This is a genomic window from Campylobacter sp. RKI_CA19_01122 (genome assembly GCF_025771325.1).
GTDB classification, from domain to species: domain Bacteria; phylum Campylobacterota; class Campylobacteria; order Campylobacterales; family Campylobacteraceae; genus Campylobacter_D; species Campylobacter_D lari_D.
Genome location: NZ_JAKMPZ010000003.1, coordinates 57,672 through 146,975 on the forward strand (window position 1 = coordinate 57,672; position 89,304 = coordinate 146,975).

General features: G+C 29.0%; 81 protein-coding genes, 1 tRNA gene and 2 pseudogenes (1 of these 84 cut by a window edge). 51 read left to right on the top strand and 33 right to left on the bottom strand.

What is annotated here, in order from left to right:
* The 5 genes in view from L8U37_RS02495 to L8U37_RS02515 are tightly spaced (at most 58 nt apart) and all read right to left on the bottom strand, a layout consistent with a single transcriptional unit that may run on beyond the window.
* A protein-coding gene (locus L8U37_RS02495; protein WP_263728497.1) for a glycosyltransferase crosses the window boundary here: on the bottom strand, nucleotides 1-922 show its 5' portion. Its footprint begins 179 nt before the window's first position; only the first 922 of its 1,101 coding nucleotides appear in the window; its start codon is at nucleotides 920-922; its stop codon lies beyond the left edge, outside the window.
* 1 nt (nucleotide 923) lies between these two features.
* A complete protein-coding gene (locus L8U37_RS02500) occupies nucleotides 924-1,988 on the bottom strand; it encodes a glycosyltransferase (protein WP_263728498.1) in 1,065 nt (354 codons plus the stop codon).
* Nucleotides 1,985-3,679, bottom strand: a complete 1,695-nt coding sequence (locus tag L8U37_RS02505) for an ABC transporter ATP-binding protein (protein ID WP_263728499.1) — start codon at nucleotides 3,677-3,679, stop codon at nucleotides 1,985-1,987. Before L8U37_RS02505 ends, L8U37_RS02500 begins: the two co-directional genes overlap by 4 nt.
* Nucleotides 3,673-4,659 (bottom strand): UDP-glucose 4-epimerase GalE, encoded by a 987-nt coding sequence (galE, locus tag L8U37_RS02510; RefSeq protein ID WP_263728500.1) that lies wholly within the window; start codon nucleotides 4,657-4,659, stop codon nucleotides 3,673-3,675. Before galE ends, L8U37_RS02505 begins: the two co-directional genes overlap by 7 nt.
* Nucleotides 4,660-4,717: 58 nt before the next feature.
* The gene (locus tag L8U37_RS02515; RefSeq protein ID WP_263728502.1) at nucleotides 4,718-5,497 is read right to left on the bottom strand and encodes a 3'-5' exonuclease; all 780 of its coding nucleotides are present in this window, start codon (nucleotides 5,495-5,497) and stop codon (nucleotides 4,718-4,720) included.
* Between the two features lie 66 nt (nucleotides 5,498-5,563).
* Between L8U37_RS02515 and waaC the strand changes: the two genes are divergently transcribed.
* From waaC to L8U37_RS02535, 4 genes are read left to right on the top strand one after another with little or no spacing between them, the layout of a single operon-like run.
* On the top strand, nucleotides 5,564-6,583 hold the full coding sequence (waaC, locus tag L8U37_RS02520; RefSeq protein WP_263728503.1) for a lipopolysaccharide heptosyltransferase I: 1,020 nt from the start codon (nucleotides 5,564-5,566) through the stop codon (nucleotides 6,581-6,583).
* Nucleotides 6,580-7,452 (top strand): lipid A biosynthesis lauroyl acyltransferase, encoded by an 873-nt coding sequence (locus tag L8U37_RS02525; RefSeq protein ID WP_258108117.1) that lies wholly within the window; start codon nucleotides 6,580-6,582, stop codon nucleotides 7,450-7,452. Before waaC ends, L8U37_RS02525 begins: the two co-directional genes overlap by 4 nt.
* An 8-nt stretch (nucleotides 7,453-7,460) precedes the next feature.
* Nucleotides 7,461-9,008, top strand: coding sequence for a glycosyltransferase family 2 protein (locus tag L8U37_RS02530; RefSeq protein ID WP_263728505.1), 1,548 nt, complete (start codon nucleotides 7,461-7,463; stop codon nucleotides 9,006-9,008).
* Entirely contained in the window at nucleotides 9,005-10,060 is a 1,056-nt protein-coding gene (locus L8U37_RS02535) for a glycosyltransferase family 4 protein (protein WP_263728506.1), read from the top strand. Before L8U37_RS02530 ends, L8U37_RS02535 begins: the two co-directional genes overlap by 4 nt.
* On the opposite strand, the gene L8U37_RS02540 is transcribed toward L8U37_RS02535, so the two are convergent.
* The 6 genes and pseudogenes from L8U37_RS02540 to L8U37_RS02565 all read right to left on the bottom strand — a co-directional run.
* Entirely contained in the window at nucleotides 10,049-11,254 is a 1,206-nt protein-coding gene (locus tag L8U37_RS02540) for a glycosyltransferase family 8 protein (RefSeq protein WP_220567213.1), read from the bottom strand. The two genes, L8U37_RS02535 and L8U37_RS02540, sit on opposite strands and share 12 nt — an antisense overlap.
* A complete protein-coding gene (locus L8U37_RS02545) occupies nucleotides 11,235-12,194 on the bottom strand; it encodes a glycosyltransferase family 2 protein (RefSeq protein WP_220567212.1) in 960 nt (319 codons plus the stop codon). The genes L8U37_RS02540 and L8U37_RS02545 overlap by 20 nt, the downstream gene beginning before the upstream one ends.
* On the bottom strand, nucleotides 12,191-13,393 hold the full coding sequence (locus L8U37_RS02550) for a glycosyltransferase family 2 protein (protein ID WP_263728507.1): 1,203 nt from the start codon (nucleotides 13,391-13,393) through the stop codon (nucleotides 12,191-12,193). The genes L8U37_RS02545 and L8U37_RS02550 overlap by 4 nt, the downstream gene beginning before the upstream one ends.
* Nucleotides 13,390-14,343: a glycosyltransferase family 2 protein gene (locus L8U37_RS08125; protein ID WP_318529648.1), complete on the bottom strand. Its 954-nt coding sequence runs from the start codon at nucleotides 14,341-14,343 to the stop codon at nucleotides 13,390-13,392. Before L8U37_RS08125 ends, L8U37_RS02550 begins: the two co-directional genes overlap by 4 nt.
* Nucleotides 14,340-15,077: a sulfotransferase family protein gene (locus tag L8U37_RS02560; protein WP_263728509.1), complete on the bottom strand. Its 738-nt coding sequence runs from the start codon at nucleotides 15,075-15,077 to the stop codon at nucleotides 14,340-14,342. The genes L8U37_RS08125 and L8U37_RS02560 overlap by 4 nt, the downstream gene beginning before the upstream one ends.
* A gap of 388 nt (nucleotides 15,078-15,465) precedes the next feature.
* Nucleotides 15,466-15,705: pseudogene (locus L8U37_RS02565) on the bottom strand (glycosyltransferase family A protein); the annotation flags it as partial.
* 47 nt (nucleotides 15,706-15,752) lie between these two features.
* Here L8U37_RS02565 and L8U37_RS02575 point away from each other — a divergent pair.
* Nucleotides 15,753-16,794 (top strand): annotated as a pseudogene (locus L8U37_RS02575) (beta-1,4-N-acetylgalactosaminyltransferase).
* 71 nt (nucleotides 16,795-16,865) lie between these two features.
* On the opposite strand, the gene L8U37_RS02580 reads toward L8U37_RS02575, so the two are convergent.
* Both L8U37_RS02580 and L8U37_RS02585 read right to left on the bottom strand, forming a co-directional pair.
* Entirely contained in the window at nucleotides 16,866-17,591 is a 726-nt protein-coding gene (locus L8U37_RS02580; protein WP_263728512.1) for a glycosyltransferase family 25 protein, read from the bottom strand.
* Nucleotides 17,579-18,394, bottom strand: coding sequence for a glycosyltransferase family 2 protein (locus L8U37_RS02585; protein WP_263728513.1), 816 nt, complete (start codon nucleotides 18,392-18,394; stop codon nucleotides 17,579-17,581). Before L8U37_RS02585 ends, L8U37_RS02580 begins: the two co-directional genes overlap by 13 nt.
* Nucleotides 18,395-18,451: 57 nt before the next feature.
* Between L8U37_RS02585 and waaF the strand changes: the two genes are divergently transcribed.
* The 4 genes from waaF (at nucleotide 18,452) to L8U37_RS02605 (ending at nucleotide 22,157) form a co-directional block, all read left to right on the top strand.
* On the top strand, nucleotides 18,452-19,366 hold the full coding sequence (gene waaF, locus L8U37_RS02590) for a lipopolysaccharide heptosyltransferase II (protein ID WP_263728514.1): 915 nt from the start codon (nucleotides 18,452-18,454) through the stop codon (nucleotides 19,364-19,366).
* Between the two features lie 92 nt (nucleotides 19,367-19,458).
* A complete protein-coding gene (locus L8U37_RS02595; RefSeq protein ID WP_039619003.1) occupies nucleotides 19,459-19,761 on the top strand; it encodes an HU family DNA-binding protein in 303 nt (100 codons plus the stop codon).
* Nucleotides 19,762-19,856: 95 nt separating this feature from the next.
* On the top strand, nucleotides 19,857-20,759 hold the full coding sequence (gene cysK / locus L8U37_RS02600) for a cysteine synthase A (protein WP_263728516.1): 903 nt from the start codon (nucleotides 19,857-19,859) through the stop codon (nucleotides 20,757-20,759).
* Nucleotides 20,760-20,771: 12 nt separating this feature from the next.
* A complete protein-coding gene (locus tag L8U37_RS02605; RefSeq protein WP_263728518.1) occupies nucleotides 20,772-22,157 on the top strand; it encodes a replicative DNA helicase in 1,386 nt (461 codons plus the stop codon).
* On the opposite strand, the gene tpx is transcribed toward L8U37_RS02605, so the two are convergent.
* Genes tpx through L8U37_RS02620 form a run of 3 tightly spaced genes read right to left on the bottom strand, consistent with a single transcriptional unit; the run spans nucleotide 22,154 to nucleotide 25,186 of the window.
* Complete coding sequence (gene tpx, locus L8U37_RS02610) at nucleotides 22,154-22,672, bottom strand: thiol peroxidase (RefSeq protein ID WP_263671168.1); 519 nt, start codon at nucleotides 22,670-22,672, stop codon at nucleotides 22,154-22,156. The genes L8U37_RS02605 and tpx overlap by 4 nt on opposite strands.
* A gap of 11 nt (nucleotides 22,673-22,683) precedes the next feature.
* Nucleotides 22,684-24,027: a magnesium transporter gene (gene mgtE, locus L8U37_RS02615; protein ID WP_263728519.1), complete on the bottom strand. Its 1,344-nt coding sequence runs from the start codon at nucleotides 24,025-24,027 to the stop codon at nucleotides 22,684-22,686.
* 1 nt (nucleotide 24,028) lies between these two features.
* On the bottom strand, nucleotides 24,029-25,186 hold the full coding sequence (locus tag L8U37_RS02620) for a M23 family metallopeptidase (RefSeq protein WP_133319708.1): 1,158 nt from the start codon (nucleotides 25,184-25,186) through the stop codon (nucleotides 24,029-24,031).
* 128 nt (nucleotides 25,187-25,314) lie between these two features.
* On the opposite strand from L8U37_RS02620, the gene L8U37_RS02625 reads away from it, so the two are divergent.
* Genes L8U37_RS02625 through L8U37_RS02635 form a run of 3 tightly spaced genes read left to right on the top strand, consistent with a single transcriptional unit; the run spans nucleotide 25,315 to nucleotide 28,219 of the window.
* On the top strand, nucleotides 25,315-26,025 hold the full coding sequence (locus tag L8U37_RS02625) for a plasminogen-binding N-terminal domain-containing protein (RefSeq protein WP_375154839.1): 711 nt from the start codon (nucleotides 25,315-25,317) through the stop codon (nucleotides 26,023-26,025).
* Nucleotides 26,025-27,407, top strand: coding sequence for an FAD-linked oxidase C-terminal domain-containing protein (locus tag L8U37_RS02630; RefSeq protein WP_133319706.1), 1,383 nt, complete (start codon nucleotides 26,025-26,027; stop codon nucleotides 27,405-27,407). The genes L8U37_RS02625 and L8U37_RS02630 overlap by 1 nt, the downstream gene beginning before the upstream one ends.
* A complete protein-coding gene (locus L8U37_RS02635; protein ID WP_133319705.1) occupies nucleotides 27,407-28,219 on the top strand; it encodes a YihY/virulence factor BrkB family protein in 813 nt (270 codons plus the stop codon). Before L8U37_RS02630 ends, L8U37_RS02635 begins: the two co-directional genes overlap by 1 nt.
* Here the strand turns inward: L8U37_RS02635 and L8U37_RS02640 are convergent.
* From L8U37_RS02640 to L8U37_RS02655, 4 genes are read right to left on the bottom strand one after another with little or no spacing between them, the layout of a single operon-like run.
* On the bottom strand, nucleotides 28,166-29,425 hold the full coding sequence (locus L8U37_RS02640; protein WP_263728520.1) for a ComEC/Rec2 family competence protein: 1,260 nt from the start codon (nucleotides 29,423-29,425) through the stop codon (nucleotides 28,166-28,168). The genes L8U37_RS02635 and L8U37_RS02640 overlap by 54 nt on opposite strands.
* A complete protein-coding gene (locus L8U37_RS02645) occupies nucleotides 29,422-29,985 on the bottom strand; it encodes a DedA family protein (RefSeq protein ID WP_263728521.1) in 564 nt (187 codons plus the stop codon). The genes L8U37_RS02640 and L8U37_RS02645 overlap by 4 nt, the downstream gene beginning before the upstream one ends.
* An 8-nt stretch (nucleotides 29,986-29,993) precedes the next feature.
* A complete protein-coding gene (gene rny, locus L8U37_RS02650; protein WP_263728523.1) occupies nucleotides 29,994-31,547 on the bottom strand; it encodes a ribonuclease Y in 1,554 nt (517 codons plus the stop codon).
* Complete coding sequence (locus tag L8U37_RS02655; protein ID WP_263676465.1) at nucleotides 31,471-32,100, bottom strand: 5-formyltetrahydrofolate cyclo-ligase; 630 nt, start codon at nucleotides 32,098-32,100, stop codon at nucleotides 31,471-31,473. The genes rny and L8U37_RS02655 overlap by 77 nt, the downstream gene beginning before the upstream one ends.
* A 66-nt stretch (nucleotides 32,101-32,166) precedes the next feature.
* Between L8U37_RS02655 and L8U37_RS02660 the strand changes: the two genes are divergently transcribed.
* From L8U37_RS02660 to L8U37_RS02695, 8 genes are all read left to right on the top strand, one after another.
* Nucleotides 32,167-32,712: a TlpA family protein disulfide reductase gene (locus L8U37_RS02660; protein ID WP_263676467.1), complete on the top strand. Its 546-nt coding sequence runs from the start codon at nucleotides 32,167-32,169 to the stop codon at nucleotides 32,710-32,712.
* Nucleotides 32,712-33,578, top strand: a complete 867-nt coding sequence (gene ftsY, locus L8U37_RS02665; RefSeq protein ID WP_263728524.1) for a signal recognition particle-docking protein FtsY — start codon at nucleotides 32,712-32,714, stop codon at nucleotides 33,576-33,578. The genes L8U37_RS02660 and ftsY overlap by 1 nt, the downstream gene beginning before the upstream one ends.
* A gap of 3 nt (nucleotides 33,579-33,581) precedes the next feature.
* A complete protein-coding gene (gene radA / locus L8U37_RS02670) occupies nucleotides 33,582-34,922 on the top strand; it encodes a DNA repair protein RadA (protein ID WP_263728525.1) in 1,341 nt (446 codons plus the stop codon).
* Nucleotides 34,913-36,421: a phytoene desaturase family protein gene (locus L8U37_RS02675; protein WP_263728526.1), complete on the top strand. Its 1,509-nt coding sequence runs from the start codon at nucleotides 34,913-34,915 to the stop codon at nucleotides 36,419-36,421. Before radA ends, L8U37_RS02675 begins: the two co-directional genes overlap by 10 nt.
* 62 nt (nucleotides 36,422-36,483) lie before the next feature.
* Entirely contained in the window at nucleotides 36,484-37,164 is a 681-nt protein-coding gene (locus L8U37_RS02680; RefSeq protein WP_133319696.1) for a F0F1 ATP synthase subunit A, read from the top strand.
* 123 nt (nucleotides 37,165-37,287) lie between these two features.
* Complete coding sequence (gene gatB, locus L8U37_RS02685; protein ID WP_263728528.1) at nucleotides 37,288-38,706, top strand: Asp-tRNA(Asn)/Glu-tRNA(Gln) amidotransferase subunit GatB; 1,419 nt, start codon at nucleotides 37,288-37,290, stop codon at nucleotides 38,704-38,706.
* 2 nt (nucleotides 38,707-38,708) lie between these two features.
* Entirely contained in the window at nucleotides 38,709-39,611 is a 903-nt protein-coding gene (locus L8U37_RS02690; protein WP_263666412.1) for an NAD(P)H-dependent glycerol-3-phosphate dehydrogenase, read from the top strand.
* Complete coding sequence (locus tag L8U37_RS02695) at nucleotides 39,608-40,771, top strand: metal-dependent hydrolase (protein WP_263728529.1); 1,164 nt, start codon at nucleotides 39,608-39,610, stop codon at nucleotides 40,769-40,771. The genes L8U37_RS02690 and L8U37_RS02695 overlap by 4 nt, the downstream gene beginning before the upstream one ends.
* Before the next feature lie 11 nt (nucleotides 40,772-40,782).
* On the opposite strand, the gene L8U37_RS02700 is transcribed toward L8U37_RS02695, so the two are convergent.
* The 4 genes from L8U37_RS02700 to L8U37_RS02715 all read right to left on the bottom strand — a co-directional run bounded on the left by L8U37_RS02700 (nucleotide 40,783) and on the right by L8U37_RS02715 (nucleotide 43,047).
* A complete protein-coding gene (locus L8U37_RS02700; RefSeq protein WP_220566680.1) occupies nucleotides 40,783-42,078 on the bottom strand; it encodes a methyl-accepting chemotaxis protein in 1,296 nt (431 codons plus the stop codon).
* Between the two features lie 64 nt (nucleotides 42,079-42,142).
* The gene (locus tag L8U37_RS02705) at nucleotides 42,143-42,577 is read right to left on the bottom strand and encodes a hypothetical protein (RefSeq protein WP_263659757.1); all 435 of its coding nucleotides are present in this window, start codon (nucleotides 42,575-42,577) and stop codon (nucleotides 42,143-42,145) included.
* 31 nt (nucleotides 42,578-42,608) lie between these two features.
* Nucleotides 42,609-42,694, bottom strand: a tRNA-Leu gene (locus tag L8U37_RS02710).
* Between the two features lie 29 nt (nucleotides 42,695-42,723).
* Nucleotides 42,724-43,047, bottom strand: coding sequence for a F0F1 ATP synthase subunit C (locus L8U37_RS02715; RefSeq protein WP_012661906.1), 324 nt, complete (start codon nucleotides 43,045-43,047; stop codon nucleotides 42,724-42,726).
* Nucleotides 43,048-43,241: 194 nt separating this feature from the next.
* Here L8U37_RS02715 and L8U37_RS02720 point away from each other — a divergent pair, with 194 nt between their 5' ends.
* The 5 genes from L8U37_RS02720 to pckA are packed head-to-tail and all read left to right on the top strand — an operon-like array spanning nucleotide 43,242 to nucleotide 50,707.
* A complete protein-coding gene (locus tag L8U37_RS02720) occupies nucleotides 43,242-44,594 on the top strand; it encodes a sodium-dependent transporter (RefSeq protein ID WP_263661209.1) in 1,353 nt (450 codons plus the stop codon).
* Between the two features lie 9 nt (nucleotides 44,595-44,603).
* Nucleotides 44,604-45,941 (top strand): sodium-dependent transporter, encoded by a 1,338-nt coding sequence (locus tag L8U37_RS02725; protein ID WP_263662640.1) that lies wholly within the window; start codon nucleotides 44,604-44,606, stop codon nucleotides 45,939-45,941.
* A gap of 9 nt (nucleotides 45,942-45,950) precedes the next feature.
* Nucleotides 45,951-47,285, top strand: a complete 1,335-nt coding sequence (locus L8U37_RS02730; protein WP_263666417.1) for a sodium-dependent transporter — start codon at nucleotides 45,951-45,953, stop codon at nucleotides 47,283-47,285.
* 58 nt (nucleotides 47,286-47,343) lie between these two features.
* Entirely contained in the window at nucleotides 47,344-49,122 is a 1,779-nt protein-coding gene (locus L8U37_RS02735) for a biotin/lipoyl-containing protein (protein WP_263728530.1), read from the top strand.
* A gap of 10 nt (nucleotides 49,123-49,132) precedes the next feature.
* Nucleotides 49,133-50,707, top strand: a complete 1,575-nt coding sequence (gene pckA, locus L8U37_RS02740) for a phosphoenolpyruvate carboxykinase (ATP) (RefSeq protein WP_263728532.1) — start codon at nucleotides 49,133-49,135, stop codon at nucleotides 50,705-50,707.
* 16 nt (nucleotides 50,708-50,723) lie between these two features.
* On the opposite strand, the gene L8U37_RS02745 is transcribed toward pckA, so the two are convergent.
* Nucleotides 50,724-51,089 carry a histidine triad nucleotide-binding protein gene (locus L8U37_RS02745; RefSeq protein WP_220566684.1) on the bottom strand — a complete coding sequence of 122 codons (366 nt, stop codon included), beginning with the start codon at nucleotides 51,087-51,089 and terminating at the stop codon, nucleotides 50,724-50,726.
* Between the two features lie 84 nt (nucleotides 51,090-51,173).
* Between L8U37_RS02745 and pheS the strand changes: the two genes are divergently transcribed.
* The 8 genes from pheS to efp are packed head-to-tail and all read left to right on the top strand — an operon-like array spanning nucleotide 51,174 to nucleotide 61,018.
* Nucleotides 51,174-52,166 (top strand): phenylalanine--tRNA ligase subunit alpha, encoded by a 993-nt coding sequence (pheS, locus tag L8U37_RS02750; protein ID WP_263728533.1) that lies wholly within the window; start codon nucleotides 51,174-51,176, stop codon nucleotides 52,164-52,166.
* The gene (gene pheT, locus L8U37_RS02755) at nucleotides 52,163-54,493 is read left to right on the top strand and encodes a phenylalanine--tRNA ligase subunit beta (protein WP_263728534.1); all 2,331 of its coding nucleotides are present in this window, start codon (nucleotides 52,163-52,165) and stop codon (nucleotides 54,491-54,493) included. The genes pheS and pheT overlap by 4 nt, the downstream gene beginning before the upstream one ends.
* Nucleotides 54,490-55,776, top strand: a complete 1,287-nt coding sequence (gene aroA, locus L8U37_RS02760) for a 3-phosphoshikimate 1-carboxyvinyltransferase (protein ID WP_263662192.1) — start codon at nucleotides 54,490-54,492, stop codon at nucleotides 55,774-55,776. Before pheT ends, aroA begins: the two co-directional genes overlap by 4 nt.
* Nucleotides 55,766-56,602 carry a 4-hydroxy-3-methylbut-2-enyl diphosphate reductase gene (locus L8U37_RS02765; protein ID WP_263659749.1) on the top strand — a complete coding sequence of 279 codons (837 nt, stop codon included), beginning with the start codon at nucleotides 55,766-55,768 and terminating at the stop codon, nucleotides 56,600-56,602. The genes aroA and L8U37_RS02765 overlap by 11 nt, the downstream gene beginning before the upstream one ends.
* Before the next feature lie 55 nt (nucleotides 56,603-56,657).
* Nucleotides 56,658-58,325, top strand: coding sequence for a 30S ribosomal protein S1 (locus L8U37_RS02770; protein WP_263660222.1), 1,668 nt, complete (start codon nucleotides 56,658-56,660; stop codon nucleotides 58,323-58,325).
* Nucleotides 58,326-58,331: 6 nt separating this feature from the next.
* On the top strand, nucleotides 58,332-58,811 hold the full coding sequence (locus L8U37_RS02775) for a hypothetical protein (protein ID WP_133319893.1): 480 nt from the start codon (nucleotides 58,332-58,334) through the stop codon (nucleotides 58,809-58,811).
* Nucleotides 58,808-60,388 carry a phosphoglycerate dehydrogenase gene (gene serA / locus L8U37_RS02780; protein ID WP_263660223.1) on the top strand — a complete coding sequence of 527 codons (1,581 nt, stop codon included), beginning with the start codon at nucleotides 58,808-58,810 and terminating at the stop codon, nucleotides 60,386-60,388. The genes L8U37_RS02775 and serA overlap by 4 nt, the downstream gene beginning before the upstream one ends.
* 60 nt (nucleotides 60,389-60,448) lie before the next feature.
* Entirely contained in the window at nucleotides 60,449-61,018 is a 570-nt protein-coding gene (gene efp, locus L8U37_RS02785; protein WP_039618934.1) for an elongation factor P, read from the top strand.
* Between the two features lie 16 nt (nucleotides 61,019-61,034).
* On the opposite strand, the gene uvrB is transcribed toward efp, so the two are convergent.
* Nucleotides 61,035-63,008, bottom strand: a complete 1,974-nt coding sequence (gene uvrB, locus L8U37_RS02790) for an excinuclease ABC subunit UvrB (RefSeq protein WP_133319895.1) — start codon at nucleotides 63,006-63,008, stop codon at nucleotides 61,035-61,037.
* A 154-nt stretch (nucleotides 63,009-63,162) separates the two neighbouring features.
* Between uvrB and L8U37_RS02795 the strand changes: the two genes are divergently transcribed.
* The 6 genes from L8U37_RS02795 (at nucleotide 63,163) to ispG (ending at nucleotide 68,670) form a co-directional block, all read left to right on the top strand.
* Nucleotides 63,163-63,396, top strand: a complete 234-nt coding sequence (locus tag L8U37_RS02795) for a hypothetical protein (RefSeq protein ID WP_012661890.1) — start codon at nucleotides 63,163-63,165, stop codon at nucleotides 63,394-63,396.
* Entirely contained in the window at nucleotides 63,383-63,622 is a 240-nt protein-coding gene (locus tag L8U37_RS02800) for a hypothetical protein (protein ID WP_133319896.1), read from the top strand. The genes L8U37_RS02795 and L8U37_RS02800 overlap by 14 nt, the downstream gene beginning before the upstream one ends.
* Nucleotides 63,623-64,093 (top strand): type II secretion system protein, encoded by a 471-nt coding sequence (locus L8U37_RS02805; protein ID WP_133319897.1) that lies wholly within the window; start codon nucleotides 63,623-63,625, stop codon nucleotides 64,091-64,093.
* On the top strand, nucleotides 64,090-65,934 hold the full coding sequence (locus tag L8U37_RS02810) for a primosomal protein N' (RefSeq protein WP_263709282.1): 1,845 nt from the start codon (nucleotides 64,090-64,092) through the stop codon (nucleotides 65,932-65,934). Before L8U37_RS02805 ends, L8U37_RS02810 begins: the two co-directional genes overlap by 4 nt.
* A 120-nt stretch (nucleotides 65,935-66,054) precedes the next feature.
* Entirely contained in the window at nucleotides 66,055-67,548 is a 1,494-nt protein-coding gene (locus L8U37_RS02815) for a C69 family dipeptidase (protein WP_263709283.1), read from the top strand.
* 57 nt (nucleotides 67,549-67,605) lie between these two features.
* A complete protein-coding gene (gene ispG / locus L8U37_RS02820) occupies nucleotides 67,606-68,670 on the top strand; it encodes a flavodoxin-dependent (E)-4-hydroxy-3-methylbut-2-enyl-diphosphate synthase (protein WP_250322407.1) in 1,065 nt (354 codons plus the stop codon).
* Here ispG and L8U37_RS02825 read toward each other — a convergent pair.
* The 5 genes from L8U37_RS02825 to L8U37_RS02845 form a co-directional block, all read right to left on the bottom strand.
* Nucleotides 68,667-70,031 carry a nicotinate phosphoribosyltransferase gene (locus L8U37_RS02825; protein WP_263728535.1) on the bottom strand — a complete coding sequence of 455 codons (1,365 nt, stop codon included), beginning with the start codon at nucleotides 70,029-70,031 and terminating at the stop codon, nucleotides 68,667-68,669. The genes ispG and L8U37_RS02825 overlap by 4 nt on opposite strands.
* A 21-nt stretch (nucleotides 70,032-70,052) precedes the next feature.
* On the bottom strand, nucleotides 70,053-71,159 hold the full coding sequence (gene ftsZ, locus L8U37_RS02830) for a cell division protein FtsZ (protein ID WP_039626779.1): 1,107 nt from the start codon (nucleotides 71,157-71,159) through the stop codon (nucleotides 70,053-70,055).
* 11 nt (nucleotides 71,160-71,170) lie between these two features.
* Entirely contained in the window at nucleotides 71,171-72,550 is a 1,380-nt protein-coding gene (gene ftsA, locus L8U37_RS02835) for a cell division protein FtsA (RefSeq protein ID WP_220566695.1), read from the bottom strand.
* Nucleotides 72,547-74,025 carry a peptidylprolyl isomerase gene (locus L8U37_RS02840; protein WP_133319902.1) on the bottom strand — a complete coding sequence of 493 codons (1,479 nt, stop codon included), beginning with the start codon at nucleotides 74,023-74,025 and terminating at the stop codon, nucleotides 72,547-72,549. The genes ftsA and L8U37_RS02840 overlap by 4 nt, the downstream gene beginning before the upstream one ends.
* A gap of 81 nt (nucleotides 74,026-74,106) precedes the next feature.
* On the bottom strand, nucleotides 74,107-74,685 hold the full coding sequence (locus tag L8U37_RS02845) for a class II aldolase and adducin N-terminal domain-containing protein (protein ID WP_263659740.1): 579 nt from the start codon (nucleotides 74,683-74,685) through the stop codon (nucleotides 74,107-74,109).
* A 60-nt stretch (nucleotides 74,686-74,745) separates the two neighbouring features.
* Here L8U37_RS02845 and rsmH point away from each other — a divergent pair, with 60 nt between their 5' ends.
* Together rsmH and L8U37_RS02855 are read left to right on the top strand one after the other, a co-directional pair.
* Nucleotides 74,746-75,663, top strand: coding sequence for a 16S rRNA (cytosine(1402)-N(4))-methyltransferase RsmH (rsmH, locus tag L8U37_RS02850; RefSeq protein ID WP_263728536.1), 918 nt, complete (start codon nucleotides 74,746-74,748; stop codon nucleotides 75,661-75,663).
* 3 nt (nucleotides 75,664-75,666) lie between these two features.
* Nucleotides 75,667-76,590 carry a hypothetical protein gene (locus tag L8U37_RS02855; protein ID WP_220566699.1) on the top strand — a complete coding sequence of 308 codons (924 nt, stop codon included), beginning with the start codon at nucleotides 75,667-75,669 and terminating at the stop codon, nucleotides 76,588-76,590.
* Here the strand turns inward: L8U37_RS02855 and L8U37_RS02860 are convergent.
* Nucleotides 76,587-77,078: a hypothetical protein gene (locus L8U37_RS02860; protein ID WP_133319905.1), complete on the bottom strand. Its 492-nt coding sequence runs from the start codon at nucleotides 77,076-77,078 to the stop codon at nucleotides 76,587-76,589. The genes L8U37_RS02855 and L8U37_RS02860 overlap by 4 nt on opposite strands.
* A gap of 132 nt (nucleotides 77,079-77,210) precedes the next feature.
* Between L8U37_RS02860 and L8U37_RS02865 the strand changes: the two genes are divergently transcribed.
* Complete coding sequence (locus L8U37_RS02865) at nucleotides 77,211-78,188, top strand: glycosyl transferase family 90 (RefSeq protein ID WP_263728537.1); 978 nt, start codon at nucleotides 77,211-77,213, stop codon at nucleotides 78,186-78,188.
* A gap of 11 nt (nucleotides 78,189-78,199) precedes the next feature.
* A complete protein-coding gene (locus tag L8U37_RS02870; protein ID WP_263659666.1) occupies nucleotides 78,200-79,057 on the top strand; it encodes a D-amino acid aminotransferase in 858 nt (285 codons plus the stop codon).
* On the opposite strand, the gene L8U37_RS02875 is transcribed toward L8U37_RS02870, so the two are convergent.
* Nucleotides 79,054-80,430, bottom strand: a complete 1,377-nt coding sequence (locus tag L8U37_RS02875; RefSeq protein ID WP_263728538.1) for a cation:dicarboxylate symporter family transporter — start codon at nucleotides 80,428-80,430, stop codon at nucleotides 79,054-79,056. The two genes, L8U37_RS02870 and L8U37_RS02875, sit on opposite strands and share 4 nt — an antisense overlap.
* A 285-nt stretch (nucleotides 80,431-80,715) precedes the next feature.
* On the opposite strand from L8U37_RS02875, the gene L8U37_RS02880 reads away from it, so the two are divergent.
* The 8 genes from L8U37_RS02880 (at nucleotide 80,716) to L8U37_RS02915 (ending at nucleotide 88,766) form a co-directional block, all read left to right on the top strand.
* Entirely contained in the window at nucleotides 80,716-82,767 is a 2,052-nt protein-coding gene (locus L8U37_RS02880; RefSeq protein ID WP_263728540.1) for an FTR1 family iron permease, read from the top strand.
* Complete coding sequence (locus L8U37_RS02885) at nucleotides 82,764-83,285, top strand: ferrirhodotorulic acid transporter, periplasmic binding protein (RefSeq protein WP_012661874.1); 522 nt, start codon at nucleotides 82,764-82,766, stop codon at nucleotides 83,283-83,285. The genes L8U37_RS02880 and L8U37_RS02885 overlap by 4 nt, the downstream gene beginning before the upstream one ends.
* A 77-nt stretch (nucleotides 83,286-83,362) precedes the next feature.
* Nucleotides 83,363-84,784, top strand: coding sequence for a Fe-S-containing protein (locus tag L8U37_RS02890; RefSeq protein ID WP_133319909.1), 1,422 nt, complete (start codon nucleotides 83,363-83,365; stop codon nucleotides 84,782-84,784).
* Nucleotides 84,774-86,066 (top strand): ABC transporter permease, encoded by a 1,293-nt coding sequence (locus L8U37_RS02895; protein WP_263726057.1) that lies wholly within the window; start codon nucleotides 84,774-84,776, stop codon nucleotides 86,064-86,066. Before L8U37_RS02890 ends, L8U37_RS02895 begins: the two co-directional genes overlap by 11 nt.
* On the top strand, nucleotides 86,056-87,171 hold the full coding sequence (locus L8U37_RS02900) for an ABC transporter permease (RefSeq protein ID WP_263661191.1): 1,116 nt from the start codon (nucleotides 86,056-86,058) through the stop codon (nucleotides 87,169-87,171). Before L8U37_RS02895 ends, L8U37_RS02900 begins: the two co-directional genes overlap by 11 nt.
* A complete protein-coding gene (locus L8U37_RS02905; protein WP_263728541.1) occupies nucleotides 87,171-87,827 on the top strand; it encodes an ABC transporter ATP-binding protein in 657 nt (218 codons plus the stop codon). The genes L8U37_RS02900 and L8U37_RS02905 overlap by 1 nt, the downstream gene beginning before the upstream one ends.
* Nucleotides 87,817-88,308 carry a TlpA family protein disulfide reductase gene (locus L8U37_RS02910; RefSeq protein ID WP_263669958.1) on the top strand — a complete coding sequence of 164 codons (492 nt, stop codon included), beginning with the start codon at nucleotides 87,817-87,819 and terminating at the stop codon, nucleotides 88,306-88,308. Before L8U37_RS02905 ends, L8U37_RS02910 begins: the two co-directional genes overlap by 11 nt.
* On the top strand, nucleotides 88,269-88,766 hold the full coding sequence (locus tag L8U37_RS02915; protein WP_263669960.1) for a TlpA family protein disulfide reductase: 498 nt from the start codon (nucleotides 88,269-88,271) through the stop codon (nucleotides 88,764-88,766). Before L8U37_RS02910 ends, L8U37_RS02915 begins: the two co-directional genes overlap by 40 nt.
* Nucleotides 88,767-89,304: the final 538 nt, after the last annotated feature.

Genomic DNA, 89,304 nt, shown 5'->3' on the forward strand with positions numbered 1-89,304 from the left:
CATCTAAAAATAGCTCCCTTGCGCCACTTTTATGATCAGTGCAAAGTACGGCAGTATTACAAGCTAGGCATTCGATTAAAACATTGGAAAAGCCTTCAAAACTTGAAGCAAAAGCAAAAAAGTCACATTTGCTCATGTATTTATAAGGATTTTTATCAAAACCTAGTAAAAAGACTTTATCTTTTAAATTTAAAGTTTCTATTAAAGCTAAAAGCTCATCTTTTAAAATGCCCTCGCCTAAAATGACTAATTTTAAATCAGTTTTAACTTTTGCATAAGCTCTTATAAGCATAGCATGATTTTTACCATGATCAAGCCTTCCAACACTTAATATAAAAGGATCTTTAAAGTCTATTTTTTCTTTAGATTTTTCTATGATGTTTTCTAAGTCTATGGCATTGTATAAAATATCGCATTTTTTAGCCTCTATATTGAAATTTTGTATTAAATCTTCTTTGTTTCCTATAGAATTTGCTAAGATTAAATCTGCTTTGTTATAAAGTTTTTTAATAAGAAATTTATTGATAAAAGAATTTAGATTATTATGTTTATAAATCACACTTGGAGTGGTGCATTCATTGATAATAAGGGTTGATTTAAGTCCTAGGGATTTTGCCATTAACGCAATATAATTAGGTCTATTTAATAATACAAATTGCAAGTTGATTTTTAAATCTTCACAAAGTTTTTTGTATTTTATAGCTAGCAAGGGTAGTTTTAAAAATTTAGCTAAGTTACTTTCACTTGGACTTGATTTTTCAAGGTAGTGGATATTAACTTCAGGAATATCATATGATATTTTATCATTCATTAAAATTAAATGTATTTCATATTTTAAATTTAACACAGGTAATAGCGTAGATACAACCCTTTCAGCGCCACCACTTCCTAAAGAATAAATAAAAATTGCTAGTTTTTTCATTTTAAACCCTTACTTCTTTGATTAAATCAAGCCATTTTTGTGCTACATTGGCCACTTCATAATCTTTACATCGTTGCTGTGCATTAAGCGCTAGTGTTTTTCTTAAATTTTCATCTTGCATTAAAAGGGCGAGTTTTTCGCTTAAAGCTTTTTCATCATCTAAATCTACTAAAAATCCATCTTTTCCATCATCAATTAAATCTTTATGGCCGCTTGTGTATTTAGTGCTAATGCGTGCTACTTGATAATATAAACTTTCAAGCAAAACCGTTGGCAAGCCTTCTATGAAAGAGCAAAGGCAGATTATTTTTGCTTTTTTATAAAGATCTTGCATATTTTCAACTTTACCTAGAAAATTAACTTTGATATTTAAATTCTTGGCTTCTTGTTCTAAATCTTGTCTTAATTCTCCATCGCCTGCTATGAAAAAATTGTATTGATTTTGTAAATTTGTATCTAGCCTTGCTATGGCTTTTAAAAACATAGAAGCATTTTTATTATGATCAAGTCTGCCTACGAAAATGACATTATTTTCTTTTTCTAAATTTTCTTTAACAGGGCTAAAATGACAAGGATTTGGCATATTGATAACTTTTTTAACAAAGTTTTCATAGTAATTTTTATCATCATTACTTAGCACGGTTAAAGCATTTGCATGAGGAAAACTTATACGGCGTAAAAACTTCCAAATTTTAGATTTTAAATAAGTATAAGAGCTATGCTCGCTAATGATTAAAGGTGTATTTAAACCTTTGTTTGCCCAAATGCAAGCAATATTAGTTGTATCTAAAAATGAGATAAAAACATCGCTTTTATGATCTTTAAGTGCTTGTTTTAAGGCTTTGAATTTTTTAATGCGTGAGGCTATTTTATTATAAAGAGTGGAAAAGTCAAACTGCTCTAGGGTAAAAAGTTTGATTTTTGGCTCAAGCTTGTAAAAAGAGTCTTCTTTGTGAAATTTAATAATATTTATTTCATGATTTTTGCAAAGTTCATTAGCTAAAGTGACTAATACTCTTTCAGCACCGCCTGAATTTAAAGTAGCTATGATGAAAGTGATTTTCATACTTGTTCCTTTAAATGCCCATGTTTTACTTCAAATACTCTATCGCAACCTTGTATAGTTGAGAGCCTATGGGCTATGATGATGAGGGTTTTATCTTTTGAAATTTTATAGATTTCTTCCATGATTTTTGCTTCACTTTCTTGATCAAGAGCACTAGTTGCTTCATCTAAAACTAAAATTTCAGGTTGTTGATAAAGCGCTCTTGCTATGGCTATTCTTTGTCTTTGGCCTCCACTTAAAAACGAACCTGAATCACCTACCTTAGTATGCACTCCATCTTCAAGTGAATTTACAAAGCTTTCAAGATTAGCTTGTTTGATCACTTTGTGTAAAAGCGCTTCATCTACTTCTTCTCCAAAGCTAATATTTTTAGCAATAGAATCATTAAAAAGATAAATTTGTTGAGGTATGTAGCCAATTTTACTTCTAAAACTTTTTATATTGCTCTCATCAAGCTTAATTCCATCTACAAAAATAGTTCCATCACTTGGTTTTAAAAGCCCTATGATAAGATCAACTAAAGTACTTTTACCACTTCCACTTTTACCTATAAAAGCGATTTTTTCATTTTTCTTAAGCTCAAAATTTAAATTTTTAAATAAATTTTTCTTCCCCTTATAAGCAAAGAAAAGATTTTTCAAAACGATTTTTTCTTTAAATTCAATACTTTCATCGCCTAGTTTTTCTTCTTTTTCATTGAGCATATTATAAATAATATCTAAAGAGTTCTTATAATATGTAATTTCATTATAACTTGTGATGATACGATTAGCACTTGGCATAAGCCTATAAAGAGCCACCACAAAAATAGTAATAGTTGCTAAGATAGATGAAATATCACTTTCATATCTTAAAACTAAATACACTACGATAAAACAAAGCATACAAAAACCTATACCTTCAAGGTAAATTCTAGGAATGCTTGACATGCTTTCATTGCTAATATTTGCTTTGGCAAAAAGCCCACTTTGAATTTCATAAAGCTTTTGTGTGCTTTGTTCTTTGGTTTTGAGTTTGATGATTTTAAGGTTGTTTAAATTTGCATTTAAAATTTCAAAATAATTTTTCATCGCCTCTTCTCTAGCTATGGAAGCTTTTTTTACCAAGGGTGAGAGGATTTTAATCAAAATAAAAGCATTTAAAAGTAAAAAAGCACTTAAAGCTAGGGTGATTTTATAGTTGATAATTAGCAATAAAGTATAAAGTAAAAACACCACAAAGCTTTCACTTAGCATAAGTAAAAAAGCACTAATTAAAGTGCTTAAATGAAATACTTCTTGAGTAATAGTTTTTAAAAGTTCTGATTGATTTTTATTAGTAAAATTTTCATATTCAAGATGTAAGTATTTATCAAAAATACGACAAGCAAGGCTGTGATAGCGCCCTTTAGAAAAACGCGCAAGCAAATGAAAATAAAAGGCATTTAAAAAGGCTCTAAAAATATAAAAGGCGATTAATATACAGCCAAAATAAGCAATAATCTTATAACTTGGTAAATTTAAATACTCATATATAGGTTGAAAATAGGAGCTTTTTTCTAAAAGCTCAAAATTACTCGCCACTGATACAAAAGGCATGATTAAAGAAATAGCAAAGCTTTCTATGAATCCTATAAAAATAGAAAAAATTAGCAAAGCAAATAAAAATTTCTTATCATGAGCATTGAGTATAAAAAAAAGTTTTTTTAACACTGTTTTTCCCACTCATAAGCACTTTTGCAGATTAATTCTAAATCATCATATTTTGGTTTCCAGTTGGTTAGAGTTTTGATTTTATCCGCATTTGAAATAAGCACAGAAGGATCCCCAGCTCTTTTTGGCGCAAGTTCTACTGTGAAATCTACTCCGCTTACTTTTTTCATGGTTTCAATAACTTCTTTTACGCTAAAGCCATGTCCATAGCCTACATTGAAAATATTACTTTCATTATTTTCTAGGTATTCTAAAGCAGCTAAATGCGCACTTGAAATATCATCAACATGGATAAAATCTCTAATACAAGTGCCATCTTTGGTGTTATAATCATCGCCAAAAATATAAAGTTTTTCTCTTTTTCCTGTGGCTACTTCAGCAGCAACCTTGATAAGTAAAGTGGCTTTTGGATAGCGTTGACCTATAGGATAACTCATGCAAGCACCTGCTACATTAAAGTATCTTAAAATGCAGTATTTAAATTCAGGATTTGCCATATTAGCATCTTGCAAGACTTTTTCGCTCATTAGTTTGCTTTGTCCATAAGGATTAATCGGTGCTAATGGGCTTTGTTCATCTACGATAGGAATTTGTGGCTCTCCATAAGTCGCTGCGGTTGAAGAAAAAATGAATTTTTTCACACCTGTTTCTAAACAAGTTTGGATTAGATTACTTGTATTTGCGGTATTGTTCATATAGTATTTTAAAGGATTTTCCATACTTTCAGGAACTTCAATGCTAGCTGCAAAATGCACAATCGCATCAAATTTTTCCTCTTTGAAAAGTTTTTTAATCCCAGCATAATCGCTTAAATCTTGCTCAAAAAACTTAAAAGGTCTGATTTTAGAAAGTTCATCCAAACTTTTTTTGCTACCTTTTGAAAGATTATCCAATACACAAATTTCATGATTTGTTTCTAAAAATTGTTTTAAAGTATGAGAGCCTATGTATCCTGCGCCACCGGTGATTAAAATTTTCATTTTTATCCTTTTTGTGATATTTAATAATAGTTATTTTAATATACTTTTCTTAATTAATTTAAAACTTGCTCTTTTCTTTTTCTATGGCCTCTAAAAATGGCTTTTGATAGTTTTTATCGCTATGTTTTTGCAAAAGTTCTTCTTTGAAATTTTCTAAAATATTAAGATAATCTTCTTGGGTTAAATTACCTTTAATGAGTTCGTATTTTAAAAATAGCATATAGGTGTTTAACACATCACTTTCGCAGTATTCGTGAATTTTTTCTAATTTGTTTTGATAAAAAAGTTCTAATACTTCATTTCCATGCACATCATATTTTCCAGGAAGTCCTGCCATAGCACAAAGCGTGTCAAGTCTTAAGCCTTTTTGACCAAAACTTCCTAAAGATTCTAATAAATCACAATGTTTATTTTCTACAAATTTGCTTTTGTAGTTATTCCATTTATCGCTTGCGTCCAAATAAGCACTTGCGTTGATATTGTATTTTAATGCTCTTATAACAAGCAAAGGCATGTCATAGCTTTTACCATTAAAACTTACAAGGCGGGGTTGGTGTTTGTCTATGAAGTTAAAAAACTCTTCTAGTATTTGTTTTTCGTTTGCGCCTTTGATTTTATTGACTTTGATGAAATTTCCAAATTTATCTGCAATCACTGCACAAATGCTTACAACTTTATGAAAAGGCAGGGGTAAAAATTCACTTCCGCTTTCTTCTTTTTGTCTTTCTAAAGCTTGCTTGCTAATGCTTAAATCATCGCCATTAAAATCATAAAGATGTTTTATCAATTCTACATCAGGAATGCTCTCACAATCAAAAACGCAAATATATTCTTGCATGATAAACCTTTTTTTAAAAAAATCTTTGTTAAAATCATAACAGAAAATTTAAAAATAAAGTAGCATATGAAAATAGGTTTGGTTAAATTATCCGCACTTGGAGATATCATCCATGCAGTAATTGTTTTACAATTTATTAAAAAGCATTATCCTAAGGCGAGTATTGATTGGTTTGTAGATGTAAGATTTGCAGGATTATTGCAAGATCATCCAATGATCAATGAAGTATATGCCCTGCCTTTAAAAGATAGAAAATTCAAAGAAGTTTTTGCTATGCTTTTTGAAGCTAGGCAAAATAAATATGATGTTGTGATTGATTTGCAAGGTTTGATTAAATCTGCTTTAGTGAGTAAATTTTTATGTGCTAATACCTTTGGTTTTGATCAAGAAAGCATAAAAGAGAGCTTTGCGAGCAATTTTTATACGCATAAATTTGCGTGTAATTATGAAGAAAATATTATCGTGCGTAATCTTTCTTTGGTAGCTTATGTATTAAATGAGCATTTTGATCATAGCGATATAGAGTTAAAACAAAGTTGTTTTAGCGTAGATGATGAGTTAAAAGAAAGCTTAGAACAAAGGCTTTCTTTAAGTGAAAGTGCGCCAAATATACTCATACATGTAGGCTCATCTATGCCTAATAAAATTTACCCAAAAGAGCGTTTGATACTACTTTGTAGAATGCTTTTGGAGTATTTTACTAGTGCAAAAATCATGCTTGGTTGGGGTAATGTTAATGAGTTTAATTTTGCTAAAGATATAGTTTTAAATTTAAAGCATTTGAAAATAGAACTTGCGCCAAAATTAAGCTTAAGTGAGCTTTGTGCTTTAACTAAAGCAAGCGATTTGATTATCGGAAATGATAGTGGGCCTACTCATTTAGCCTTTGCATTAAATAAGCCTTCTATAACGATTTTTGGTGCTACTCCTAGTCAAAGAAATGCTTATGAAACAAATATCAACAAAACAATCAATGCAGGTAAAAAAATACTGCATTCAAAGCATATAGATAAGAGTGATTTTTGCATACAAAATATCGATGAAAAAGATATTTTTAAACTTGCTTGTGAGCTTTTAGAAAAATGATAAATTATGTATATCTAAGCCTTTTTTATATATTAAAAGCCCTTGTGAAGATTTTACCTTCAAAGCTTTTAAACTCTTTTGCAAATTTGATTGCTTTGATCACTTATAGGCTTAATCACAAACACCGCAAAATCATTGACATAAACTTAAAAATTTGCTTTCCTGAAAAAGATCAAAAATGGCGTGATGAAACTAGTCTTAATATCTATAAAAATTTTGCTAAATTTGGGATTGATTTTATCAAAAATCAAAATGCAAGCAAAGAAGAAATTATCGATAAAATTTGCTTTGATGATGAGGAGCAAATTTTAAATATAATGCAAAGTAAAAGACCCTTGATTGTAACTACGGCTCATTATGGTAACTGGGAGCTTTTGGCTTTGTCTTTTGGAGCTAAATTTCAAGGAATTTCCATAGTTGGAAGAGCACTTGATAGCGTGATAATGGATAAAATTTTAAGTAAAAATCGCACGCAATTTAATATAGAGCTTATAGAAAAAAAGGGCGGGCTTAGAAAAATGCTAAAAGCCTTAAAAGAAGGTAGATCGCTTGGAATTTTAACCGATCAAGATGCAGTGGATAGTGAAAGTGTAAAAATACAATATTTTAACCAAGAAGTAAATTTCATAGCAGGTGCAAGTGTGCTTGCTAAAAAAACAAATGCTATGATTTTACCTTGTTTTGTGTATCAAAAAGATGAGAAATTTTTTGTAAAAACTTTTAAGGCTTTAGATGCAAGCAAGGCAAGTATAGAAGAGCTTACTAAGTATCAAGCAAAGTGTTGTGAAGAGATGATTAAATTTAAACCTGATGAGTATTTTTTCTTTCATAAGAGATTTAAAAGATACAATCATGAATTATATTTATAGGACATAAAATGGATTTAAAGCAAATTAGTGTGATAATAATTGTTAAAAATGCTCAAAAAACTTTAAAAGCTTGCTTGGAATCTTTGCAAGAATTTGGCGAGATAGTTTTGATAGAAAATGATAGCAATGATGATACTTTAAAAATTGCTTATGAGTTTAGTAAAAGTTATAAAAATATCAAGATTTATCAGCATAAATTTATAGGTTTTGGACCTTTGAAAAATTTAGCCATAAGTTATGCTAGCAATGATTGGATTTTTAATATTGACGCAGATGAGCTTGCTAAGAAAGAATTTTTACAAGAATTAGGGCAAATTGAGCCTAATAAAGAAGATATTATAGCCTTACCAAGAGAAAATTTATATAATGGAGAGTGGATTAAAGCTTGTGGGTGGTGGCCCGATCATGTAATGCGGGTGTTTAATAAAACCCATACTAATTTTAATGAAAATTTAGTGCATGAGAGTTTAATTTTACATGAAGATAGCAAAAAGATTAAGTTGCAAAATGGTTTGAGGCATTTTGCGTTTGATGATATCGATAGTTTGTTAGATAAGCTTCAAAAATATTCTAAGCTTTGGGCTTTGCAAAATTTACATAAAGAAAGTAGTGTTTGCAAGGCTTTGCTAAGAGGAATTTGGACTTTTTTTAGAAATTATGCTTTAAAAAAGGGAATTTTTTATGGTTATAAAGGCTTTATCATAAGTACTTGCAATGGTCTTGGAGCTTTTTTTAAATATATGAAATTATATGAGTTAAAAAAGCAAAAGCCAAAAACTTGTGCTTTAATCATCACAACCTATAATCAAAAAGAAAGACTTGCTTTGGTGCTTGATAGCGTTAAAAACTTAGAGCCTTTACCAGATGAGGTTTTAATAGCTGATGATGGAAGCAGGGAAGATACGGCTAAACTTATACAAGCTTATCAGAAAGATTTTCCTTGTAAGTTAAAGCATATTTGGCAAGAAGATGAGGGGTTTAGACTAAGTGAGATTAGAAACAAAGCTATTAAAGCTTCTAAAAGCGAATATATAATCGTTATAGATGGAGATATGGTTTTAGAAAAAAGTTTTGTAGCTGATCATTTGAAATTTGCACAAAAAAAAGTATTTTTGCAAGGTTCTAGGGTGATTTTAAATGAAAAAGAAAGCAAAGAACTTTTAAGCAAAAATGATTTTAGTTTGGCTTTTAATAAAAAGGGTTTTAAAAATCAAAGAAATATTTTTTTAGCTAAATGTATATATAAATTTTCAAAACTAGCTAAGAAATTTTTTAAAAAATCACAACTTATTAAAGGTATAAGAGGCTGCAATATGAGCTTTTATAAAAGTGATTTTGAAGCCATTGAGGGATTTAATGAAAAATTTATAGGCTGGGGTAGGGAAGATAGCGAGTTTGTAGCGAGATTTTTATTTAATGAGGGAGTGTTTAAAAGGCTTAAATTTAATGCTCTGGCTTATCATATCTACCATGAAGAAAATAGCAAAAATATGCTTGAAATCAATCATCAAATTTATCTTGAAACTATAAAAAATAAAAAAGTGACTTGGAAATGAAAATTTTATTACTTATTGGGGATATCACTATAGGAGGTGGTGCTGAAAGGGTTGTTGTAAATTTGGCAAATGCACTTTTTGAGCTTGGATATGATGTAAAAATTTTTAGTTTTTACAAACAAGGAGTTGATGTAGCTTATGAATTAAATGACAATATTAAAATAGATTACTTGCATAGCAAATCAAGAGCTGATGTAAAAAAAGAAAGATTATTTTATAAGTTATATTACAAGCATTATGAGTGTTTTTTGTTAAAACAAAGATATAAAGATGCTGATGTGATGATTTTTAATAATTGTCCTCATTTTCCTTTCTTTAAAAATAAAAATACAAAATATATTAATTTTATTCATATGAGTCTAAAAAAATATAGAAGAAAAAATAATTATTTTGATGCTTTAGTGGTATTATCAGCCAAGCAAATTAATCAGTGGAGAAAATATCATAAGAATGTTTGGGTTATACCAAATTTTTTATACTCTAAAACTTCATTGCAAGGGAAACTACAGATTAAAAATATTTTAAGTGTTGGAAGAATGGCTTTAGAGGATCAGAAAGGGTTTTTAAGACTTATTGAAATTTGGAAGCTTGTGCAAAAAAATGTAAAATACAAAGAATGGACTTTAACTATAGTTGGAGAAGGTGAGTTTAAAAATACTATAGAAAATAAAATAAAAGAAAATAATTTAGAAAATTCAATTATCTTAAAACCTTTTACTAAAGACATAGAAAAAGAATATTTAAATGCTAGCGTTTATGTAATGACAAGCAAATGGGAAGGTTTTGGAATGGTTTTAATAGAAAGTGCAAATTATCAAATTCCTAGCATTGCCTTTGACATAAATACAGGACCAAGTGATATTATAGAAAATGGTAAAAGTGGATATTTAATCGAGGATAGTAATTTGCAAGAATTTGCAAATAAGCTTTGTTTACTTATGGATGATGAAAAATTAAGAAAACAAATGGGACAAAGTGCAAAAGAAAATATTTCTTATAACTTCTCTAAAGAAAAAGTTATGCAAAAATGGCAAGAGTTGTTAAACTCTTGATTTGTTTGCGTATTTTTTAAAATTTTTGAGCATTTTGATAGCTTTTAAAAAAACACTGAAAGTGTTTTTTTGGTTTTTTCTTGCATATAAAATACTTTCTCCGAGCATGCAACAAAGTCCAAAAATATCATCATTAATCTTTTGTGATTTTTCTAAAAAATACTCATCTTGCTTGGTATTATGTATTAAAGATGATATTTTTGCAAAATTAAAACTTTTTATAGCTTTTAAAAGCTCAAATCCCAAAGCACTATAAAGCAAATAATCTTTAATGTTTGCTTTTTGTTCAAGTAATTCTTCATTAAAAATAGGTGTTTTTTCTGCTATTTGCCACCAATAATCATTTATATTTTTACCTTGCAAATCTGTGTATGATTTTAAAAATTTCCAAGGTTTTTCTCCATAATGTAAAATTTTAGGTGTTTTTGCACTTTTGGTAAATTCATCTCTTGTGTAGTTAAGTCTATTTGCTTGTTCATCTTTACATATAGCATAAAAAAGAGTAATAATATTGAAATTATATGAAAAATTAAGCTTTAGCTGATATTGTGGTTTTATGGTGGCATTAAGTAAGTCTTGATCTGCGGCTTTTATGTAGTAGCATTTGCTAGCTAAATCCTCGCATTTTTGTTCTATATTGTGTTTTTTCCATTCTTTTAGATTGATAAGTAAAAAACCTGAATTAAAATAATTTTCATCAAAATGCAAAGTGTGTTTTTGGTTGTTTTCTTTAAATTTTATTTTTGTACGTTTAGAGCCAGGATCGCCTACAACACCGGCTATTTTTCCTTCTAAGTTGATAGTAAAAATTTCTCTTATATCACACAAACATAGCATATCAGAATCTAAATATAAACAAGTATTTATTTCATCATCTAATATAGAATTTAATTTTAATCTATAATAAGGAAGTTTTGAGCTATGAGCAGCTCCACTGATAGGATAATGTTTAAAATTATCATCGTTTTGAATATGAATTTGTATTTTACATGGGAAAGTTAAATTAAGTTCTTGTTCTAATTTTTGAAGTTTATTTTTAGTATGATTGCTAATAGAATTACTTAAAATATGAAAATAATATATTTCGTTTTCTTGATAAAATTTATTTTTATCTGTATTTTTAATAATACTTGTAATCAAAACAGCTGTGTATTTAATATAATTTTCATCTGCACTAAAAACAATGTGATACATTTGCTTCCTTTAGGATATTTTTAGCATTTTTTATTTGGATATTTTTTTTAATTTTAATTTTTTTTCTTTGTATTTTAAGGAAAATTTTTTCAAAAAAATTTTTATTTGTGTATTTATATGTTAAATCTATTTTATGGATGTTTAGATCGTATATAGCGATTTTAAAAATCAGTGAATGAAGTTTATTTGTTTGATTTTGAGTAAGACTTGAAATTTTTTCTGAAACAAAAGATAAGTCATGGATATAAGATTTAATTTTATTAAGATCTTTTTTTTCCCTAGTTGATGAATTTTCATTTGAAATATTATAATTATATAAATATTGTTTTGTGATACCAATTGCATTTATAAATTTTAGGCTATGTAAAACCAATAAAAAATCTTCAGCCATAGTATTTTTTTCATTTGGTTGAAGACTAATTGTATTAAAAGCTTTAAGATATAACTCTTTTTTCAATATTTTATTGAAAATATTCCAACTAAATTTAGGATACCTTGAAAATAAAAAATAGCAAAAATTTTCATTATTATAAAATGCACTTTCAAAAAAATTCCATTCTTTTTTATAATCATCGCATTCGTAATAATTGAAACATATTAAATCAACTTTTTGTTTATCTAAAATTTTAACACATTCTTCACAAGCATTAAGCTCTAAATAATCATCAGGATCTAAAAACATAATATAAGGTGAAGCTGCTACTTTAACACCTTCATATCTTGCTCTTAAAAGTTTCAAATTCTCTTCATTATGTATGATTTTTATCCTATCATCTTTACTAGCATATTCTTTAGCTATATCTATACTTTTATCATTACCGCAATCATCTACTATAATGATTTCTATATCTTTAAAAGTTTGGTTTATACAACTTTCTAATGCTCTAGCTATATATTTTTCTACATTATAAGTTGGTAGTATGATGGAAATTTGACTCATGTTCTATCCTGAAAAATTTTTTTAGGATGACGAATAATCATTTTGAATTTCAGGTATTTTTTATAAATTTCAATATTTTTTTTAAAAAAAATAATTTCTTTTTTGATTTTTAGAGGATCTTTAGCTATTTGCATATTAAAATAATACATACAATAATCTTTGATGCTTTTTTTAAAAAAATCATTTTTAATATCAATATTAAAAATATATAATTGTTTCGCTATTTTAACAAGACAATAAATTCTAAAATATTCTCTAAGCTCTTTATAATCACTAAAATGCTCTTTTAGTGGCTCTAGATATTTAGGTAATTTTTGCGGTATTAAAGTATTTTGGATATTTGTTATGGAGCCTTTTCTAATTCTATATATCATTAAGGTTGTATTGATATAAAAAACTTTTTTTGCCAAGCAAAACAATATAGTTCCAAAATCATGATCTTCATGATAAATTCCATGTGTGAAACGAAGATTATATTGATTTAAAATTTTAGCTTTAAAAGTTCCTTGCCAAGCAAAATAAAACTGAAAAAAGTTATTTTCTTGCAATAGTTCTATACCGGTATTAAAAAATATTTTTTTACTTTTTTGCATTAGGTCTGTTGGTGGTTTTTTTAAAAAACAAGAATTTTTTTCATGATATTCTTCAAACCCATGCGTACAAATATCCAAATCTTTTTCAATCATTTCTTTCACGCAAAGCTCTATACAATCATTTAAAAAATAATCATCTGAATCTAAAAAGTGAATTATAGAATTTGGTAGCTCTTGCACTAATAAATCATTTATATTTTCTATATTTGTTTTTATGTATCTTTTTTGAATTTGTATAAAATTTGATTTTATAGCTTTTTTGCTGATTATTTTTGTATTTTTGTCAAAGGTATGAGTTGAGGTAAAAGAGATTATATCTTGTTCTTTATTATCTTCAAAAAAGCTTCTAAGTTTAGTTCCTTTTATAAATTCTAATCCCATATTTCTTGCCGAACTCAATCCTCCATTTTCCTTAGAGATTAAAAATATTCTTTCATCTTTATTGAGATATTCTAAAGCTATATCTAAGCTTTCATCATCACTTCCATCATCCACTAAAATAATATCTAAATTTTTATACGTTTGATTTATTACGCTATCTAAACATTCTCTTAAATAAGGTACCACATTGTATATTGGTATGATGATGGAAAGTGTTGTTTTCATTGATAAAACTTTTTATTAAAGATAAATTTTAGATATTTTTTTAAGAGTATAATTCTTTTTCTATTTATTTTTAAGGGTAATTTGAAGTATACTAAGTAGGTTAGATAATTTTTTTTATATAGTTGTATTTTTCTTTCGTTTTGTCCAAATTTGATATTCTGTATTAGAATAGTAAGGAAAATACATAAAAGAGTGTCGAGCTTATTGTTTTTTAGATAATTGTTCATTATTTTTATGATTTGTGTTTCTTGTTTTATATAGCTTTGAATTCTTTCTTTATTATTTGTTAGCATGGAACCTGTGCTGTTTTGATAATAATAATATATATTAAGAGAGCTTGTTTGGATGTTTTTACAATGTTGTATGATAAAAAAATACATTAAAGCATCTTCTGCCATGGTTAATTTTGTTTTAATATATTCTAAAAGAGTCATTGCTTTTGTGTAGATTTCTTTTTTTATTATTTTTGAGCAAAGAGTCCAATAGCATAAACCGTCGTGTGATATTACATATCGACAGTATTCATTAATAGAAAAAATATTATCTTGTAAGATTTTATTTTTTACTACAGTGTTATTGAAACGATATAAAAAATCAAACCATATTAAATCTATTTTATCATTTTTGTTTAAAATTTTAACACATTCTTCACAAGCATTAAGCTCTAAATAATCATCAGGATCTAAAAACATTATATAGGGTGAGCTTGAATTTAATACACCTATATTTCTACTAGCAAAAGTTCCTAAATTCTCTTCATTATGTATGATTTTTATCCTATCATCTTTACTAGCATATTCTTTAGCTATATCTACACTTTTATCATTACCGCAATCATCTACTACAATGATTTCTATATCTTTAAAAGTTTGGTTTATACAACTTTCTAATGCTCTAGCTATATATTTTTCTACATTATAAGTTGGTAGTATGATGGAAATTTGACTCATGTTCTATCCTGAAAATTTTTTTTAGGATGATGAAAGTAAAATTTTAAATTATGGCATATTTTTTTTAGGAATAATTGAACTTTAAAGAAAAAAGAAAAATCTTCTTTTATTTTTTCTTCTTCGGAGTTATAGTTAAATAATTTATAATTGTATTGATAAAGCTTGTAGACAATTTTATAAGTTGTCTTGTTGTAATATGATAAATAATGTCGATGGCTACTTGGATTGGATATTGTTAATGTTCTTTTTATATTTAATTTTGATAAAACAAATTGAAAATTATTGTGAATATTTTTTACTTTTCCTATAAAATCGACCAATATATTTTTTTGATTATCGCGAAGAAAACAATATTGAGGGATAAAATGAATCCAATTAAAAATTTTATTTCTAATTTTTATATTTTCTAGATCTAAAACAAACTGCTCAAATGAGCTGTATTTTCGCATATGTTCTTGTGACCATTGCAAATCTTCTATGTTACCACCTCCTTTTTTAAGATAGAAAAAAGCAGAAACAAGTCTATCATGTGGATTTCTTACAAATCCAAATGAAAAAATATTTTTAAATTCTTTGGGATCACTTTGTATGTAATCTTGAGCTTTAATGTGTCCACTAAGCCATTTACCTGTTTGAAAAATAGCTTTTTCTATGCTTGTTCCTGCTGTTTTTGGTATATGTATAAAAATGCATTTTTGTTTTCTTTGAAAGTCTTTTATTAGATTATTATCCAAAAATCTCCTTTTATTTTTTAAAGATTTTTATATTAACTTAAAAAACAAATAAAATTTATTTATGTATTTTATTAATTATGTTTGTAATTTTGCCATAAAATTTCTTTATTTTTGTTTTCATATCAATATTTTTAATTTTCTCAAACCTAAGCTCGTATGTATTAAGCTTTAAATAATCACAGAATCTAAAAAAATGAATAATATCATCAGGTAAATCTTGAATGATAAAATCATTAATGTTTTTTAACTTTGTTTGGACTATATTTTTACTAAGTTTGGTAAAGTTTTTTTATTCTTTTACGAGCTCTTTTATACTATTTTAAAATTATTTGATTTTTCATAACTGATAATATTTTCTTCGTTTTCAAAAAAAATCTCTTAATTTAGTTCCTTTTATAAATTCTAATCCCATATTTCTTACAGAACTTAATCCCCAATTTTCTTTGGAGATTAAAAATATTCTTTCATCTTTATTCAAATATTCCAAAGACATATCCAAGCTTCCATCATCTACTAAAATAATATCTAGATCTTTATAAGTTTGATTTATTACGCTATCTAAACATTCTCTTAAATAAGGTGCTACATTATATATTGGGATGATAATTGTAATTAAAGGATTATTCATATATACTTTCTTTTTATTTTATTATGTATAAGGAAACATTAAAAAATATGAAATTTAGAAAAATATTTATAAATTTATTGCTTATATTTATACCAATAAAATCTATAAGAAAAAAGATAAGATATAATTTAAACAATAAAACCATATCTTTACAAAAAACTGATTTTAAGTTACCCAAAAATATTTTAAATAAAATAAAAACATACAATAATAAGTATTTTTATAAAATTAATAAAACCATTAATGGGGGGGGGGCATAATGGTTATTTTGACTTTGATCCAAACTCAAAAGATACAAAATCTTCTTTAAATCCTTGGGCTTTTATAAGAGTCAAAAATGAAGCTATTACTTTAAGAGCTTCATTAGAAAGTATATTGCCTGCAATACAAAGAGGCGTTATAGGATATAATGATTGTACTGATGGAAGTGAAGAAATTATTTTGGAATTTTGTAAACAATACCCTTCTTTTATACCAGTAAAATACCCTTATGAAGTACAAATTGAAAATCCTCAAAGTGAAGAAAATAAACTTTATAGTTATTATAATTATGTTGCAAGTTTTATTCCTCAAGGAGAATGGCTTGTAAAAATAGATGTAGATCATATTTATGATGCTAAAAAATTATATAAAAGTTTTTATATACCCAAAAAAGATAACGATGTGGTTAGTATAGCAAGAATGAATTTTGCTATTTGTGAAAATAAAGTTTATATAGTACCTAATTATTATATAGATGTTGCCGATCATTGGCTTGTTAAAAATATACAATTGCAGTGGGAAGAAGTGCTTATTTTAGGAGATAGTTTCGAATGGAAGGAAATTCCACAAAAAGAAAAATACAAATATCAATCTTTATCATCTTATGAAATATTAAGACTTAAAAAACATATTATATATCATACAGAATTAACCAATTGGCATTTTCCATTTGTAAAGCAGCATAGGAAATTAAAAATTCGAAATGATTGGATATTGTTAAGTGATTTTAAAGATCAATTTTCTTACCTTATAAATTCAAGGATTGATGAGAAATTGTTAAATAAAGATAGAATTATAAATACATATAATAATTTTGCTTTAGAATGATTGTTTTTATTATTTGGTAGAAATCTAATAATTATCACTTGCAAGTTGCACATTTAAAAGCAAAGAATTTTTTATTTATAAATAATTTTTAAAGTTGAAAAATAAAATCTTATAATTTCTCTTATAATTTTAGATGGTATGCTAAGTTTCTTTTTTCTTTGTGTTATGGTAGTTTCTACATGATTTAAGTCAAGCAAAAATGGTTTATATATAATGTTTTGTATTTTATTATAATAATACATATCCATATAATCATCTACAGGCTTAAACCAATATCTCGCTTTTTTAATAAACTTTTTTACAGCATTTGGGTGTATAAAATATCCTTGCGTGCCACCAGTATTCTCGTAACTTATATAAAAATTATTATTTAAATGGTGTATTTTTTTATCAAAAAGATAATAAAATCTTATGTATTCATAATTGCTATTTAGTAATTTTTCAATGATATTTGAGTTGTTTAAAAACTCATCGCTAAAGATGACATCATCTTCTAAAATGATGATAGGGCTATTAAGTTCTTGACATTTTTTCCATAAACTATAATGAGATGCAAAGCATGATTTTTCACTATCGCTAAGTTCACGCCCAAGTACAAATTGACACCACCATGGGAAGTGACTTTTAAACTGCAAATGCTCATTTTTAGAACCATCGATGGCTTTAAAAAATTCAAATTCTAGTTGATTTTTTAAATTTGGATTACACGCGAAGAGTTTTTGAATTTGTTCTTGCATAAAATTTTTTCTATCTTCTGAGCGTTCTAGATTGATGATAAAAACTTTTACTTTTTCCAAACTCTACTTTCTAATCCTAAAATTTCTTTTTCTAAAACTTCTAATATTTTTTCATTAAAATGCTTATATTGAAAAATATTAGCTAATTTTTTAATGTATTTTAAACTTTGCTTTTTATGCTCGTAATTTTGCCATAAAATTTCTTTATTTTTGTTTTCATATCTACCATTTTCATTAAATTCATAGCGGTATGTACATTCTTGCGATACAAAAAAGCTCTCACTTAGCATAAAAATTATATAGTTAAAAAGCACATCTTCTCCATAACAAAGTTTTTCTTTAAAATCAACATACTCAAAACTTTTTAAAATCAAATTTTTCCTATATACTTTTGCCCAAACACTCCAGCAAAAATGTTTCTGTTTAAGTAAAAATTCCAAAAATTCATCTTTGTTAAAAAGCCCATCTTGTTTAAATCTATAAAATTTCTTAAATTTCACCCTATGTACATATGCATCAAACACTACCATATCTACATTTTTGATTTTTTCAAGCCCAACTTCACAAGCATTAAGCTCTAAATAATCATCAGGATCTAAAAACATTATATAGGGTGAGCTTGAATTTAATACACCTATATTTCTACTAGCAAAAGTTCCTAAATTCTCTTCATTATGTATGATTTTTATCCTATCATCTTTACTAGCATATTCTTTAGCTATATCTACACTTTTATCATTACCGCAATCATCTACTACAATGATTTCTATATCTTTAAAAGTTTGGTTTATACAACTTTCTAATGCTCTAGCTATATATTTTTCTACATTATAAGTTGGTAGTATGATGGAAATTTGACTCATTTTAGCTCTTTAAATAAAGTGATGATATAATTATAGCTTTTATTTTTAAGGAAAATTATGAATATTTTTATCAACCTTCCTACTTGGCTTGGCGATGCGGTGATGGCTAGTGCGGCTATTTATGCTATAAAAGAAAAATACCCTCAAGCTAAATTTACTTTTTATGGTTCTTTTGTGAGCACAGAGCTTTTTAAACGCTTTGAAAATGCTCAAATTTTAGTAGAAAATAAAAAGCAAAGATATAAGCAAATTTTAAAAGCTAGAAAAAATCTTGGTAAATTTGATCTAGCTTTTTCATTTCGCTCGGCATTTTCAAGTAAGATCATTTTAAATCTAATCAAAGCAAAAAAAAGATTTTATTTTGATAAAAATATTCTAAAAGAAGAACACCAAGTCTTAAAATACTTAAATTTCATAGAAAAAGCCTTAAATTTTAAAGCCACTTCAAATGCTTTAAAACTCCCTATAAAAGCAAAATCAACTCAAAAAATCTTAGGTATAAACCCGGGTGCACATTTTGGAAGTGCGAAAAGATGGGAAGCGAGCTATTTTGCAAGGGTAGCAAAAGAATTTAGCTCAACTCATCAAATTTTAATCTTTGGAGTAGAAAGTGAGAGAGAAATTTGTGATGAAATTGAGTATTTTTTTCTAAAAGAAGGTATCAAATCAAAAAATCTTTGTGGCAAAACTAGTATTTATGCTTTATGTAAAAATATTTCTATGCTTGATTTGCTCATCACAAACGATAGTGGTCCTATGCATATAGGTGCAGTTTATGGGGTGAAAACGGTGGCTATTTTTGGCTCGACTAAATTTAGTCAAACCTCGCCTTGGCAAGAAAATGCTAAAATAGCACATTTAAATTTAGCTTGTATGCCTTGTATGCAAAAGGTCTGCCCTTTAAAACACCATAAATGTATGAAAGATTTAAAGCCTGAAGTGGTAATAAATTTAGCAAAAACATTTTTTTAGCATATTTTTCTTTGTGATTTGGGTTTAAACCTCTTGCAAAAGCTTGATAAATGTGTTAAACTTAACAATCATTTTTAATCAAGGAGCTTTTTATGACTAAAGCAGATTTTATTTCTCAAGTTGCTCAAACTGCTGGGCTAACTAAAAAAGATGCAACTGCAGCTACTGATGCAGTAATCGCTACTATTACTGATGTATTAGCTAAAGGTGATAGCATTAGCTTTATTGGTTTTGGTACATTTTCTGTAGCTGAAAGAGCTGCTAGAGAAGCTAGAGTACCAAGCACTGGTGCTACTATCAAAGTACCTGCTACTAAAGTTGCTAAATTTAAAGTAGGTAAAAACCTTAAAGACGCAGTTGCTGCTGCTAAAACTGCTAAAAAAGCTAAAAAATAATTCTTTGCGCAAAAGTTTCTAACTTTTGCGTTTTTCTTCATAGTTAAGTATTAATTTTCTTTTGATATTGTTTTTAAAAAATTACAAGGAAAACAATGTCAGTTTATAATAATATTTTAGATTGTATAGGTAATACCCCGATTATTTCTTTAAAAGAATTTGCTCCAAATCTTTACGCTAAATGCGAGTATTTTAATCCAAGTCATTCTATAAAAGATAGAGCGGCTGTGGAGATGATAAAACAAGCTTTAAATGAAGGTAAAATCAATCAAGAAACAACCATTATAGAAGCTACAAGTGGAAATACCGGCATAGCTTTAGCGATGATTTGTGCAAGCTTAAAGCTTAAACTTATCATAGCTATGCCTGAGTCTATGAGTATTGAGCGTAGAAAAATGATGAGTTTTTTTGGTGCAAAGCTAGAACTTACTCAAGCAAGTAAAGGCATGCAAGGAGCGCTTGATAGAGCTAATGAGCTTTTGAGTGAAATTTCAAATTCGTTTATGATAAGTCAATTTGAAAATATCAACAACAAAAACGCACATAGAAAAAATACTGCTTTAGAAATTTTAAAAGCTTTACCTGATCTTGGTATTTTTTTAGCAGGTTTTGGCACAGGTGGAACTATTAGCGGGGTAGGAGAAATTTTAAAAGAACACAATCCTAATGTCAAAATCATAGCCTTAGAACCCGCATCTTCGCCACTTTTGAGTCAAAATACCGCTGCAAGCCATAAAATTCAAGGTATAGGTGCAAATTTTATCCCTAAAATTTTAAATCAAAAAATCATAGATGAGATAGTTTGTGTAAGCAATGAAGATGCTATAAATACAGCCTTAGAGCTTGGTAAAAATGGCATAATGGCAGGAATTTCAAGTGGTGCAAATGTATATATGGCTAGAAAAATTGCTTTAGAAAACCCTGATAAAAAAGTCTTGACTATGTTAAATGATACAGCCGAGCGATATTTGTCAACTGATTTATTTGCAAATTTATAATTAGGGGTGTGTATGAGTCAAAATAATGAGCATTTTGATTTAGATCTTGAAAGGGCGATTTTAAGTTCTTGTATATATAGTGAAGATTCTTTTTTTAGTGTTTCTTCGGATATTGAAATTAATGATTTTTCGCTCAAAGCTCATCAAGATATTTATAAAGCTATTTTAGCTTGTGTGAATGCAGGTGAGCCTATAAGTGCAAGTTTTATAAGAAAACATAAAAAAGTAGATGAGCAAATTTTAGCTGAAGTTTTAGCTACTACTTCCATAGCAGATGTGAGCAAATACGCTTATGAATTAAGAGAAAAGTCCATTAGACGCCAACTTTTAAATTTTGCTTATACTATACCTACAAGGGTTAATGAAGATAAAAGCATTTCTCAAATTTCAGATGAAATAGGCAAAGAGATTTTTAATCTTACAAACCGTGTAAATAGTAATAGTATTAAAGATATGACTATGGTTATGTCTGAACTTATGGATGAGTTTAAAAAGCAAAAAGAAGCTGAAAACAAAGATATTTTAGGACTTGATACAGGCTTTAGTGAGCTTAATAAAATGACAAAAGGCTTTAAACCCGGCGATCTTGTAATCATCGCTGCACGCCCTGGTATGGGAAAAACTACAATTTGCTTAAATTTTATAGAAAAAACACTAAGACAAAATAAAGGCGTTGTGATGTTTTCACTAGAAATGCCTGCTACGCAAATCATGCAAAGATTACTCAGTGCAAAAACTTCCATTCCTTTGCAAAAAATTCTAATCGCAGATTTAAACGATGATGAGTGGAGTAGGGTAGGTGATGCTTGTAATGAGTATGCACAAAAAAATCTTTATATTTATGATAGCGGTTATGCTAGTATAGCAGACATTCGTTCAATTTTACGCAAAATTAAGGCTCAAGATGAGAGTATTGAGCTTTGTGTAGTTGATTACATCGGTCTTATGATGAGTAACTCAGCTTTTAATGATAGGCATTTGCAGGTGAGTGAAATTTCAAGAGGCTTAAAGCTTTTAGCAAGAGAATTAAATATGCCAGTAGTGGCACTCTCACAGCTTAATCGTTCATTAGAAAGTAGAGCAAATAAGCGTCCTATGCTTAGTGATTTAAGAGAAAGTGGCGCTATAGAGCAAGATGCAGATACGATTTTATTTGTATATAGGGATGAGGTTTATAGAGAGCAAGAAGAAAAAGAAAGAGAAAATAAAGCTAAAAATGAAGGCAAAACCTATGAGAGAAAATTTATGCCAAATCCTGTGCAAGAAAAGGCTGAGCTTATTATAGGTAAAAATAGAAATGGTCCTGTAGGGCATGTGGATTTGCTTTTCTTAAAAGAAAAATCGTGCTTTATTGAAGCTCCAAAAGAAGATTTTATAGTTACCAATTTTGAAGGTTAATTTAAAGAATAGCGATAATCGTTTTGTATAAAAAGCTCTAAATCTTTAAAATCAATTTTTCCCATCAGCTCTTTTACGAGCTGTTTGTATATTATTTTTTCATCTTTAACTACAAAAGCTGATCTTGCTAATAATCCTGCAAATATACTATCATGTATTAATACTCCATAATTAGTGCCAAAATCTTTAAAGGCAAAATCACTTGCAACTATGATATTATCAATTCCTTCAGTTGCACAAAAACGATCCATAGCAAAAGGTAAGTCCATGCTAACAACAATCACTTCAATGTTTTTTATAGATGCCAATCTTTTGTTAGTTTCTTTAGCTTGTTTGGAGCATACTTGAGTGTCTAAGCTAGGAAAAGTTAGTAAAATTTGAGTTTTTCCAGGTGGTGCTATTTCTACTGAGGCAAGATTTTTAGTTTTTAAAGTCACTTTTGGAGCATTATCGCCAATTTGTAGTTGATTTCCTGTGAGTTTTATGTTTTGTTTTTTATATATAATGCTTGACACAATTTTCCTTTTTATAATAAAATCATCTTAGCTAAAAGTAAAAAGCTGAAAAAACCCAAACCATCAGTAATTGCAGTAATCACAACACTTGAACCTACCGCAGGATCAATTTTAAATTTTTTCAAAGTTAATGGCACAAAAGAGCCTACAAAACCGGCTAAGGCTAGATTGATTAGCATTGACAAAGCTATAACAAGTCCTAAAAGGGCTGTTTTAAACCATATAAAAGCTATAATACTCATAACGCTAGCAAATATAAGCCCATTTAATAAAGAAATTCCACTCTCTCTTAATATAACTTTTTTAGCATCTTTAAATTCTACTTCATTGAGTGAGAGTTTTCTAACTGTTACTGCTAAGGCTTGTGAGCCTGTATTACCTCCCATGGAAGCTACAATAGGCATAAGTACTGCTAGAGCTACAAGTTGTTCTATTTCACCTGAAAAAAGACTGATGATATTAGCTGAAATTAATGAAGTTGTAAGATTAATCATGAGCCAAAAAGCTCTTGCTTTAGCCGCTTTAAAAGCACTTTCTTCTTCAACATCTGCATCAACTCCGGCTAAATTATAAATTTGCTCTGTTGCATTTTCTTGGATTAAATCATGAATATCATCATAAGTAATTCTACCCAAAAGCACTCCATCATCATTTATAACAGCCAAAACACTTAAATCATAATCTTCTACTATATCAATAGCCTTTTGTATATCTTCATGATCTTTAATGCTATAACATTTATATTTTTCATTGTTGTTTTTAATAATATCTGCAAAACTTAGTTTAAAATCCCAAAGCAAGAGATCGCTTAGGTTGATAGCATTGCAAAGTTTTCCTTGTTTATCTATGATATAAACTTGAAAAATTTGATCTACTTGTCCTGAATGCTTTAAAATTCTATATCTTTTAATGGCCTTTTCTATACTTTCATTAATAGAGGCTGTGAAAATTTCTGTTTGCATATAAGCACCAGCGGTATTTTCATCATAATTTTTAAGGCGTAAAATTTCTTCTTTGTCTTCTGAACTTAAGCGGTTTAAAATAGCTAAAGTTTTTTGTGGATTTAGTTCTTCAAAACGCTTAATTAAGTCTGTTGCATCATCACTTTCAAGCTCTTCTACTGCTTTTGCAATCTTTATAATACTTAAGTTTTCTAAAATATTTTCTAAGATATGTTCAGGTGTTATAGTAGCTACATTTGCAAGTGTGTAAGTATCAAAAGATTTAAGAGTTTTTAAATAAAGCTCTTCATCATGCCTTTTGATAGTTTTTAAGGCTTCATTGATTTCATAGGTACTTTGATCTTTGAAAGTATTTTTTAAAAGTTCTTGTGCTTCTAAAAAATCATTCATCATCTCAAAGCTCCATAGAATTTTCTATATTTTGTTCTTTTGGTGGATTTTTATAATTTTCATCAATGCTTTGCAAGCGGTTTTCATACTCTTTTGCCATTTTTAAAAATTCTTCTTTGTTTTTTCCACTTAAGCTTGATTTTGGAATTTTAACTATAGTTTCAGGATTAATTGCTTTATTATTTAGATAAAGTCCAAAATGCAAATGTGGTCCAGTACTCATACCAGTAGAGCCTACATAAGCAATCACTTGTCCTTGTTTAACTTTTTGTCCGCGTTTGATTTTTGCAAAGCGACTAAGATGAGCATATAAAGTCATATAGCCTGACATGTGTTTTACTTGAACAACTTTACCATAACCACCTTTTGTCCCAACAAAGCTAATCGTTCCATCTCCTGCACTTTTAACTGGAGTACCCGTTGGAGCTGCATAGTCAATACCTAGGTGTGCTCTATAGCGTTTTAATATAGGATGGTATCTTGCTCTAGTAAAACGATCTGAAATCCTTGTATATTTGACAGGTTTAGTTAAAAAGAAATTTTCAAGCTCTTTTCCTTGAGCATTATAATAAGAATCTTTATATAAAAATACAGAATATTCTTTACCTCTAATATTAGCTAAAGCTGCTTGGATATTAATATCGCCAAAAAGTCTTCCTAGTCTTCTTTTTTGCTCATAAATTAATACTACACTATCGCCTTTTCTAACATTTTTAAAATTAACACTATTTTTAAAAGCTCTTACCATAGCTCTTGCTAAGGTTACACTACCACTTTCATCATAAACATCTTGATAAGCTGAGTTGTTAATAGCTACGCGAATAGTTCTTTTTTCTTTGGTATAAGAAATTGGAGTAAAACTTAATACGAATTTATTTTCAGTATTTTTGTAAATATGAATTTGTAAATCATCACTGATTGGGATTAAAACCTGTTCTAATTCTCCTTGATCATCTTTTAACATTTGGTATTTAATACCACTTGCAATTTCTGCACTTAGTTCTTTATCTTCAGCATCAAGATTATAGTATAAATTCAAAGGTATGGAGTGATCTTGTAAAAAATCAAGTAAAGTTTTGCCATTCTCCCAAGAAAGTTCTTCAACACTTGAAATAGCAAAAAGTTTTATCGATATAAGTAAAGATATGAAAATTTTTTTCATGGTATTTTAAAGCCTTCTAAAAATTTAAACATAAATTTGTATTTTACTTAATTTTTCTTACAATTTTGTAAGGAAAATACAATATAATTTAATTTTTACACTTTTTTAAGGAGTATCAGTTGTCAAGAATTATTTTAATACTTTGTTGTTTTTTAGCATTTTTGCAAGCTAAAAATTTTGATTTAATACAAACAAAACTTGAAAAAGTAGATGATATTTATGGTTATATAAAAGATGATCCTAGAATTTTATTGCACTCAAGTGGTATAGTTGTGCATGAAATTGATACACAAAAATCAATTATTGCAAGAGCTAGTGTGATAGGGCGTGAAAATGGCTTAGTTAAATTACAATTTAAAGTTTTTGATATGCTAGCTCAAGATGCTATGCCTTTACCAAATGTATTGCCACAAGTAGGCGATAAAATAGTTTTAAATTATTTATATGATAGAGCCTTGATTATAGCTCCTGATAAAAATGTGTATGATTTTATAGCTCAAAAATTAAATGGACTTTATTTTTTACATCCTGATTTATTTGGTGCTCATATGATACAAGAATACCGCCAAACTCCAAGAAGATCAGATTTTAGATCTTTTTGTTCAAAAAATGCTGTTGGGCTTTTAGTGGTAGCTTTAGAAAATAAAGCTGAGATAGTTGATTGTCAAGATTTTGGCAAGATAGAAGAATTTAACATACCTCAAGCTCAAAGTTTGCAAATTCCATTTTATTCAAGAATTACAGGTTATAAAAGCGATATTTTTAGCTTAAATGATGAAGCAATTGGAAATTATTATGTATATTATGAAAAATTAATTAGCTTAACTAGAGAAAAATAATGCAAGAAATCCATCAAAAATTTTTTCAAGATCTTTTAGGGGTTGAAAATGCTCATTTTGATCCTATCCACAAAAGAGCGTATAGTTATGATGCTACTAAAAAGCATTATTTACCTGATGGAGTGCTTTTTCCAAGAGATGAAAATGATATTAGTCAAATTTTAAAATATTGTAATGAAAATAAAATCATCGTTATTCCTAGGGGCTCAGGTAGTGGATTTACCGGTGGAAGCTTAGCTATTAATGGTGGAGTAGTGTTAAGCTTTGAAAAACATATGAATAAAATTTTAGAAATTGATCTTGAAAATTTAGTTGCAGTAGTGCAGCCTGGTGTGATAAATATGGCTTTACAAGAAAAAGCAAAAGAATATGGTTTATTTTATCCACCTGATCCTGCTAGTATGGAGTATTCTTCTTTAGGGGGGAATGTAAGCGAAAATGCAGGGGGTATGAGAGCTGCTAAGTATGGTATAACTAAAGATTATGTAATGGCTTTAAGAGCTGTTTTACCTAATGGAGAAATCATTAGAGCAGGTAAAAAAACTATAAAAGATGTAGCGGGTTATAATCTAGCTGGAATTTTAATAGCAAGTGAGGGATCTTTGGCTGTGCTTAGTGAGATTACTTTAAAACTAGTAGCTTTGCCAAAGTTTAAAAAGACAGCTATGGGGATTTTTAACAGCATTGATGAAGCAATGAATGCAGTTTATAAAACTTTAGCTAAAGGTGTGACTCCTGTATCTATGGAATTTTTAGATCAATTAAGCATACAAGCATTAGAACAAAAATTCCAAAAAGGCTTACCTATGGATGCGGGTGCGATTTTAATCGCTGATGTAGATGGCAATGTAGAAGAGGCTATTGAAGCAGATTTAAAAATTTTGCAAGAGAGTTTTTATGAATCTGGCGTAAGAGAGTTTAAAATAGCAAAAGATGAGCAAGAAGCAGCCAATATTTGGTTTGCTAGAAGAAACTGCTCTCAAAGTATAGCAATGTATGGAAATTTAAAGCTTAATGAAGATATTACAGTGCCGCGTTCAAAACTACCTGATCTTTTAAAAGGCATAGCTGAAATTTCTAAAAAATATGGTTTTAAAATCCCTTGTTTTGGTCATACTGGCGATGGTAATGTGCATACTAATGTAATGGTAAGTGATAAAAATAATCCTGAGTTGGTTAAAAAAGGTTACGAAGCTGTAGAAGAGGTGTTTAAGCTTACAGTTTCTTTAGGTGGAACCTTAAGTGGGGAGCATGGTATAGGCATTTCAAAAGCTCCTTTTATGAAGCTTGCTTTTAGTGAAGCTGAAATGGACTTGATGAGAAATATCAAAAAAGCATTTGATCCAAATAATATACTTAATCCTTTTAAAATGGGACTTTGATGAATTTTAAAAACTTCATAAAAATTCTTTTAAGCATAAGAGATAAAGAAATTTTAAATTATGCTGCAGCTTTGAGTTTTTATACTATTTTATCTTTAATACCGCTTTTATTTTTATGTTTTTGGGTTTTTACTCAAATTCCAAGTTTTGAAATGTATCAAGAAAGAATTAAAAATTTAATTTTTACTTTTTTAATCCCAACTCAACAAGAATTAATAACACAATATATTAACACTTTTTTAAAAAATAGTGTCAATCTTGGTTTAATTGGTCTTTTAGCTATGGCTTTGACTTCTTTAGCATTTTTTTCAGGTTATGATTATGTTATTAATAAGCTTTTAGAAGAAGACTCTAAAAGTCTTTGGCATAGTATAAGTTCTTATTGGACTTTGGCAACATTAACTCCACTTGGACTTGGAGTGAGTTTTTACATTTCAGGTTTTATACAAAAAACCTTAGATGATTTTAATATTGCTTTAAATTTTTTTGAGATTTTACCTTATGTGATTATATGGGCTTTGTTTTTTACATCTTATTCAAGTTCAGTGAGTAAAAAAGGTGATTTAAAAACTTTGCTTATTAGTTCTTTTGGTGCTTCTGTGATTTGGTATATTTCTAAGATGATTTTTGTATATTATGCTGTATATAATAAAACTTATTTAAATGTATATGGTTCTTTTTCTGTGATATTGTTTTTCTTTTTGTGGATTTATATTTCTTGGATTATTTATCTTTTGGGTTTAAGGGTTTATTTGATTTTAAATCAAGAAAATAAAGGGAATAAAACCAAGAGAAATTACAAAAAGAGCTAAATAACGATGAAAAATAGCCATGAAGGATAAAAATATATAAATAAGATAAATTTCTAATGGTATGTGTAACAATATATTATTTAATTTAAAATCAAATAATGCTAATAATATTTCATCTAATACATCTCCATAAGATAATAAATGCAGTAATAAACTTATAGGGTAAAATAAAGCAAATGATATGCTTAGAGGTATACCTAAAAATTGTTGGAAACTAATAAGTGGAAAAAAATATGATACAGGAATCATCATTGCTAAAAAAGTCCAAAAATTTATAAAAACAATATGAATATAATTTTTTGAAAAATTATCTTTAAAATGATGTAAATATAAATAAATATAAAATACTCCTAAACTTGAAAACAAAAAGCCAACGCTAAATAATAAATTTGGAAATAAGCTTATACATAAAATTACACTTAAGAATAAAAATTTAAAACTCAAAATTTTAATATTTTTGCTAAATAGATAAAAAGCAAAAATACTCATACATAAAGCTCTTATATAAGAAGGGCTAAAGTCTATTAAAAATATATACAAAATTAAAAGCAAGAAAGCAAAAATACTAATATCAAGTTTTAAACTTCTATAAGGAAAATATCGTTTGTGAAAAAAGGTATATAAAGGAGCAAAAATCAAAAAGCAAAAGCTAAATAACAAGCCCAAATGATATCCACTAATAGCAATTAAATGCGCGATATTGTAAAAATTTACATCATTTCTAAGCTCACTTGATACATTTTTTGCAAAAAATAAAGCCCCGTAAAATTCTTTGATTTTTTCATTTTGATGTTGATTTAAAAAATACTCCACTAAGATATTTTCTTTTTGAGTATTAGTTTTATGAAAATCATAACTTGGCGCAAAAAAATTTTTACTAAGATAATCTTTAAAGTTAATATTTTTAGTAATAATCCTAAGATTTATAATATCATTTTTACTTAAATTTAGATCTTTAAAACTAGTAGTGTAAAAAACAAAATCAGAATTTTTAATTTTAAAAACTTGGTATTTTTTACCTTTTTTATTAGTTTTTTGATAGCTAGATATAATGATATTATTTTTAAGCAATAAATGTTTTGTGAGTTTAAAATTTTGGTATTTTTTATACTCATAAATGAGATTTAGGCTAAAAATTGCTAAAAAACATAATAATAAAATTAAAAATTCTCTATAAGAATCTTCTATAGAGAATTTTAAATTCATTTTTTCTTAGAAAAGCGTGATAAGTATAACCATATAATAAAAATTAAAGTGATTATAAAGGCAGGTGCTATATAAGGATGATTTGAAAAAATTTCAAAAGCCTCCTTTAAGGTGTTTCCAAAAATAAATCCAGCATAACCAAGTATTATAGCCCAAATTAAACTAGCTAGGGTATTGATGATAAAAAATCTTACAAAGCTAAATTTGCAAAGGCCTGCTGCTATAGGAATGATAGTTTTTACCCCGTAAATAAATTTTTGCACTACTAAAAGTAAATCTCCATATTTTTTGATTTTTATCATAGCAAGCGCGATTTTTCTTCTATGATTTTTAAAATAAGGCATTATGTCTTTTTTATAATATTTTCCTAGAATAAATAATAGGATTGAACCTATGGTATTAGCCAAAAAGGCTAAAAATATACACAAATGCAAATCAAGTTTAGTTGAACTTGCACAAAGTACCCCGGCAGCAAGTATGGCCACCATTCCTCCACCAAAAGAATAAAAAAATAAAATCAAATAACCATAAGTGCTAAGATTATCAATCATTTCTTGCATGAAAAACCCTATCTTGCAAAATCAACAGCTCTAAGCTCTCTGATGACATTAACTTTTATTTCACCAGGGTATTGAACTTTTTCTTGAATTTCTTCAGCTATTTCTTTAGCTAAAAGCACAGATTCATCATCATTGACTAATTTTGCATTAACAATAACTCTAATTTCTCTACCAGCATTAATAGCATAAGCTTTTTTAACCCCTTCTTTACTTTTTGCTATATCTTCAAGTTCGCTAACTCGTTTCAAGAAGGCCTCAAGCACCTCACGCCTTGCTCCAGGGCGTGCAGCGCTTAGTGTATCTGCTGTACAAACTGCAGCTGATTCTATACTTGTAGCCTCTTCATGTCCATGGTGAGCATAAATTGCATTAATCACTATAGGATGTTCTTTGTATCTTTTGCAAAGTTCAGCTCCTAAATCCACATGAGAACCTTCAAATTCATGCGTTAAAGCCTTGCCTATATCGTGTAAAATTCCAGCTCTTCTTGCTAGTTTTTCATCGCCACCACACTCAGCTGCTATGATTCCAGCTAAATGCGCTACTTCTAAAGAGTGTGCTAAAGCATTTTGTCCATAACTTGCTCTATATCTTAATTTTCCTATTAATTTAACAATTTCAGGATGGATATTATTAAGTCCTAAATCCATTACTATAGTTTGACCTTCTTCTAAGATATTATCTTCAAATTCTTTGCAAACTTTTTCATGAATTTCTTCTATTTTTGCAGGTTGTATTCTACCGTCTTCAACTAAAAGTTCAATCACCTTTGTAGCAATGGCACGTCTATAAAGATTAAAACAACTTACTATAATTGCTCCAGGCGTATCATCTATGATAATATCAACACCCAAAACCATTTCTAATGTTTTAACATTTCTCCCTTCTTTGCCTATAATGCGTCCTTTTAACTCATCATTTTTGATATTTACTACATTGATCAACCTTTCAGCAGCGAATTCTCCTGCAAATCTTGAAGTAGCTTGTGCTAAGATAAAATTAGCCTTTCTTTTGGCTTCATTTCTAGCTTCTTCTTCGTATTTTCTAACAATATGAGCAATTTCAGCTCTTGAGGTTTCTTCTACTTTTTGCAAGACTATACTTTTTGCCTCTTCTTGTGTGAGACCAGCTGAATGTTCAAGAATTTTTAAAACATCATTTAACTTTGTTTCGTAGCTTTGTTTTAAATTTTCATTTTCTTCATGTAAAGCTTTTATAGTTTGCTGCTCTTTTGCTAATTTGTTTTTGTTTTCTTCATGAAGTTTTTCTTGATAATGAAGGTTTTGTTCTTTTTTGTTGAGTTCTTCTAGCTTAATAGAATGCTCTTTTTGCAGTTTTTGAATTTTTTCATCAAATTTTTTCTTTGTTGCAAATTCAGCTTCAGCAACTGAATTTTTAGCATCTTTAAGTGTTAGCTCAGCTTCATATTCAATAGCTTTTGCTTTTGCTTTTGCTTGCTCTAAAAAGATATTGAAATTTGCATCATTAATCTTTTTGGCGACTATATATCCAATCCCTCCGCCTATGAAAACGGCTATTAATGCGACTAATATTTCTATCATTGTTTTTAACTTTCCTAAAATATTTTTTATAAGGGTTTATATAAAAATTTCCTTTTATATCATGGTCTTGACTAAAAATTTGATGAGATTTTGCATCCATCATTTGTGTGAAAATAACTAAAGGTTTTCTATAAGAAATATTTTCAAAAAACCTATCGTAAAATCCTTGGCCATGACCAACTCTTCCTAATTTTGCATCTACTCCTATAACAGGGATGATTGCAACATCTATACGAGTTTGCAAAAAAGAATCTTTTGGTTCATATACCCCAAAACTCTTTTTATCAAGAGCTAACCTTAATTTTACTACCTTTAAACTTTTATCTTGCATAAATGGAACAAAAATTCGGTATTTTTTTGTTAAAAAATGTCTGAATTTATAAAGATTAATTTCATATTTTAAAGGAATATATATAAGGATATTTTTGTAATTTTTACAAGATTTTAAAATTTTATTTACTTCTTGAAAAACTAAAAAATCTCTTTTGTATTGAAATTTTAGTTTCGATTTCATTTTAAATTTCTGTTTTATTCTAAAGTCATTTTTTATCAAAGCTTTCCTTGGTTTTTTAACTTTTTATGTTATACTTTTAAGCTTAAAAAATCATAAGGATATGACTTGAAATTTAAAATTTTTTTAGCAATTTTTGCTATGATTTTTTTTACTTCATGCTCAAGTGATAAAGAAAATTCTAGTAATGAAAATACCGATAATGCAAGTTTAAGTCAAAGTGAAAATACTGATTTTACTTTGAAATTTTTAGATGGTAGAAAAATGTATGTGAAATACCATGAACAAGAATTTAATTTTGATGATACAGCAAAAGCTAAGTTGTTTGTATTTTTTACAAGTTGGTGTGAGCCATGTAAAGCTGAAATTCCACATTTAAATAATTTAAATAAAAAATATCAAGATAGATTTGAAGTCATAGCGCTTTTTTTAGAAGAAGATAAAAAACAAGAATTATTGGAGTTTATACAAAAAGAAAAGATGAATTTTCCTTCGGTTTTAGGAGAGAATAGTTTTATTTTTTCTAAAGTTTTAAATATCGGCTCTATTCCAACAATGGTGTTGTTTAATGCAAAAGGCGAAAAGATTAAAGAGTATTTAGGTTTAATTCCTGAAGAAATGTTAGATATAGATATACAAAAAGCGATAATGTAATGTTTGGATTTTTAAAGAATGGTTTAAAAAAGACTTTAGAAAGCATCCATTTAGTTAAGGCTTCAAATAAAATCATTACAAAAGATTTGCTTGAAGAGATGCTTTTAGAAGCTGATGTGGCGTATGAGATAGTTGAAGAGATTATTTACTATCTTCCTCCAAGTGATGAGGTTAAAAAGGCTGATTTAGAGCGTGTTATGGGGACTTATTTTATTTATGATAAGCCCGAACTTACTAATGCTAAGCCTTTTGTGGATTTGATTTTAGGTGTAAATGGGGTAGGTAAGACTACAAGCATTGCTAAAATGGCACATTTGCATAAAGAAAATGGTGAAAAAGTTATACTTGGAGCTTGTGATACTTTTAGAGCAGGAGCTATAGAGCAGTTAAAATTATGGGCACAAAAATTAAATATAGATATCATAGCTACTTCACAAGGACATGATCCTTCGGCAGTTGCTTATGATGCTATTTCTAAAGCTTTGGCAAAAAATTATGATAGGGTTATTTTAGATACAGCAGGACGCCTGCAAAATCAAAAAAATCTTGCAAATGAGCTTGAAAAAATTGTCCGCATAAGTGATAAAGCTATGCAAGGAGCTCCTCATAGAAAAATCCTTGTGCTTGACGGCACTCAAGGTGTAGCAGGAATTTTGCAAGCAAAAGCTTTTAATGATTTAGTAAAACTTGATGGAGTGATTATTACAAAACTTGATGGAACTGCCAAAGGTGGAGCTTTATTTAGCATAGCAAGAGAGCTTGAACTTCCTATTTTATATGTAGGAGTAGGGGAACAATTAGGACAAATTCATGAGTTTAACCCTAGTGAATATGTTAAAACTTTAGTTGAAGAGATTTTTGCTTAATTTATGGCTAAAAAACACATTTTATTTGAATGTCAAGCTTGTGGAAATCAACAAAGTAAATGGCTAGGCAAATGTCCTGAATGTGGTTCTTGGGATAGTTTTGTTGAGCTAAAGCAAGAACAAATTAAGGTTTTAAAAGAGTTAAATTCACTCTCAAACACCCCAAGTTCTGCAGTATGTATAAATGATGTTATAGCAGAAAATTTCACACGCATTAGCACTGATGATAATGAGCTTGATTTAGTTTTAGGTGGTGGGCTTGTTGTGGGTTCTTTGGTGTTAATTGGGGGTTCACCTGGGGTTGGAAAATCCACACTTTTATTAAAAATTGCTTCGAATTTGGCTAAAAGTGGTAAAAAAGTACTTTATGTAAGTGGCGAGGAGAGTAAATCTCAAATCAAACTGCGTGCAGATCGTTTAAATGCAAATTGTGAGAATTTATTTTTACTTACTGAGCTTTGCTTAGAAGATATTTTAAGCGAGCTTTCTAAAAAAGATTATGAAATTTTAATTATTGATTCTATTCAAACTTTATATTCTAATAAAATTACTTCAGCAGCAGGTAGTATCACTCAAGTTAGAGAAATTACTTTTGAGTTGATGCGCTATTCTAAAGCCAATAATATTAGCACTTTTATCATAGGACATATCACTAAAGATGGGGCTATAGCTGGACCTAGAATTTTAGAGCATATGGTAGATGTAGTGCTTTATTTTGAAGGCGATGCCAATAAAGAAATAAGAATTTTAAGAGGCTTTAAAAATCGTTTTGGAAATATTTCCGAAGTTGGTATTTTTGAAATGACTTCCAAAGGCTTGACTAGTGCTAAAGATATAGCTAATAGATTTTTTACGCGTGGTAAGGCAGTAAGTGGTAGCGCTTTGAGTGTAGTGATGGAAGGAAGCAGAGCTTTAGTGCTAGAAATTCAAGCCTTAGTTTGTGAGAGTGCTTATCCAAAACGTAGTGCAACAGGCTATGAAAAAAATCGTTTAGATATGCTCATAGCTTTACTAGAGAGAAAGCTTGAAATTCCCTTGGGGCATTATGATGTTTTTATTAATGTAAGTGGTGGGGTAAAAATTAGTGAAACTGCAGCAGATTTAGCGGTGGTTGCAGCAATTATTTCAAGTTTTAAAAACCGCCCTTTGAGTAAAGATAGTGTTTTTGTGGGTGAGCTTAGTTTAAATGGTGAAATCAAAGAAGTATTTTCACTTGATGTGCGTTTAAAAGAAGCTAAAATGCAAAAATTTAAAAATGCCATAGTACCTGTAAAACCTATGGAGGAACTTGGCTTAAAATGTTTTGTAGCTAAAGAATTGCGTGAGGTTTTAGAATGGATGTAAAATTTGATGTAATCGTTATAGGTTCGGGACTTGGAGGCTTAAGCGCAGGCGCTTTTTTAGCTAAAAATGGAAAAAGGGTTTTAGTTTTAGAACAGCATTCTTTAATTGGTGGTTGTGCTACTTGTTTTAAAAGAAAAGGCGCTTTGATTGATGCGGGACTTCATGAGATGGACCTAGGTGAAGCAAAAACTGATATGAAGCATTTGGTTTTTGATAAGCTTGGCATAAAGGATAAAATTGAAATTTTACCTTTACCAAGTGCATGGAGTATTAAAAGTAAAAATTATAATCTAACTTTACCTCATGGTATAGAAAAAGTAAAAGAAGTTTTGAAAAAAGAATTTCCGCAAGAGTGCAAAGGTATAGATAAATATTTTAAAGCTATAAAAACGCAAGCTTATGCTATTCGAAGATTTCCTTGGGATTTAAAATTAAGTGAGTTATTGTTGTTTCCTTTTGACACTGCTTGGATATTTATTAAAAATAGATTGTTTAATAAAAAAGTTTATGATGTTTTAAATGCTTATATTAAAAATGATAAGCTAAAAAAGATTTTAAATGCAAATATGAGTTATTATCATCATGATAGTAAAGAATTTATTTTCAGTTTTCATGGCATTGCTCAAAAGCATTATTATGATGGTGGGGTGTATATTAAAGGTGGCTCGCAAGCTTTAAGTGATGCTTTGGCTGAGGTTATCAAAGAAAATCAAGGGCAGGTTTTAGCTAAGGCTGAAGTTGTTAAAATACTCACAAAAGAACAAAAAGCTTATGGAGTAGAATACATTCAAAATAATCAAAAACATACCATCCATGCGCAAAATATCATCGCAAATTGCGATCCTTTAATCGTATATAAAGACTTGCTTAAAGAGTTAAATTTAACCCAAGAAATCAAAGCAATAGAATCTAAAAAGCGTGCTTGTTCTTTAGTGAGCGCTTATTTTATTTATGATAAAGATATTTCTAAAATTTATGAAAATATGGATTATTGTAATTTTATATTTGAAGATGATTTTTTAAATAGTTCATATGAAAACACTAATATTTTAAAACTAGATATTAAACAAAGGCCTATGGCTTTTGTGAATTATTCTAAGGTTGATAGTGGCTTGGCTAGCGATAAATACATAGGTGTTGTAGCTTTTAGTTCAAATTATCAAGAGTGGGATTTAAATAAGCAAGATTATAAAGTTAAAAAAGAAGAAGTATTAAAAGCCATAGTGCAAAGGCTTGATGAGATTTTTCCAAATTTAAGTTCACACTTAATCCATCAAGAATTAGCCACGCCAAAAACTATACAAAGATATACTAAAGCTTATGAGGGTACAATTTATGGATTTTCTCAAGATCAAGAAGGGGTTAAATATAGATTGCATTATAAAAGTAAAAGTATAGAAAATTTATATTTTGCTAATGCTTTTATATTTCCTGGAGGTGGTTTTACAGGTGCGATTTTGGGTGGATATTTTTGTGCTAATAAAATGAATTTTCATTAAAATATAAGCAATTTTTTTTTATAATATTAGCTTTGAAATATTTATTCTGCTAAGGATTTTTAATGAAAGATTTATTTTTATTTAGTTCTTTTATAGATTCTAGCCACACTTTTGCATACTTTTTTCATTTGGGTATAGTGGTTGTGATTTCTTTGATTTTAGCAAAACTTGCTACAAGATCTATGCAAATTGTCCCAAGAGGTAGTCAGAATTTGGCTGAAGCTTATATGGAAGGCATTTTAAGCATGGGTAGGGATACTATGGGTAGCGATGAAGCTGCTAGAAAATATTTACCTTTAGTTGCAACTATAGGTTTTATGGTGTTTTTTAGTAATATCATAGGAATCATCCCTGGTTTTGAAGCTCCAACAGCAAGTTTAAATTTTAGTGCTTCTTTGGCTATTATAGTATTTGTGTATTATCATTTTGAAGGTATTAGAACTCAAGGATTTTTTAAGTATTTTGCACATTTCATGGGACCTGTGAAAATTCTAGCACCTTTGATGTTTCCTATAGAAGTGGTTTCTCATTTTTCAAGAGTTATTTCTTTATCTTTCCGTTTATTTGGTAATATCAAGGGAGATGATTTATTCTTAGCAGTTATTTTAGCTCTTGTGCCTTGGGTTGCGCCATTGCCTGCTTATATGCTTTTAACTTTTATGGCATTTTTACAATCTTTTATTTTTATGATTTTAACTTATGTTTATTTAGCAGGTGCAACTGTAGTTGATGAGCATCATTAATTTTTAAAAAGCAAAAAATATTTTTTGCTTTTTTCTTTTTTAATCTTCTTCTTTTATTCTTTTTTAAACTCTTTTTGAAATAAAAAACGCTAGAATAAACAAAAAATTCTAAGGAAAATTTTAATGTTTGAAGTTGTTATAGGACTTGAAGTTCATGCACAATTAAATACAAAAACAAAAATCTTTTGCTCATGTGCGACTTCTTTTGGAGAAAAATCAAATACTAATGTATGCCCAACATGTTTAGCTTTACCAGGTGCTTTACCTGTATTAAATCAAGAAGCGGTAAAAAAATCTATAGCATTTGGAAAAGCAGTTAATGCAACTATAAATAAAAAAAGTATTTTTAATAGAAAAAATTATTTTTATCCTGATTTACCAAAAGCTTATCAAATTTCGCAATTTGATATTCCTATAGTAGAAAATGGTGAGTTATTTATCAATGTAAATGGAGAAAATAAACGCATAGGTATCACTAGGGCTCATTTAGAAGAAGATGCAGGAAAAAATATACATGAGAGTAATTTTTCAAAAGTAGATTTAAATAGAGCAGGCACGCCTTTGCTTGAAATTGTCAGTGAACCTGAACTTAGAAGTTCCGATGAAGCAGTGGCTTATTTGAAAAAATTACATTCTATTATAAGATTTTTAGACATTTCAGATGCAAATATGCAAGAAGGTAGTTTTAGATGTGATGCTAATGTTAGTATTCGTCCTAAAGGTGATGATAAGCTTTATACTAGAGTGGAGATTAAAAATTTAAATTCATTCCGTTTTATTCAAAAGGCGATTGAGTATGAAGTAAAACGCCAAAGTGAAGCTTGGGAAGATGGAAAATACGATCAAGAAGTTGTGCAAGAAACAAGATTATTTGATACGGTTAATTTAGTTACTAGAAGTATGAGAGGTAAGGAAGATTCTGCTGAATATAGATATTTCCCTGATCCTGATCTTTTACCTGTAATTTTAGATGATGAAATGCTAAATCAAGATATACCTGAACTTCCTGATGAGAAAAAAGCTAGATTTGTGAGTGAATTGGGCATTAAAGAAAGTGATAGTGAAGTGATTGTTTCTTCATTAGAGCTTTGTAGATATTTTGAGTATCTAATTAATCAAAAATTAAATCCAAAACTTTGTTTTACTTGGCTTACGACAGAGTTAATGGGGCTTCTAAAAGGCGAATTGACTATAGAAAACTCACCTATAAAACAAGAAAAATTAGCTGTTTTGATCAAACGTATAGAAGAAGGTGTTATTAGCGCTAAAGCAGGTAAGGATATTTTAGCTTATGTATTTGAAAATACAGAAGTTGAAATTGATGATGCTATTGAAAAACTTGGTTTAAAACAAGTAAGTGATGATGGTGCTATTGAAAAGATTATTGATGAAATTTTAGCAAATAATGAAGATAAAGTAGTTGAATATAAAAGTGGTAAAGATAAACTTTTTGGTTTCTTTGTCGGTCAGGCAATGAAAGCAGGTAAGGGTGCATTTAATCCTGCTAAGGTAAATGAAATTTTAAAAGCAAAACTTGGTTAAATATGAAAATAGCAGTTGTTGGTGCAGGAAAATGGGGAAGTGCTTTATATGATGCATTGAGCGTTAAAAATGAATGCGTAATAACTTCTTTTCACGAAAAAGATCTTTCTTATTTTGTTAGTACCAAAGAAGCTTTAGAATACGAATATTTAGTTTTTGCTTTATATGCTCAAGGAATGCATGAATGGCTTGCAAATAATTTTAAAGATTTAAATCAAAAAATTCTTGTAGCTTCTAAGGGTATTGATTATAAAAGTTTAAAATTTATGGATGAGGTTTTTAGTGAGTTCATAAGTAGTGATAGACTTTGTTTTTTAAGTGGTCCTTCTTTTGCAAGTGAAGTTTTAGAAAAAAAACCTTGTGCTTTGGTTGTTAGTGGTAAAAATCAAGAGCTTTGTAATCAATTTGCAAGTTTTTTTCCAAATTATATTAAAACCTATACAAGTTCTGATGTTAAAGGCGCTGAAATTTGTGGTGCATATAAGAATGTTTTAGCAATTGCAAGCGGAGTTTGCGATGGTTTAAATTTAGGCAATAATGCAAGAGCTTCTTTAGTTTCAAGAGGCTTGGTGGAAATGCACCGCTTTGGACAATTTTTTAATGCTAAAGAAGAAACATTTTTAGGGCTTAGTGGAGCTGGAGATTTATTTTTAACAGCTTCAAGTAACTTATCAAGAAATTATAGAGTAGGTTTGAATTTGGCTAGTGACAAAAATATAAAAGATATTTTAATGGAACTTGGAGAGGTAGCTGAAGGAGTGCAAACTGCTTATGCTATACATTCTTTATCGAAACAATTTCAAATTTATACCCCGATTGTTAACGAAGTAGTCTTAATGCTAGAGGGTAAGAATGCTTGGGAATCTTTGAAAGATTTGATGTCATCAAAGGAGGAAATATCATGATCATCAAAAATGCAAAAATTTATGGCGAGCAAAAGCTTGATCTTAAAATAGAAGATGGAAAAATTACTCAAATTGCTAATGATTTAAATGATGATGAGTATATTGTTGATATAGAAGGTAAAACTTTACTTCCTTCGTTTATTGATTTAAATGTTAGTTTGCTTGATAATGAATTTAGTATAGATAAATTATATGATCTTGAAAAAGCATGCTTAAAAGGTGGGGTAGGGACTATTGTTTTAAAAGATAGTTTAGAAGCTAACACTCAAGGCTATGCGCTTTATTTTGATAAATTAAAATCTTTAGATATTAATGTTTTACCTACTATTAATGTATTAGATAAAACAGAAAAATTAAAAAATATTGCTACCTTAATTGATATGGGTGCAAAAGGCTTAGAGCTTTCAAGTGCTTTGGGTGCAAATTATTTAAGACAATGTATGCAATATGCCAATATGAAATCAACCCCTGTATTTTTAAAGTGTTTTGATGAGAGTTTTGATGATCATGGAGTGATGAACGATGGACAAATAAGTTTTGAATTAGGACTTATAGGAATTAGTAATATAGCTGAAACTAGTGAAGTGGCAAAAATGAAAGAACTAGTGAAATTTTATAAAAACAAAGCTTGTTTTAGCTCTTTAGCAATTGCAAGATCATTTGAATTATTGCATGATCAATATAGTGAAATTTCAATCCATCATTTAATCAAAGATGAAAGTACTTGTGAAAATTTTAACACTCAAGCAAAAATTTTACCTCCATTAAGAACAAAAGATGAAGTAACAAATCTTAAAAAGTTGCTTCAAGATAAGAAAATTACTTTCTTAAGTTCTTTGCATACTCCTAACACTAAAAAAGATTTGGCTTTTGATGAAGCAGGTTTTGGAGTTAATGCCATAGCTATATATATGAGTTTATGTTTTACATATTTAGTAAAAGAAGGTATCTTAACTTGGAAAGAATTATGTGATTTTACAAGCTATAATCAAGCGCAATTTTTAGGATTAAATAAAGGTAAAATAGAACTTGGTTTTGATGCTGATTTAGTTGTATTTGATGAAAAACTTTCTTTTAATGGAGAAGGTTTATATGCAAATGATATCTTGCAAGGTAAGGTAGAAAAAAGTTTTATAGCAGGAAAAGTTTTTAGCCTTTAAGCTAAAAACTTTTATTTATCTTGCATAGCTTGAGCTACTTGAGCTGAACTATTTCTAATTTTTTCCATACATTCTCTAGCTTCTTTGGCTAAATCCACGCTTTGATTTACGCCACTTAAGCCATCTTTAATGCTTTGTACAACTTCAGCTGTTACATTTCTGATAGAATTAATGGTAGTAGTGATTTCATTTACTGAATGTCCAGTTCTTTCAGCTAGATTTCTAACTTCATCAGCAACAACAGCAAAACCTCTACCATGCTCACCTGCACGCGCTGCCTCAATAGCTGCATTTAGAGCTAAAAGATTGGTTTGATCAGCTATATCGCTAATGGTTTGAATAATATTTTTAATTTCTTCTGATTGCTCATTTAATGATGATACGAGATTACTACTATTGTTCATCATATCAGCAATGCCTTGAATATTTTGAACCGTATTTTCTATAACACTATCGCCCTCTTGAGTGAGATTGTCATTTTGTTCAGCTAATTCACTAATGAGCTTTAATTTTTCCTCATCTCTTACAACTTGTTCGGTAATATCTGTTGCAAATTTAATAACTTTGTAAATTTCTCCATCATCATTTTTGATAGGATTATAACTTGCTTCTAAATGGATTAGTTTGTTGTTTTTACCAAAGCGTATGAATTTTCCTGATTGAAATTTACCACTTCTTAGCTCTTCCCAAAAAATTGTATATTCTTTGGAATTTCTAAATTTTTCCTCGCAGAACATACTATGGTGTTTTCCTTTGATTTCACTTAGTGAATAACCCATGGTTTGAGTGAAGTTTTCATTAGCATTTAAAATCTCTCCATAAGGATTAAATTCAATAATAGCCATAGAACGATTAGCGGCATCTATGGTGTTTTTTAGATCAAGCATTTCATAGTTTCTTTGAGTAATGTCATTTGCAAATTTAATAACCTTATACACTTCATTGTTTTGGTTTAAAATAGGAAGATAATTGGCTTCAAGATAAATATCTTTCCCGCCTTTTGCAATGCGTCTAAAAAGTCCATTTCTTGATATACCACTTTTCAAATCTCTCCAAAAATCAACATAGCGTTGTGACTTTACAACCTCTGGTAAACAAAACATACTATGATGTTTACCTTTGATTTCATTTAAAGAATAATTCATAGTTTTTAGAAAATTTTCATTAGCATTAATAATAGTTCCATCTGTTTGAAATTCTATCATGGCCATAGTTTTGCTAATAGCATTAAGTATATCTTGAAAAGCTTGATTAGATTGCTCTAATTGAGTAATTTGTTCATTAATTTTTTTCTTGTTGATAAACATAAAACCCCTTTATAAAATAATTCGGAATTATATAGTGCTTTTTAAAATAAATAATTTGTTTATATTAGCTTTTTGTTAAATTATAAAATTTTTCTTGGAGAGAATTTCTTATTTCATCGTTAATTTTCTCATTGTCATTTAGATATTGTTTGTTAAGTTCTTCAAGCTCTTTTAAAAATCCAAAAAGTGTTTCTTCCCACAAAGCATTATTTCTTTTACTTAAATTCATTGTTTGGATATGATTAAGTTTTCTACTCATATTGCTTAAATTCTCTAAAAATTCATCTTTATAATTTTCATCTTGGAGTGTAAAGGTATTTTGTAAAAGATTATTTTTTATATTTCTTATCTCTTCATTAATCAGATCACAAAATTCAGGATAAATATCATTTTTAATAGGTTCAAGTAAGGCTTGTTCATCTAGTTTTAGAGTATATTTTTTTATGGCAAAAAAAAGAATTAAAAAAGCTATTGCACTGACTAAAATATAGAAAGTCATTTTGTTTTGATAATCCTTAAAAAAATAAAAATGGTGCGGTTAGCGAGATTTGAACTCGCACACGCTGAGCGCACCACCCCCTCAAGATGGCGTGTCTACCAATTCCACCATAACCGCATAAGCCCCACAAGAGGGCTTTGAAAATTTTAAGCTGCTACTAATGCTTGGAATGGATTAGCATAAAGAGCGATAAGAGCAATAACAAGCGCATAAATAACTTGAGCTTCAATCATCGCTAAAGCAATAAACATAGTAGTCATTAATTTACCACCAAGACCAGGGTTTCTAGCAGTACCCGCTATAGTTGCTGCTGCAGTATTACCCATACCGATAGCTCCACCTAAAGCTGCAACACCAAGTCCTAAACCTGCTGCTAAGATAGAAAAAGAAGCTAACCATTGATTCATAGAGCCTTCAGCTGCAAATGCAAAACCGCTTAAAGCTAGCATTAAAAATACGATTTTTTTCATAGTTTTTCCTTGTAAAAATTTAAATCCTTTCGGCTTGCGTATCCCTACTCGTGATTTATAAAAGCGAAATTATATACAAATATAACTTTAAAATTATTGAAATTTAAATTAATATTATATATTTTAAAATAAATTAAAGTTTTTTTTAGCTACATTAAAAATTTTTATAGTTTTATAAATTTAAGGTTATCTTTATGAATGAAAAATTTTCTAAAATAGGCTTTGTATTAGCGGTAGCAGGTTCAGCTGTTGGACTTGGAAATGCTTGGAAATTTCCAACTTTGGTAGGACAAAATGGAGGCTCAGCCTTTGTACTTTTATATTTGCTTTTGACTTTGGGAGTAGGGTTTGTGATATTTTTGGCTGAACTTAGCATAGGAAAACTTAGTGAAAAAGATCCTGTAAATGCCTATTATACTTTAGCTCCAAAACATAAAAGAGCTTGGTCTATAGTTGGTTTTTCTTTAATAGGTGCTATTTTGATTGTTTCTTTTTATAGCGTGATAATAGGATGGATTGTTAAATATGCTTATTTTGGGTTTTTTCCTTTACCAAAAAGCATAGAAGAAAGTGGTGCTATTTTTGGAAATTTACTTTCTAATGATGTTTTATCTCAGTTTATATGTTTTACTTTTGTGTTTATAGTAATTTTTTATGTAGTATCAAAAGGTGTTAAAAGTGGTATAGAAAAACTCAATGTTTGGATGATGCCAAGCTTATTTACATTGCTTATTTTAATGCTTGGATATTCTTTTAGTATGGATGGTTTTTCTAAAGCAAGTGAGTTTTTGTTTTCTCCAGACTTTTCTAAGCTTAGTGTAGGAGCATTTTTAAGTGCATTAGGGCTTGCTTGTTTTTCTTTATCTATTGGAGTGGGTTCAATTATAACTTATTCTGCAAGTTTATCTGATAAAACAAATTTTATTACAAGCACTATTAACATTATCATTATTAATATTATTATTGGTATTATGATGGGACTTATTGTATTTACTTTCATATTTGAATTTAATGGAGATCCAGCTCAACAAGGTCCAGGTTTGATTTTTGTATCTTTGATGAGTTTGTTTTCAAATATTGACCCAATTGGCTTTTTACCTTTGGGAAATATTTTAGCTGTGGCTTTTTTTATAGCTTTGTTTTTTGCAGGGATTACTTCAGCAGTTTCCATGATAGAACCTTTAACCTTTTATTTAATCAATTCTTATAATTTTACAAGAAAAAAAGCTTTGATTTTTATAGCTTTCATTGTGTATTTTTTGGGAAGTTTGTGTATTTTATCAGGAATTGAGTGGAGTAAAGATTCTTTAGAATTTTTTGGAAAAAGTTTTTTTGATATATTAGATTTTATTGCTTCAAATTTAATGATGCCTTTAGGTGGATTATTTGGTGCAATCTTTGTAGGTTTTGTGCTTAAAAAAGAAGCTTTACAAACTTTATTTTATCCTTATATGAGGGGTAAATACTTTGAGTGTTGGTATTTTTTTGTAAGATATATCTCGCCTTTAGCTGTGATTTTAATCATGGCAAAACAATTATTTTTTTAAGGTTAAAAGATGAATGAAAAATTTTCTAAAATAGGCTTTGTATTAGCGGTAGCAGGTTCAGCTGTTGGACTTGGAAATGCTTGGAAATTTCCAACTTTAGTGGGTAACAATGGTGGTTCAGCTTTTGTGGTGGTATATTTACTTTTAACCTTGGGTGTGGCTTTTGTGATATTTTTGGCTGAACTTAGCATAGGAAAACTTAGTGAAAAAGATCCTGTAAATGCTTATTATACTTTAGCGCCAAAAAATAAAAAGGCATGGTCATTTGCGGGATTTTTTATGCTTGGTGCTATTATTTTAGTGTCTTTTTATAGTGTTGTTATAGGTTGGATAGCAAAATATGCTTATTTTGGGTTTTTTGAATTACCTAAAGATACAAAAGAAGCAGGCGCTATTTTTGGAAATTTACTTTCTAATGATGTTTTATCTCAATTTATATGTTTTACTTTTGTGTTTATAGTAATTTTTTATGTAGTATCAAAAGGTGTTAAAAGTGGTATAGAAAAACTCAATGTTTGGATGATGCCAAGCTTATTTATACTGCTTATTTTAATGCTTGGATATTCTTTTAGTATGGATGGTTTTTCTAAAGCAAGTGAGTTTTTATTTGTACCTGATTTTTCAAAATTAAGTGTTAATTCTATATTAGATGCACTAGGGCTTGCATTTTTTAGTATGTCTTTGGGTGTATGTGTGATTTTAACTTATGCAGCAAGTTTGCCCGATAAAACAAATTTTATAAGCAGTGCTTTAAATATTATCATTATTAATACTATCATTGGTTTGATGATGGGACTTATTGTATTTACTTTTATATTTGAATTCGGAGCCGATCCTACTCAACAAGGTCCAGGACTTATATTTATATCATTAACAACGCTTTTTGCAAAGTTAGGGTTTTTGGGAAATGTTTTAGCCATAGCCTTTTTTATAGCTTTATTTTTTGCAGGGATTACTTCGGCTATTTCTATGATAGAACCTTTTACTTTTTATCTTATAAATCGTTATCAAATTTCAAGAAAAAAAGCTTTGGTTTTTGTGGGTATGATTGTTTATTTTCTTGGAAGTTTATCTATACTTTCTTTTTATCATGTAAGTGCATCAAGTTTAAATTTCTTTGGGAAAAGTTTTTTTGATATTTTAGACTTTTTCATACAAAATTTATTAATGCCAATTTCTGCTTTAATTACAGCATTTTTTGTGGGTTTTGTGCTTAAAAAAGAAGCTTTACAAACTTTATTTTACCCATTTATGCGTGGGATATATTTTGAAATTTGGTATATCTTTTTAAGATACATTTCTCCATTAGCGGTTATTTTAATTATGGCTAGACAGCTTTTTTTCTAAGGTATTAAAATGAATGATAAATTTTCTAAAATAGGTTTTGTATTAGCAGTAGCAGGTGGAGCTATAGGGCTTGGAAATGCTTGGAAATTTCCAACCTTAGTAGGCCAAAATGGTGGTTTTGCTTTTGTGCTTTTGTATTTGCTTTTGACTATTAGTATAGGATTTTGTGTATTTTTGGCTGAAATTGCTATGGGAAGATTAAGTCAGAGTGATCCTGTAAATGCTTATAAAAGCTTAGCAACTAAATATGCTCAAAAATGGAAATTTGCTGGATTTTTTATGCTCGGTGGAATTTTTGTATTATCTTTTTATCTTGTTATTATGGGTTGGGTTTTAAAATACATGATAACTTCGATTTATTATCTACCTAGTAATACTCAAGAAGCAGGAGCTTTATTTGGAAATTTAATACAAAATAGTATTTTAGAAAGTAGTTTGTATTTTTTAATTGCTTTTTTTCTTACCTTGTTTGTTGTTTCAAGAGGGGTTAAAAGCGGTATAGAAAAACTTAATGTTTGGATTATGCCAAGTTTGTTTATTATGCTTGTTTTAATGCTAGTATATTGTTTTTTTCAAGATGGTTTTAAGGAAGCTTTTGTTTATTTGTTTTACCCTGATTTTACCAAGCTTAGTTTAAATTCTGTTTTAACAGCTTTAGGTCTTGCTTTTTTTACTTTATGTTTAGGTATAGGTTGTATTACCACTTATGCAGCCTCTTTAAAAGACGATACAAATTTAATTACAAGTTCGGCCATAATTGTGCTTTTAAATATCAGTATAGGTTTGATGATGGGACTTATTGTATTTACTTTTATATTTAAATTTAATGCTAATCCTGCAGAAGGAGCTGGGCTTGTATTTATATCTTTAACAACTTTATTTTCTAATTTAGGTGCTATCTTTGGACATTTTTTAGCTTTTTATTTTTTCTTAGCCTTATTTTTTGCAGGGATTACTTCAGCAGTTTCTATGATAGAACCTTTTACTTTTTATCTTGTAAATGAATATAAAATTTCAAGAAAAAAAGCTTTGGTTTTTATAGGCTTTGTAGTCTTTCTTTTGGGAATGAGTTGTATTTTATCTTTTAGTGCTAATTATGGGGCTAGCTTTAGTTTTTTTGGTTTAAGTTTTTTTGATATTTTAGATAAATTAACTTCTAATTTTATGCTCCCACTTGGAGCTATTGCAAGTGCTATTTTCGTAGGATTTTTTGTGGAAAAAATAAAAATTTACAATTTATTTTCTAAGTTTATGAGTAGAAGTATTTTTGAAGTATGGTATTTTTTACTTAGATTTCTTGCACCTATTGCGATTATTATCATTATGTTAAATCAAATTTTATAAATTTATTTTTTAAGAAAGTAGAGTTATAATTGCAAAGATGTAAAAATAAGGAAAAATTATGGCTAAAAAGTTAATTGATGTGATGGATACCACATTTAGGGATGGTTTTCAATCTGTTTATGGTGCTAGAGTTTTAATGAATGACTTTTTTCCTGCCCTAGAAGCAGCTAAAGAAGCAGACATTAAACATTTTGAATTTGGCGGTGGAGCTAGGTTTCAAAGCCTATTTTTTTATTTAAACGAAAATGCCTTTGAAATGATGGATAAATTTAGAGCCATCGTTGGAAAAGAAGCAAATTTACAAACTCTTGCAAGAGGGGTTAATACCGTAGCACTTGATACAGGTAGTAAAGAAATTATTGACTTGCATGCAAAAATGTTTGCAAAACACGGCACAACTACAATAAGAAATTTTGATGCATTAAATGATGTAAATAATTTAAAATTTAGTGGAGAATGTATAGTTAAACATGGCTTAAAACATGAAATTACCATTACTTTAATGGATTTACCTCCAAAATGTAAAGGTGCGCATGATGTACCTTTTTATGAAAGAATTTTAAAAGAAATCCTACAAGCACAAATTCCTTTTGATAGTATTTGTTTTAAAGACGCAAGTGGAACTTCAAATCCAAATAAAATTTATGAAGTTATTAAAATGGCTAGAAAAAACTTGCCTGAAAATATGCATATAAGATTACATACGCATGAAACCGCAGGGGTAAGCATAGCATGCTATTTAGCGGCTTTAGAAGCAGGTGTTGATGGTATAGATTTAGCTGCAGCTCCTGTTAGTGGCGGTACTTCTCAACCTGATATTTTAACAATGCTTCATGCTCTAAAAGGAAGCAATTTTGATCTTGGTTTAGATGAAGAAAAAATTTTAAAATACGAAGAAGTGTTAAAAGATTGTTTAAAAGATTATTTTCTACCACCTGAAGCAACAGCGGTGAATCCTTTAATACCTTTTTCACCTATGCCGGGTGGAGCACTAACTGCTAATACACAAATGATGAGAGATAATAATATTTTAGATAAATTTCCTCAAGTTATAAAAGCTATGCAAGAAGTAGTAGAAAAAGGTGGTTATGGTACTTCTGTTACTCCTGTATCGCAGTTTTATTTCCAGCAAGCTTTTAATAATGTAATGTTTGGTCCTTGGAAAAAAATTGCAGATGGATATGGAAAAATGGTTTTAGGATATTTTGGAAAAACTCCCGTTGCTCCAGATCCTGAAGTAATTAAGCTTGCAAGCGAGCAATTAAAATTAGAACCAACTACAAAATTAGCCACAGATATTGCTGATGCTGATGAGAGCAAAAGTACAGCTTATATTAAAAACTTATTAGAAAAAGAAAATTTAGAAACAAGTGAAGAAAATATTTTTATCGTTGCAGCTTGTAAAGAAAAAGGCATAGCTTTCTTAAAAGGCGAAGCTAAGGTTAATGTTAGAAAAAATAGCAAATTAAAATCAAGTCTTATCGATGAAAATCAATTTACCGTTTCAGTTAATGGTAACAAATACCATGTAGAAGTAAGTGCAGGGTTTGATAGAGATGTTAATGTTAAAAGTGCTGTAAAAGTAAGTGCAGATAATGCAAAAGTTGCAAAAACTCAAGTAAGTGATAATGCTATTGTTGCAAGTATGAATGCAAATGTATTTAAAATTTTAGTTAAAGAAAATGATAGTGTAAAGGCAGGTCAAGTTGTAGCTGTACTTGAAGCTATGAAAATGGAAATTGAGATTAGTGCAAGTAAAGATGGAGAAATTGCAGAACTTTTAGTAAATACTGGTGAGAGTGTAAGTGAAGGTCAAGCTTTAATGACTTATAAATAAGGAGGTAAAGATGAAAGGTTTAGAAAATTTAGGCTTAGAAAATATCGGACAAGTTTTTCACAATCTTAGTTATGATGAGCTTTTAAAGCACGAAAAAAACAATAATGAAGGTGTATGTACTAAAAATGGTACCTTTAGTGTAGATACAGGAATTTTTACTGGAAGAAGTCCTAAAGATAAATATTTTGTAAAACAAGATCCTTCGCAAAAATACATTGCTTGGGGTAAGATTAATCAGCCTATTAGTGAGGAATTATTTGAAAAGCTTTTAGCAAAAGCTAAAAAACAACTTAGTAATAGTGATATTTATATCCAAGATGCATATTGTGGAGCTTCGTTAAAAAGTCGTAAGGCTGTGCGTTTTGTAACTCAAATTGCATGGCAAGCACATTTTGTAAAAAATATGTTTATTCGTCCAAAAGAAGAAGAACTTAGTGAGTTTAAACCTGATTTTGTGGTGTATAATGCTTGCAAATGTATTAATGAAGATTATAAAAAAGATGGTTTAAATTCAGAGGTTTTTGTCATTTTTAACATAGAAAAAAATATAGCAGTAATTGGTGGAACTTGGTATGGTGGAGAGATGAAAAAAGGAATTTTTTCTATGATGAATTATTGGCTTCCACTAGAAAATAAACTTTCTATGCATTGTAGTGCTAATGTTGGAGAAAAAGGTGATGTAGTGCTTTTCTTTGGGCTTAGTGGTACAGGTAAAACTACTCTTTCAACTGATCCAAAAAGAAAATTAATAGGCGATGATGAGCATGGTTGGGATGATGAGGGTGTGTTTAATTTTGAAGGAGGTTGTTATGCAAAATGTATTAACCTTGATCCTCAAAGTGAACCAGAAATTTATGGAGCTATAAAGCAAAATGCACTTTTAGAAAATGTAGTTTTAAAAGATGATTTAAGCGTTGATTTCAATGATGGTTCTAAAACTGAAAATACTAGAGTTTCTTATCCGATAGAGCATATTTTAAATCACGAGCCAAGCCTTAGTGCAGGTCATCCTAGTAATATCATTTTCCTTTCAGCGGATGCTTTTGGTGTTTTACCTCCGGTTAGTAAGCTTAGTAAAGAACAAGCAATGTATTATTTTCTAAGTGGTTATACTGCTAAAGTAGCAGGTACTGAAAGAGGCATTACCGAACCTGTTGCGACTTTTTCAGCTTGTTTTGGAGAAGTGTTTTTGCCATTACACCCAACTGTTTATGCAAAACTTTTGGGCGAAAAAATCAGCAAGCATAATGTAAATGTTTATTTGGTAAATACCGGTTGGAGCGGTGGAGCTTATGGTGTAGGTAAAAGAATGAGCATTAAAGCTACTAGAGCTTGCATTAATGCGATTTTAGATGGTAGCATACAAAATTGCGAGTTTGAAAACTATGATTTATTTAATCTTGCAGTTCCAAAAGAATTAGCGGGTGTAGAAAGTAAGTTGTTAAACCCTGTTAATACTTGGGAGGATAAAAAAGCTTATGAAGAAACTAAATTAAAGCTTGCAAAAATGTTTATAGAAAATTTCAAACGCTATGAAGATGTAAAAGAAGGAGCAGAATTTAAACTAGCTGGTCCTGCTATCTAAAAAGAGTTAGCTCTTTTTAGAATAAAGATTGAGGGTTGATTTGGGTTTCTTTATTTTTTGGAAGCTCAAATCCACCTAACATATGAAAATGTAAATGAAAAACTTCTTGTCCGCTATTTTTTCCACAATTTGTGATTAATCTATACCCACTTTTATCAAGCCCTAAAAGAGTAGCTAGTTCTTGGATAAATTGTGTCATTTCGCTCATTAATTCAGGTCTTAATTCTTGAAAGTTTTCAAAATGTTCTTTTGGAATGATTAAAATATGAATAGGTGCTTTAGGATTGATATCATGAAAAGCTAAAAATTTTTCACTTTCTAAAACTTTATTAGCAGGGATTTTTCCTTCTACGATTAGTTCAAATACGGTTTTTTCTCTCATTTAGTAGTCCTTTTTTTATTATTTTTGCTAATTTTAAATAATTTTACATTAGAATGTTTAAAAAAAATTTAGTTGGAGCTAAAATTGCAAGATATGATAGAAAAAATTACTTCTGTAAATACTTTAGCAGAGCTTGAAAATATAAAAGTAAGTGTTTTAGGAAAAAAGGGTATTTTGACTTTAGAATTTGCAAAGTTAAAAGATTTGCAAGGTGAAGAAAAAAAAGAATTTGCCAATGGTTTAAATAAAACAAGAGATGAATTTAATGAGGCTTATCAAATAAAATTAAAAGAATTAGAAGAAAAAGCTTTAAATGAAAAAATGAAACAAGATGTGCAAGATTTTAGCTTTTTTGATGAAACTTCAAATGCAGGTGCTTTGCACCCAATCATGCAAACTATGGATAAAATCATAGAATATTTTACAGCTTTAAATTTCAGTATAGAAAAAGGGCCTTTGATCGAGGATGATTTTCATAATTTTGAAGCATTGAATTTACCACAAAATCATCCTGCAAGAGATATGCAAGATACTTTTTATTTTGAAGATAAAACCTTGCTTAGATCTCAAACTTCTCCAGTGCAAATTAGAACTATGCTATCTCAAAAACCACCTATTAGAATGATAGCACCAGGTGCAGTTTTTAGAAGAGATTTTGATATTACTCATACGCCTATGTTTCATCAAGTAGAAGGACTTGTGGTAGAAGAAGGCGATAAGGTAAATTTTGCAAATTTAAAAGATATGCTAGAGCATTTTTTAAAACATATGTTTGGCGATGTAAAAGTGCGTTTTAGACCAAGCTTTTTTCCTTTTACAGAGCCATCTGCTGAAGTAGATATTTCTTGTGTGTTTTGTAAAGGTTGTGGATGTAGGGTTTGTAAGCAAACAGGATGGCTTGAAGTTTTAGGATGTGGCGTTGTTGACCCTAATGTTTATAAATTTGTTGGTTATAAAAATGTAAGTGGTTATGCTTTTGGTTTGGGTGTGGAGCGTTTTGCTATGCTTTTACATAAAATTCCTGATTTGCGTTCTATGTTTGAAGGTGATTTAAGATTATTGGAGCAATTTAGATGATTATTAGTAGAAATTGGTTAAATGAATGGATTGATTTAAGTGAAATATCAACACAAACTATAGTAAATACTTTAAATTCCATAGGATTAGAGGTTGATAGTTTCAAAAGTGTTAAAGCTCCCCAAAAAGTTGTAATAGGTAAGGTTTTAGAAAAAGTTAAACATGAAAATTCAGATAAATTGAATATTTGTAAAGTAGATGTTGGGAATGAAATTTTACAAATTGTTTGCGGTGCAAAAAATGTTGATAAAGATCAATTTGTAGCCGTATCTTTAGTAGGTGCAGTGCTTCCTAGCGGACTTGAGATAAAACCTGCCAAACTTAGAGGGGTTGAATCTATGGGTATGATTTGCTCTTCTAGTGAGCTTGGTTTTGGAAAAAGTAATGAAGGCATTATGGTTTTAGATGAAAGTATGGGAGAGTTAGTTTTAGGAAAAGCTCTTAATGAATATAATTTGTTTAATGATGAATTAATTGAAATAGAACTTACTCCAAATCGCGGGGATTGCTTGAGTTTATATGGTGTTGCTAGAGATTTAAGTGCAGCACTTGATTTAAATTTAAAAGAATTAAATCCTTTAAAAGAAGGTGAAAATAGCGTAGGTATAGGAAGAATACTAAGTGTTAAAAATCAAAGTGATGTTGAAGGATTTTTTGCTTATAAGGCACTAGAGATTAAAGAAGAATTTAAGTTAAATATCACGATACAAATTCGCCTTGCTTTGATTGAAGCATATAAAAATAACAACATAGAAAATCTTTTAACTTATGCAACTCATGCAAGTGGAGTGATTTTTTGTGCTTATGATTTTCATAAGCTTTGTCAAGATTGTCAAATTGATGAAAAGATTGTTTTAGAGATTAAAACTCAAGAACATGGAGAATATGGGGTTTATTATAAAGATGAGTTGATTGCTTTAGCAGGTATAGAGCAAGAAGATAAATTTAAAATCAATGATGAGAGTAAAATCATCATTATAGAAGCAAGCTATACTCATCCTCAAACTATAGCAAACGCAATAGCTTTTTATAAAAAGAAAAATGACACTATATATCGTTCTTTAAGAGGCAGTGAGCCTAAGCTTTCTTTGGGAATGGAGTATTTATTTAATGAGTGCTTAAAAATTAGTGCAATGAGTGTTTTTTCAGGAAGCCAACAAGTTTTTAAAGAAAATGAAGCAAATATTATTGGGATTTTTGGTGCAGAGGTTGATAAAATCATTGGTATGCCTATAGATAAAAATAATTTAGTCAAAATTCTTAGAAAACTAGGCTTTGAAATAAGTGTGGTAAATGATGAACAATTTAATATTAAAATTCCACTTCACCGTAGTGATATAGTAAATATAGCTGATATTAGTGAAGAAATAGTAAGAATTATCGGTATTGATAATATCCCATCAAAAGCTTTAGAATTTAGAGAAAAAAATCGTTTAAATCAAGTATATTTTGATTATCAAGAGCTTAAAAATTTAAGATTAAAAGCAAGCAACAATGGATATTTTGAAAGTGTGCATTATGTTTTAGATAATGAAGAAGAATTAAGTCAGCTAGGATTTAAATGTATTAAAAACAAACTCATTAATCCTATTACTAACGAACTTAATACTTTAAGAAGTACTTTGATAAATCATCTTTTAAATGCAGTAAGCTTTAATCTAAGAAATTCAAAAAAGAAAATTAAACTTTTTGAGTGTGGTAGTGTTTTTGATGAGTTTTCAAATGAGCATGCTAAATTTGCAATGATCTTTAGTGGTTATAAAGAAGAAGCTAAAATCACAAATAAGGCCAAGCCTGTTTTAGTGGATTTTTATACCTTTTTAGCAGAATTAAAAAGCATTATAGGTGATTTTAGTTTACAAAAATCAGAATATGCATTTTTAAGTCCATATGAACAAGCAAATGTATATAAAAATGGCAAGCGTATAGGTTTTGTAGGTAGAGCGCATTTAAGTATAGAAAATGAAAGGGATTTGGTTAAAACTTATATTTGCGAGCTTGATTTGGAAGGCTTAAAACAAGACTTTAAAACCGCTAAAGCATATTCTAAATTTCCATCTATGAGCAGGGATTTAAGTATAGTAATACCTAAGGGTTTTGAATATGAAAAAATCAAACACACTATTGCTAAATTAAATATCGAAAGATTAGAAAGCTTTAGAGTGGTAGATTTATATACAGATGAAAATTTAGGCGATTTTTATAGCTTGACTATTAATTTGGTATTTAGAGATTTTGAAAAAACCTTAGAAGATAATATTATCCTTGAATATATTGATAAAATCATCAAAGCTTTAGATGATGAGCATGGTTTAAAACTTCGATGAAGATAAGTCCTATTGATTCTTTTAAAGTAGAGCTTGAAGATATAGCTTCTGATAAGTCTATATCTCATCGCTTTGCTATTTTTTCTTTGCTTACTCAAGGAACTTGTAAGATTAAAAATTATCTAAAAGCACAAGACACTTTACATACTTTAGCAATCATTCAAGCTTTAGGAGCTGAAGTTGAAGAAATTGATGGATTAATTTATATTAAAGCTCCAAAATATATAAAATCTCCAAATTGCGTTTTAGATTGTGGAAATTCAGGTACAGCTATGAGACTTTTAATAGGTTTTTTAAGTGCTATTGAAGATGAATTTTTTGTTCTTAGTGGAGATTGTTATTTAAATGCTAGGCCAATGAAGCGAGTGAGTGGGCCTTTGATGAGTTTAGGAGCTAAGATTTTTGGAAGAGCTAATGCAAATTTAGCGCCTATTTGCATACAAGGGGCTAAGTTAGATGGTTTTGACTTTAGTAGTAATATTGCTTCAGCTCAAGTAAAATCAGCTTTAATTTTAGCAGCTTTATTTGCCAAAAAAGAAAGTTATTTTAAAGAAATTGAGCTTTCAAGGGATCATAGTGAGATTATGCTTAATAAAATGGGAGCTTGCATTGAGTATTTAAATGAGGATAAAACTTTTATCAAAATCAATCCTTTAAAAGAAAAATTAAAAGCATTTGAAGTATGTGTACCAAATGATCCATCATCAGCCTTTTATTTTGCCTTAGCTGCTTGTATTTTACCTTATTCAAAAGTAGTTTTAAAAAATGTTTTGTTAAATAAAACACGCATTGAAGCCTTTAAAATTTTAGAAAAAATGGGTGCAAAGATCACTTATAATATTACTAATAAAGATTTTGAAAGTATTGGAGAAATTTGTGTTGAAAGTACGCCTTTAAAGGCGGTAAATGTGAGTGAAAATATCGCATGGTTGATTGATGAAATTCCAGCTTTGGCTATAGCTTTTGCTTGTGCAAAAGGAAAAAGCATTATAAAAAATGCTAAAGAATTGCGCGTAAAAGAAAGTGATAGAATCAAATCAATTGTATTAAATTTGCAAAAATGTGGCATAAAAGTAAAAGAATTTGAAGATGGCTTTGAAGTAGAAGGTGGCGAAGTTAAAAATGCTAAAATAGAAAGCTTTGGAGATCATAGAATTGCGATGAGTTTTTTAATTTTAGGTTTAAGATGTGGAATGGAAGTAGATGATAGTGAATGCATCAAAACTTCTTTTCCAAATTTTATTGAGATTTTAAAGCAAATAGGAGCTAAGATTGGAGATTGAATTAGCAAAAAGTTATGGATTTTGTTTTGGAGTAAAAAGAGCTATTAAAAAAGCCGAGCAGATTAAAGATGCAGCTACCATAGGCCCTTTAATTCATAATAATGAAGAAATCACAAGACTTTGGAAAAATTATAATGTTAAAACATTAAATGATATCAATGAATTAAGCACAGAAAAAAAAGCCATCATTAGAACTCATGGTATTACAAAGCAAGATTTAGAAAAATTAAAGCAAAAAGATATAGAAATTTTTGATGCAACTTGTCCTTTTGTGACTAAACCTCAAAAAATTTGTGAGCAAATGAGCAATGAAGGTTATGAAGTTGTTATTTTTGGGGATGAAAATCATCCTGAAGTAAAAGGGGTTAGAAGTTATGTAAGTACTAAAGCTTATGTAGTGCTTGATGAAAAAGAATTGCTTGATATTAAATTGCCTTCTAAAATTGCAGTAGTATCACAAACTACAAAAAAGATAGAAAAATTTATGGAAATTGTAAATTTTTTAATGCTTAGGGTTAAGGAAGTGCGTGTTTTTAATACAATATGTGATGCGACTTTTAAAAATCAAGAAGCAATCAATGAACTTGCTAAAAAAAGTGATGTAATGATAATAGTTGGAGGGAAGAACTCAGCCAATACTAAACAGCTTTTTTTGATAGCAAAAAACTATTGTGAAGATAGTTATTTAATCGAAAATGAAAAAGAAATTCAGAAAGAATGGTTTAGCGGTAAAGAAAAATGTGGCATTAGTGCGGGTGCTTCTACACCTGATTGGGTGATTGATTTGGTTTTGGAAAAAATCAAAGAATACGCCAAAATTAACTAAGTTTAAAGAAAACAATACTATAATCAACAATTAAAATTTAAAACAAAGGACCACAATGAGCGAGGTGAACAAAAAAGTTCAAAACAGACTAGAGGATATTATCATAGAAGAAGATTTTGAGCAAATGCTTGAAGAATCTTTTAAGTCTGATGAGGAGGCAACTACACAAGGTATAATTGTCGCGATTAAAGGCGATGAGGTATTTGTAAATGTAGGACAAAAATCAGAAGGTATTTTAGTAGCAGAAGAAATTCAAAACGAAAAAGGCGAATTTATCTTCAAAGAAGGTGATACATTAGAAGTTGCTATAGTAGGTTCTCGCGGTGGCAGATCTTTACTTTCTCATAAAAAAGCTTTAAGAAAACAAAAAGTTAAAGAATTTATTAACAATTATAAAGATGATGAAAGTATATTTGATGTAAAAATCATTGGTAAAAATAGAGGTGGCTTTGTAGCTGTGGATGAAAATGGAGTGGAGTTTTTCCTACCAAAATCACAAAGCAGTTTTAAAGATTCAAATAATATTATCAATAAAACTTTTAAAGTTAAAATTATAAAAATAGATAAAGAAGCTCAGAGTATAGTAGTTTCTAGAAAAAAAATAGTAGATGAGGAAAGAAAAAAACGCAAAGAAATTATTTCAAATGTATTAAATCAAGAAGAAATTATAGAAGGTGTTGTTAAAAAAATCACTACTTACGGTATGTTTGTTGATGTAGGTGGTGTTGATGGTTTAGTTCATTATAGTGAAATTTCTTATAAAGGACCAGTAAATCCTAGTTCGTTGTATAATGAAGGTGATAAAGTTCCTGTAAAAGTGATTAAATATGATAAAGATAAAAAACATCTTTCTTTATCTATAAAACTTGCCATGCCTGATCCTTGGGATGAAATTAAAGATGGTTTAGAAGTTGGTGATACTATTAAAGTTACGGTTTCAAATATAGAACCATATGGTGCTTTTGTAGATTTAGGAAATGATATAGAAGGATTTTTACATATAAGTGAAATTTCTTGGGATAAAAATGCTAAAAATCCAAAAGATTATATTAATGAAGGTCAAGAGCTTGATGTGGAAGTGATTGAAATTAATGCTAAAGAAAGAAGACTTAGAGTTTCTTTAAAAAATTTATTAGCAAAACCTTTTGATGAGTTTTTAAAATCGTATAAAGTAGGTGATGTGCTAAAAGGCAGTGTTACTTCCGTGACTAATTTTGGTGCCTTTATAAAAATTGCTAATTTAGAAGGTTTGTTGCATAATGAAGATGCTTCTTGGAATAGAAGTGATAAATGTAAAGATATGTATAAAGTTGGTGATGTTGTAGAAGTTAAAATCATTAGACTAGATAAAGAAAATCAAAAAATTTCTTTAAGTACTAAAGAATTACAAAAAAGTCCTGTTCAAGTTTATGCTCAAAAACACCAAGTAAATGATGTTATTTCTGGTAAAATTAGAGATATTAAAGATTTTGGAGTTTTTGTAGAGCTTGAAGAAGGCGTTGATGCACTTATTCATAAAGAGGATTTGGGAAATATTGATTTTTCAAGTTTAAAAGTAGGTGATACAATAGAAGCTTTGATTGTTTTCATTGATGAAAAGAAAAATAGAATTCGTTTAAGCGTAAAAAGCCTTGCAAGAATGAAAGAAAGAGAAGCATTAAATGAAATCAATGATAATGACAAAGTAACTTTAGGTGATATTATCAAAGATCAACTTTTATAATAAAAAATGAAAAAATATACCCTTTATGGTATTTTAGGTTTTTTAAGCCTAATTTTATTTATTGCTTTTATTTTTATGGTGAGATATGTAGATATTGGGAATTTACCTATCTCACAAAATGTTAAATATTCTTTTGATGAAATAAAAAAAGAGTTACCACAAACTTGGCAAGATAAACTTTCAAATATTAAAATCAATGATTTTTCTCCAGCAGCAAATGAATTTTATATGAGTTTTAATATGGATGATTCTGTAGTAAAGCCAAAACAAAAATTTTATATGCTCGATGTAAATAAAAATGATGTTTATTCTATGTTTTGTTTAAAGCAAACTCTGCATTCTTTTTTTATCAAATACACTTTAACACAGAGTAAAGATGAAGTGGCAATTTATTTAGATACAAATAATGAAAAAGTATTAAATACACTGATCGACAAATTAAAAATTTATAACATAAATGCAAAATTAAAGGAGGTTTGGTTATGAAAAAAATTATTGTATGTGATGCGATATTAGACAAAGGCGTAGAACTTTTAAGAAAAGCTGATGATGTTGAGCTTATCGAAGCAGCACATTTACCTAAAGATGAACTTTTAACAAAATTAAATGATGTAGTTGTTGCTATTACTAGAAGTTCAACGGATGTGGATTTGAAATTTATCAATGCATGTTCTAATTTAAAAGCTTTAGTTAGAGCAGGCGTTGGGGTTGATAATGTTGATATAGATGAATGCTCTAAAAAAGGCATTATAGTAATGAATGTACCAACGGCTAATACCATAGCAGCAGTTGAGCTTACTATGAATCATTTATTATGCTCTGCAAGATCTTTTGTAAATGCTCATAATTTTTTAAAAATACAAAGAAAATGGGAAAGAGAAAAGTGGTATGGTGTTGAACTTATGAATAAAACTTTAGGAGTTATAGGTTTTGGTAATATAGGTTCAAGAGTGGCTGTACGTGCAAAAGCTTTTGGTATGAAAGTTATAGCTTATGATCCTTATGTGGTAGCTTCTAAAATGACTGATTTGGGTATAGAGTGTGTGAATTCTTTAGATGTAATCTTAACTCAAAGTGATTTTATTACCATACATACGCCAAAAACAAAAGAAACAACAGATATGATTTCTTTTGAAGAAATTTCTAAAATGAAAGATGGGGTAAGATTGATAAATTGTGCCAGAGGTGGTCTTTATAATGAAGATGCATTGTGTGAAGGTTTAAAAAGTGGTAAAATAGCTTGGCTTGGTATCGATGTGTTTAATAAAGAACCAGCAACTAATCATCCATTTTTAGACTTTGAAAATGTTTCTGTTACTTCTCATCTTGGTGCAAACACTTTAGAAAGTCAAGAAAATATCGCTATCCAAGCATGCGAGCAAGCTTTAAATGCTGCAAGAGGAATTTCTTATCCTAATGCTTTAAATTTACCGATTAAAACTGAAGATTTACCAAGTTTTGTAGCACCTTATATTGAGCTTATTTCCAAAATGGGCTTTTTGGCTGCTCAGCTTGATAAAACTCCTATTAAGGCTATTAAACTTGAAAGTGAAGGACAAATTAGCGAGTATAATGAGTCTTTATTAACTTTTGCAACAGTGAGTGTTTTAAGAGGTATTTTAGGTGAAAATATTAATTATATTAACGCACATTTTGTAGCTAAAGATAAGGGCGTAGAACTTTCTTCTTGTATTCTACCAAGTAGTGGTTATAGTAATAAAATCACTATAAAAGTAATTACAGATAATTCTAACCTTTCTATCTCAGGAACTATTTTTGGTGAAAATGAACAAAGAATAGTAGAATTGAATGGTTTTGATGTAGATTTTAAACCAAAAGGGAAAATGATAATTTTAAACAATAATGACATACCAGGAGTTATTGCTAATGTTAGCGGAATTTTAGCCAAAAATAATGTCAATATAGCTGATTTTAGACTTGGTAGAAATGGCTTTGGAAAAGCTTTGGCTGTAATTTTGCTTGATACGAAAATTTCAAAAGCTTTGCTTGAGGAATTAAGAGCTATTGATGCTTGTATTTTTGCAGAATATGCAGAAATTTAAGGCTTTTTATAAGCCTTAATTGTTACAATTATTTTTTAATTTTAAAATTAAGGAAAATATATGGCTTCTTATGGAATGGGAGATTTAAAAAAAGGTTTAAAAATAGAAATTGATGGTATTCCTTTTAAAATCGTAGAATATCAACATGTAAAACCAGGAAAAGGTCCTGCTTTTGTTCGTATTAAAATTAAATCTTTTATCGATGGTAAGGTTTTGGAAAAAACTTTCCATGCAGGGGATAAATGTGAATCTCCAAATTTAGAAGAAAAGCAAATGCAATATCTATACGATGATGGTGAAAATTGTCAATTTATGGATACTCAAACTTATGAGCAAGTTGCAATTAGCGATGAAGATGTGGGTGAAGCTAAAAAATGGATGCTTGATGGAACCATGGTAGATGTTTTATTTCACAATGGAAAAGCAATTGGTGTGGAAGTGCCTCAAGTAATGGAACTTAAAATTATTGAAACGGCACCAAATTTTAAAGGTGATACTCAAGGCTCAAACAAAAAACCAGCTACTTTAGAAACAGGCGCAGTAGTGCAAATTCCTTTCCATGTATTAGAAGGGGAAGTAATCCGCGTTGATACTGTGCGTGGAGAGTATATAGAAAGAGCAAATAAATAATCCCTTATTTAAGGGATTATAAAGTTCTTAATTTATTAATTTCATCTCTAAGCATTGCCGCTTTCTCAAACTCAAGATTTTTAGCTGCTTCTAGCATTTGTTTTCTTAATTCTTTTACTATTTTAGCGCGTTCTTTCGCAGGCATTTTTTCAAGTTCTTTGCCTTTACGATAAATTTCTCCTTGTTCAAGCTCATGTTTTAAACTTTCTTCTATGTTTCTTTTTACTGAGGTTGGTGTGATGTTGTGCTTTTTATTATAAGCTTCTTGTAGGGTTCTTCTTTCATTGGTAGTATCGATAGCTTCTTGCATAGATTTTGTGATTTTTTTAGCAAAAAGTAATACTTTTCCATTGACATTTCTAGCCGCGCGTCCCATCGTTTGAATGAGTGCAGTGGTGCTTCTTAAAAAGCCTTCCTTGTCTGCATCCATAATCGCTATAAGGGAAACTTCAGGTAAATCAAGTCCTTCTCTTAAAAGATTAATCCCGATTAAAATATCAAAAGCACCACTTCTTAAGCCACGGATGATTTCATTGCGCTCAATTGCATCAATTTCTGAGTGCATGTATTTTACTTTTAAGCCAAGTTCCAAGTAGTATTTACTAAGCTCTTCAGCCATTTTTTTAGTTAAAACGGTTATTAAAACTCTTTCATTACGCTCTATAACTTTTTTAGCTTCATCGTATAAAATTTCTACTTGATTTTCACTATCTTTGATTTCTATTTTAGGATCTAAAAGCCCTGTTGGACGCATGATTTGATAAAAAATATTTTCTTTGCTTAATTCTAGTTCTAAAGGTGCAGGTGTGGCTGAAACAAATAAAAATTTACAATTTTTATTAATAAATTCATCAAACATCAAAGGTCTATTATCTAAGGCACTTGGCAAGCGAAAACCATAATCAACCAAAGTTTGCTTTCTGCTTCTATCCCCTGCAAACATTCCGCGAAATTGTGGTAAAGATACATGAGATTCATCTACAATGACTAAAAAATCTTGATTTTTAATGGCAAAATAATCAAAAAGCGTATAAGGTGTATCGCCGCTCTTAAGCCCTGTTAAATGCAAGGCATAATTTTCAACTCCTTTGCACATGCCAGTACTTTGAAGCATTTCAAGGTCAAATTCTACCCTTTGTTTTAGTCTTTGTGCTTCTACGAGTTTATTTTCATTTTCAAAATAAGCAAGGCGTTTATTTAATTCAGCTTTTATACCTTTTATAGCCTCTTTAAGTCTAGCTTCACCTACGCTAAATTGACTAGTTGGATAAAGTATAAATTTTTTTAAGTCTTTACCTTTTTTATTTTCTAAGATATTATAATGATACATCGCCTCAAGTTCATCGCCAAAAAATTCAAGTCTAATAGCTTCATCCTCATAATAAGCTGGATATATATCTACTATATCTCCATTGACTCTAAAATCAGCTCTGTCAAAGAAATTATCATTGCGTTTATAACCCATATCTACAAGTTTTTTTAAAAGTTCTTTTTGATTTATTTGCATATTAAGCTCTAAAATCAAAACCATACCCACATACTCACTTGGATTTCCCAAACCATAATTTGCTGAAACACTAGCTATGCAAATAACATCATCATAACTTAAAAGCGAAGCACTTGCGCTTAGTCTTAATCTTTCTAAGTCTTCATTAGTAGAGCTGTCTTTTTCTATAAAAACATCGGTTCTTGGTATATAAGCCTCGGGTTGATAATAATCATAATAGCTTATAAAATACTCCACATGATTATTTGCAAAAAAGCCTTTAAATTCACTATAAAGTTGCGCGCATAGGCTTTTATTGTGGCTCATGATAAGAGTAGGCATGTTTAAGTTTTTAATGATATTTGCCATAGTGAAAGTTTTTCCACTACCTGTAACACCTAGCAAGGTTTGGTATTTATTACCTGCTTTAATGCTTTTTACTATACCATCAATAGCTTGCTTTTGATCAGGACTTGGCTTAAATTCGCTAGTAAGTTCAAACATAATTTTTCCTAACTTGTATTTTTACTAATTTTACACAAAATTTTTTCTAAAAATTTAAATTTTAAAACAAAAAGCTATGCAAAATTAAATTTTTTTTTGTTACAATATGTGTTTAAAATACTCTAAAATATAAAATCAATAAAGGCAAAAAATTATGTATGATGAAAGAATAATCAACACAATGACAGATAAAGTAAATGAGCTTTTGGCTAAATATAATGAAGTATGTGAAATAAATGAAAATTTAAGAAATGAATTAGTGAGCGTAAAAGCACAAAATGAAGCCAAAAACAATCAAATTGCGCGTTTGGAAGAAGAGCTTAAAAATAAAAATATTGAAAGTGAAGATGTGATCAAAAAAATAGAGGCAGTTCTTGGCAAACAATAATCAAAGAAAAGTTACAATCAATGTCTATGCAAAAGACTTTGTTGTAACATGCAGTAATGAATTTGCAAATCATCTTGAAGATGAGATTGCTTTAATTTCTGGAGGCACAGGTAAGATAGAACTTGCAAATTTCATTAATGCTTTTGTAAAACTTAGCTACGAAAACTATATCTTAAAAAAAGAACTCAACAAACTTATAAACACTATCGATGAAGAAATACAATAAATGCAAGTAAAAAAAGCTTTTACTTTAGTAGAGCTTATTTTTTGTATGATGATTATTGCTATTCTTAGCACAATTGCTTATCCGTATTTTTCTTTTGGAAAAAATGATGCTAAACTTATCCAAGCAAAAAGTGAGGTAGAGCTCATCAATGCTTCTTTGGCCTTACTCAAAAATCAGTTTTTATTTAAAGAAAGTAAGGATTTTCCAGCCATTTTAGATGAAGCTTTGATAAATAGTGAAAATCAAAAATTATTTTTTTGTGATAGTTTGCAAAATTACAAAAAAACAAATCATTGTACATATAGTGTATTAGATAAGCCAATTGTTTCAAGTAAAAAATCATGGATGAAAATAGCAAATACTCAATATAGATTTTTTATAAATGCTAAAAATTACATAGATTTTTCTTATAATGGTGAAAAAGTTTTTTTAGAATGTGTGAGTTTAAATTGTAAGGATTATGGGTTTTGAATTTTTATCAACTTGCTATAAAAGGATATTATTTAGATACCTTAATTTATGAAAGTGAAGAAGAAATTGAAATTTTAGATGAAGTGATAGTTGATCTTGCAAGGAAAAAAAATCTCAAAGCTATAATTTTACAAAAATGTTCAAAGCCTGATTTTAAAACCCAAGCTATAAAAGAAAAAACAGGTTTTAAACTAACGCAATACCAATACGAACTTGCTCAATTTATTGCTTATTATTATGCTAGTAAAATAGCTTTTGTTTTGGGTATGTTTGAAAGCATTAAAGAGTATAAAAATGAAAAAATTCATATAGAAAAAGCACCTAGTTTAAGTAAAAACCAGCAAGAGGCTTTGGAATTTATAAAAACTAAACAAACTAGTTTGTTATTTGGCGATACAGGAAGTGGTAAAACTGAAATTTATATTAGCTTGATAAAAGAATATCTAGAGCAAGGAAAGCAAGTTTTGCTTTTAATGCCAGAAATCGCTCTAACTCCGCAAATGCAAAAAAGATTAAAAGTGTATTTTGGCGAGCATTTTTTCTTGTGGCATTCTAAAATTACTAAGAAAAAAAAGCAAGAATATTTGCAAGATTTAACAAATTCAAAAGCTCTTTTGGTGGTGGGAGCTAGGTCGGCTTTGTTTTTACCTTTTAAGAATTTAAGTTTGATTATTATTGATGAGGAGCATGATAATTCTTATAAAGCTTCTAATAATCCAAAAATCAATGCAAGAGATTTGGCTTTATTTATAGCAAAAAAAATGCATATAAAAGTTCTTTTAGGTTCTGCTACTCCAAGTGTTGTAAGTTTTTATAAACATCCTTGTTTTAGACTTAAAGGAACCTTCTTTGAAAGCAACAAGCAGTTTTTGTATGATGAGAGTGAGCTTAGTGTTTCATCAAAATTGCTTTTAGAATTAAAAATTAGCTTAAGAAATAAAAAGCAAGCCGTGGTATTTTTACCTACAAGGGCAAATTTTAGACAAATTTTATGCAAAGAATGCGCTAATACCATTAAATGTCCTTTTTGTTCTATTGCTTTGAGTTTGCATAAAAATAAAAATACATTAAAATGTCATTATTGCAATTTTACTAAAGAAATTGATCAAACTTGTCCAACCTGCAATGGAGTTATGCTTGAAGCTAAAAAAATGGGCACAGCAGAGCTTTGTGAGCTTTTAGAAAAAGAATTAGCTGAGTTTAATCCTATCATAAAAAGATTTGATAGTGATGAGATTAGCAGTGTAAAAAAGCTTGATATGATTTTAAAAGATTTTAACCAAGAAAAAATTGATATTTTAGTAGGCACTTCTATGCTTGCTAAAGGGCATGATTATCATAATGTGGATTTGAGTGTGATTTTGGGGCTTGATGAGTATTTATTTAGACCTAATTTTAAAGCTTTAGAAGAGACTTTGGCTCTTGCTATGCAAGTAGCAGGTCGTGCAGGTCGTAAGGGTGAGGGTAGGGTGCTTTTACAAACTAAGAATAGATCTTTTTTTGAAAAATATATACAAGATTATGATAGCTTTTTAAAAGATGAATTAAATTCTAGAAGTGAGCTTTACCCTCCATTTAAAAGACTTTTAAGGCTAATTATTGAAGATGAGGATAAAAACAAAGCTTTAAATTTATGTGAATTTATAGCTAATAAAGTTCAAGAATTAAAACAAGTGCAATTAGTAGGCCATGGTGCTTGTGGTATTGAAATGCTAAATAAAAAATGGCGTTTTTATGTATTATTGCGTGCTAATACTCACCAAGAGCTTGTAAAGTTTGAGCATTTTGCTTTAAATTTTAAAAATATTACTTGCGATATAGATCCGGTTGATTTTTCTTAAAAAATATATTTATTTATAAATAATTATTATTTTATAATAAAAACAATATTTTATTTTTAATTTTAAATTTATTTTGATAAGAATATACTTTTTTAATTTCTTAAATTCAAAGGAGAGAAAATGAAAAAGTTTAGTTTTCTTACAAACTGTGTACTTTTTGGTGCTTTGCTCAATAATACTTTAGCTTGCACTACTATTTTAGTGCCAAATGAAGCAAGCAAAGATGGCTCTATGTTGGTTGCAAGAAGTGCTGATAGTAAAGCAGATAAAGCACAGATTTTTTTAATCCATCCAAGAGTTGAAAACCAAAAAGGTATTTATAGTACTAAAACACATCAAGGAATGAATGATTTTACTTACCCTTTACCTGCTAAATCTTTTCAATATAGTACTATAGCTAATTGGCAAAGTAAATTACATGGTGCTACTGGTTTTAATGAAAAGGGTGTTGGGATAAGTGCTACTGAATCAATTTATGCAAAAGATGAGCTTTTAAAATTTGATCCTTATAATGAGAAAAATGGTATTAGTGAAGATGATATTTTAGATGTTTTGCTTCCAAGAATTAAAAGTGCAAAAGAAGGTGTTCTATTATTAGGCGATATTATAGAAAAACAAGGTGCTGCTGAGGGTTTTGGAGTGGCTTTTGTAGATTCTAAAGAAATTTGGTATTTAGAAAGTGCTACAGCACATCAGTGGATGGCTGTAAAAATTCCTAATAATTCGTATTTTGTTAGCGCAAACCAGGGTAGGTTGAAGCAATTAAAATTTAACGATGAAAATACCTTGCATTCTAAAAATTTAATAAATTTTGCCGTCATTCATAAAGCGTATAATCCTAAAGTAGATAAGGATTTTGATTTTTTTAAAGTTTATACAAGAAATGATGATAGAGATTTAACTTATAATTATCCTAGAGTTTGGTGGATACAAAAAATGTTTAATCCATCTTTAAATCAAGATGTAAAAAATGGTGCTAATTTTAATGTGTTTTTAGAACCTGAACAAAAACTTAGTGTGGATGATTTAAAAAAAGCTTTAAGATCGCACTATGATAGAACAAAATATGATCCATACTCAAATTTCAATGAAGATGAAAATATTTATCGTGTTGTGAGTGTGTTTAGAACTTATGAATCTCATATCATGCAAGTTAGACCGTGGCTTCCTAAAGAAATAGGCAGGTTAAATTATGTCGCAATAGGAATGGCCGATTTGAGTGTGTATTTGCCTTATTATTTTGGTAATGATGAATTTATTGCAGGTTATCAACAAGGAACAAATGAAGCTGATGATGAATCAATTTATTGGATTTATCGCAAGTTACAAACTCTTGTAATGAGTGATTATAATAAGTATGCACCTATTGTAAAAAATGCTTATGTTAAATTTGAAAAAGACACATCTTTAAAACAAGAAGCTATGGAAAAAGAATATTTAAGTCTTTATCAAAAAGATAAGAATAAAGCAAAGCAAATTTTAGTTGATTTTTCATTACAAAATCAAAAGGAAGCTAAAAAACTTACCCAAGATTTAACAAATCAAATTTTCACCCTTTTAACAAGAGATACAGATGTAAAATATAAATCTCTTAATAAAAATAAAAAAGATTAATGATATAGCCCATTTTTTGGGCTATAATACTCTAAAAATATTTTTAGAGTGATTTTAATGACAAGATATAAAACAAGACAAATAAAAGTAGGTGATGTTTTAATAGGCGGAGATGCACCTATTTCTGTGCAATCCATGCTTTTTACTAAAACAAGAGATATTGAAGGTTGTTTAGAGCAACTTAATAGGCTTTATTTTGCCGGTGCAAATATAGTGCGTTTAGCTTGTTTGGACATGGCAGATGCAAGAGCTTTAAAAGAAATCAAAGCAAAAAGCCCCTTGCCTTTAATAGTGGATATACATTTTAATCATAAGCTAGCAGTTTTTTGTGCTGAATTTATCGATGGGGTGAGAATTAATCCGGGAAATATAGGCTCAAAAGAAAATATAAAAGAAGTGGTGCAAGCTTGTAAACAAAGAAAAATTCCTATTAGAATAGGGGTAAATCATGGCTCTATAGAAAAGCAATTTAGCGATAAATATGGTTATAATATAGAGGCTATGCTTGAGAGCGCTTTATATAATATAAAATTACTAGAAGATTTAGACTTTTTTGACATTAAAATTTCTATGAAAACTTCAGATGTGCAAAATACCATAAAAGCTTATGAAGCTCTAAGACCACTTTGTGATTATCCGTTTCATTTAGGGGTTACTGAAGCAGGAACTAAATTTCATAGTACTGTTAAAAGTTCGATTGCCTTAGGAAATTTGCTTTTAAAAGGTATAGGCGATACAATGAGAGTTTCTATGACAGGGGAACTTGAAGAAGAGATTAAAGTAGCAAGAGCGATTTTGCAAGATAGTGGAGTGCAAAAGAGTGGAGTAAATATCATCTCATGCCCAACTTGTGGAAGAATTCAAAGCGATTTGATTAAAGCGATTAAGATAGTAGAAGAAAAAACTAAACATATAAAAGAACCATTAAATATAAGTGTTATGGGTTGTGTTGTAAATGCCTTGGGTGAGGCTAAGGGTGCTGATGTGGCTATTGCTTTTGGAAAAAATCAAGGTTTAGTTATAAGACATGGTGAAGTGGTGGCAAAATTAAAAGAAGATGAGCTTGTTGATAGATTTTTACTTGAAGTAGAAGATGAAGTAAAACTTAGAGAAAAAGATTAATTTTTTTCTAAGTAAGTTTTTTGCATATTTTGTAATTTTTTAGAAATTTTTACTTTATAAATACTTGGATTTTGAAGTTTTTTTAGTTTAAAATCCAAACTATCAACACTTTTTTTATGATACTCTTGAATATTTTTCAAGTTAGGAAGCCCATAGATTAATTTTCCATCTTTAAAAATAAGCTCATGTAAATTTTTATATGTATGGCCTTGATAATTTTTGATACTCTCATCATGTGTATATAAAATATCAAAACTTGCTTTATTGTTTTTATAATACCTTATGAGTTTTTTAAAATGTGGTAAGGTTGTTTTGCTTGAACTTGCGCTAATTTTTATTTTAGGGATGATTTGATTGTTTTTTTCTAATGCAACAAGCTTATAAACAGCTCCAAAAATAGGCGAGCTTGCTGAAGTAATAAGCTTTTCTCCAATACCAAAAGCATCGATTGGAGCTTTGTTTTTTAGTAATTTTTCTATGATGAACTCATCTAAGGCATTACTAGTTATGATTTTGCATTTTGTTAAGTTAGCAAGATCTAGTTTTTTTCTAATATATTTAGAGATTTTCAGCAAATCTCCTGAATCAATACGGATGGAATAATTTTGCATAGAATCTTGCGCATTTAACTCATTAAAAACTAAAATAGCATTTTCAATACCTTTTTTATAATCATATGTATCAATCAAAAGACTTATATTATCTTTATAAATTTGACAATATGCTCTAAAAGCACTTAGCTCATCATCAAACATTTGTACCCAAGCATGAGACATGGTTCCACTAATAGGAATATTAAATTTTTTCCCAGCTAAAGTACAAGCACTTGCATGAAAACCACCTACAAAAGCAGCTCTAGCACCATTTAAAGCTGCACTTTCTCCATGGGCTCTGCGAGAGCCAAATTCTAAGAGTAATTTTTCTTTTGCAATTTTAGCAATTCTGCTAGCTTTAGTGGCAATTAGACATTGATGATTTAGGGTTAAAAGTATGAAAGTTTCTAATAATAAAGCTTCTATTATAGGTGCTTTGATAATAATTAAAGGTGTATTAGCAAAAACACATTCACCTTCTTTAACACTTAGTATATCTCCACTAAATTTTAAAGTTGAAAGGTAGTTTAAAAAATCATTATCAAATTTATGAGTATTTTTTAAAAATTCTATATCGCTTTGAGAGAAAGAAAAACGATTAATATGATCTATGATTTGTTCTAATCCACAAAAAACAGCATAAGAAGCATTATCGGGGGCTTTTCTAAAAAAAACTTCAAAATAAACAATTTGCTTATGCATATTTTGTTTAAAATAAGCATAAGCCATACTTAGTTCGTAAAAATCACATAATAATGAAGAATTCATATAAGGATTTTTACTAAAAAATTAATCCATTTGGCGACGCAAGAAAGCAGGAACATCAAGCTGGGAAATTACTTCCTCATCAAATCCACCGCTAGCTTTGCGCAAGTTCATATAGCTATTTTTTTTACTTTCTTCTTGTTCTTTAGCACTTTCTATTTCAGCTTTATCTTCAAAACCTGTAGCAATGATAGTAACTTCAACACGATCACCCATACTCTCATCAGTAGTTGCGCCAAAGATTACTTTTGCATTTTCATCTGCTATATCGCTAATGCTTTGAGTAGCTTGTGAAATTTCTATCAATGAGCATTCAGGTCCAATTTTATAATGGATGATTACGCCTTTAACGCCTTTCATAGTCATACCGTCTAACAATGGAGATTCTATAGCACTTGATAATGCATCCATGATAGCATTTTCACCTTCTCCATGACCCACGCCCATTAGTGCTAAACCTCTGTGGCTCATAACAGTTCTAACATCTGCAAAGTCAACATTGATATCGCCATCTTCTAAAAGAATAGACACCATACCTCTAACAGCTCTAGCTAAGATATCATCAACTAGTTTGAATGCTTCTTTTATACCTGCTTTTTTTGGAAGTATGCTAAGAAGTTTTTCATTTTGGATTACAATGATAGAATCACTTTCTTTTTTTAATTCAGCCAAGCCAGCTTCAGCTAATTTTTTTCTTTGTTTTCCTTCAAAAGCAAAAGGCATAGTTACAACCGAAACAGTTAATGCGCCTACTTCTTTAGCAGCTTGTGCTACAACAGGAGCTGCACCTGTACCAGTTCCACCACCAAGTCCTGCTGAAATGAATACTATATCACTTTGACTTAAAGCTGCTTTTACTTCTTCAAAGCTTTCTCTTGCACTTTCTGCTCCAATTTCTGGTTGCATACCAGCACCTAAACCTTTAGTTTTTTTCTCACCTAGTTGAATTCTAGTTTTTGCTAAAGATTTTGCTATAGCTTGTGCATCAGTATTTGCTGAGATAAGATCAAGATCATGTAAGCCCATATTTACCATATGATCTATCATATTACCGCCACCGCCACCGCAGCCTATGACTTTTATTTTTGCACCTTTTGCGTGTTGCATTTCTTCTACTAGATATTCGCTCATTGTATCTCCTATTAGAACTGGTTTATTAATTTATTCCAAAAATTATGCATAAAACTTGATTTTTTATCTTTTTTGGTTTCAACTTTTGTTAATTCTGTTTTTTCATCTTCAAAATCTCTCTGTTCTTGAAAAATTTCTTCAAAATTTTTATTTTCTTCTTCATGTTCTTCTATGGTGAGATTTTGTTTTATCTGTTTGTTGATAAATTCAGGCTCTCCTTTGTATCTTAGTTTTTCATTAGAATCTAATTCATAAGGAGTAAAATGTCCACCACCATATAAACAAAGACCTATAGCGCAGCTATTTTCTGCATCTTCAAAAATTTCTTTAAAGCCATCCATAGTATCTTTTTTTGCGGTCGCTATTCTAACAGCTTTATTATCAAAATAAGCTGAAGCAAGTTTGTCAAGTCCTGCAAATTTTGTCATTCCACCTGTTAATACTATGCCTGCTCCTGCTTGATTTGCACAAGCATTATCACTTAGCATTTTAGCTAAAATAATAATAGTTTCTTCAATTCTTGCATAAATAACATTAGATATAACTTCTACTGAAACTTCATTTTTTCTTTTTTCATCACCCATATATGGAATTTGTATAATTGAGTTTTCATTTTGTGCTAAAGATGCATAATTTAATTTTAGTTTTTCTGCTTCTTTTGGTGGGGTATGCAAAGCTATGGATAAATCATTAGTGATATTTACTGAACCAATTTGTAAGCATTCATTATATCGTATAGAATTACCCGCATGAATGACCATATCGCAAACCGCTCCACCCATATCGATTAAAATAGCACCTAATTCTTTTTCACTATCATCAAAGCATGCGATAGAAGAAGCATATCCTGAAAGAACGATATTATCTACTCTAAGATCAGCAAGCTCAACTGCTTTTTTTAGATTTTTAATATGCACTTCTTGCGAGATTACAATATGCGTAGAAACTTCAAGACGATTTCCACTCATTCCCAAAGGATCTTCTACATGCTCAAGATCATTTACTTTAAAATTATAAGGTAATACATGAATGATTTCATATCCACTAGGTATATTTGCGGTATGTTTTGCTGTGCTTACTGCTCTGTGAATTTCTTTAATACCTATTTCATGATTTGGTATATTAACTACACCTATACTGTCTACACTTTTTGCATAAGCACCTGAAATAGATACAATTACTTTATCATAATGCACACCTGACATCATTTGTGCATCGGCTACTGCCTCTTCTATAGATTTTGAAGCAAGCTCTATATTGGTAATTGCTCCTTTTTTTATACCATTTGATTTTGATTTTCCAAAACCAATGATTTTAAGTCCTTCTTCACTTTTTTGTGCCAAAATAGCACAAGTTTGTATTGAGCCTAAATCAATTCCTAAAATATTCAATTTGTATTTCCTTTATAATAGCGTTGGATTGGATATAATTCTATAAGTTTTTTTAATAATTCTTCCTTAAGTAAAGCTTGTTTAGTTTGTTTGGCACTTTGTTCTATGATAAATTTATAAATTTCTTCTTTATCTTTGTTTTCTAGAGTTTGCTTTGTAATTTCATAAACTATTGCTTTATCATCAAATAAAACATAAGATTTAGCTTTATTTGAGTCAAATACATGCATTAAAAACTCACTAAATTCAGCATCATTTATCATTTCACCTACTTTTGCTCCTTTACTTGAGTCGCGACTATAAGTTCCTATATCTATGCCTTGGAAATTATCTAGTGCAAGCTTTGCTTTTTCTTCTAATAAAGTTTTAGTTTTTTCTCTGATGTAAAGTTTGCTCACTTCATTTTTGGCTTGCTCAAAAGTCATAGTCTGTATAGGATTTATTTTTATAAGTTTTGCAACCATATAGCCGTTTTCAAATTTAAAAGGTTTGATAAAATCATTTTCTTTAGCTTTTTGTATGTTTTCTAAAGGGTAATAAATATCAGCATCGCTTATTGTGATGTTTTTGTCAAAACTAAGCTCGTTTTTTCTCAAAGCAACATAGCTTTCATTAGCTTTAAGTTTAAGCTTGGAAAGTTTTAAATCTTTTATAACTTTATCTTTGCTTTGTTCTAAGCTTAGAATTTTTCCTGCAAAATCTTTATAGTCATTTTTATTTTCTTCATAGTAAGCTTGAATTTCTTTATCAACAACTGTGATTGTATTAGGATCTAAAAAATAAGTTGCAAGCTCATAGCTTTTTTGTGTTTTATATAGGTTTTTGTTTTTTTCCCAAGTTTGTTTTAGTTCTTTTTCATCAATAGGAATATTTTTATTATCAAGTTTTATTATTTGAATTTTTAAATTATCTTGCATTAAAAAACTTGCACCAAACATATCAAACTCATTTTGTTTGATTTGTAAATTTAAAATAGCATTGATTTTTTTAAGCAATAATTCATCATGGATAATTTTTTCATAAGCTTTTGGTGTATAGTTGTTTCTTGCAAGTAAATTATAATATAAATCTTTATCAAAAACACCTGAAGCATTATGAAAGATTTTTTGATGCGCTAAATCATAAGCAATTTCTTCTTCGCTTACATTTAAACCTAAAGTTTTAGCATAAGAAAGCAGAAGTTTTTCTTGTATAAGTTCATTGATAGCTTGAGTATCTAAGCCATCTTTTTGTGCTTGTTCTTGTGTATAATTGCCATTGTTTAATTGTGAGTAGTAGTTAAATAATTGAGAATATTTTAGATTGAATTCATCATAGCTTATTTTTTCATCGCCTACTTTTGCAACAGAATTTGATCTATCGGTGTTAAAATCATAACTTCCCCAGCCAACAAAACCTGCTCCAACAAAAGCAATAACACTAATCCAAATAGTAATAACTAAATATTTTTTATGATGCTGCATCCAAGTGAGCATTTTTACCCCAATCCATAATTAATTAAATTAAACCATAAATTATAGGTAATTTGTGATTAATAAAAAATTAATTTTATGATTTTATGATAAATTTGTCTCTGCTAAATGGATAATTTTACAAGAATTCTCGATTAAATCTATTATTTTTCCAAGTTCATAGCTTGTTCTTCCATAAGCAAATATTCCATATCCTTTCACAACGACAAAATTTTGTTTTTGTTCTAACATATAACGATAAATTTCAGTTTGCGATCTATCATCCCAATCCTCATAACTTTTAGGATTGTAAACTCGAATTTCTTCTAAAAAAATTTCTCCAAAATAATCTTGAGGTGTTATGAAATCATGATTTAAACTCATGGATAAGGTATAAGCTGGATAAGCAAAACATACGAATTTAGCTTCAGGTATATTTTCATATATGCTTTTATGTATTTCACTATCGCTGCTTGCTTCATCCCAGCTATAATCTTTTGCAAATTTTAAGATACTTAAATTTTTTTCATCTAATTGATTCAAAAAAGCATTGCTTTTATTGATAATAAATGAGCCTTGGGAAAGTTTTGCTGAAACAGAACCATGGCAAATTCCAAAAAAATTTTTTTTAAACATTGATGAGGATAGAATTTGAATTTGGGAAATAATATTTTCTTTATTCATTAAAAACCTTGTTTTAAACTTAGCTAAGGTATTATACTAAAAAATATTAAAAGGTATATTTTGCAAAGTCCACATATTCCTGTTTTATTACAAGAAGTTTTAAATACTTTTGATGATTTTGATAGCGGAGATTTTTTAGATTGTACTTTGGGTTATGGAGGGCATTCTAAAGCATTATTGCAAGCTCATGAAAAATTAAGATTAATTGCTTGCGATAAAGATTTAGAGGCTTTAAGTTTTTCCAAAGAGTTTTTAAAAAATTTTCAAGATAGAATAAGTTTTAATCATATAGGTTTTAAAGATATTTTAACTCAAATTTCAACGCAAAACATAAGAGGAATTTTAGCTGATATTGGTGTATCTTCTTTGCAGCTTGATAAAAATGATAGGGGTTTTTCACTAAATTCTGATTTTTTAGATATGAGAATGGATCAAAATAATCCTTTAAGTGCTAAAGAAGTGGCAAATTCTTACAACAAGGAAGCTTTAGAACGAATTTTTAAAGACTATGGAGATCTGGCGCCAGTTGCTTCAATGCTTGCTCAAAAAATTATCAATGCAAGAAGTCAAAAAGAGATTACAAGTGCAAAAGAATTAAGTCAAATTATAGGAAATGCTAAGTTAAAAGGACGCAATGTATCTTTAGCTTTGCTCGTATTTCAAGCTTTGCGTATAGAAGTAAATAATGAACTTGGTGAGTTAAAATCCTTACTTGAAAATATAGAAAAAGCAAAATTAAAAGATTGCAAATTAGCTATTATTAGCTTTCATTCTTTAGAGGATAGAATAGTAAAAAATACTTTTAAAAGATGGGAAAAAGACTGCATTTGTGATGAAAGAGCTATAAAATGCGAATGTGGTAAAGGACATAGTCTTGGTAAAATTTTAAGTAAAAAGGCTATAAGTGCCTCCAAAGAAGAAATAAGCTATAATAGTAGATCAAGTTGTGCAAAAATGAGAATTTTTTATTTTAGGTAAATAATGATTGAAGATGATTTTTTAAAAGAAAAACAAAATATACGCGAAAAAATGTTGAAATATTCTAGGGCTATTAAAGAAGGTAGACCTTATGAAGAGTATGAGCACAATTTCAATGAAAGCGATCGCATATTAAAAAATAGAATACAGCGTAAAAAAAGACCTAAATTTACAGACTTTGATGAAGAATATAAAGAAAAACCTAAAAAACAATCCGCTATTTATTTAAAAGAAGATTTGATAAATGTTAAATTAGAAGAAAAAAAGCCTTTTAAATTACAACTCAATTTTTTCAAAAAGCAAAAAGAAAAATTTGATAAAAAAAATGATAAAAATCTTAAGCCATCTAAAAATGTTAAAACTTTGCAGGAAGTAAAAAAAGTAGAAAAAATACAACAAGAAAAAAAAGATTCTATTCAAATATCTAAAATTCTTACTCAAAGTAATGTCTTTGTTGCTTCAAAATTTCAAGATTTAAAAGAAAAAAGAAAAGAAAAAGTCAAACTCAAACAAGAATTAAAAGAGCAAAAAAAAATTGAACAAGAAAAAATAAAAAAAGCTCAAGAAGAATTAAAAGAAAAAGAAAAATTAGCTAAGCAAGAGCAAAAAATTTTAGAAGAAAAGGTAAGGCTTGAAGAAAACCAAGAATATAATCAAGAAGATAAATACGAACTTTTAGATAGCATAGTAAGTGAGGAAAATAAAAATTTAACCCCTAAAAATTTATTATATGCAGGTTTGATGATAGCATTTGCTTTATTGATATTTTTCCCACAAATTTATATTAGAAATCAAATTTATTATGTAAGTAGAGAAATAGCAGATTTAAGATCGCAAGAATTAGTTTTAGATGAAGAAAACAAAGAGCTTCAAAGACAGCTTGAAGCATTGTATTTTCAAAATCAAGTTTTAGACTTTTTAGATTAATCTTGTGTTTGAATGATTTTCTCCAAAACATATTGTTCAAGTTGATTTTTTGGAATTTCTTCTTTAATAGCTTGATTATAAATATTTTCTGCTATTTTTGAATATTTTTCATAAGCAAAATATGGAAAATGTAAAGTCCAGGCTTTTTTCAATAATCTTTTGCTTATTACTTTTCTAGTATAAATTTTAAAAATATCATAGCCAACAAAAACACAAGCGGTAACAAAAATAGCACTTAAGATACTAATATGAAAATCAATAATTGTTAAAAAATAATGGCTGATGATAAGCATAGGAACTAAAATGGCTATACAAAAAAGGGTATATATAAGATAAGAATTAAATACCTTAAATTTAAAATTTAATTTCGCAGGATCTATCATCATACCTTCATTTAACAAGGCATTTGCTTCTAATAAATCTTTTAAATTAACAGGTTGATTTGAAACTTTAAAAATAAAGTTTAAAATAAATTCTTGTATTTTCATTGTTTTACCTAGTAAGTATGTGATTTTTGTGATTTTAGCATTTTTGTTTTTAAATAAGATAAATTTTAAGTCTTGTAAATGAAATCTTGTGTTAAAATTTACATTATTTTTGCATATTAAAGAAAGAAAAAGATGGCAGACTCTAGATTTATGATGAATGTAAAAGGCATAGCTAAAAGTTTTATACCTAGAAAAATTTATCAAAATCAATTACAAAATATTTTCAAAGAGCTTTTAAAATCAAAAAATATAGATAATATTATTACTCGCTTAAATTATTACAATTTGCAAAATGATTTTTTTGATATAAAAAATTTTCAAAATTATGAAAAAATAGGAAAATTTCCCTTTAAAAAAACTTCCTATGCTTATGATGCTTATGCAATTAGTAAATATTTTAATGATGATTTTTTATGGATTGAAGGTTTTGGAGATATTAGTTATAATCTTAAATATCCAAGCATAGCTAAATCAAGACCAGTTGAAAATGGCTTTAATAATATCATTTTAAAATTAGACAAAAACAGACATTTTGATTTTATACAAGATAAAAACCAATTTGAAGATAAAAAAGACTTACTCTTTTTTAGAGGTGCAATTTATCAACCTCATCGTATTAAATTTTTTGAAAAATATTTTGATAATCCTTGTTGTGATATTGCTCATGTTGGCGGTAGAAAAATTCAAGCCGAAAAATGGATTAAAAATTTAAATTTTAAAATTAGCAGAGCCTATCAAACCCAGTTTAAATTTTTACTTTCATTGGAAGGTAATGATGTAGCAAGCAACTTAAAGTGGGCGATGAAAACAAATTCTTTAGTTTTAGCCCCAAAAATGCGTTATGAAACTTGGTTTATGGAAGGAAAGTTAGTTCCAAATGAGCATTTTGCTTTGATTGATGATGATTATGAAAATGTAGAAGCTTTGCTTGATTATTATTTAGCTAATCCACATAGAGCAAAAGAAATCATACAAAATGCTCATGCTTATATAGAGCAATTTTTAGATGAAAAGATAGAATTTTATATAGGAATTTTAGTTTTAGCTAAGTATTTTTATTATTCTAATCAGCTTGATTTACCAAAAGATATTATTGATTTATTTGATTAAAAGGAGAGTTTATGCAAGAGATGGAAATAGTATTTTTAAATGATGAATTTATAAAAGCTAGCGAAGCTAAAGTGAGTATTTTTGATAGAGGTTTTATCTTTGGAGATGGAATTTATGAAGTAGTTCCTGTGGTAAATGCAAAAATAGCTGATAAGGAAGAATTTTGGGAGCGTTTTGAGCGTAGTTTAGCCCAAATTGATCTACAAATTCCTTATACAAAAGAAGAATTTGAAAATATTTTAAAGCAATTAATCATTAAAAATTCTCTCAAAGAAGGCGGGCTTTATATGCAAATTACTAGAGGGGTTGCTAGTAGAAATTTTGCTCTTTTAAAGGGGTTAAAACCTACTATTATGGCCTTTGCTTTTGAATGCAAGGTGATTGGGCATGAGTTTGCTAAAAATGGGGTGAGTGTTATTTCAACAGCTGATTTAAGGTGGAAAAGAAGGGATATAAAATCAATTTCTTTATTAGCTCAATGTCTTGCAAAAGAAGAAGCTGTTAAAGCTAAGGTTTTTGAAGCTTTTATGGTAGAAAATGCTTTAGTAACGGAAGCTTCTAGTAGTTCAGCTTTTATTATAAAAGATAAAACTTTAATCACTAAGCCATTTTCTAATGAAATCTTACCAGGAATTCGCCGTAAAAATATCTTAAAATTTGCAAAAGAACTTGATCTTAAAGTAGATCAAAGAGCTTTTAGTATGAAAGAAGTGTATGAGGCTGATGAGGTGTTTATTTCTGCGGCTACTTTTTTGATTTTAGGTGTTATAAAAGCAGATAGTAAGGTAATTAATGATGGTAAGGTGGGTTTTTATACCCAAAAACTAAGAGAAAAATATGTAGAAAAAATTCAAAAAGAGGTTTTTTAATCAAAACCCGCATTAGTAAATTCTTTAGGATTATCTAGAGCGTAGCGAAACTTTTCCCAGTCTATTTGTTTATCCCAAATAGCTACGATTAAAGCTGCTACGCTATTACCACATAAATTTCCCACAGCACGAATTTCAGACATAAATTTATCCACGCCCAAAAGTATAGAAATGGCAGCCACAGGTAAAACCTCGCCCAAACTTACTCCTAAGCCATTGTTAGCTTCTGCAATGTGCATATTAGATAAAGCCGCAAGTGTACTTCCTAGTATAATAAAACCTGATCCAGTCACACCAACAGCACCTTTTGAGGCTATCATAAGCACTATTAAAATGCTAATTTCATGAGTTAAAGAAAGTTCTACATTAAAAGCTTGAGCAAGGAAAATTAAACTCATAGCTAAATAAATATTAGTACAATCAAGATTAAAACTATATCCAGTTGGTAATACCAAGCCCACAGTGGCTTTTGAAATTCCTGCTTTTTCAAGTTTTCTCATAAGCGGAGCTAATGCTGATTCGCTAGAACTCGTGGCAAAAACTATTAAAACTTCTCTTGAGATAAAACGCATAAATTTAAAAATATTGACTTTAGCAATAAAACAAATAAGCCCTAAAACTCCAAAGATAAAAAGCAAAGAAGCAAGCAACATAACAATAAGCAAATAACCCAAATTTAATAAAGAATCAAGTCCATATTTTGCCACTAAAAAAGCCATCGCAGAAAAAGCAGCGATGGGAGAAAAATACATAATGATTTCTAAGATTTTAAAAACAAAACTTTGCATAATTTCTAAGGTTTTTTGTATAGCTTTTCTCTCATCAATTCTCATAAGTGAAATAATAAAAGCACAAGCTAGAGCTATAACTAAGATTTGCAAAGTTTTTCCTTCGCTAAAAGCAGCTATGATATCAGTAGGTATAGCGTCTTTTAAAATATGCAAAATTTCATTTTGCGCACTTATTTCTATATTTTTATTAACAAATTGAGCCACACTTTCTTGATCTAGAGTGCTTGGATCAAGGTTCATTCCTTTACCAGGTCCCATAATGTTTGCCATAAAAATGCCAATAGCTAAAGCAAAAGTGCTTACTATTTCAAAATAAAGCAAAGCTTTAGCTCCTATGCTTCCAACTTGTTTTAAGCTTTCAAGACTAATAACACCTAAAACAATAGTTAAAAATATAATAGGACCTATGAGAATTTTTAAAGCTTGTATAAAATAATCTACACCGATTTTACTAGCTAATGCAAATTCCTTATCTAATAAGCCAAGGCAAATGCCAGCTATAATTCCTATAATCACCCAAAAACCTAAATTTTTTAACATTTTTTTGAGCTTGCTTGGTTTTTCATGAGTAATAACTAGCATAAAAAACTCCTTGTAATTTTAAAAAACGATACATATTAGCAAAGAAAAACTTATTTTTATTGTTAAAATAAATAAAAAATAAATATAAAAGCTAAAAATAATAATTTTTTATCTTATTTTGTAGATAAAAGTAGCATTTTGTAGTATTTTTGTATGATTTATTATGAAATAAATAATGATAATGTTTATCTAAATTTAAGAAAGCTAGTACTATACTTGTGACTATGATTTTAAAAATGAATATCATTTCGGAGTAAAATAGTGTTTAAAAAAATAAGTTTATTAATGATTTTTTTATTTTGTTCTTTAACACTTGCTAGGGATATTGATTATCAAAAAGAAAGTCAAAATATTAAGCAAATTTTGAATGAAAGCATGGTGTTATATAAAGATAATAAAAATTTAGAAGCTAAGAAAAAAGCTGAAGATGCATATTTTCAGCATTTTGAAACCATGGAAGGCTCTATTGGTCGCAATGTCGGTAGAAAAGTCATTGTGATGGAGCGTAAATTTATTAATTTAAGAAAAATGTATAAAGATAAAGAAGATATTTCTAAGATAGAAGCTTTAATTAGTAGCTTGTATTTTGATTTAGATGAAGTCATTCCTATATTAGAAAAAGGATTTCAATTAAAAGCTGAAGCTAGTGATATAAATTATGATAAAAAAGCAGCTGAAAGCTCATCTTTAAAAGCAGAAAAAGAGCGTCAAGCGCAAGCTGAAGCTATGTTTGCATCTTTACTTGGAGAGGATGTTAAAGGACAAACATCATCAAATTTGACTCAAAATTCAACTACTCAAGAGCAAAATATCCAAAAAGATGAAACATTATTAGCCTTACAAGAAGCTTCAGCTATGGATGCAAGATTGCAATTTTTAATGGATTCAATGATTTCAAAACTTGATCAAGCAGCATTGGCTTTTGTAAATAAAGATTACCAAAAAGCTAAAGATTTAATCCAATCAGCATTATTCGAAGATTATAGAAATTCAAAGGTAGAAGTTTTAGTAGCAAGATACACAAAAGCGGGTATGGATAAAAAAATTCAAATAAAACTTAGAACTATAATAAGAAAAATCAACAATAACACTTTGGATGAAAAAGCTATAAGAGATGAAATTTCAGACATATCAGATTTATTATATGAAGCATTCCTAGCTTTACCTAAAGAAGAATTAGCTTTACTTCAGGTTAAAGGCTTTGATGAAAGTGTTATGAGTACTAAAAACTATACTAAAGTATATGATGATATAAAAATTGCACTTAATAATATTTTACAAAATTATGATGGTTTTAATTTAAATAGCATAGATGCTTTACAAAATGTTTATTTGGATATTTTTGAAGCAAGTGGTATGGAAAGTAAAATTGGTGCTATTGATAGTGCTTTAAAATTAAAAATAGAAAATTATTTTTCAAAAGGTGTTGCACTTATTAAAGCAAGTGCTTCTAAAGAAGAATTAAAACAGAATTTTGATGAGCTTGGTGCATTAATTGAAAATTCTTTGGATAAAATTCAAGAATCTTCACCTATGTCTTTATTTATATGGGCTTTGGGTATTATCTTAAGAGAAGGTTTAGAGGCTTTAATCATTGTTGTAGCCATAGTTTCATATTTAGTTCAAAGTGGCAATAAAAAGCGTTTAAGTATAGTATATTCAGCACTTTGGAGTGGAGTATTTTTAAGTTTTGTAACTGCATTTTTTATTTCATGGATTTTTAAAGAACAAGCAGGGCAAAGTAGAGAATTTTTAGAGGGCATTACTATGCTTGTGGCTGTTGCATTACTATTTTATGTCGGTTTTTGGCTTTTATCAAATGCGCAAAATAAAAAATGGGCAAATTATGTAAAAACTCAAGCAGTTGAAGCTATCTCAAATAATTCAGCAAAAACTTTATGGTTTAGTGTGTTTTTAGCTGTATACAGAGAAGGTGCTGAAACTATTCTTTTTTATCAAGCTTTATTATTTGATGCAAAAACAAGCACAGATTATAGTTTTATATTTATAGGATTAGCTAGTGGATTAATTATACTTATAATACTTTATTATTTATTAAAAGCTGGTGCTTTAAAAATACCAGTAAAACAATTTTTCTATATAACTTCATACATTATTTTTTATATGGTCTTTGTCTTTACAGGCAAAGGCATTGGTGAGCTCATAGAAGCCAAGGTTATTACACCAAGCTTACTTCCTTTTGATTTTGAAGGAATTTTATGGCTTGGAATTTATCCTTACTATGAGAGCATCATACCTCAGTTTATGGTTTTAATCTTACTCATTATGGGTATTTTTATAACAAAGCAAATTTCAAATAAAAGGGAAAAAATATGAAAAAAACTTTATTAAGTTTAGGTGCAGCAGCTAGTATTTTAGCTAGTTCAGTTTTTGCAGCAGAGGTGCCAATTGGCGATCCTTATGAATTAAATGGTATGGAAATAGCAGCAGTTTATTTACAGCCAATCGAAATGGAGCCAAGAGGGATTGATCTTGCAGCAAGTTTAGCAGATATTCACCTTGAAGCAGATATTCATGCATTAAAGGGTAATAAAAACGGCTTTCCAGAAGGTTTTTGGATTCCTTATTTAACTATAGCTTATAAGCTAACTAATCTTGACAATGGTAAAGTAAAAACAGGAACTCTTATGCCTATGGTAGCAGATGATGGCCCTCACTATGGTGCAAATTTAAAAATGGATACAGGCATAGGAAACTATGAGTTAGTATTTTTAATAGAAAGCCCAGAAAAACAAGGTTTTGGACGCCATGTTGATAAAGAAACGGGTGTTGGTAAATGGTTTGAGCCATTTTCAGTTAAATACAACTTTAAATACACAGGAAAACCTAAGTGATTTTTTCCCTAGCTTTTTGCTAGGGTTTATTTATAAAATTATTGATTTTATAAATAAATTCTATCAAAGAAGAGCCCATGTCGATTTATTTTGTACATTTTTTTGGAGTATTTTTTTCTTACGCACTTTTAAGTGCTTTATTTTTTTATAATCTAAAAAATTCTTTAGTGTTTAAACTTGCTTTTGTGGGTTTTGTTTTTTCTTATTTTGCTTTTTTTATTAGCGCTAAAACACTAAGTTATGATTTGTTGTATTTTTCTAATGATGTTTTATTTGTTTTATTGTTTTTAAGTGTTATCATTTTTTCTTTTATAAAAAATAATTTTTTAAAAGAAAAAATTCAAGCAATATTGCTTTTTTTATTATCTTTTGCTTTTGGTATAAAATACTTACATATTTCTATCGACTTTCCTATATTAAGCACTAATTTTTTAGATTCTTTAGCGATTAGTTCTTTTGGGCTTATTTTGCTTGCTTTTGTGATGTGTTTTGGGGTTTATCTTTTTACAAGATGGCTAAGGGAATTTAAATTTAAATTTTTAAATTTATTTTTACTCATTATCGTGATTTTTTATCTAAATGAAGCTTTAGCACAAATTTTATTGCACCTTATGAGAGAAGGTGTGATAGAAACAGAAAGTTTATATTTAAGCTATGTGGCAAAAAGTGTATATTATGCTAAATTCTATACATATATATGGTTTTTATTGCTAGGAATTTGTATAGTTTTAGCTTTAAAGCAAAGAGTGAGTGAAAACAGCAAGAAAAAAGATTTTGATATAGAATTTAGAAAAAATCAAGCAAAAAATTCAACTATAACTAATTTTAGTGCAAGTATTTTTAGTGCTATGATTTTAAGTCTTTGTATTTTTCTCTTTTATGACTTGCATGCTTCAAGACCAATCACTATAGACGAGCCAACCTATGTAGAGCCAAATGAAAATAATGAATTTGTTTTTGATGTGGCAATATTAAGAGATAATAACTTACATCGCTTTGCTTATATTAGCGATGAGGGTAAAGTGGTAAGATTTTTCTTAATTAACAAAAGAGAAGATAAAGACTCTCCAGTAGCAGTTTTTGATGCTTGTAGTATATGTGGAGATATGGGGTATGTTAAAAAAGGTGGAGAGTTAATTTGTATTTCATGTAATGTTAGAATTTTCTTACCAAGTGTAGGTAAGGCAGGTGGGTGTAATCCTATCCCTATGAAATATAAATTTGAAAATGGTAAAGTTATCATACCTTTTTCAGAAATTTTAGATGGGGTAAATTTTTTCACTCAAGTAGTAGAAAAGAAAGTTTATGATCCTATTGATCATACCGAGCTTATTAACTTAAAAGCACCAAGATCTTATGTTTATAAAGGAAGAACATATTTTTTTGCTAATGAAAAAAATTATGAAGAGTTTAAAAACGATCCTTTAAAATACATTGATATGAATAAATCTTCAAAATATAGAATTCATAATTTATTAGGAAATGACTATGCAAGTTAAGATTGTAAAAAACTCTATTTTTCAAAATAAAATCCAAAAATCTCTAGCCTTACTAACGATTTTTTTAGCTACTTTACTTATGGCTACTATGTTAAATCTTACTTTGGGTATAGGTAATGAAATTACAAAAGAATTAAGAAGTTATGGATCAAACATTTTAGTTTTACCTAAAGGTGCAAGTTTGAGTGTAGAAGTGGGTAATAAAATTTATGAGCCTTTGAAAAATCAAAATTTTTTAGAAGAAAACAAGCTCCATACTATAAAAGAAATTTTTTGGAGAAATAATATCAATGCCTTTGCGCCATTTTTAGATACTCAGGTAAAAATTCAAACTCCAAATGCAAATTATGAAAATATCTCTTTAGTGGGAACTTATTTTGATAAGGCTATAAAGATTCAAGATGATGATGATTTTTATGCAGGTATTAAAGAATTATACAAATATAGTCAAATCAAAGGAAATTACCCAAAAGATGATAGTTTAGATGAAATAATGCTAGGAATAGATTTAGCACAAAAGTATGATTTGAAAATAGATGATGAAATCACCCTTGTGCAAAATGATCAAATTTTTAAAGTAAAAATTGTTGGTATTATGGATTTAACTCAAGCTTTTTCAAATAAAATCATCACTTCTTTGCTTTTAGCACAAAAGCTTTCTAAAAAAGAAGGTTTATTCTCAAAAGCAGAAGTTTCAGCTTTGACTATACCTGAAAATGATTTAGCACAAAAAGCAAGACGCGATGTAGATAGTCTTGATCAGCTTGAGTATGATCAGTGGTATTGCACTGCTTATGTAAGTTCTATTGCCTATCAAATTGCAGAAGATTTTAAAGGTGCAAGCACAAAAGTAGTGAGTGCGATTTCAGATGCAGAAAGTTTGATAGTATCTAAAATTCAATCTTTAATGGCAGTAGTTAGCATTATATGCTTAATCGTAGCTTCCATAGCCATATCATCTTTAATGAGTGCGGATATTTTTAGAAGAAAAAATGAGATAGGGCTTTTAAAAGCTTTAGGTGCTAGCACTTTGCAAATTTATATGATTTTTGCGTTAGAAGGGGTTGTGGTAGCTTTAGTTGGGGCTGTTTTGGGCTTTGCTTTTGGTATAGGTATGTCAGAGATTATCGCCTTGAGTATATTTGAACATACCATTGAAATTTCCTGGATTATCCTACCAATTTGTTTATTTTTTGCAGTGCTTATAGTATTTTTAGGATGCTTGTTTTCTATCAAAGGAATTTCTAAACTTTCTACTTCAGAGGTTTTATATGGGAAATAATTTTTTTATGCAAGAGGTTTTTAAATCTCTTATTTTTTCTTATAAAAGAGTTTGTATTATTTTTATAGCTGTGTTTATGGGTGCTATGGTAAGTGCTTCGTTTTTTAATATTTATTTTGATATTGACACAAAATTGTCCAAAGAATTAAAAGCTTATGGAGCTAATTTTATCATCACGCCAAAAGATGATGAGTTTTTAAGCATGGATGAATTTAATCAAGCCAAAGAAAATTTGAAAGCAAAAGCTTTAACCCCATTTTTATATGGTTTTTATAATCTTGAAAGTTCAAGTGCGGTAGTTGTTGGGGTTGATTTTGCAAATTTAAAGCTTACCAAGCCTTTTATGGAGGTTTTAAAAGGAAGCTTTTCTTTGAGTGATTTTAGTGAAGATAGTGCCTTTGTGGGGGCTGATTTAGCTAAACAATTAGAGCTTAAAATAGGACAAGAATTGCAAATTTATAACCCAAGTATATCTAAAATAGTCAAAGTAAAAATCAAAGCTATTTTAAGAAGCAATGATGAGCAAGATGGGGTTTTAATCATCTCTTTAAAAAAAGCTCAAGAGTTAGCAGCTAAAGAAGTGATAAATTATGCTCAAGCTATTTTACTAGGTGATTATGAAAGCTTAGATCAAAAAGCAAAAGAACTTAGCAAGGCTAATGTAGAAGCCAAAGTCATAGCTTCAGTATCCATTAGTGAAGGTGTGATTTTAGAAAAGATCAAGGCTTTGATGGCTTTGATTAGTTTAACTATTTTGCTCATTAGTTCTTTGAGTGTAAATACCACTCTTAGTGCAGTGATTTTTTCAAGAAAAAAAGAAATAGCCTTGCACCTTGCACTAGGAGCTAAACATAAAGAAGTTATTAAACTTTTTGGAGCTGAAGTGTTTATTTTAAGCTTGAGTGCGAGTTTGCTCGGCGCTTTTTGTGGATATTTTTTGGCAAATATTTTTGGGTATTTGATTTTTAATGCAAGTATAGATTTTAGATTGCTTTCAGTGTTTTTTGCGGTACTTGTTTCTTTGGTATTTGCATTTTTTGCAAGTATCTTACCGCTAAAAAAAGCCTTAAAAATCAATGTTTGTGAAAATTTAAAGGGTGAGTGATGAAAAATATTATAAAAATTTCAAATTTAAATCGTAATTTTAATGAAGTTAAAGCTTTGCAAAATATCAACCTAGAAGTAAAGCAAGGCGAATGGCTAGCCATTATGGGCCCATCAGGTTCAGGTAAATCAACACTTTTAAATATACTTTCTTTAATGGATACTCAAAGTAGTGGGGAGTATTTTTTAGATGATAAAGAAGTTGGAAATTTAAGTGAAGAAGAAAAAAGCGTAATTAGAAGAGAAAAAATAGGTTTGATTTTTCAACAATTTCATTTAATACCTTATTTAAATGCTTTAGAAAATGTTATGCTAGCTCAGTTTTATCACTCAAGTATAGAACAAAAAGACGCTATAATGACACTAGAAAAAGTAGGGCTTTCACACAGACTTACGCATTTACCTAGCCAATTAAGTGGCGGGGAGCAACAAAGGCTATGTATAGCAAGAGCTTTAGTGAATGATCCTGAAATTTTATTAGCAGATGAGCCAACTGGAAATTTAGATGAGGCAAATGAAAAAAATATTCTAGAGCTTTTTTGTAAATTAAAACAAGATGGTAAAACCATAGTTTTAATCACTCACAATCCAGACTTAGCTACTTTTGCTGATAGAACTATCATTTTAAGCCATGGAGTGATGAAAAGTGAAAATTAAAAGTATAATTTTAGCTTGTTTATGTTTAGTTTTTTTAAGTGCATGTTTTGAAAACAACAATAAAAATGGCGGCAAAGTAGGCTTAAAAGCACCAGAAATCGCAGCTAAAAATTTAGAAGGTGAGAAAATTAAACTAGCTGATTTTGATAATCTCATTGTTTTAACCTTTGTAGAGCAAGGTTGTGCATCTTGTTTAAAAGACTTACCACTCTTGGAAAAACTAGCTAGCGAATACCCTAAAAAAATCACTATTTTAGCACTTGATTCTGTGGATAAGGGGAAAGATTTTGAAGAATTTGCTACAAAATATGATTATAAAAATATTATATTTTTGCAAGATGATTTAGATATATCATGGCAAAGATTTAACATTTTTGCAGTACCAACAACTTTTGTCATTAAAGATGGAGTTGTGCAAGATAAAATCATAGGAGAAAAACCATGGTCACAACTAAAAGCTTCTATTGCTTCTTGGCTTTAATAAGTGTTTTTTTCTTTAGTGCATGCTCAAATAATGAATTTCAAACCTTAAATTCAAGTCAAAACTATACTTTTAAATACGATGGTTTTGAAAAAACCTTAAAAACACAAAATGCAAATCAAGCTTATGCTTTATTTTTTTTCACGCAAGATTGTGGTGCGTGTAATGCACAAATTCCTATGCTAAATGAACTTTATAGAGAAAGAAATTTTCCTATTTTAGCGGTGTTAAATGGAGCTAAATCAAAAGAAGAAGCCCAAAAAATTCTTTTGGAAAAAAAGTTAAATTTACCACTTATGTATGAAGCTAAAGCAAGCTCATTTTTGTCTAAGGCTGTGGGTGGAATTTATGGTGTGCCTGTGATAGTTTTTTATGATGAAAAAGGCAAGATAAATGAAAAATTCATCGGACTTACTCCAAAAAGTGTTTTAGAAAATAAAATTAAAGTTTTACAATAACTACTGCTAACTTTTTTAAGTTTATTTTTAATTAAAAAATAAAATTTGCAATTATTTTTTTAAGTGATTTTTTATGTACTCTAAAATGCAAATATATTGTTAATGTTATTGATAGGCTGTATGTTGATTGTTTGGTATGTTACAAAAATACCCAATTAAAATAATTAACCTAAAAGCCTATAAGCAAGCATTTTGATAATTTTTTTCAAAATGAGATATTTTATATCTTATTCTTAATTTAAGCTTAAATTTATATGCATAGCAGTAGTATAACTTTTTTATGAAAATATAAAATTTCTAGGAGGTATTTTAAATACCATGAAAAGATTATTTTTTAATTTAAACCTTAGGGGGGGGGATATTGTTCAGTCATATTTTGAGAAAATATTGCATGATATTAAAATTTTTCTTACTCACTATATTTTCCTTAAACTCTTTAGAAGCTGCCACCCAGGCAAATTATGATAAAACTTCTAATGCTTATATTATTAAACAGCACAAATTTAATAATAATGATGTTTATGATTATAATCTTGAT

What these genes read in the sequence shown, in the direction of transcription:
- gatB (WP_263728528.1), top strand. Translation starts at nt 37,288, where the DNA reads ATGTTTGAAGTTGTTATAGGACTTGAAGTTCATGCACAATTAAATACA.
- L8U37_RS02720 (WP_263661209.1), top strand. Translation starts at nt 43,242, where the DNA reads ATGAATGAAAAATTTTCTAAAATAGGCTTTGTATTAGCGGTAGCAGGT.
- ispG (WP_250322407.1), top strand. Translation starts at nt 67,606, where the DNA reads ATGACAAGATATAAAACAAGACAAATAAAAGTAGGTGATGTTTTAATA.
- L8U37_RS02845 (WP_263659740.1), bottom strand. Translation starts at nt 74,685, where the DNA reads ATGAATAAAGAAAATATTATTTCCCAAATTCAAATTCTATCCTCATCA.
- L8U37_RS02620 (WP_133319708.1), bottom strand. Translation starts at nt 25,186, where the DNA reads ATGAAAAAAATTTTCATATCTTTACTTATATCGATAAAACTTTTTGCT.
- L8U37_RS02525 (WP_258108117.1), top strand. Translation starts at nt 6,580, where the DNA reads ATGATAAATTATGTATATCTAAGCCTTTTTTATATATTAAAAGCCCTT.
- L8U37_RS02825 (WP_263728535.1), bottom strand. Translation starts at nt 70,031, where the DNA reads ATGAATTCTTCATTATTATGTGATTTTTACGAACTAAGTATGGCTTAT.
- cysK (WP_263728516.1), top strand. Translation starts at nt 19,857, where the DNA reads ATGTCAGTTTATAATAATATTTTAGATTGTATAGGTAATACCCCGATT.
- galE (WP_263728500.1), bottom strand. Translation starts at nt 4,659, where the DNA reads ATGAAAATTTTAATCACCGGTGGCGCAGGATACATAGGCTCTCATACT.
- uvrB (WP_133319895.1), bottom strand. Translation starts at nt 63,008, where the DNA reads ATGTTTGAACTTACTAGCGAATTTAAGCCAAGTCCTGATCAAAAGCAA.
- waaC (WP_263728503.1), top strand. Translation starts at nt 5,564, where the DNA reads ATGAAAATAGGTTTGGTTAAATTATCCGCACTTGGAGATATCATCCAT.
- L8U37_RS02635 (WP_133319705.1), top strand. Translation starts at nt 27,407, where the DNA reads ATGAATTTTAAAAACTTCATAAAAATTCTTTTAAGCATAAGAGATAAA.
- L8U37_RS02715 (WP_012661906.1), bottom strand. Translation starts at nt 43,047, where the DNA reads ATGAAAAAAATCGTATTTTTAATGCTAGCTTTAAGCGGTTTTGCATTT.
- L8U37_RS02675 (WP_263728526.1), top strand. Translation starts at nt 34,913, where the DNA reads ATGGATGTAAAATTTGATGTAATCGTTATAGGTTCGGGACTTGGAGGC.
- L8U37_RS02905 (WP_263728541.1), top strand. Translation starts at nt 87,171, where the DNA reads ATGAAAAATATTATAAAAATTTCAAATTTAAATCGTAATTTTAATGAA.
- L8U37_RS02645 (WP_263728521.1), bottom strand. Translation starts at nt 29,985, where the DNA reads ATGCAAGAAATGATTGATAATCTTAGCACTTATGGTTATTTGATTTTA.
- L8U37_RS02515 (WP_263728502.1), bottom strand. Translation starts at nt 5,497, where the DNA reads ATGCAAGAATATATTTGCGTTTTTGATTGTGAGAGCATTCCTGATGTA.
- L8U37_RS02725 (WP_263662640.1), top strand. Translation starts at nt 44,604, where the DNA reads ATGAATGAAAAATTTTCTAAAATAGGCTTTGTATTAGCGGTAGCAGGT.
- L8U37_RS08125 (WP_318529648.1), bottom strand. Translation starts at nt 14,343, where the DNA reads ATGAGTCAAATTTCCATCATACTACCAACTTATAATGTAGAAAAATAT.
- L8U37_RS02775 (WP_133319893.1), top strand. Translation starts at nt 58,332, where the DNA reads ATGAAAAAATATACCCTTTATGGTATTTTAGGTTTTTTAAGCCTAATT.
- L8U37_RS02550 (WP_263728507.1), bottom strand. Translation starts at nt 13,393, where the DNA reads ATGAAAACAACACTTTCCATCATCATACCAATATACAATGTGGTACCT.
- L8U37_RS02530 (WP_263728505.1), top strand. Translation starts at nt 7,461, where the DNA reads ATGGATTTAAAGCAAATTAGTGTGATAATAATTGTTAAAAATGCTCAA.
- L8U37_RS02895 (WP_263726057.1), top strand. Translation starts at nt 84,774, where the DNA reads ATGCAAGTTAAGATTGTAAAAAACTCTATTTTTCAAAATAAAATCCAA.
- ftsY (WP_263728524.1), top strand. Translation starts at nt 32,712, where the DNA reads ATGTTTGGATTTTTAAAGAATGGTTTAAAAAAGACTTTAGAAAGCATC.
- L8U37_RS02885 (WP_012661874.1), top strand. Translation starts at nt 82,764, where the DNA reads ATGAAAAAAACTTTATTAAGTTTAGGTGCAGCAGCTAGTATTTTAGCT.
- L8U37_RS02640 (WP_263728520.1), bottom strand. Translation starts at nt 29,425, where the DNA reads ATGAATTTAAAATTCTCTATAGAAGATTCTTATAGAGAATTTTTAATT.
- L8U37_RS02870 (WP_263659666.1), top strand. Translation starts at nt 78,200, where the DNA reads ATGCAAGAGATGGAAATAGTATTTTTAAATGATGAATTTATAAAAGCT.
- radA (WP_263728525.1), top strand. Translation starts at nt 33,582, where the DNA reads ATGGCTAAAAAACACATTTTATTTGAATGTCAAGCTTGTGGAAATCAA.
- L8U37_RS02700 (WP_220566680.1), bottom strand. Translation starts at nt 42,078, where the DNA reads ATGTTTATCAACAAGAAAAAAATTAATGAACAAATTACTCAATTAGAG.
- aroA (WP_263662192.1), top strand. Translation starts at nt 54,490, where the DNA reads ATGAAGATAAGTCCTATTGATTCTTTTAAAGTAGAGCTTGAAGATATA.
- L8U37_RS02545 (WP_220567212.1), bottom strand. Translation starts at nt 12,194, where the DNA reads ATGAGTCAAATTTCCATCATACTACCAACTTATAATGTAGAAAAATAT.
- L8U37_RS02880 (WP_263728540.1), top strand. Translation starts at nt 80,716, where the DNA reads ATGATTTTTTTATTTTGTTCTTTAACACTTGCTAGGGATATTGATTAT.
- efp (WP_039618934.1), top strand. Translation starts at nt 60,449, where the DNA reads ATGGCTTCTTATGGAATGGGAGATTTAAAAAAAGGTTTAAAAATAGAA.
- L8U37_RS02500 (WP_263728498.1), bottom strand. Translation starts at nt 1,988, where the DNA reads ATGAAAATCACTTTCATCATAGCTACTTTAAATTCAGGCGGTGCTGAA.
- L8U37_RS02605 (WP_263728518.1), top strand. Translation starts at nt 20,772, where the DNA reads ATGAGTCAAAATAATGAGCATTTTGATTTAGATCTTGAAAGGGCGATT.
- L8U37_RS02805 (WP_133319897.1), top strand. Translation starts at nt 63,623, where the DNA reads ATGCAAGTAAAAAAAGCTTTTACTTTAGTAGAGCTTATTTTTTGTATG.
- L8U37_RS02840 (WP_133319902.1), bottom strand. Translation starts at nt 74,025, where the DNA reads ATGCTCACTTGGATGCAGCATCATAAAAAATATTTAGTTATTACTATT.
- mgtE (WP_263728519.1), bottom strand. Translation starts at nt 24,027, where the DNA reads ATGATGAATGATTTTTTAGAAGCACAAGAACTTTTAAAAAATACTTTC.
- rny (WP_263728523.1), bottom strand. Translation starts at nt 31,547, where the DNA reads ATGATAGAAATATTAGTCGCATTAATAGCCGTTTTCATAGGCGGAGGG.
- L8U37_RS02535 (WP_263728506.1), top strand. Translation starts at nt 9,005, where the DNA reads ATGAAAATTTTATTACTTATTGGGGATATCACTATAGGAGGTGGTGCT.
- pckA (WP_263728532.1), top strand. Translation starts at nt 49,133, where the DNA reads ATGAAAGGTTTAGAAAATTTAGGCTTAGAAAATATCGGACAAGTTTTT.
- L8U37_RS02705 (WP_263659757.1), bottom strand. Translation starts at nt 42,577, where the DNA reads ATGACTTTCTATATTTTAGTCAGTGCAATAGCTTTTTTAATTCTTTTT.
- L8U37_RS02595 (WP_039619003.1), top strand. Translation starts at nt 19,459, where the DNA reads ATGACTAAAGCAGATTTTATTTCTCAAGTTGCTCAAACTGCTGGGCTA.
- L8U37_RS02915 (WP_263669960.1), top strand. Translation starts at nt 88,269, where the DNA reads ATGGTCACAACTAAAAGCTTCTATTGCTTCTTGGCTTTAATAAGTGTT.
- L8U37_RS02745 (WP_220566684.1), bottom strand. Translation starts at nt 51,089, where the DNA reads ATGAGAGAAAAAACCGTATTTGAACTAATCGTAGAAGGAAAAATCCCT.
- L8U37_RS02815 (WP_263709283.1), top strand. Translation starts at nt 66,055, where the DNA reads ATGAAAAAGTTTAGTTTTCTTACAAACTGTGTACTTTTTGGTGCTTTG.
- waaF (WP_263728514.1), top strand. Translation starts at nt 18,452, where the DNA reads ATGAATATTTTTATCAACCTTCCTACTTGGCTTGGCGATGCGGTGATG.
- L8U37_RS02900 (WP_263661191.1), top strand. Translation starts at nt 86,056, where the DNA reads ATGGGAAATAATTTTTTTATGCAAGAGGTTTTTAAATCTCTTATTTTT.
- L8U37_RS02695 (WP_263728529.1), top strand. Translation starts at nt 39,608, where the DNA reads ATGATCATCAAAAATGCAAAAATTTATGGCGAGCAAAAGCTTGATCTT.
- L8U37_RS02630 (WP_133319706.1), top strand. Translation starts at nt 26,025, where the DNA reads ATGCAAGAAATCCATCAAAAATTTTTTCAAGATCTTTTAGGGGTTGAA.
- L8U37_RS02730 (WP_263666417.1), top strand. Translation starts at nt 45,951, where the DNA reads ATGAATGATAAATTTTCTAAAATAGGTTTTGTATTAGCAGTAGCAGGT.
- L8U37_RS02890 (WP_133319909.1), top strand. Translation starts at nt 83,363, where the DNA reads ATGTCGATTTATTTTGTACATTTTTTTGGAGTATTTTTTTCTTACGCA.
- L8U37_RS02680 (WP_133319696.1), top strand. Translation starts at nt 36,484, where the DNA reads ATGAAAGATTTATTTTTATTTAGTTCTTTTATAGATTCTAGCCACACT.
- L8U37_RS02855 (WP_220566699.1), top strand. Translation starts at nt 75,667, where the DNA reads ATGATTGAAGATGATTTTTTAAAAGAAAAACAAAATATACGCGAAAAA.
- L8U37_RS02770 (WP_263660222.1), top strand. Translation starts at nt 56,658, where the DNA reads ATGAGCGAGGTGAACAAAAAAGTTCAAAACAGACTAGAGGATATTATC.
- L8U37_RS02540 (WP_220567213.1), bottom strand. Translation starts at nt 11,254, where the DNA reads ATGTATCACATTGTTTTTAGTGCAGATGAAAATTATATTAAATACACA.
- L8U37_RS02860 (WP_133319905.1), bottom strand. Translation starts at nt 77,078, where the DNA reads ATGAAAATACAAGAATTTATTTTAAACTTTATTTTTAAAGTTTCAAAT.
- serA (WP_263660223.1), top strand. Translation starts at nt 58,808, where the DNA reads ATGAAAAAAATTATTGTATGTGATGCGATATTAGACAAAGGCGTAGAA.
- ftsZ (WP_039626779.1), bottom strand. Translation starts at nt 71,159, where the DNA reads ATGAGCGAATATCTAGTAGAAGAAATGCAACACGCAAAAGGTGCAAAA.
- L8U37_RS02795 (WP_012661890.1), top strand. Translation starts at nt 63,163, where the DNA reads ATGTATGATGAAAGAATAATCAACACAATGACAGATAAAGTAAATGAG.
- pheT (WP_263728534.1), top strand. Translation starts at nt 52,163, where the DNA reads ATGATTATTAGTAGAAATTGGTTAAATGAATGGATTGATTTAAGTGAA.
- L8U37_RS02865 (WP_263728537.1), top strand. Translation starts at nt 77,211, where the DNA reads ATGGCAGACTCTAGATTTATGATGAATGTAAAAGGCATAGCTAAAAGT.
- L8U37_RS02735 (WP_263728530.1), top strand. Translation starts at nt 47,344, where the DNA reads ATGGCTAAAAAGTTAATTGATGTGATGGATACCACATTTAGGGATGGT.
- L8U37_RS02585 (WP_263728513.1), bottom strand. Translation starts at nt 18,394, where the DNA reads ATGAGTCAAATTTCCATCATACTACCAACTTATAATGTAGAAAAATAT.
- L8U37_RS02690 (WP_263666412.1), top strand. Translation starts at nt 38,709, where the DNA reads ATGAAAATAGCAGTTGTTGGTGCAGGAAAATGGGGAAGTGCTTTATAT.
- L8U37_RS02875 (WP_263728538.1), bottom strand. Translation starts at nt 80,430, where the DNA reads ATGCTAGTTATTACTCATGAAAAACCAAGCAAGCTCAAAAAAATGTTA.